General features: G+C 31.7%; 103 protein-coding genes, 1 other RNA gene and 1 other annotated feature (1 of these 105 running past the window's edge). Of the genes, 86 read left to right on the top strand and 18 right to left on the bottom strand.

Annotation, left to right across the window (positions count from 1 at the left end; all coding sequences use genetic code 11):
- Window positions 1-355: 355 nt before the first annotated feature.
- The 4 genes from htpG to GXM21_RS10980 form a co-directional block, all read right to left on the bottom strand.
- A complete protein-coding gene (gene htpG / locus GXM21_RS10995; protein ID WP_008539641.1) occupies window positions 356-2,311 on the bottom strand; it encodes a molecular chaperone HtpG in 1,956 nt (651 codons plus the stop codon).
- A 156-nt stretch (window positions 2,312-2,467) separates the two neighbouring features.
- Entirely contained in the window at window positions 2,468-3,064 is a 597-nt protein-coding gene (locus GXM21_RS10990; RefSeq protein WP_008539642.1) for a hypothetical protein, read from the bottom strand.
- 143 nt (window positions 3,065-3,207) lie between these two features.
- Window positions 3,208-6,369 carry an efflux RND transporter permease subunit gene (locus tag GXM21_RS10985; protein ID WP_008539643.1) on the bottom strand — a complete coding sequence of 1,054 codons (3,162 nt, stop codon included), beginning with the start codon at window positions 6,367-6,369 and terminating at the stop codon, window positions 3,208-3,210.
- 16 nt (window positions 6,370-6,385) lie between these two features.
- On the bottom strand, window positions 6,386-7,582 hold the full coding sequence (locus GXM21_RS10980) for an efflux RND transporter periplasmic adaptor subunit (protein WP_008539645.1): 1,197 nt from the start codon (window positions 7,580-7,582) through the stop codon (window positions 6,386-6,388).
- A 245-nt stretch (window positions 7,583-7,827) separates the two neighbouring features.
- Between GXM21_RS10980 and GXM21_RS10975 the strand changes: the two genes are divergently transcribed.
- The 14 genes from GXM21_RS10975 to secF all read left to right on the top strand — a co-directional run bounded on the left by GXM21_RS10975 (window position 7,828) and on the right by secF (window position 19,250).
- On the top strand, window positions 7,828-8,286 hold the full coding sequence (locus tag GXM21_RS10975; RefSeq protein WP_008539647.1) for a MarR family winged helix-turn-helix transcriptional regulator: 459 nt from the start codon (window positions 7,828-7,830) through the stop codon (window positions 8,284-8,286).
- 106 nt (window positions 8,287-8,392) lie between these two features.
- A complete protein-coding gene (locus GXM21_RS10970) occupies window positions 8,393-9,349 on the top strand; it encodes an L-lactate dehydrogenase (protein ID WP_008539649.1) in 957 nt (318 codons plus the stop codon).
- Window positions 9,350-9,541: 192 nt separating this feature from the next.
- A complete protein-coding gene (locus GXM21_RS10965; RefSeq protein ID WP_008539651.1) occupies window positions 9,542-10,105 on the top strand; it encodes an HAD family hydrolase in 564 nt (187 codons plus the stop codon).
- Between the two features lie 30 nt (window positions 10,106-10,135).
- Complete coding sequence (tsaE, locus tag GXM21_RS10960) at window positions 10,136-10,615, top strand: tRNA (adenosine(37)-N6)-threonylcarbamoyltransferase complex ATPase subunit type 1 TsaE (RefSeq protein ID WP_008539652.1); 480 nt, start codon at window positions 10,136-10,138, stop codon at window positions 10,613-10,615.
- On the top strand, window positions 10,596-11,309 hold the full coding sequence (tsaB, locus tag GXM21_RS10955) for a tRNA (adenosine(37)-N6)-threonylcarbamoyltransferase complex dimerization subunit type 1 TsaB (protein WP_008539653.1): 714 nt from the start codon (window positions 10,596-10,598) through the stop codon (window positions 11,307-11,309). The genes tsaE and tsaB overlap by 20 nt, the downstream gene beginning before the upstream one ends.
- Window positions 11,310-11,318: 9 nt before the next feature.
- The gene (rimI, locus tag GXM21_RS10950) at window positions 11,319-11,771 is read left to right on the top strand and encodes a ribosomal protein S18-alanine N-acetyltransferase (RefSeq protein WP_008539654.1); all 453 of its coding nucleotides are present in this window, start codon (window positions 11,319-11,321) and stop codon (window positions 11,769-11,771) included.
- Window positions 11,772-11,788: 17 nt separating this feature from the next.
- Complete coding sequence (gene lgt, locus GXM21_RS10945; protein WP_008539655.1) at window positions 11,789-12,619, top strand: prolipoprotein diacylglyceryl transferase; 831 nt, start codon at window positions 11,789-11,791, stop codon at window positions 12,617-12,619.
- Window positions 12,620-12,621: 2 nt separating this feature from the next.
- Window positions 12,622-13,818, top strand: a complete 1,197-nt coding sequence (locus GXM21_RS10940) for a SpoIID/LytB domain-containing protein (RefSeq protein ID WP_163604712.1) — start codon at window positions 12,622-12,624, stop codon at window positions 13,816-13,818.
- Window positions 13,819-13,839: 21 nt separating this feature from the next.
- Window positions 13,840-14,865, top strand: a complete 1,026-nt coding sequence (queA, locus tag GXM21_RS10935) for a tRNA preQ1(34) S-adenosylmethionine ribosyltransferase-isomerase QueA (RefSeq protein ID WP_008539657.1) — start codon at window positions 13,840-13,842, stop codon at window positions 14,863-14,865.
- An 87-nt stretch (window positions 14,866-14,952) separates the two neighbouring features.
- The gene (gene tgt, locus GXM21_RS10930) at window positions 14,953-16,083 is read left to right on the top strand and encodes a tRNA guanosine(34) transglycosylase Tgt (protein WP_008539658.1); all 1,131 of its coding nucleotides are present in this window, start codon (window positions 14,953-14,955) and stop codon (window positions 16,081-16,083) included.
- A gap of 99 nt (window positions 16,084-16,182) precedes the next feature.
- Window positions 16,183-16,497 (top strand): preprotein translocase subunit YajC, encoded by a 315-nt coding sequence (yajC, locus tag GXM21_RS10925; protein WP_008539659.1) that lies wholly within the window; start codon window positions 16,183-16,185, stop codon window positions 16,495-16,497.
- On the top strand, window positions 16,475-17,062 hold the full coding sequence (locus GXM21_RS10920) for a 5-formyltetrahydrofolate cyclo-ligase (protein WP_008539660.1): 588 nt from the start codon (window positions 16,475-16,477) through the stop codon (window positions 17,060-17,062). The genes yajC and GXM21_RS10920 overlap by 23 nt, the downstream gene beginning before the upstream one ends.
- A gap of 26 nt (window positions 17,063-17,088) precedes the next feature.
- On the top strand, window positions 17,089-18,330 hold the full coding sequence (gene secD, locus GXM21_RS10915) for a protein translocase subunit SecD (protein WP_008539663.1): 1,242 nt from the start codon (window positions 17,089-17,091) through the stop codon (window positions 18,328-18,330).
- Window positions 18,330-19,250 (top strand): protein translocase subunit SecF, encoded by a 921-nt coding sequence (secF, locus tag GXM21_RS10910; RefSeq protein ID WP_008539664.1) that lies wholly within the window; start codon window positions 18,330-18,332, stop codon window positions 19,248-19,250. Before secD ends, secF begins: the two co-directional genes overlap by 1 nt.
- A gap of 52 nt (window positions 19,251-19,302) precedes the next feature.
- Here secF and GXM21_RS10905 read toward each other — a convergent pair whose 3' ends face one another.
- Window positions 19,303-20,106 (bottom strand): AraC family transcriptional regulator, encoded by an 804-nt coding sequence (locus GXM21_RS10905; protein ID WP_008539666.1) that lies wholly within the window; start codon window positions 20,104-20,106, stop codon window positions 19,303-19,305.
- A gap of 196 nt (window positions 20,107-20,302) precedes the next feature.
- On the opposite strand from GXM21_RS10905, the gene GXM21_RS10900 reads away from it, so the two are divergent.
- The 5 genes from GXM21_RS10900 (at window position 20,303) to lacZ (ending at window position 30,593) form a co-directional block, all read left to right on the top strand.
- Entirely contained in the window at window positions 20,303-21,568 is a 1,266-nt protein-coding gene (locus tag GXM21_RS10900; RefSeq protein WP_008539668.1) for an oligosaccharide MFS transporter, read from the top strand.
- A gap of 30 nt (window positions 21,569-21,598) precedes the next feature.
- Window positions 21,599-23,929, top strand: a complete 2,331-nt coding sequence (locus GXM21_RS10895; RefSeq protein WP_008539669.1) for a beta-galactosidase — start codon at window positions 21,599-21,601, stop codon at window positions 23,927-23,929.
- Window positions 23,930-23,972: 43 nt separating this feature from the next.
- A complete protein-coding gene (locus GXM21_RS10890; protein WP_008539670.1) occupies window positions 23,973-25,409 on the top strand; it encodes a putative porin in 1,437 nt (478 codons plus the stop codon).
- Window positions 25,410-25,426: 17 nt separating this feature from the next.
- Window positions 25,427-27,301, top strand: a complete 1,875-nt coding sequence (locus GXM21_RS10885) for a glycosyl hydrolase 53 family protein (RefSeq protein WP_008539671.1) — start codon at window positions 25,427-25,429, stop codon at window positions 27,299-27,301.
- Between the two features lie 232 nt (window positions 27,302-27,533).
- Complete coding sequence (gene lacZ / locus GXM21_RS10880; protein WP_008539672.1) at window positions 27,534-30,593, top strand: beta-galactosidase, LacZ type; 3,060 nt, start codon at window positions 27,534-27,536, stop codon at window positions 30,591-30,593.
- A 67-nt stretch (window positions 30,594-30,660) separates the two neighbouring features.
- Here lacZ and GXM21_RS10875 read toward each other — a convergent pair whose 3' ends face one another.
- Genes GXM21_RS10875 through aroF form a run of 3 tightly spaced genes read right to left on the bottom strand, consistent with a single transcriptional unit; the run spans window position 30,661 to window position 33,480 of the window.
- Complete coding sequence (locus GXM21_RS10875; RefSeq protein ID WP_008539673.1) at window positions 30,661-31,557, bottom strand: DMT family transporter; 897 nt, start codon at window positions 31,555-31,557, stop codon at window positions 30,661-30,663.
- A 7-nt stretch (window positions 31,558-31,564) separates the two neighbouring features.
- A complete protein-coding gene (locus GXM21_RS10870; protein WP_008539676.1) occupies window positions 31,565-32,470 on the bottom strand; it encodes a prephenate dehydrogenase in 906 nt (301 codons plus the stop codon).
- Complete coding sequence (gene aroF, locus GXM21_RS10865) at window positions 32,467-33,480, bottom strand: 3-deoxy-7-phosphoheptulonate synthase (protein WP_008539677.1); 1,014 nt, start codon at window positions 33,478-33,480, stop codon at window positions 32,467-32,469. The genes GXM21_RS10870 and aroF overlap by 4 nt, the downstream gene beginning before the upstream one ends.
- Before the next feature lie 79 nt (window positions 33,481-33,559).
- Window positions 33,560-33,797: a binding site (T-box leader), on the bottom strand.
- A gap of 223 nt (window positions 33,798-34,020) precedes the next feature.
- On the opposite strand from aroF, the gene GXM21_RS10860 reads away from it, so the two are divergent.
- Entirely contained in the window at window positions 34,021-34,656 is a 636-nt protein-coding gene (locus tag GXM21_RS10860; protein WP_008539678.1) for an HAD family hydrolase, read from the top strand.
- Between the two features lie 43 nt (window positions 34,657-34,699).
- Here GXM21_RS10860 and GXM21_RS10855 read toward each other — a convergent pair whose 3' ends face one another.
- The 5 genes from GXM21_RS10855 to GXM21_RS10835 form a co-directional block, all read right to left on the bottom strand.
- A complete protein-coding gene (locus GXM21_RS10855) occupies window positions 34,700-36,124 on the bottom strand; it encodes an aspartate ammonia-lyase (protein ID WP_008539679.1) in 1,425 nt (474 codons plus the stop codon).
- Window positions 36,125-36,267: 143 nt separating this feature from the next.
- Window positions 36,268-37,233, bottom strand: coding sequence for an AEC family transporter (locus tag GXM21_RS10850; RefSeq protein WP_008539680.1), 966 nt, complete (start codon window positions 37,231-37,233; stop codon window positions 36,268-36,270).
- 54 nt (window positions 37,234-37,287) lie between these two features.
- A complete protein-coding gene (locus GXM21_RS10845) occupies window positions 37,288-38,484 on the bottom strand; it encodes a hypothetical protein (protein ID WP_008539681.1) in 1,197 nt (398 codons plus the stop codon).
- A gap of 26 nt (window positions 38,485-38,510) precedes the next feature.
- Complete coding sequence (locus tag GXM21_RS10840; protein ID WP_008539683.1) at window positions 38,511-39,281, bottom strand: histidinol-phosphatase HisJ family protein; 771 nt, start codon at window positions 39,279-39,281, stop codon at window positions 38,511-38,513.
- A gap of 22 nt (window positions 39,282-39,303) precedes the next feature.
- The gene (locus tag GXM21_RS10835) at window positions 39,304-39,558 is read right to left on the bottom strand and encodes a TIGR03905 family TSCPD domain-containing protein (RefSeq protein WP_008539685.1); all 255 of its coding nucleotides are present in this window, start codon (window positions 39,556-39,558) and stop codon (window positions 39,304-39,306) included.
- 177 nt (window positions 39,559-39,735) lie between these two features.
- On the opposite strand from GXM21_RS10835, the gene GXM21_RS10830 reads away from it, so the two are divergent.
- Window positions 39,736-41,061: a UDP-glucose dehydrogenase family protein gene (locus tag GXM21_RS10830; RefSeq protein ID WP_008539688.1), complete on the top strand. Its 1,326-nt coding sequence runs from the start codon at window positions 39,736-39,738 to the stop codon at window positions 41,059-41,061.
- A gap of 58 nt (window positions 41,062-41,119) precedes the next feature.
- Here the strand turns inward: GXM21_RS10830 and GXM21_RS10825 are convergent, their stop codons facing one another.
- Complete coding sequence (locus GXM21_RS10825; protein ID WP_008539690.1) at window positions 41,120-41,470, bottom strand: cupin domain-containing protein; 351 nt, start codon at window positions 41,468-41,470, stop codon at window positions 41,120-41,122.
- A gap of 93 nt (window positions 41,471-41,563) precedes the next feature.
- Between GXM21_RS10825 and GXM21_RS10820 the strand changes: the two genes are divergently transcribed.
- The 9 genes from GXM21_RS10820 to GXM21_RS10780 all read left to right on the top strand — a co-directional run bounded on the left by GXM21_RS10820 (window position 41,564) and on the right by GXM21_RS10780 (window position 52,639).
- Window positions 41,564-42,322 carry a YdcF family protein gene (locus GXM21_RS10820; RefSeq protein WP_008539691.1) on the top strand — a complete coding sequence of 253 codons (759 nt, stop codon included), beginning with the start codon at window positions 41,564-41,566 and terminating at the stop codon, window positions 42,320-42,322.
- A gap of 58 nt (window positions 42,323-42,380) precedes the next feature.
- Complete coding sequence (locus tag GXM21_RS10815; RefSeq protein ID WP_008539693.1) at window positions 42,381-43,736, top strand: MATE family efflux transporter; 1,356 nt, start codon at window positions 42,381-42,383, stop codon at window positions 43,734-43,736.
- 122 nt (window positions 43,737-43,858) lie between these two features.
- Entirely contained in the window at window positions 43,859-45,211 is a 1,353-nt protein-coding gene (locus GXM21_RS10810; protein WP_008539694.1) for a phosphohexomutase domain-containing protein, read from the top strand.
- 160 nt (window positions 45,212-45,371) lie between these two features.
- The gene (locus tag GXM21_RS10805) at window positions 45,372-46,826 is read left to right on the top strand and encodes a phosphoglucose isomerase-related protein (protein WP_008539696.1); all 1,455 of its coding nucleotides are present in this window, start codon (window positions 45,372-45,374) and stop codon (window positions 46,824-46,826) included.
- A 76-nt stretch (window positions 46,827-46,902) separates the two neighbouring features.
- Window positions 46,903-47,541: a hypothetical protein gene (locus GXM21_RS10800; RefSeq protein WP_008539697.1), complete on the top strand. Its 639-nt coding sequence runs from the start codon at window positions 46,903-46,905 to the stop codon at window positions 47,539-47,541.
- A 37-nt stretch (window positions 47,542-47,578) separates the two neighbouring features.
- Window positions 47,579-48,898 carry a type II secretion system protein GspD gene (locus GXM21_RS10795; protein WP_008539698.1) on the top strand — a complete coding sequence of 440 codons (1,320 nt, stop codon included), beginning with the start codon at window positions 47,579-47,581 and terminating at the stop codon, window positions 48,896-48,898.
- Window positions 48,899-49,024: 126 nt separating this feature from the next.
- A complete protein-coding gene (gene hemL, locus GXM21_RS10790) occupies window positions 49,025-50,350 on the top strand; it encodes a glutamate-1-semialdehyde 2,1-aminomutase (protein ID WP_008539699.1) in 1,326 nt (441 codons plus the stop codon).
- Between the two features lie 95 nt (window positions 50,351-50,445).
- Window positions 50,446-52,167: a phosphoethanolamine transferase gene (locus tag GXM21_RS10785; protein WP_008539700.1), complete on the top strand. Its 1,722-nt coding sequence runs from the start codon at window positions 50,446-50,448 to the stop codon at window positions 52,165-52,167.
- 13 nt (window positions 52,168-52,180) lie between these two features.
- Window positions 52,181-52,639: a GNAT family N-acetyltransferase gene (locus GXM21_RS10780; RefSeq protein ID WP_008539701.1), complete on the top strand. Its 459-nt coding sequence runs from the start codon at window positions 52,181-52,183 to the stop codon at window positions 52,637-52,639.
- A gap of 49 nt (window positions 52,640-52,688) precedes the next feature.
- On the opposite strand, the gene GXM21_RS10775 is transcribed toward GXM21_RS10780, so the two are convergent.
- On the bottom strand, window positions 52,689-53,096 hold the full coding sequence (locus tag GXM21_RS10775; RefSeq protein ID WP_008539702.1) for a hypothetical protein: 408 nt from the start codon (window positions 53,094-53,096) through the stop codon (window positions 52,689-52,691).
- 294 nt (window positions 53,097-53,390) lie between these two features.
- Between GXM21_RS10775 and GXM21_RS10770 the strand changes: the two genes are divergently transcribed.
- The 12 genes from GXM21_RS10770 (at window position 53,391) to GXM21_RS10715 (ending at window position 63,895) form a co-directional block, all read left to right on the top strand.
- Window positions 53,391-54,275: a phosphate ABC transporter substrate-binding protein gene (locus tag GXM21_RS10770; RefSeq protein WP_008539703.1), complete on the top strand. Its 885-nt coding sequence runs from the start codon at window positions 53,391-53,393 to the stop codon at window positions 54,273-54,275.
- 83 nt (window positions 54,276-54,358) lie between these two features.
- A complete protein-coding gene (gene pstC / locus GXM21_RS10765; RefSeq protein WP_008539705.1) occupies window positions 54,359-55,264 on the top strand; it encodes a phosphate ABC transporter permease subunit PstC in 906 nt (301 codons plus the stop codon).
- Window positions 55,261-56,136 (top strand): phosphate ABC transporter permease PstA, encoded by an 876-nt coding sequence (pstA, locus tag GXM21_RS10760; protein WP_008539707.1) that lies wholly within the window; start codon window positions 55,261-55,263, stop codon window positions 56,134-56,136. The genes pstC and pstA overlap by 4 nt, the downstream gene beginning before the upstream one ends.
- Window positions 56,137-56,138: 2 nt before the next feature.
- Window positions 56,139-56,903 (top strand): phosphate ABC transporter ATP-binding protein PstB, encoded by a 765-nt coding sequence (gene pstB, locus GXM21_RS10755; protein ID WP_008539709.1) that lies wholly within the window; start codon window positions 56,139-56,141, stop codon window positions 56,901-56,903.
- A gap of 33 nt (window positions 56,904-56,936) precedes the next feature.
- Complete coding sequence (phoU, locus tag GXM21_RS10750) at window positions 56,937-57,584, top strand: phosphate signaling complex protein PhoU (protein WP_008539710.1); 648 nt, start codon at window positions 56,937-56,939, stop codon at window positions 57,582-57,584.
- Window positions 57,585-57,703: 119 nt separating this feature from the next.
- Window positions 57,704-58,729 (top strand): phosphatase domain-containing putative toxin, encoded by a 1,026-nt coding sequence (locus GXM21_RS10745; RefSeq protein ID WP_008539711.1) that lies wholly within the window; start codon window positions 57,704-57,706, stop codon window positions 58,727-58,729.
- A gap of 246 nt (window positions 58,730-58,975) precedes the next feature.
- The gene (trhA, locus tag GXM21_RS10740; protein WP_008539712.1) at window positions 58,976-59,641 is read left to right on the top strand and encodes a PAQR family membrane homeostasis protein TrhA; all 666 of its coding nucleotides are present in this window, start codon (window positions 58,976-58,978) and stop codon (window positions 59,639-59,641) included.
- A gap of 171 nt (window positions 59,642-59,812) precedes the next feature.
- Complete coding sequence (locus tag GXM21_RS10735) at window positions 59,813-60,307, top strand: hypothetical protein (protein WP_008539713.1); 495 nt, start codon at window positions 59,813-59,815, stop codon at window positions 60,305-60,307.
- Between the two features lie 18 nt (window positions 60,308-60,325).
- On the top strand, window positions 60,326-60,988 hold the full coding sequence (sdaAB, locus tag GXM21_RS10730) for an L-serine ammonia-lyase, iron-sulfur-dependent subunit beta (protein WP_008539714.1): 663 nt from the start codon (window positions 60,326-60,328) through the stop codon (window positions 60,986-60,988).
- A 12-nt stretch (window positions 60,989-61,000) separates the two neighbouring features.
- Window positions 61,001-61,870, top strand: a complete 870-nt coding sequence (sdaAA, locus tag GXM21_RS10725) for an L-serine ammonia-lyase, iron-sulfur-dependent, subunit alpha (RefSeq protein WP_008539715.1) — start codon at window positions 61,001-61,003, stop codon at window positions 61,868-61,870.
- Window positions 61,871-61,899: 29 nt separating this feature from the next.
- The gene (locus GXM21_RS10720; protein ID WP_008539716.1) at window positions 61,900-62,946 is read left to right on the top strand and encodes a glycosyl hydrolase family 18 protein; all 1,047 of its coding nucleotides are present in this window, start codon (window positions 61,900-61,902) and stop codon (window positions 62,944-62,946) included.
- Between the two features lie 73 nt (window positions 62,947-63,019).
- The gene (locus GXM21_RS10715; protein WP_008539717.1) at window positions 63,020-63,895 is read left to right on the top strand and encodes a DMT family transporter; all 876 of its coding nucleotides are present in this window, start codon (window positions 63,020-63,022) and stop codon (window positions 63,893-63,895) included.
- Between the two features lie 49 nt (window positions 63,896-63,944).
- On the opposite strand, the gene GXM21_RS10710 is transcribed toward GXM21_RS10715, so the two are convergent.
- Window positions 63,945-64,376, bottom strand: a complete 432-nt coding sequence (locus tag GXM21_RS10710; protein WP_163604710.1) for an ion channel — start codon at window positions 64,374-64,376, stop codon at window positions 63,945-63,947.
- Window positions 64,377-64,617: 241 nt separating this feature from the next.
- Here GXM21_RS10710 and GXM21_RS10705 point away from each other — a divergent pair, with 241 nt between their 5' ends.
- Entirely contained in the window at window positions 64,618-65,244 is a 627-nt protein-coding gene (locus tag GXM21_RS10705) for an IS607 family transposase (RefSeq protein ID WP_163604708.1), read from the top strand.
- Window positions 65,222-66,349 carry an RNA-guided endonuclease InsQ/TnpB family protein gene (locus GXM21_RS10700; RefSeq protein WP_008539719.1) on the top strand — a complete coding sequence of 376 codons (1,128 nt, stop codon included), beginning with the start codon at window positions 65,222-65,224 and terminating at the stop codon, window positions 66,347-66,349. The genes GXM21_RS10705 and GXM21_RS10700 overlap by 23 nt, the downstream gene beginning before the upstream one ends.
- A gap of 535 nt (window positions 66,350-66,884) precedes the next feature.
- Here the strand turns inward: GXM21_RS10700 and ssrA are convergent.
- Window positions 66,885-67,235, bottom strand: a transfer-messenger RNA (tmRNA) gene (gene ssrA, locus GXM21_RS10695).
- Window positions 67,236-67,624: 389 nt separating this feature from the next.
- Here ssrA and GXM21_RS10690 point away from each other — a divergent pair.
- The 11 genes from GXM21_RS10690 to tnpA all read left to right on the top strand — a co-directional run bounded on the left by GXM21_RS10690 (window position 67,625) and on the right by tnpA (window position 78,208).
- Window positions 67,625-68,305, top strand: coding sequence for an N-acetylmannosamine-6-phosphate 2-epimerase (locus tag GXM21_RS10690; RefSeq protein WP_008539723.1), 681 nt, complete (start codon window positions 67,625-67,627; stop codon window positions 68,303-68,305).
- 14 nt (window positions 68,306-68,319) lie between these two features.
- Complete coding sequence (locus GXM21_RS10685; RefSeq protein WP_008539724.1) at window positions 68,320-69,201, top strand: N-acetylneuraminate lyase; 882 nt, start codon at window positions 68,320-68,322, stop codon at window positions 69,199-69,201.
- Window positions 69,202-69,333: 132 nt separating this feature from the next.
- The gene (locus tag GXM21_RS10680; RefSeq protein WP_008539725.1) at window positions 69,334-70,839 is read left to right on the top strand and encodes a sodium:solute symporter family protein; all 1,506 of its coding nucleotides are present in this window, start codon (window positions 69,334-69,336) and stop codon (window positions 70,837-70,839) included.
- Window positions 70,840-70,942: 103 nt separating this feature from the next.
- Window positions 70,943-71,392 carry a NanQ anomerase/TabA/YiaL family protein gene (locus GXM21_RS10675; protein ID WP_008539726.1) on the top strand — a complete coding sequence of 150 codons (450 nt, stop codon included), beginning with the start codon at window positions 70,943-70,945 and terminating at the stop codon, window positions 71,390-71,392.
- A 27-nt stretch (window positions 71,393-71,419) separates the two neighbouring features.
- Window positions 71,420-72,559, top strand: a complete 1,140-nt coding sequence (locus tag GXM21_RS10670; protein WP_008539727.1) for a cyclically-permuted mutarotase family protein — start codon at window positions 71,420-71,422, stop codon at window positions 72,557-72,559.
- 36 nt (window positions 72,560-72,595) lie between these two features.
- Window positions 72,596-73,492 carry an ROK family protein gene (locus GXM21_RS10665; protein ID WP_008539728.1) on the top strand — a complete coding sequence of 299 codons (897 nt, stop codon included), beginning with the start codon at window positions 72,596-72,598 and terminating at the stop codon, window positions 73,490-73,492.
- A gap of 15 nt (window positions 73,493-73,507) precedes the next feature.
- The gene (locus tag GXM21_RS10660) at window positions 73,508-74,365 is read left to right on the top strand and encodes a MurR/RpiR family transcriptional regulator (protein ID WP_008539729.1); all 858 of its coding nucleotides are present in this window, start codon (window positions 73,508-73,510) and stop codon (window positions 74,363-74,365) included.
- Window positions 74,366-74,403: 38 nt separating this feature from the next.
- Window positions 74,404-75,159 carry a glucosamine-6-phosphate deaminase gene (nagB, locus tag GXM21_RS10655; RefSeq protein WP_008539730.1) on the top strand — a complete coding sequence of 252 codons (756 nt, stop codon included), beginning with the start codon at window positions 74,404-74,406 and terminating at the stop codon, window positions 75,157-75,159.
- 296 nt (window positions 75,160-75,455) lie between these two features.
- Window positions 75,456-76,628, top strand: a complete 1,173-nt coding sequence (gene sucC / locus GXM21_RS10650; RefSeq protein WP_008539731.1) for an ADP-forming succinate--CoA ligase subunit beta — start codon at window positions 75,456-75,458, stop codon at window positions 76,626-76,628.
- A gap of 18 nt (window positions 76,629-76,646) precedes the next feature.
- Window positions 76,647-77,549 (top strand): succinate--CoA ligase subunit alpha, encoded by a 903-nt coding sequence (gene sucD, locus GXM21_RS10645; protein WP_008539732.1) that lies wholly within the window; start codon window positions 76,647-76,649, stop codon window positions 77,547-77,549.
- Window positions 77,550-77,758: 209 nt separating this feature from the next.
- Window positions 77,759-78,208 (top strand): IS200/IS605 family transposase, encoded by a 450-nt coding sequence (tnpA, locus tag GXM21_RS10640; RefSeq protein ID WP_008538396.1) that lies wholly within the window; start codon window positions 77,759-77,761, stop codon window positions 78,206-78,208.
- Window positions 78,209-78,392: 184 nt separating this feature from the next.
- On the opposite strand, the gene GXM21_RS10635 is transcribed toward tnpA, so the two are convergent.
- Window positions 78,393-79,343, bottom strand: a complete 951-nt coding sequence (locus tag GXM21_RS10635; protein WP_008539733.1) for an L-lactate dehydrogenase — start codon at window positions 79,341-79,343, stop codon at window positions 78,393-78,395.
- Between the two features lie 328 nt (window positions 79,344-79,671).
- Here GXM21_RS10635 and mreB point away from each other — a divergent pair, with 328 nt between their 5' ends.
- The 31 genes from mreB to GXM21_RS10480 all read left to right on the top strand — a co-directional run.
- The gene (gene mreB / locus GXM21_RS10630) at window positions 79,672-80,709 is read left to right on the top strand and encodes a rod shape-determining protein (RefSeq protein ID WP_008539734.1); all 1,038 of its coding nucleotides are present in this window, start codon (window positions 79,672-79,674) and stop codon (window positions 80,707-80,709) included.
- An 83-nt stretch (window positions 80,710-80,792) separates the two neighbouring features.
- Window positions 80,793-82,232 (top strand): phosphodiester glycosidase family protein, encoded by a 1,440-nt coding sequence (locus GXM21_RS10625; protein WP_008539735.1) that lies wholly within the window; start codon window positions 80,793-80,795, stop codon window positions 82,230-82,232.
- Window positions 82,233-82,335: 103 nt separating this feature from the next.
- On the top strand, window positions 82,336-82,638 hold the full coding sequence (locus GXM21_RS10620) for a biotin/lipoyl-containing protein (protein ID WP_008539736.1): 303 nt from the start codon (window positions 82,336-82,338) through the stop codon (window positions 82,636-82,638).
- 28 nt (window positions 82,639-82,666) lie between these two features.
- Window positions 82,667-84,760, top strand: a complete 2,094-nt coding sequence (locus tag GXM21_RS10615; RefSeq protein WP_008539738.1) for a SpoIVB peptidase S55 domain-containing protein — start codon at window positions 82,667-82,669, stop codon at window positions 84,758-84,760.
- Window positions 84,761-84,903: 143 nt separating this feature from the next.
- Window positions 84,904-85,674, top strand: a complete 771-nt coding sequence (locus GXM21_RS10610) for an MlaE family ABC transporter permease (RefSeq protein ID WP_008539740.1) — start codon at window positions 84,904-84,906, stop codon at window positions 85,672-85,674.
- A gap of 9 nt (window positions 85,675-85,683) precedes the next feature.
- Entirely contained in the window at window positions 85,684-86,421 is a 738-nt protein-coding gene (locus GXM21_RS10605; protein ID WP_008539741.1) for an ABC transporter ATP-binding protein, read from the top strand.
- Between the two features lie 4 nt (window positions 86,422-86,425).
- On the top strand, window positions 86,426-87,706 hold the full coding sequence (locus GXM21_RS10600; RefSeq protein WP_008539742.1) for an MlaD family protein: 1,281 nt from the start codon (window positions 86,426-86,428) through the stop codon (window positions 87,704-87,706).
- A gap of 17 nt (window positions 87,707-87,723) precedes the next feature.
- Window positions 87,724-89,055, top strand: coding sequence for a TolC family protein (locus tag GXM21_RS10595; protein ID WP_008539743.1), 1,332 nt, complete (start codon window positions 87,724-87,726; stop codon window positions 89,053-89,055).
- 147 nt (window positions 89,056-89,202) lie between these two features.
- Window positions 89,203-93,522 (top strand): translocation/assembly module TamB domain-containing protein, encoded by a 4,320-nt coding sequence (locus GXM21_RS10590; RefSeq protein ID WP_008539744.1) that lies wholly within the window; start codon window positions 89,203-89,205, stop codon window positions 93,520-93,522.
- A gap of 142 nt (window positions 93,523-93,664) precedes the next feature.
- Window positions 93,665-95,662 carry a BamA/OMP85 family outer membrane protein gene (locus GXM21_RS10585; RefSeq protein ID WP_008539745.1) on the top strand — a complete coding sequence of 666 codons (1,998 nt, stop codon included), beginning with the start codon at window positions 93,665-93,667 and terminating at the stop codon, window positions 95,660-95,662.
- A gap of 131 nt (window positions 95,663-95,793) precedes the next feature.
- Window positions 95,794-96,345 carry an OmpH/Skp family outer membrane protein gene (locus GXM21_RS10580; RefSeq protein WP_008539747.1) on the top strand — a complete coding sequence of 184 codons (552 nt, stop codon included), beginning with the start codon at window positions 95,794-95,796 and terminating at the stop codon, window positions 96,343-96,345.
- 87 nt (window positions 96,346-96,432) lie between these two features.
- Window positions 96,433-97,545 (top strand): coiled-coil domain-containing protein, encoded by a 1,113-nt coding sequence (locus tag GXM21_RS10575; RefSeq protein WP_008539749.1) that lies wholly within the window; start codon window positions 96,433-96,435, stop codon window positions 97,543-97,545.
- Between the two features lie 24 nt (window positions 97,546-97,569).
- Window positions 97,570-98,031: an OmpH/Skp family outer membrane protein gene (locus GXM21_RS10570; protein ID WP_008539751.1), complete on the top strand. Its 462-nt coding sequence runs from the start codon at window positions 97,570-97,572 to the stop codon at window positions 98,029-98,031.
- Window positions 98,032-98,045: 14 nt separating this feature from the next.
- Complete coding sequence (lpxD, locus tag GXM21_RS10565; RefSeq protein WP_008539752.1) at window positions 98,046-99,077, top strand: UDP-3-O-(3-hydroxymyristoyl)glucosamine N-acyltransferase; 1,032 nt, start codon at window positions 98,046-98,048, stop codon at window positions 99,075-99,077.
- Window positions 99,078-99,211: 134 nt separating this feature from the next.
- Window positions 99,212-100,102: a lysophospholipid acyltransferase family protein gene (locus tag GXM21_RS10560; RefSeq protein ID WP_008539753.1), complete on the top strand. Its 891-nt coding sequence runs from the start codon at window positions 99,212-99,214 to the stop codon at window positions 100,100-100,102.
- Between the two features lie 49 nt (window positions 100,103-100,151).
- The gene (gene lpxC / locus GXM21_RS10555; RefSeq protein WP_008539754.1) at window positions 100,152-100,979 is read left to right on the top strand and encodes a UDP-3-O-acyl-N-acetylglucosamine deacetylase; all 828 of its coding nucleotides are present in this window, start codon (window positions 100,152-100,154) and stop codon (window positions 100,977-100,979) included.
- A gap of 19 nt (window positions 100,980-100,998) precedes the next feature.
- Window positions 100,999-101,439: a 3-hydroxyacyl-ACP dehydratase FabZ gene (gene fabZ, locus GXM21_RS10550; RefSeq protein WP_008539755.1), complete on the top strand. Its 441-nt coding sequence runs from the start codon at window positions 100,999-101,001 to the stop codon at window positions 101,437-101,439.
- Window positions 101,440-101,532: 93 nt separating this feature from the next.
- Window positions 101,533-102,336 (top strand): acyl-ACP--UDP-N-acetylglucosamine O-acyltransferase, encoded by an 804-nt coding sequence (lpxA, locus tag GXM21_RS10545; protein WP_008539756.1) that lies wholly within the window; start codon window positions 101,533-101,535, stop codon window positions 102,334-102,336.
- A 15-nt stretch (window positions 102,337-102,351) separates the two neighbouring features.
- Window positions 102,352-103,158: an LpxI family protein gene (locus tag GXM21_RS10540; RefSeq protein ID WP_008539757.1), complete on the top strand. Its 807-nt coding sequence runs from the start codon at window positions 102,352-102,354 to the stop codon at window positions 103,156-103,158.
- A gap of 76 nt (window positions 103,159-103,234) precedes the next feature.
- Window positions 103,235-104,389 carry a lipid-A-disaccharide synthase gene (gene lpxB, locus GXM21_RS10535; RefSeq protein ID WP_008539758.1) on the top strand — a complete coding sequence of 385 codons (1,155 nt, stop codon included), beginning with the start codon at window positions 103,235-103,237 and terminating at the stop codon, window positions 104,387-104,389.
- A 5-nt stretch (window positions 104,390-104,394) separates the two neighbouring features.
- On the top strand, window positions 104,395-106,128 hold the full coding sequence (locus GXM21_RS10530; RefSeq protein WP_008539759.1) for an ABC transporter ATP-binding protein: 1,734 nt from the start codon (window positions 104,395-104,397) through the stop codon (window positions 106,126-106,128).
- A gap of 9 nt (window positions 106,129-106,137) precedes the next feature.
- On the top strand, window positions 106,138-108,615 hold the full coding sequence (lpxK, locus tag GXM21_RS10525) for a tetraacyldisaccharide 4'-kinase (protein ID WP_008539760.1): 2,478 nt from the start codon (window positions 106,138-106,140) through the stop codon (window positions 108,613-108,615).
- 2 nt (window positions 108,616-108,617) lie between these two features.
- Entirely contained in the window at window positions 108,618-109,355 is a 738-nt protein-coding gene (kdsB, locus tag GXM21_RS10520) for a 3-deoxy-manno-octulosonate cytidylyltransferase (protein WP_008539761.1), read from the top strand.
- Window positions 109,356-109,379: 24 nt separating this feature from the next.
- A complete protein-coding gene (gene kdsA, locus GXM21_RS10515) occupies window positions 109,380-110,210 on the top strand; it encodes a 3-deoxy-8-phosphooctulonate synthase (protein WP_008539762.1) in 831 nt (276 codons plus the stop codon).
- Between the two features lie 44 nt (window positions 110,211-110,254).
- Window positions 110,255-111,226 (top strand): KpsF/GutQ family sugar-phosphate isomerase, encoded by a 972-nt coding sequence (locus GXM21_RS10510; RefSeq protein WP_008539763.1) that lies wholly within the window; start codon window positions 110,255-110,257, stop codon window positions 111,224-111,226.
- The gene (locus GXM21_RS10505; RefSeq protein WP_008539765.1) at window positions 111,226-111,807 is read left to right on the top strand and encodes a KdsC family phosphatase; all 582 of its coding nucleotides are present in this window, start codon (window positions 111,226-111,228) and stop codon (window positions 111,805-111,807) included. Before GXM21_RS10510 ends, GXM21_RS10505 begins: the two co-directional genes overlap by 1 nt.
- A 29-nt stretch (window positions 111,808-111,836) precedes the next feature.
- The gene (locus GXM21_RS10500) at window positions 111,837-112,748 is read left to right on the top strand and encodes a lysophospholipid acyltransferase family protein (protein WP_008539767.1); all 912 of its coding nucleotides are present in this window, start codon (window positions 111,837-111,839) and stop codon (window positions 112,746-112,748) included.
- Window positions 112,745-113,299: an LPS export ABC transporter periplasmic protein LptC gene (gene lptC / locus GXM21_RS10495; protein WP_008539769.1), complete on the top strand. Its 555-nt coding sequence runs from the start codon at window positions 112,745-112,747 to the stop codon at window positions 113,297-113,299. The genes GXM21_RS10500 and lptC overlap by 4 nt, the downstream gene beginning before the upstream one ends.
- On the top strand, window positions 113,300-114,076 hold the full coding sequence (locus tag GXM21_RS10490) for an LptA/OstA family protein (protein ID WP_008539772.1): 777 nt from the start codon (window positions 113,300-113,302) through the stop codon (window positions 114,074-114,076). It begins immediately after the preceding gene.
- 44 nt (window positions 114,077-114,120) lie between these two features.
- Window positions 114,121-114,840, top strand: a complete 720-nt coding sequence (lptB, locus tag GXM21_RS10485; protein WP_008539774.1) for an LPS export ABC transporter ATP-binding protein — start codon at window positions 114,121-114,123, stop codon at window positions 114,838-114,840.
- 13 nt (window positions 114,841-114,853) lie between these two features.
- Window positions 114,854-115,343 carry the start of an LptF/LptG family permease gene (locus GXM21_RS10480; protein WP_008539776.1) on the top strand. 596 nt of this gene lie beyond the right edge of the window, so 490 of the gene's 1,086 nt are visible here — the first part of the coding sequence; it begins with the start codon at window positions 114,854-114,856; the stop codon falls past the right edge of the window.

The following is a 115,343-nucleotide window of genomic DNA, read 5'->3' as shown; positions in this document are numbered from 1 at the left end:
TATTAATAAATTTTTTTAGATATGGAAGGTTGGGGCATCAACCTTCTTTGGAGAGATATAGTAAGACCTGCTATTTTAGTAGGCAAGTATCGTTTGTATCCAAGAATCCCCTGCCTTTAGGCATGGGGAGTATGTCAAAAGAACATTTCCACTTTATTTAGAAGATGATACAAATGCTAATCCGACTGGTGGCATTTGTGAAATTCAATATAAATTAGTTGATGGTGAAGCTTGCCGAATTTTAAAACTTGTTAAATACACTATTTATAATATTGTAGATGAAAAAGTAATGAAATAAAATCATAAATAAAAATCCTACAGATAAATTCTGTAGGATTTTTTTATATAAATATAATTATTTAGCCATCAATTCAGCGATTTTATTAGCAATTGCAGCTGGGTCTTCTGGCATCATACCTTCGATGAGAAGTGCTTGAGCATATAAAAGTGAGCAATAATCTTTGAAGGCAGTACTTTCTTTGCCTTGTTCATGTACTTTTTGTAAACGAGCAAATAAATCATGTTTTGGATTGATTTCTAAGATACGTCTAGCTTTGAACATTGGATTATTTGCATCAGCAAAAGCTTGTTCCATAGCAAAGCTTGGACCTTGTTCGTCAGCTACTAAGCAAACAGCAGAAGATTTTAAACGGCTACTGATTTTTACTTCAGCAACTTTATCACCGAGAGTTTCTTTGATATCTTTGATTAAATCTTCATTGGATTTTGCGATTGTTTCAGTTTCTTTTTTCACTTCTTGAGATTCAACATCATCAAGGTCTAAATCGCCACGGCTAATGGAGTGGAATGGTTTACCTTCATATTCACGCATAACTTCAATAGCGAATTCATCAACGTTATCAAGGAAGTATAATACATCAATACCTTTATCGCGTAGAATTTCCATCTGTGGTAAGCTATCGATACTTGCACGGTCTTTACCTGTAGCATAATAGATTTTTTTCTGGCTTTCAGGCATATTTTCTACATATTCTTTTAAAGTGATGAGTTTATCTTCTTTGGAAGTTGTGAATAAGAGTAAATCTTTTAATTTATTTACTACATCACTGCCACCATTGTATACACTGCCATAGATACCGATTTTTAAGGATTTACCGTATTCTTTCCAGAATTGTTCATATTTACTGCGGTCTTTTTTGAGTGTATTTGCTAATTGTTTTAAGATAGTTTTTTCTAAGTTTTTACCGATTAATTTTAATTCACGGCTCTGTTGTAAAAGTTCACGAGAGATATTTAAGGAGAAATCAGGAGAGTCAACTAAACCTTTAACGAAGCGGAGATATTCAGGTAAGAGGTCTTTGCATTTATCCATGATGAATACATGGCGAGAATAAAGCTGTAAGCCTGGTTCATAGTCGCTATGATAAAGATTGTAAGGAGCATGTGCAGGGAAGAATAAAAGGGAAGTGTATTCGATATTACCTTCGATTTTATTGTGCATTACTTCCATTGGTTTTTCCCAATCATGGAAAAGATTTTGATAGAATTCAGTGTATTCTTCTTCTTTGATTTCAGATTTATTTTTAGCCCAAAGTGGTTGCATGGAGTTTAAGATGCGAACTTCATTTTTCTTGATAGTACCAGCACCTTCGATTGGTTTACCATCAGCATCTTTTGGCTGTTCTTCAATGACAAAGTTCATTTTGATTGGGTAACGAACATAATCGGAATATTTTTTTACAAGAGATTGTAATTTATATGTGTCAGTGAAGTTTTCTTCAGCTTTATCACCATAGAATTCAGGTAAAAGTGTGATAGTGATATTAGTACCACGGCTATCTTTAGTGCATTCTTCGATAGTGTAAGAACCGTCAGCTGTGGATTCCCATTTATAAGCTTGAGCTTCGCCGGCTTTTCTGGAAACTACAGTGATTTTTTCAGCTACCATGAAAGCGGAGTAAAAACCTACACCGAATTGACCGATTAAATCTTTTTGAGTGTCATTGTCGCCTTCTTTAGCTTGTTGAAGTTTTTCCAAGAATGCTTTTGTACCAGATTTTGCGATAGTACCTAAGTTTTCAATGAGTTCTTCTCTATTCATACCAAGACCATTATCAGAAATAGTTAATGTATGGCTAGCTTCATCAGGAATTAAGAAAATTTCATAATCGCTATTGCCTTCGAGTAAATCACGATTTGTAAGTGATTCAAAATGTAATTTATCGATTGCATCAGAAGCATTGGAAATTAATTCACGAAGGAATATTTCACGGTTTGTATAAATAGAATGTATCATTAAATCGAGTAATTTTTTAGTTTCAGCTTGAAATTGATGTGTTTCTTTAGCCAAGATTTGTCACTCCTAAATTTAGATTAAAAATGAATTATTAGCACTCTAATACAAAGAGTGCTAACCGTTAATTATTATTATATAATTATAGGTCAAAATGTCAATAGAGAATAAAAGAAAAAGCCAGTTATACTGGCTTTTTCTCTATTTTTAAGATTATTTATCATTGAAGGATAATAAACCATATTGGTAATTATTAATATCATCTTCAGTTAATGCTGATTTTGATGATAAAACGATACAGTAATTGGATTTTGCACCTTTAAAATATGTTTCGATATGTTGTCCTTCTTGTTCAATTGTTTTATCTACTTGACCATCTTTATCTGTATCGATTTGGATAGTTTTTGCAGTAACAGCATAAATAGCATTATGTCCTTGAATTGGAACAAGAGAAATCGCTTCATATCCACGTTCAATAGCTAATCGAGTAAATAAATCTTGTCTAGCTTCATCAGTTAAATTATCAAGGTCAGGGAAAGTATCATTACTGAAAGCATTTGGGGAAATAACCCAGTATTTTGTAGGGTTATGACCATCTGTTTCAAATATGAGAACATCTCCTTGTTCTTGAGGGGAAAGAATACTCAAATTAATTACAGCGAGAGGTTTTTCAGGACATTTTATACTGTAACCGAAGCGTTCGCTAGTATATAAATATCCGTCTGCTGCAAAACTTGTGCCTGGCATAGCTGCTACAGCTAGTAGTGTAAAAATACTCATAAAAGTCAGAAACATTCTTTTTAAAATCATAAGTATATCTCCTTAAATTTATAGAATAAGATGCTATAAATTTATAGCATCTTATTCATAGTATTTATTTAGCCAATTATATCATAGATAAGCATAAAAAGCGATTTTTATTTTATATCAAAAGATAATATTGGTCAAAAAAATTACATAAATTTATCGACTTCGGATTTTGGTTTAACTTTCTTATCTCCAGTGAGCCAAGAAGTTATTTTCATAACAACAAGATACATAACAGGGATTAAGAATACACCTAAGATAGTGGCAAAAATCATACCACCAACAACGGCAATACCCATGTTATTACGAGCAGCAGCACCAGCACCAGTTGCTACAGCAAGTGGTAAACAGCCGATGATGAATGCAAGAGATGTCATTATGATTGGACGAAGACGAAGTTTTGCCGCTTCTAAAGCAGCTTTTAATGGTTTCATACCAGTATCAACACGAACTTTAGCGAATTCTACGATAAGAATAGCGTTCTTAGCTGCCAAACCGATGATAACGATGATACCGATTTGCATATAGATACTGATTTGCATATTTAAGACATATGCAGATAATAAAGCACCAAAGATACCAGTTGGAACAGTCAACAATACAGCATATGGTACGCTCCAGCTTTCGTATAAAGCAGCAAGGCATAAGAATACGAATACAAGAGCAAGAGCCATAACTTGAGTTGTAGAGCTTGTTGCAGCACGTTCTTCACGGCTTTGACCAGACCAGTCAATATTAAATCCAGTAGGTGCCACTTCTTTTACAACTTCTTCGATAGCAGCCATGGCTTGACCAGAGCTATATCCATCTTTTGGACTACCTTGAATTGTAACACTTCTGCTAGCATTGAAACGAGAGATGATAGCAGGACCTGAATCTAATTTTGGTTTAATTATAGTATTTAATGGAACCATTTGACCATTAGATCCGCGAATAAAGATGAAACGTGTTGTATCAGCTTCATTACGGAAATTGCTATCTGCTTGCATTACTACTTTATAAGTACGACCAAATTGGTTGAAATCGTTGATTTCTGTACCACCAAAGTTTACTTGGAGAGCAGTGAACACATCAGAGATATTTAAACCTAAGTTTTTAACTTTTTCACGGTCTACTTCAAATTCATATATTGGTGATTTTATACTGTAAGTAGTATATACACCTTGAAGTTCTGGACGCTGATTAGCGGCAGCAACGATTTTTTTAGTGATAGTATCTAATTCTTCATTAGTATGACCGCTCATATCTTGTAATTGAAGATTGAAACCACTGACCATACCAAGACCTGGAAGGGAAGGTGGGTTCATAGCGATGATAGAAGCTTCTGGGTAATTCATACCTTGCTTAAATGCCATACCAACTTCAGCATCGATACTTGTTTCTGGGGTAGTTCTTTCACTCCATGGTTTTAAACCAACGAAGAAAGTAGCTGCACTAGATTTTGCACCACCAGATAAAATATCATAACCAGAAATACCCATAACCTGGTCAACACCTGGATTTTGTTTGAGTTCAGCAGATAATTTATCCACTATTTCTTCTGTACGATTTAAAGAAGTACCTTCAGGTAATGTTACAGAAGCAAGATAGAAACCTTGGTCTTCTGGAGGAATGAATGTAGTTGGTAATATTCTAAATAAACCAGCCATGAGAGCTGTGATAATTACAAGAAATACTACGCAAAGTTTAGCTTTACCAATGAGGAAAGCAATACATTTTACATATCCTCTAGTCATCCAATTCATGAATTGGTTAAATCTAATAAAGAAACTGCCTATAGTAGAGTCTTTATTTTCATTAGGAGTATGTGGTTTTAACAAAGTAGCACAAAGTGCAGGTGTAAGTGTTAAAGCCACAAAGGCAGATAATGCCATAGAAATAGCAATAGTCAAAGCGAACTGACGATATAAAACCCCTGTCATACCGCCTAAACCTGCTACTGGTACGAATACAGAGGCAAGTGTGAAGGCAATAGCGACAACTGGACCTTGTACCTCGTCCATAGCACGACCTGTTGCTTCTTTAGGGTCAAGACCATCTTCTGCCATATGACGCTCAACGTTTTCGATAACAACGATAGCATCATCGACAACAAGCCCGATGGCAAGAACCATACCGAATAAGGTAAGTGTATTAATAGTAAAGTCTAATACAATGAAGGCTGCAAAAGTACCGATAAGGGAAACTGGTACAGCGAGCATTGGAATTAAAGTTGCACGCCAGCTCTGTAAGAAGATATATACAATGAGCATAACGAGTAAGAGGGCTTCAACAAATGTTTTAACAACTTCCTGAATAGATTCGCTGATATATGTTGTATTATCTACAACTGCTTCATATTCTAAATCAGGAGGGAAGTCTGCTTTAGCTTCTTCAAGGATTTCTTTTACTTGGCTTACAGTATCCATTGCGTTAGCATCACTTGTAAGTTGAACGCCGAAAGCTACAGCATTTTGATTATTATATTTAGCAGAAATATTATTTGTACGAGCGCCGGTTTCTACTTTAGCAATATCTTTTACGCGAACAAAAGAACCACTATTATTATCAGAACGAATAATAATGTTTCCAAATTCTTCAGGTGTTATTAAACGACCTTGAACTTTACCTGTATATTGGAATTCTTGGTCTTTTGGTGCAGGCATCTGACCGATTGTACCAGCAGGAGCCTGAATGTTTTGTTCTTTTACTGCACTGACAACATCAGCTACAGTAAGACCAAGTTCTGCTAATTTATCAGGATTGATCCAAAGACGCATTGCATAGTCAGCACCGAATACGTTTAAGTCCCCAACACCTGGAACACGTTTGATTTTATCTACGAGATAAATATCAGCATAGTTTTTTAAGAAAACACTATCATAAGTACCGTTAGGTGATGTCAAAGTCAATACCATTGCCATATCACTAGAGGCTTTACGAGTAGTAAGACCGTATGTTTGAACATCAGTTGGTAAGCTTGGTTCAGCAGTAGAAGCATTGTTTTGTACTTTTACTGAGTCCATATCACCATCAGTACCTAATTTGAAGACTACTTGTAAGCTATATCTACCATCATTTGAAGCAGTAGAACTCATATAGTCCATGCCTTCAACACCGTTTACTTGCTGTTCAACTACTTGAGCAACAGTTTCATTTACAGTATCAGCATTGGCACCTGTATAAGTTGTGCTTACAGTAATTGTAGGTGGAGAAATCTGTGGATATTGTGCTATTGGTAGATTAAAAGCAGAGATTGTACCTAAAATTACAATGATTAAAGATATAACAATAGCAAATATCGGACGATTTATAAAGAATCTTGACAATTATAGCACCCCCTGGTTAAAAAGTTAAACCTAATTCTTCAGGAGTTACTATGGTGACGTTAAGAGGAACGCCTTCTTGTAATTTAGTAAGACCTTCAACAACAACAACGTCATTAGTATCTAAACCATCTTTAACAATCCAATAACTACCAACTTTATCACCTAAAGTAACAGCTTTACTTACAGATTTATTATCTGGACCTACTACAGTTACAAAAGTTTTTTCAAGAATTTGTTGTACTGCACGTTGTGGAATTAAAGTAGCATTTGGAATTACTTGTCCAGAAATTTTTACACGAGCGAACATACCAGGAAGTAAAAGACCATCTGGATTATCAAATAAAGCATTGATTGCAAGTGTACCAGTATTTGTAGTTAAAGAACGATCTACTTGCACAAGGTGACCAGAAACAGGATATTCTGTGCCATCACTTAAAGTGATAGTTACATTGTTAGTATCACTATTAAAGAAAGATGCAAGATTTAAATATTCATTTTCACTTACATTAAATTGAGCATATACCTGGTCTACAGAGCCCATTGTTACAAGAACTGTACTTCCAGCAGTAGCATAAGCACCTACATCAATATCATTGATATCAAGTTTACCAGAAGTTGGGGCATAAACAACTGTATCATCTAAATCTTCTTGAGCTTTTTTTACAAGAGCAGCATTGGAATCAATGATTGCTTGCTGAGCTTGCAATGATGCAGTTAAAGCTTCTACTTGAGATTGTTGAGTTGCAGCTTGTTGATCGGAAATTGCGTTTTGAGATAATAATGTTTGGTAACGGTTATTATCTACTTGAGCATTTTGTAATGTAGCTAAAGCATTTTGATAATTAGCTTGAGATTGAGCTAATGTTGCTTGAGCTGAGAGCAATGTACTTTCATATTGACGACTGTCAATTTTGTAAAGTGGTTGACCTGCTTGTACGAATTCGCCACCTGTAATATATTTTTCAACAATTGTGCCTGAAACACGAGAAGTGATTTTTACTTCATCTGTTGATTTGATATTACCAGCATATTCATAATTAAGTGGTGTATCACGTTTGATTACCTGCATTGCTTTTACAGTTGCAGGACCACCTGCTGTTTTGTTGCCCTGTGATGTAGCTGTTAACTTAGAATATGCAAGATATCCAATAAGTGCTATAACTACTATGGCTACAACTAGGATAACAGCTTTTTTCTTTGATTGTGTGGCCAAAATTATTAAACCTCCTTTGATAAATTTCAAAAGCTGTGCTTTAGCACAGCTTTATAATCAGCTTTTTAGATTTTTTATAAATAGCTGATAGTACACAAGTATTTACTATTATCGTGTTCTATAGTATAGTATATCTATTGAAAAGTCAAGAATTTTGCACTCTTGAAGACAGTTTTTAATCTGGTTTTAATCTTTGAAAAAATAAAATTTTTTATTATTAATTTTTGACAAAGGGAGAGAAATTTTTGGAGAAGAATAGCAGAAAGATATCAGATATTTATTTTGATTTGTTTGATATTATGATGACTTATAATCACAAATTATGGCGAACTGCAGCTTTGCCATTACCACTCAATCACTTTGCAGTGATGTATTATCTTTTTGAAAAAGAGGATACATTTGCTACTGTAACAGAGCTAGCAAAACATTTATCTATATCAAAACAACAAATGAGTCCTATCATTGATAAATTAGTGAAAAAAGAATTTATTAAAAAGACTTGTTTAAGTAAGGATAGAAGATATAGTCAAATTTCTTTGAGTGAAAAAGGTAGAAATTTTTTAAAGGAACATCAAAAATCGCAAAGACTTATTTTTATGGAAAGCATGACTGATTTATCAGATAGTGATACGGAAAAATTTGATCAGAGTGTAAGACTTGTAAAGAAAATGATGGCGAAAATATTTGAAAAGCAAAAAGGATAAACTTGTTTACATGTTGACAATAATGATTGTTTGCTATATCATAAAAAATTGAACCATTTATTTAATAAAATGAGATTAATGGTTTTGTGATATGGGGGTAATTAGAATGAAAATGAGTAAATTGGCAATTATAGGTCTTGGTCATGTAGGTTCAGATGTATTAACACAAGCAATGGCAATGAATTTAGCTGCTGAAATCGTATGTATAGATATTAATGAAAAAGTAGCTCATGGCGAAGCTTTAGATGCAACTCATGCGACACCTTGTACGTATGTACCAGGTATGAAAGTTTATTCAGGCGATTTTAGTCAGTGTAAAGATGCTGATATAATTATTTGTTCTGGTGGCCCTAGTATCTTACCTGGGGAAAAATTAGACAGATTAATACTTGCAGAACGAAATGTAAAAGTTATTGGCGAAATCATGACAGAGGTTACAAAATATACAAAAAATACACCTTTTATCATGATTACTAATCCGCTTGATGTAACTACATATTTGGCAGCTACTAAATTCGGTTATGAAAAAGGAAAATTATTCGGTACAGGGACTACTTTAGAAACACTTCGCTTAAAACGCATCATAGCAAATCATTATAATGTTGATGCTAAAGATGTTCAGGGCTTTATGCTTGGTGAACATGGTAATTCTGCTTTTCCTGCATGGTCTACAATCAGCATTGGCGGTGTGCGTTTAGCTGATTTAGATAAATATTATGATCATAACAGTGATTTTGATAAAAAAGCTATAGCTCAGGAAGTAGTAAATACAGCATATGATGTATTATTGTCTAAAGGTTGGACAAATACTGGCATAGCAATGGGCGCTTGTAGATTAGCTCGTGCTGTTATGTTTAATGAACGCTGTGTAACACCAGTTTCTACTCCGCTTGAAGGCGAATATGGCTTAACAGATGTAGCACTTAGCTTGCCAAGTATCATTGGTGCAAATGGTGTAGAAAAACGATTAGCTATAGATTTACCAGAAGATGAATTAAAAGCTCTTCATTTTAGTGCAGAAAGTATAAAAACTGTACTTAGAGCAAATAAATTAATTGACTAAGTATGAATATAAAATAAAGCTACTTTTGATTTAGAGATAAAATCGAAAGTAGCTTTATTATTTTGGTAAGAAAATAAAGTTGTTTGCAAGAAAAACCATAGATATAAAAGACAAGTATCTTTAGATGTGATAGAATAACATAGATATTGTAAAAAATAATGATAGATTTTAAATAACCTAAGGGGATTTTTAATGGAAAAAAGTAAATTAGTTATTTGTGATTTAGATGGTACTTTATTTGATACGCGCAGAGTGAATTATATGGCATATCGTGAAGCTATTGAAAGAGCTGGATTACCTGTGATTTTTGATTACGATATATATGTTGAAAAATGTTGGGGCCCTACTTATCGTGGATTTTTACCGATAATGGGTGTTCCTGAAAATCGTTTTGAAGAAATTCATGATGCTAAGAAATTATATTATGAAGAAAATCTAAAATATGCTACAGAAAATACTCATTTGTTCAATATTATTAAAGCTATGAAAAATGAATATCATACAGCTGTAGTAACAAGTGGTTCAAGTAATTCTAAAGATATTTTGCGTTATTTTGGCAGATTAGAATTATTTGATGTTATTTTTACTATTGATGATGTGAAAAATGGCAAGCCAGATCCAGAAGGATTTTTAAAAGCAATGGAATATTTTAAGGTTAAGCCAGAAAATACCATTATTTTTGAGGACTCTGACGTAGGCTTGGCAGCTGCAAGAAAAACAGGTGCTAGTATTTGCGTAGTTGATGATTTTAAATAATATGATTAAAATGGATTTTTGAGGTGAAATATGTTTACAATAACTACAAATTCACCTGAACAAACAAGTCTTTTAGGTGAAAAGATAGCAAATTTAATTCAAGATAATTTGATAATTTGTCTTGAAGGTGATTTAGGTGCAGGTAAAACTTTATTTACACAAAGTTTATGTAAGGCATTAAAAGTAAAAGAAATCGTTACAAGTCCTACTTTTAATTTAATGAATGTATATGAAGGTAAAAAGCGTATATATCATTTTGATTTATATCGTTTGGAGCAACCAGAAGATTTAGAGGAAATCGGTTTTTATGAGTATACTGATGTTGAAGATGAAGTAGTATTGATTGAGTGGCCAGATAGATTTTTTGCCTATATGCCAGAAGATTATTTGCATTTAAAAATCGAACGTGGCGATAATGAACAAAAGCGTATAATTACTATCAATCTTGAAGGTCAAAAATATAAAAATATTTATGAGGAGTTGAAGCACTGTGGCAATATTAGCGATTGATACTTCAACAATAGTTTCAGGTGCTGCTATTGTGCAAAAAGATAAATTAGTTGCAGAGATTATCATGCAATTAAAATTACCCCAATCAGAAGTTTTATTAGGGCATGTGCAAGATGTTTTAAAAATTGCACATATGGATAAATCTGATTTAACAGGTGTAGCTATAAGCATAGGGCCTGGCTCTTTTACAGGGTTACGTATAGGTCTTGCTACTGCTAAAATGTTATCATATGCTTTATCCATTCCTGTAGTGGCTGTATCTTCATTAGAGGCTATGGCTTATCATTATCCAGTGCCAGGTGTATATGTGGCAAGTGTATTAGATGCACAAAAAAGCAATGCCTATTTTGCTTTGTATGAGTGGAATGGCAAGGGCTTTGATGAGAAAAAACAAACTTGCGTGATGGATTTTGAAGAAGTGGTAAAATATTGTTCTACTTTGGATAAACCAGTAGTATTTGTAGGAGATATCGCTCAAAAGAAAGCAGATATAATCGCTCAATATGAAAATGTTTCTTTAGGTTTACCACATCTTTGTATGCCTAGAGCAAGTAATGTGGCTATGGCAGCAAAAACTAGATTTGAAAATGAAGATTATGATAATATCATGGATTTAGAACCTGTATATATTCGCCGTTCAGAAGCTGAAGTTTTATGGGAAAAACGCCATGGCGAAAAATTAACAGATTTATAAGGTGAAAATATGCAAATAAATTTTCGTAAAATGACTCCAGAAGATGCAAGTGCTGTGGAAGTTGTAGAAAAATCTTGTTTTGATATGCCGTGGTCAAGACAATCTTTTTGGCAGGAAGCTTCTAATGATAAAGCTTATTATTTGTTGGCTTTAGATGGCGAAAGAGTCATTGGCTATGTAGGTGTTTGGATATTATTTGATGAAGCTCAAATAACAAATGTGGCTATAACTCCTGAATATCAAAATAAAGGTATAGGTCGATTGATGATGAAGGAAATCATCAAGATTTCTCAAGAAAGAAAGGCAAATGCTATGACTTTAGAAGTTCGACCAAGTAATAAAGGAGCAATACATTTGTATGAATCATTAGGTTTTAAATCTGTAGGTCGCCGTCGTGGATATTATGAAGATGGTGAAGATGCTGAAATCATGTGGATAACAGATTTGACCAATATAAAATAATATACTGAGGTGATAGTATGCATCAATATTTATTTTTTGTTGGTGATTTTCCGATAAGAGCATATGGTCTGATTTTATCTTTGAGTATTATTTTGGCAACAGGTGTGGCTTATTTCTTAGCAAAACAAGATGGCAGATGGCACAATCATATTGTAGATATTGGTATTTATAGTGGTATCGCTGGTATTGTGGGCGCTAGATTGTGGGATGTATTTTTCTTTGATTGGGCGTATTATAGTCATCATTTAAGTGAAATTTTTTATGTATGGCAAGGTGGTATGGCTATTCAAGGTGGTATCGTTTTTGGCGTGGGAGCAGGAATTATTTATGCTAGACATCATAAAATAGATATCTTAGCACTAGCTGATATCGTAGCTCCTGCAATTATTTTAGGGCAAGCCATTGGCCGTTGTGCTAATTTATTAAATGGAGATGCTTTTGGTGCGCCAACTGGTGGTAATTTTGGTATTATTTATCCAGAAACAACACTTGCATATCATACGTATGGTGCTCAACCATTATGGCCTGCTGAGGTCTGGGAAGGTCAAATTGATTTTGTGATTTTTGCTCTATTGTTGATTTTTAGAGCTTTTCCTCATGCCAAAGGTCAAGCTTTTTCTTTATATATAATGTTATATAGTTTAGCTCGCTTTGGCTTGGAATTTTTGCGTGGCGATTATGCTACTCCTGTATTTTTAAGCTTTACATCTGCACAGACGACTAGTTTAGTGGCTTTTATTTTAGCATTGATTTTCTTTATTTATTGTCAGATAACATATTCTAGACAGAAGAAAACAGTCAAATCTAAAATAAATAAAAATAGAATAAAAAATAAAAGAGGATATTAAATATGAAAAAATATCTATATCTTATTTGTTTATTATGTTGTTGCGCATTTGTAAGTAATATGCAAGTAGTATCAGCACAGTCATCAGCTCCATATGTAAGAGTAGGCTTATTACAGGGAGTACAAGAAATTGTAATTACAGCAAATGATGATTTTGTGGTCAAAGATGTCGATAATAAAGTAAATTATAAATTTAAAAAGATGAATGAAGTAAATATTCGTCAAAAAGATAGAACGGTTTATGTCAATAAAAAAGGTAAGGAAACTACTACTTTAGTGGTAGCAGTCAAAGATAATGCCCCTGCAATTGTCAATGGCAAACGATATAGAGGAAATTTGATTATTCAACCGCATAAAGCAGGGCTTACAGTGATAAATCGTTTATTGATTGATGAATATTTATATGGTGTCGTACCAGAAGAAATGCCTGCTAGTTGGAATATAGAAGCTTTGAAAGCTCAAGCTGTAGCTGCTAGAACTTTTGCTTTATATGATAAGCTTGATCGAAAACATACAAAAGAAGGTTTTGACGTCTGCGTAACAACAGATTGCCAAGTTTATGGTGGTATGGATTCAGAAGCTGCGACTACAAATAAAGCTATAGATGCTACAAAAGGAGAAGTCATTGTTTATTTAAATCAACCTATATGTTCAGTGTTTCATGCAGCTTCAGGTGGTCAAACTGATGACAGTATCAATGTATGGAATGTCAATGTGCCTTATTTGAGAGCAGTAGAAGATAAAGAGGAGCAATCTCCATATCAAAGTTGGGCAGTATCTGTAACAGTAGATAATTTAAGTAAATCTATAAAAAATTCATATAGTGATATTGGTACAATAAAAGAAATAGATTTTAGTGGATTGAAAAAAAATCCAAATAAAGCAAGTAAATCGCAAGTTGTAAAATTTATAGGTAGTAATAAAAAATCTGTGGAATTGACCAAGACACAGCTTCGTAGTTTATTGGGTTTAAAAAGTAGCAATTTTACTATAGAATTAGAAGGTAATAAAAAAGCTAAAGGCGATACTTTAAAAATTGATAAAGATGATAAAAAATTGATTTTTAAAGGCAGTGGTTTTGGTCATCGTTTGGGAATGTCTCAATGGGGGGCAAAATCTTTAGCGGATAAAGGTAAAAAATATCAGCAAATTTTATATCATTATTATAGTGATGTAAATATAAAAGATATGTATAAATAAAAATAAAGGGGATAATATTTAATGCTATTAAATGAGTTTGACTATAATCTTCCAGAAGAATTAATAGCTCAAACACCATGTGCTAAACGTGACCATTCACGCTTGATGGTGTTAAATCGCAAAGAAAAAACTATTGAACATAAACATTTTTATGATATTAAACAGTATTTACGCAAAGGTGATACTTTAGTATTTAATGATACAAAGGTAATGCCTGCTCGTCTTATTGGTCATAGAGCAAAAACAGGCGGTAAGGTTGAAGTATTTTTATTAAAGCGTTTAACAAATACTAATCAATGGGAAGTTTTAGTAAAACCAGGTAAAAAAGCTCAATTAGGTAATATCATTGAATTTAGTGATGAGCTTGCTTGTGAAGTTGTAGGTCATACAAATTTTGGCGGTCGTATTGTAGAATTTAAATTTGATGGTATCTTTGAAGAAATCTTGGATAGATTGGGTGAAACACCACTTCCACCATATATTCATGAAAAATTAGAAGATAAAAATCGCTATCAAACTGTATATGCAAGAGAAGAAGGCTCAGCAGCAGCACCAACAGCAGGTCTTCATTTTACAAAAGAATTATTAGCGGAAATAAAAGAAATGGGTGTAAATTTAGCTTTTGTAACACTTCATGTAGGTCTTGGCACTTTTCGCCCTGTAAATGTAGATAATATTGAAGATCATGTAATGCATAAAGAATTCTACCATATTGAAAAAGAAGCAGCAGATATTATCAATCAAACTAAAGCTAATGGTGGTAGAGTAATCGCTGTAGGTACAACATCTATCCGTACTTTAGAATCAGCTGCGAAAGAAGATGGCACTATCTCTCCAATAGCAGAAGAAACAGGCATTTTTATTTATCCTGGCTATAAATTTAAAATCGTAGATTCTATTATTACTAATTTCCATTTACCAAAATCAACTTTAATCATGTTAATCAGCGCTTTTGCTGGCAGAGAATATGTACTTTCTGCCTATGAAGAAGCAGTAAAAGAAAAATATCGTTTCTTTAGTTTTGGCGACGCTATGTTTATAGAATAAGATAGTTATTTTTAGGAAAATTTTCTTTTGGTTCATTTTCTTTTATTTAAAAGAAAAACGAATAAATATATTTATCTTGGAGGCATAATGAAACCTGCAATTACTTATGAACTTATAAAGCAGTGTCCACATACTGGAGCACGTGCTGGTCGTATTCACACACCACATGGTAGTTTTGATACACCTATTTTTATGCCTGTAGGTACTCAGGCTAGTGTTAAGACTTTAGCACCGGAAGAATTAAAAGAAATGGGTGCTGGAATTATTTTAAGTAACAATTATCATTTATTTTTGCGTCCTGGCTCTAAGCTTGTTAAAGAAGCTGGCGGTTTGCACAAATTTATGAATTGGGATAGAGCTATTTTGACAGATAGTGGCGGATTTCAGGTATTTAGTTTAGGCGATTTGCGTAAAATATCTGAAGAAGGTGTAACTTTCCGTTCTCATATCGATGGTTCTAAAAAGTTTTTATCTCCAGAGATTGCTACACAATCACAAATGGATTTAGGTGCAGATATAATCATGGCATTTGATGAATGTGTGCCATATCCTGCTGATTTCAAATATACTCGTGAGTCTATGGAGCTTACACTTCGTTGGGCACAGCGTTGTAAAGATACGATGACAAATCCAAATCAAGGTTTATTCGGTATCGTACAAGGTGGTATGTATAAAGATTTACGTATCGAATGTGCTAATCGTTTAGTGGATATGGATTTCCCTGGATATGCTGTTGGTGGTTTAAGTGTTGGTGAACCAAAAGAATTGATGTATGAAATGCTCGATATCACTTTGGAACATTTACCACAAAATAAAGCACGTTATTTGATGGGTGTAGGTACACCGGATTGTTTAGTTGAAGGCGTAATGAGAGGTATAGATATGTTTGACTGTGTATACCCTACTCGTGTAGCTAGAAATGGAACAGCTATGACATGGAATGGTCGTTTAGTAATAAAAAATGCACAGTATGAGCATGATTTCCACCCAATTGATGAACATTGTAATTGCTATACTTGCAGAAATTATTCTAGAGCATATATTCGTCATTTAGTTCGTGTAAATGAAATCTTTGGTTTACGTTTATTAACAATCCATAATCTTCATTTCTTAATTGACTTTATGAGACAGATGCGTCAATCTATCATGGAAGATAGGTTCCCGGAATTTTATCGCAAATTTACAGCTAATTTCTCATTCAATGCAAAATCTGTGTAAATTTTGAGGAATATTTGTAAATAAATAGAGGTATTATGCTATACTATAGCTAATATAAAATAAATTAATATAATTTTTTATGATGAGGAGAATTTTTTTATGAGTGATTCAATGATGGCAAGTCTTTATTCCTATGGACCAATAGTATTAATGGTAATAATTTTCTATTTCTTACTTTATCGTCCACAGAAAAAACAACAAAAACAACGCAATACAATGATGGACAATTTAAAAGTAGGTCATCGTATTTTAACTATAGGTGGTATCCATGGGGAAATTACTTATATTGATTTAGAAAAATCTGATTTCATTAGAATTAGAATTGCTGATAATGTAGAAATTAAAATCAGCAGTGCTGCTGTAGCTAGAGATTTAACTCAGGAAAAAACAAATGCTAACCCAGCTAACAAATAATAAAAAAGTTCAACGTAAAGAACTTTTAGCAAAAAGAAGAGCGTTAACATTAATCCAGAAAAATGAGTATTCAGCAGTAATTACAAAGAAACTTGTAGAACTTGAGGAATATAAAAATTCTCAGATATGTTTTTTATATGCTTCAATGCCTGATGAATTTCAGACAAAAGAATTAATAGTAAATGCTCTCAAGGCAGGCAAACAAATTTGCCTGCCTTATATTACTGATAAAAATATGAAAATAATGCAAGCAACTTTAATAAAATCTTTAGATGAATTAGTTGTAGGTGCATATAATATTTTGACAGTAAAAGAAAAAAATCTAAGAATTGTAAAGCCACAAGATATAGATTTTATTTTAGTGCCTGCTGTAGGACTAGATAAAAAAGGTTATCGACTCGGTATGGGTGGTGGCTATTATGATAGATATTTAGTAAAAGCTATCAACGCTAAGAAAATAGCAGCAGTATATGATTGTCAAGTAGTTGATGAAGTAATCAAAGACGATTACGATATCAAAGTAGATATGATTTTGACAGAAAATACTACTATAAAATACAGATAATTATAAGGATATTGGAGGAAGATATTTTGAAACAAAATCCTTTATTGAAATTATTAGCGGTAATTATTGTTATCGTTGGTGTTTTTGCTGCATTTATAGCACCACTAGCTGGCTCAATAAGACAAGGTTTAGACCTTCAAGGTGGTACTCATGTCGTTTTAGAAGGTGTAGATACAGAGCAAGCACAAGTTAATGATGATGCTATGAACCGTGTAGTAAAAATCATGGAAAAACGTGTAAATGAACTTGGTTTAACAGAGCCAATCATTCAGCGTGAAGGCGAACGCCGTATTATCATCGAGCTTCCTGGTGTTAAAGATCCAGATAAAGCTATTGCTGTACTTGGTAAAACAGCTATGCTTGAATTCAAAGATGAAGAAGGCAATACTGTTTTAAGCGGTACAGATTTAAAAGATGCTAGAGAACAAACTACACAAAATAATCAAAATGAAGTAGCTATTGAATTCACTGATGAAGGTGCTCAAAAATTTGCTGATTTGACTTCTGCAAATGTAGGCAGAACAATTGCTATTTTACTTGATGGTGAAGTTTTAACAGCTCCACGTGTTAATGAACCAATTACTGGCGGTAAAGCAGTAATCACAGGTTCTAGAAATCTTGAAGAAGCACATAATTTAGCAGTGCTTTTACGTTCTGGTGCACTTCCTGTAAAAGTTGATATTATAGAAACTCGTACAGTAGGCCCAACACTTGGTCAAGATAGTAAAGATAAAAGCGTATTTGCATTCACTGTTGGTGTAGGTGCGATTTTTGTATTTATGTTACTTTTCTATCGTGTTTCTGGTTTGATTGCAAATTTAAGCTTGATGGCTTATGTAATAATTTTATTATTCGTACTTAAATTATTAGATGCTACGCTTACACTTCCAGGGGTGGCGGGTATTATCTTGTCTATCGGTATGGCGGTTGATGCCAACGTACTTATCTTTGAACATTTCAAAGAAGAAGTAAAAGCTGGCAAGACACTTCGCATGGCGATGGATTCAGGTTTTAAACGTGCCTTTACTACAATTTTTGACTCAAACTTAACTACAATTATTGCAGCAGCAGTATTATTCTTCTTTGGTACAGGTCCAATTCGTGGTTTTGCCATTACTTTAGGTCTTGGTGTTGTCATCAGTATGTTTACAGCTATTACATTAACACAGTTTATGCTTAAACATTTGATTGCAGCTAGATTATTCACTGACCCACGTATTTATGGTGTATCTTTAGGTCATAAAGTAAAGGACGGTGACATGAAATAATGGCTAGATTTGATATTATTGGTAAACGCAAGATATGGTATGCAATATCTTCATTATTGATTATTGCCAGCTTGTTTTTCATGGTAACTCGTGGCTTTAATATGGGTATTGACTTTACTGGTGGTACTATCATGGATTTACGCTTTGAAAAGGCTGTAAATATAAATGATGTACGTGCTGTTTTAAATGAATATAATTTGAGCAATAGTACAATTCAGCTTTCTGGAGAATCTAGTTCATCTACAGAATCTGAAAATGTAATGATAAGAACTGTAGATTTAGAAGAACAAGAACGCAAAGAAGTAATGGCTGGTTTAACTGATAAACTAGGTGCATATCAAGTGCTTCGTGAAGAAAAAGTCGGTGCTACAATGGGTACTGAACTTATCATGAATGCTATATATGCTACAATTATTTCATGGTTATTGATTATTGCTTATGTATCTTATCGTTTTGAATTTAAATTCGGTATTTCAGCAGTATTAGGCTTAGCACACAATGTAATTATTGTACTTGGGGCTTTTGCACTTACTCAGCGTCAAATAGATTCTTCATTTGTAGCAGCATTACTTACAATTATCGGTTACTCTATAAATGATACTATCGTTATTTTTGACCGTATCCGTGAAAATTTAAAATTGCATTTTAGAAAAAATGGCGATATTGTAGAACTTGTAAATACAAGTATTTATCAGACTATGACTCGCTCTATTTATACAGTATCTACAGTATTATTTGCTACATTTGCACTTTATTTCTTTGGCGGAGATACAACAAAAGATTTTGCCTTTGCTTTATTGATAGGTTTCTTCTGTGGTGCATATACATCTATATTCATTGCCAGCCCACTTTGGGTTACATTTAGAAGATATTCTGATAAAAAACGTTTAGCAAAACGCATGGCAGATACAGGTAAATAATAAAAATAAAAGCTAAGATTAATGATGATAAAAACCATTAATCTTAGCTTTTTTAATTGAGTTTGCGAAAATCAAGAGGTGTTATTCCTGTAAATTTTTTAAACATAGCAATAAAATGGCTAGTATCTAAAAAACCTACTAATTGAGAAATCTGTTGAATTTCCATGCGTTGATGAGTTAGTAATAATTCTTTTGCTTTATTGATGCGATAATTTGTCAGATATTTATAGACAGAGCAACCTAAGAATTTAGAGAATAAACGCGATAAATATTGCGGTGTAACATAAACTTGTTGGCTTAATTTTTGCACTGTGATTTCACTAGCATATGAAGTTTCGATTTCTTTAATTACAGGTAATACATATTTTTGATATAAAGGTTCATTCAATAAATTAAAAGCTGAATTATCTATAAAATTCATTAATAGATGATAACTAGCTAAAGAAAAATATTTTGCATCAGCAGAAGGATTCTCATATTGAGATATCATATCAAATAATTCTTTTGCAATAATAATACCTTGTTCTTTAGGAATAAAAATGATTTGTTTATTACCTAATGCTTGAGAAAGACTACTTTCCATAGTTCCTGTAAAGGTAATAAACATGGTAAACCATTCATCTGTTTTTTTAGCATAGGAATGAGGTATAAATGGAGCAATTAAAATACCTTCATTTTCATTTAATAAATACGATTTACCTTGAATTTCTATTTTACCAACACCTTTTTCTGTTTGGAGATAATGGTATAATGGATAACCATTTGGTCGATAGATTGGTACTTGATCCCAATGATTGCCAATTGTATCAAATGTAATTGGCTCATGAAGTAATGTTTTACGAATTTTTATAGGCATAAAATCACCTTGTTTCAAAATATTATATTATTTAGTTTAACATGTTACACATTTTTCTGTCTATTCATAATATAATTATTTTTGTCGCGTGGCAATGTTAAATTATCATTAATCATTGGAATAAATATTGATAGTTTATTAATAGTTTTTAGAAAAATCGTTTAATTGGATTATTTTATCAATTAGGGGGATTAAAATGCAAATTAGTATAAAAAATAGAAATTATTTTGCTTTAAGTGCAGTTAGCTTTTTACATTTATTTGCATGGTCAGCAGCTATGTCATTTTTTGCTATTTGGCTTGGTCAGCATTTAGGTATAGGAGCAACTAAGACAGGATTATTATATTCAGCTAATGCTCTAGCAGCATTATGTATGCAACCAGTTTTAGGATTTATTTCTGATAAAATTGGATTGAAAAAAACATTGTTATTTACTATTTTGATAATTTTATTATTAATTGGACCATTTTTTATTTATATTTATGGACCATTACTTGTTTCTAATTTTTATTTAGGCGCTATTTTAGGAGGTATTTATCTAGGTTTTATTTTTAATGCAGGATATGGTGTTATTGATTCATATATAAATAAAGTTTCTATTAAATATGGTTTTGAATATGGCCGTGCTAGAATGTGGGGATCTTTTGGATGGGCAGCGGCTACATATACAACTGGCATTGCTATGAACATTAATCCTAATTTAGCATTTGTATCAGCATCTTTAGCTGCCTTAATTGCAATTATTTGTTTATCAATGGCTAAAGTAGAAATATCTGATGTAGAAATGAAAAAAGCAAATTCTGTTTCACTAAAGGATATTAAACATTTATTACAAAATAAAGACTTTTTATTTTTATTATTTTTTATGATAGGTGTTGGTTGTGTATATGATGTATATGATCAACAGTTTGGAGTATATTTTGTATCACAATTTGAATCACAAGCTGAGGGAAATCGTTGGTTTGGAGATTTAGGAGCAATTCAGACTTTTTTTGAAGCTATTTTCTTATTCGTAACACCTGTAATAGCTAATAAATTAGGAGCAAAAAGAACATTAATTCTTGCAGGTACTATTATGTCTATACGTATAATTGGATCTTCTTTGGAATGGGGTCCACTTTGGATTGCGGCAGTAAAATGTATTCATTCGTTTGAAAAACCATTATTTTTAGTTGGACAATTTAAATATATTTCTAAAAATTTTGATTTAAGATTATCAGCTTCTATTTATCTTGGTTGTTTATGTACAAGTTCTATTTGTGCAAGTATATTTTCTCCATTTTTTGGCAGTATGTATGAAAGTATAGGGTTTTCACAATCATATTTGTATATTGGTATTGTAGCAGGAATTTGTACGTTAATTTCACAAAAATTATTAATTAGTGATAATAAGCGTGTTATTGATTATAAAGAAATAATTCTTGCAGAAGAAAAAATGCAAGAACAGCGAAATAAAAAATAGATAAATAGTGAAATTGAAAGAGGTTTTATTTTGAAAAATTATCAGATTAATTTAAAAAAAGAGTTAAATAGTATTTATCCAACTTTGGAGCATTTACAAGGTGTTAATCCTAATGGAGAACATATTAGTTTTACTAATCATTATATGATGAAAGATGAAAAACCATTTTTTGGTATTTGTGGTGAGTTTCACTTTAGTAGATATGATTTTCATAAATGGGAAGATGAAATAGTTAAAATGAAAATGGCAGGGATAAATATTATTCCTACTTATATCATTTGGAATCATCATGAAGAAATAAAAGGACAATTTAGATGGGATGGCTCATTTAATATTCGTTACTTTGTAGAACTTTGTAAAAAACATCAAGTAGAAGTTATTTTGCGTGTAGGTCCATTTGTACATGGTGAGGCTAGAAATGGAGGACTTCCAGATTGGTTATATGGTGAGCCTTGTAATGTGCGTTCTAATGATGAAAGATATTTATTTTATGTAAAAAGATATTATCAAGAAATTGGCAATCAAGTACGTGGATTATTTTATAAAGATGGTGGTCCTATTATTGGTGTTCAGTTGGATAATGAATATTGTCATGCTGGTGCACCTTGGGAGATGACTACAGGTACTAGCAATGAATGGATTAATAATGGTAGCTATGATACAAGTGTAGAAGAACATCATCATCATATAGAAATTTTAAAAGAATTTGCTATTGAAGCAGGAATGATAGCACCTATTTATACAGGAACTGGTTGGGGTGGAGCACAAGCATCACCAGATACTGTACTTCCATTGTGGGGTGGTTATGCTTTTTGGCCATGGATTTTTTACGATGAAAGTATAAAAGAACATCCAGTAACTCCAGAATTTATTTATCGTAATTATCGTAAGCCTACTTATAATTTTGAACCGACTTATGATTCGACTACAGTGCCTTTTGCTTGCTGTGAAATGGGTGGAGGGATGACTGTATTTTATAAATATCGTTTTCAATTACCATATCATAGTGTAGAAGCTATGGCTAATATAAAAGTTGCAGGGGGTTGTAACTTTGTTGGTTATTACGTATTTCATGGCGGATCTAATCCTTTGGGATTAAAAACACCATACTTAAATGAAAATGCTACCCCAAAAATTTCTTATGATTATCAAGCTGCAATTGGAGAATTTGGTCAAGTTCGTGAATCTTATGCTAGACTAAAGAGATTGCACTATTTCTTTAATAGTTTTCAAAAGGAATTTTGTCCTACTCAGACTATTTTACCAGAAGGGGCAGAAGACATTTTACCTACTGATGTGGAACAGTTACGTTATGCCGTACGTATAGATAAAAATAAAGGCTTTATATTCATTAATAACTATCAAGATCATTTAGTTTCTCCAGATAAAAATGATTTTAATTTAACTTTATCTTTATCTGATGAAACATTAACTATTCCAGAAAAGAATAATCTGAGTTTAGCTTCAGAAGAAAGTTGTATATTGCCATTTAATTTGACTTTAGCAGGATTGACTTTAAAATATGCTACTACACAATTAATTACAAAATTTGCTAAAGATGATGTGGAAAATTATTTCTTCTTTATGCCACAGGGTATGAAACCAGAATATTGTTTTGTTAATGATAGTATCAGCAACATAGAAATTTCTCAAGGAACAATTATTAAAGAAAATAATAAATTATTTATTGAACCGATTAGTACAGATTTATCTAAATTAGTAATTACTACAGTATCTGGTAAGATAATTAATATATATACTTTAACTAATTATCAAAGTTTAAATTTCTGGAAATTTGAAGTAGCAGGAGATACTAAGGTACTTTTATCTGAAAATCCAATTCTTGTAGATAATGATAATATTCGTGTAGAAGCAAATACAAATGCTATTATTATACAAACTATTGATGGATTAACAGACGATTTAATGAGAAATATTTGTAAAATAGATGAAACTGATTTATTAAAAACATATAAATTTACTAAATCAGCTAAATCTATACCATTTACTACAGAAAAAATTGGCAAAGGTAAGGTTTTATTGCATATAGATTATGCAAATATGCGAGATCTAAAAGAGGCTATTTTAAAAATAGATTATCAAGGTGATATTGGATATGCTTTTGTAAATAATGAATTAGTAGCAGATAATTTTAATAATGGTGCAAGTTGGGAAATTGGTTTGGATAATATCTATAGAAAAATTCCAAATGGCGATATTTATATTAGTATTTCTCCATTAAAAGAAAATCAAGTAATAAAAAGTGATTCACCAATGGCTGCTCGTAGTGAAGAAACTAGTAATGAAATTGTATCGATAGATAAAATTAGCATAGAAGCTATTTATGAATTTATTTTATAACTTTGAGCATAAGAATATATTTGGTTTAGAGAGGTTTTAACTTATGAGTTATATATTAAATAAAAAATTATTATGTTCATTAGCTATAGCTGGAACAATGATTAATTCTACAGCTTTTGCTAGTGAAAACCCTTTTGCTACAGTACCTAAAGATTATTGGGCATATACAGCAGTGGAACATTTAGTAGAAACAGGTCTAGTAGATGGTTATAATTTGACAGATTTTCATGATAAAAAAGTGGTGGCTCGTTATGATTTAGCACAATTTGTAGCTAGAGCAATGGCAAATGAAAATAGAGCAACAGCAGAAGATAAAGTAATACTCAATAAATTACAACAAGAGTATAGTAATGAATTAAAGATTATGATGGTAATGCCAGCAGAACCAGCGCCAGTAAAAGAAGAGCCACAAGCTATAAATAATTTCTTCGACAATGGAAAAATTAAGTGGTTTGGTGATGCACGTATTCGTTATCAAACAAATTATAAAGCTGATACTCCAAAGGGTTATACAGCTAATGTAGCTGATAAAGATAGAAAAGATAAAAGAAGTAATCGTATTCAAGAACGTTTACGTTTAGGTTTTTATGCAGAACCAGATGAGAATTTATCTGTTTTAGGTAGAGTAAAATTAGAAAATACGACTAATGATGATAATGGATATACTAATAATGGTGATAGTGGAGCACATGGTAGTGCAAATTTAGATTTATTAGCATTGACTTGGAAACAGATGGATACATCTGTAACCTTAGGTCGTCAGAATTTAAATATTGGGCAAGGTCTTATTTGGTGGGATAATCCAGTTGATGGTATTATGGTAACTCAAGATTTGGGAAATAATTCGCTTATTTCTGCAGGATGGGGAAATTTAACTGCGGAAAATTGGAAAGATTATTCTATGAATGCTTTTATTGCTAATGCACAGATTGGAGTAGATGATAATACTAAATTTACTTTAGGTTATTTAAAAACAAATAGTAATGAAAATACATTGTATAATAATCATAAAAATCAATGGAATTGGATTGAATCAAGTGAAAATCCATATATGTTAGAGCAAATTGCTTATGGTATTAACACACAACTCAGTGACAAATGGAATTTAACAGCAGAAGCTGTAACTAATAGAGCATCAGGTCTTCCAGATGGAGCACAAAAAAATGGTTGGTGGACTAGACTTACTTATGGTAATTTGAAATGGGATACCAAAGATACTTGGAAAGTTTATGCTGATTATATGAGCTTAGGAAATTATAGTGTAGATTCTACTGGTTGGGCACACATTTTAAACACTCCAGGTGGTGATGGTCTTGGTGGTAATGGTGAAAAAGGTTATGGATTAGGTATTAGTTATATGCTTGCGGATAATACTAATTTGGAATTTAACTGGTATAAATTGCGTCCATATGATAGTAATTACTCAGGGTTCTCTGATTATTATGATATGTATAATTTAGCACTTAATTATAGTTTCTAATAAAAGGTGTGTAGTTTATGAAAAATAATAAATTAAAAAAAGTAATTTTGTCAGCAATAACAGCTACAATGATTTCTTGTTCCTTACCGTTTACAGCACTAGCAGCAGTACAAGTAAATCCTATAGAAAATTTATCTACGGATTTTATCAAGGGTGCGGATGTTTCTATTATGCCAGAATTAGAACGAAATGGTACTAAATTTTATGATAATGGCATAGAACAAGATGGACTCACTATTTTAAAAAATCATGGTGTAAATTGGATTCGTGTTCGTATTTGGAATAATCCATATGTCGTAGGACCAGAAGGTGTCGGCGGTGGTAATACAGATGAAGCTAAGGCTATTGAAATGGCAAAACGGGCTAAAGCTTTAGGTATGAAAGTTCTTGTAGATTTTCATTACAGTGATTTTTGGGTGGACCCAGGTCAACAGAAAAAACCAGATGCTTGGAAAAATGATAGTGGTGATAAATTAGTAGATGATGTTTATGCTTATACTGCTAAAGTAATGCAAGATTTTAATGCTCAAGGTGTAACACCAGATATGGTACAAGTAGGCAATGAGCTAAATAATGGGATGTTATGGCCAGAAGCACAACTTACAGAGGATAATCCTAATGGATATAAATTCTTAGCAAAATTATTAAATGCAGGTTTACAAGCTGTACATGATAATGATAAAGATAATAAAGTTAAGACAATGATACATTTAGCTGGTGTAGATGTAAATTTATATCATACTTTTTTTGATAATTTAATTGTAAAAAATAAAGTGAATGACTTTGATATAATTGGTATGTCATTTTATCCATTTTGGCATGGTACAATGGACGATTTAAAAAATACAATGAATGATGTTAGTGCCAAATATAATAAAGATGTAATAGCTGTAGAAACTGCTTTTGGTTATACTTTAGAAGATGCCGATTTTGAGAAAAATAATTTTGGAACAAATGAAGAAAAAGTCAGTGGTTATAAAGCTACAGTGCAAGGACAAGCAACAGGATTGCGTGACGTTATGGCAACTGTTGCTAGTGTAAATGATAATCGTGGGTTGGGGATATTTTATTGGGCTCCAGATTGGGTTATCAATGAAAAAGTAGGTTGGAAGTCTAATGGTGGTGGTAATGGTTGGGATAATTTAACATTATTTGATACAAAGGGAAATGCACTTGAATCTATGGATACATTTAACTTAGTATCAGACCCAAATAATCAGTATATAGAGCCACAAGTTACAGCGATAAATACAGTTGATGTAAAAGATGTTAGTTTATATAGTAATGTAGATTTACCACAGACAGTAGGTGTGGTTTATTCTAATGATGCAGTAAAAAATATGTCTGTTAAATGGGATGTTGCCAAACCAATTTTTGCAAAACCTGGTAATTATACGATATCAGGAACTGTGGAAGGATTAGCACAAAAGGCTATAGCTAATATTGAAGTAAAAAATAAAATGAATTTAGTCTTAAATGGTAATTTTGAAAATGAAACATTAAATGGCTGGGATATTGTAGGTGATAGTTCAGCAATAAATTTAGCTTGGAATCAAGGAGATGTACGTGATAAATGTGCTATGCACTATTGGAATAATAAACCATTTAATGTGATTATTAAACAAAAATTAAAAGGTCTTTCTGATGGAAAATATACTTTATCTTGTTGGACACAAGGAAATGGTTTAGCTTCCAAATATCAATTATTTGTAAAACAAAATGGTGTAGAAATGACTACTGATATCAAAGATGATGGCTGGAATAGATGGCATCAGACTTCAATTAAAAATATTGAGGTTAAAAATGGTGAAGTAGAAATTGGCTTCATTTTAAATGGTAGACCTGACACATGGGGTTCTATAGATGATATAGAATTTTATGTTCAAAAATAAAATCCTAATAAAATTATTTTTGGAGAAGTTAGATAACTTCTCCTTTTTTTTGTTTCTAAATCTTATAATTTATAGTTCAACATCTTATATTTTTTTTGATAATATTAGTATATAATTAAATGTATAATAAGAAAAAAATTTTTGATAATTTAATTATTTTTAGTTTAAATTTCAATGTAAACGTTTACGATAAAAATATTTTTCGAAAATAAAAATGAGGTGTTATTTATTTATGGAAGAAAAGATTTTTGATATAAGCAAATTGGCAGACTCAACATATTTTGCAGATAATCGTCTACCTGCACATAGCGACCATCATTATTATGCTAATGAAGAAGAAATGCTCAATGAAGAAATGTCCATGCGTCAATCTTTAAATGGATTATGGTATTTCTCTTATGCAAAAAATTTAGCATCTCGTATTGAAGGTTTTGAAAAAGCAGATTATAACTGCAAAATTTGGGATACAATTCGTGTTCCAGCACATATTCAAATGGAAGGTTACGGCAAACCTCAATATACAAATGTAGCTTATCCTTGGGACGGTCATGAAGAATTAAACGAAGGCGAAATTCCTACAGAAAATAATCCAATCGCATCTTATGTAAAATATTTTACAGTGCCACAAGGCTGGAATGAAGTATTTGTATCTTTCCAGGGCGTAGATAGTGCAATGGCTTTATGGCTCAATGGCAAATTTGTAGGCTATAGCGAAGATAGCTGTACACCATCAGAATTTGATTTAACACCTTATCTCGTTGAAGGTGAAAATAAATTAGCAGTACAGGTTTATCGTTTCAGCTCCGCTAGCTGGCTTGAAGACCAAGATTTCTGGCGCTTTAGCGGTATTTATCGCGATGTATATCTTTATACAAAACCACAAGTTCATGTTGATGATTTATTCATTCATGCAACTCCTTGCAATAATTATAAAGATGGTAAATTATCTATTGATTTTAAATGGAACAATGAAAATGCTAAAAAATTAGCAGTTAAATTAGTAGATAATGAAGAAAATGTAGTAATTGACACAGTTCAAGAAATTACAGGTGCTACAAGCGTATTTACAGCAGACGTTGAAAACGTAAAACTTTGGAGCGCAGAATATCCAAATCTTTATAAAGCTACTTTCACTGTAAAAGATGAAAATGATAATGTAGTAGAAATCATTCCACAAAATATTGGTTTTAGAGAATTTAAAATGGACGGCAATATCATGAAAATCAATGGTAAACGCATTGTATTTAAAGGTGTTAACCGCCATGAATTCGATTGCTACTATGGACGTGCTATTCCTGAAAGCAAAATCGCTCATGATTTAGATATTATGAAATTAAATAATATCAATGCTATCAGAACATCTCACTATCCAAATAACAGTAAATTATATGAACTTTGCGATATCTATGGTTTCTATGTAATTGATGAAACAAATATGGAAACACATGGTTCTTGGCAAATTCGCGGAAGTGTACGCTGTGATAAAAACACTGTACCAAATGATCATCCACATTGGCATGAAGCTGTATTGGATAGAGCAAAATCTATGCTTGAACGCGATAAAAACCATGCTAGTATCATTATTTGGTCTTGCGGTAATGAATCTTATGGTGGTAAAAATATCTATGATATGTCTGAATACTTCCGTAAAGCTGACCCATCTCGTTTAGTTCACTATGAAAGCATTTGCTGGGACCGCGTTAATGAAGCAAGTGGAAAAATGGTATTGGCTATGCCTGATGAACGTCGTTATGATGGCACAAGCGATATGGAAAGCCAGATGTATACAAAAGTAGCACAGATAAAAGAATTCTTATCTAAATATAGAGAAAAACCATTTATTTGCTGTGAATATACTCATTCTATGGGTAACAGTAATGGTGGTATGCATAAATACACTGATTTAACTGATGAAGAACCATTATATCAAGGCGGATTTATTTGGGACTTTGCAGACCAAGCTATCTGGACTAGAGATTTATATGGCAATGATGTAATGAATTATGGTGGCGATTTTGGCGATAGACCATGTGATTATAACTTCTCTGGTAATGGTATCGTATTTGCAGATCATGCACCAACTTCTAAATTACAAGAAGTTAAATTCAATTATCAAAACTTCACACTCGTTCCAAGTGAAACTGGTGTAAAAATCATCAATAAATCTTTATTCACAAATACAAGTGATTATGATTTAATTATTGCTTTAGCTAAAAATGGTAAAAATGTTTGGCAGAAAAAATTAACTGCTGATATCAATGCAGGTCAAACAGGTGAAGTAGCTTATACATTACCTACATTTGGTGCAGGCGAATATGTAGTTACAGCTTCTTTAGTATTAAAACAAGCAACTATTTGGGCAAATTGTGGTCATGAAGTAGCTTTCGGTCAATATGTATTCACAAAAGAAGGCAAAGCAGATAAAAAAGCAGTAGCTCCAATTAAAGTCGTTAAATCCGATTTCAATATTGGCGTAAAAGGCGAAGGCTTCAGCGTTATGTTCTCTGCTGATAGAAAAATGCTTACTTCTTATAAATATAATGGTGTAGAACTCATTGAAGAATTCCCTAAAATGAATTTCTGGAGAGCACCTATCGACAATGATAATGGTTGTGGTATGCCATTTGATACAGCTCAATGGAAATTAGCAAGTATGTACACTAAATGCGTAGATATGCAAGTATCTGAAAATGGTACTGAATCTGCAACTGTAAAATATACTTATGAACTCGCAACAAGACCAGTAGCTCATGTAGTAGTAACTTATACTGTTACAGGTGATGGCGTTGTTAAAGTTGATATGGATTACAAAAAAGTAGAAGGTCTTCCTGCTATTCCTGATTTTGGTATGCTCTTTACACTTCCAGTTGATTATGACCAAATCAAATACTATGGTTTAGGTCCATGTGATAATTATATTGACCGTAAAGAAGGTGGCAAATTAGGCATCTTCACTACTACAACACAAGATGAAATTCAGCCATATTTAGTACCACAAGAATGTGGAAATCATTGTGATGTTCGTTGGTTTGAAGTAACAGATAGACGCGGTAGAGGTGTTAGAATTTCTTCTGCAACTCCATTTGAAGCTTCTGCTCTTCCATACAATCCACATGAACTTGAAAATGCTAGACATCATTATGATTTAGCTAGACCACATCATACAGTAGTTAGAGCTTCTGCTGGTATGTACGGTGTTGGCGGTGATGATTCTTGGGGTGCACCAACTCTTGATGAATATATTACTAAAAACGAAGATAAACATTTCTCCTTTGAATTTAAAGGTATTTAATTAAATTAGATAAATAAAAAAGGCGATGTCTTGATGAATAAAATCATCTTGATATCGTCTTTTTCTTTTAGTTAGATTTCTTGATAAATTTGTGGCTATGAGTCGTTATATATACGCCTAAAATAATAAAGATACCACTTAAAATTTTTTGCAGAGTAATCGGTTCATTCAAGGTAAAATATGCAGAAATAATACCTACTACAGGTAATAAATTCAAAAATATAGCAGAATTACTAGCTCCTACTTTTTTAGTGCCTAAATTCCAGCAAATCATAGCAGTTATACCGCCACCTAAAATGATAAATAAGAATGAATAAATACCAAGAGTGGATAATGGAACTATTTGTAAGCCTACACTATAGTGGGCAAATAGTGCTGTCAAAATAGAGCCGAATAATCCAGACCAAGCAGTGGCTGATAATACTGATATTTTTTTGAGTATAGGAATACTAAGTAAAATATATATGACCCAAGCTACTTCACCGATGAAGAAATAAATATCTCCTTTGTTAAAATTCATTTGGGTAAATGTGGAAAGTGTACCTCCACTCAATAGGTATAAGGTACCAAAAAAAGAAATTATTATACCTATTATTTGAATTAAATTTAAACGTTCATTAAGAAAAATTCTAGCTAAAATAACAGTGATGACAGGAGCTGTGGTACTGATTAATGTCATATTACCAACAGAGGAATATTGTAGTCCTGTGAATTGAATGCCGTTACTTACTGTAATGCCAAAAAATCCCATTAGGAATAAAGTTAATAGAGATTTTTTGGGTGGTAAAAAATTTTTTTCATTTGTTATTTTCATGATAATGAATAAGATTATACTGACAATAAGAAATCTAAGAGGAATTATCGTTAAGATATTCATTTCTTGCGTTACTATTTTTATAGTAACAGGTTGAAATCCCCATAGAAGACAAGCGATAATTAGAAAACTATAAGCTTTGTGTTGCATTTTTCACCTAAATTAAATCATATTTGTCCTTTGTTTCTTCTAGTATCATATCGCGTCTTGTTTTTGATTCAACAAAATAATCATGAATGGCTTGGCGGTCTTTTTTGGCAATAGAAGTGATTACTCCGCTTAGTAGTGATTGAAGTTGTGATAGATGTTCGATAATAGGCTCACTGTTAGAGATACATATATCTGCCCACATATCAGCATTAGAGGAAGCAATGCGCGTAGTATCTTTAAATCCACCACCAGCAAGAGTGATGCAAGATTCTAAATCGTTAGGGTTTTTATCTAAAAGATTAACTAGTGCAGCTGCTGTAATATGAGGAATATGACTGATGATAGAAGCACATCTATCATGTTCTTCTAAAGTGAGAGTTGTAATATTAGCATTAGTTAATTTTATTAGATTGACGATTTTTTCAACTACTTTGGCTGGAGCACCTGTATCTTTGACGATTACATAACATTTATTATTGAATAAATCCTTATGAGCAGCTGTTACACCGCTTTTTTCACGTCCTGTCATAGGATGACCAGCTACATAATAGATATTTTCAGGAAGTAAATCCATGATTTGTTTGGCAATGAAAGATTTTGTACTGCCTGCATCTGTTAAAATTGCGCCTGGTTTTAAATGTGGTAATATTTTTTTTACTAAAGGTACAATTTGTAATACAGGAGTGCTGAGGTAAATAATATCAGCACCTTGTACACATTCTATTGGGTCTAAAAAACCTTCATCAATTGCCTTTAAAGCTTTTGCTTCATGTAAAGATTTTTCAGTGCGAGTATTACCAGTGATGAAGATATCATCTTGTAATTTATCTTTTAGTGCCATACCGAAAGCACCACCGATAAGACCTACACCTAAAATGGCTAAATGTAATTTTGGTGTTTTTTCTGTATTCATAATGTTTTCCCCATCATTTGTGCAATTTGACGAACTTCCTGCATAACAACTGCAAAATTATCTGGTTTAAGTGATTGGTCGCCATCGCTTAGAGCTACTTCAGGATGTGGATGTACTTCAATCATTAAGCCATCAGCACCAGCAGCGATAGCAGCACGAGCCATAGGGCGAACCATTTGCCAACGACCAGTACCATGACTGGGGTCTACGATGATAGGCAAATGAGATAATTCTTTAACAGCAGCTACAGCACTTAAATCTAAAGTATTACGAGTGAATGTTTCATATGTTCTAATACCACGTTCGCAAAGTACGATATTGTAATTACCACCGCTAGCGATGTATTCTGCAGCATTTAACCATTCACTGATTGTAGCACTAAGACCGCGTTTTAAAAGTACAGGTTTATTTGTATGACCTACTTCTTTTAATAATTGGAAGTTTTGCATATTGCGAGCACCGATTTGAAGCATATCAGCGTATTTGCAAATCATATCTAAATCGTTGATATTTACGATTTCAGTTACAACATTAAGACCTACTTCATCAGCTACTTCACGAAGCATTTTTAAACCTTCTTCAGCTAATCCTTGGAAATCATATGGAGAAGTACGAGGTTTAAATGCACCACCGCGTAAAAATTGTGCGCCACAAGCTTTTACAGCTTTAGCAGCTTCAAGCAATTGTTCTTTGCTTTCAACAGCACAAGGGCCAGACATGATAGCGAGATGACCACCACCAATTTTAACACCATTTACATCAATAATGCTATCCTCTTTTTTAAAATCACGGCTTACTAATTTATATTTTTCAGTGATGGAAACAGTTTTTTCTACACCACCGAAACTATTCATTTGTAGTGTAGCAATTTTTTTCTTATCACCAATAACACCTACTATAGTACGAGAAGAACCTTGAGAAAGGTGAAAATTTAAACCTGCATCAGTAATTTTATTTTTTACAGCCTCTAATTCAGCAGTTGTAGCCTCTGGTTTCATAACGATAATCATAATATATATTCCTCCTAAATTGCTAAGTAATTGAGTAGTTTTATTATTTAAAAATAAATGCAAAAAAGCTCGTCCCTAAAATAGGGACGAGCTGTAATTAACCCGTGGTACCACCCTTCTTGCTATTAGCAAGCCACTTTATTCAGGTACTAACATACCCTAGCCTATGATAACGGTGGCATTCCGACTAAGCCTACTAAATAAATGTTCAGCCAGTAGCTCACAGGTGTATTTCTATTTGCTATATTATTATGTCGCACCAAACCATAACTCTCTGAAAACTTCACAAATATACTTTTCCTGTTCATTGCATTTGTCCTTGTCTAATACTATAAACATAAAATCTTTTTTTGTCAATACTATTTTTATAAAGATGATTTTATAATTGTATAGTTGTAAATAGCATATTTTTTATTATCTATTCGTCTTTATAATTAAAATAAAAGTCTTCTTTTTTAGCTAAATTATTGTTGATTAATTTTAAGATTTTTCTTAAAATGGAAATAAATACTTTTATAATTTTATAATAAGGAGATTTCTATGAAAAATATTATTTTTGATATTGATGGTACTTTGTGGGATTCCACTGATGTAGTAGCTGAAAGTTGGAATGAAGCTATTTGGGAAAAAGCAGGAATTAAAGCAAATTTAGATGGCGATAAATTAAAAAAATTATTTGGTAAAACCATGGATGAAATTGGTAGACTTATGTTGCCTACTTTAGATGATGAAAAACGTGCTGAAGTTTGTCAGGCTTGTTATGATTATGAAGATGCTTATTTAGAAAAACATTCAGGCGTTTTTTATGATGGTGTTATTGATACTTTAAATGAATTAGCGAAAGATTATAATTTATATGTCGTAAGCAATTGTCAGGTAGGTTATATCGAAACAACTTTAAGATATGCAAATATTACAGATAAAGTGAAAGACCATTTATGTTATGGTGATACAGGATTGCATAAGGGCGAAACTATTAAATTATTGATGAAAAAAAATAATATAGATGAAGCTATTTATGTAGGTGATACACAAGGCGATTTTGAAGCTTGTGAAATGGCAAACATTCCTATGATTTTTGCAAGTTATGGCTTTGGTAAAGTGGAAAATCCAGCTTATACAATCAATGATATTAAAGAATTACCATCATTAATGGCAAAAATAAATACAAAATAAAATAAACCCCTAGTAAATTTTATTACTAGGGGTAATTTTTATATTAAGCTCTTTTTTGAAGATTTTCTTTTAATAATTTATCACCAGCGATACCAGGACGAGTCATTTCACTTGGAGATAAGATAATATCTAATTCTTCTTCAGTTAATAGATTTTTACTTAAGATGATTTCACGTACAGGTTTATTAGTTTGATAAGCTTCTTTAGCGATCATAGAAGCATTTTCATAGCCAATATGAGGAAGTAATGCTGTGATTGTACCAACACTATGATTGAGCCAAGTATAGCATTGTTCTTTATTAGCTTCTAAATCAATTAAGAGATTATCAACAAAAGTATTAACAGCATTTGTCATATATTTTAAGGAATTAAAGATGTTAAATGCAATTACAGGTTCCATAACATTTAATTCAAATTGACCGTTTTCAACAGCAAGGCAGATAGCAGTATCATTGCCAATGATTTGGTAGCAAGTCTGATTTAAAACTTCAGCGATAACAGGATTTACTTTTCCTGGCATGATGGAAGAACCTGGTTGACGAGCTGGTAATTTTAATTCATTTAAACCGCAACGAGGGCCAGAAGCCATTAAACGGAAATCATTTGCCATTTTTATGAGCATAAGTGCTGTATTTTTTAAAGCAGAAGACATATCAGCAAATCCATCTGTATTATTAGTAGCATCAATTAAATTTTCAGCTACATGGAAATCTTCTTCAGCTAATACAGATAAAATTTTAGCAACTTCAGGAATGTAGTTAGGTTCAGCGTTTAATCCAGTGCCGATAGCTGTTCCGCCCATGTTGATATAGTGTAAATTGATTAAAGCATGTTCAATGCGACGTAAACCGCGATTTACACCAGAAGCATAAGCAGACATTTCCTGCCCTAAAGTAATAGGTACAGCATCTTGAAGATGTGTTCTACCCATTTTGAGAACATCTTTAAATTCTTGAGCTTTGCGTTCTAATTCCCAAGATAAACGTTTTAAAGCAATTTTTAATTTACGAGATTTTAAAATAATACATAATTTTATAGCTGTAGGGAATGCATCATTTGTAGATTGAGCCATATTAGCATGATTATTTGGAGAAATAATATCATAACGTCCTTTTTTCTCTCCAATAATTTCTAAGGCACGATTACAAAGTACTTCATTCATATTCATATTGATGGAAGTACCAGCACCACCTTGAATAGGGTCAACAATGAAATTATCATGTAATTTTCCATCAATAATTTCATCAGCAGCTGCTATTAAAGCTTTTGCAATTTTACTATCAAGACGAGCTGTTTTTAAATTTGCCATAGCAGCAGCTTTTTTTACCATAGCAAGTGCGATGATAAAATCGGAATCTAGTTTTTGTCCAGTGATGTTAAAATTATGAGAACCTCTAAGACTTTGTACACCATAATAAGCATTATCAGGAACTTCAAGTTCACCTAAAAAATCATGTTCTATACGCATTTAAATCGCCTCCGCGAAAATTTATCTTCTTTATATGCATATTGTATCATGTATACAATGTACATGTAAAGACAAAAATAAATTTTCTTAAAATTATTTTTAATAAGTAGTTATAAACTACTTATTTACTTTTTTATTATTGATTAAGGTATAATTAAATCTTTAATTACAAAGAAATATAAAGGGAATATTATGAGTAAGAAGATGATTGTTGTAGAAAGGAATGAAGAAATAGCGATGTTTACATTTAATTTATATATGCTACAAGCAAGTACAGCATTGATTGCAGTTGGAGCAGAAAAGGCGATAATCATGCTGCCAATTAAAATAGGGTCGTTGAAAAGATAAATTACAACAAAATAAGCGATTAAAGGAAGTACAACGAATTTTACTACAATGATATCGCTTGTTTTGCGTAAAAAATATTTGGCTTTATCAAATCTAGTGATATAACCAACAGGAAATAGACCTGCCCAAGCACCTATATGTACTAAATAATTGAAAATATCATAACCGATTTGTGGTGTAGGGATATTTTTTAAAGCTAAACAAAAACCGATAATCATTGCTAAAACTGGTAATTGATTGAGATTGAATAATAATTTGCGAATGCTGATTTGATTTTTTTGATGATGTCTACGGCTAGCTTTTGAATGATAATAATTAGCTAAAGGAAAGCATACGCTTAATGTAAATAAAGTTTGGAACATGGCTACAATTTGGAGATAGGCAAAGCCTTGAATACCATAAACTATAAAAGCACATAGACCAGATAAAGTACCAATATTAGATAGCATAGATGCCATCATATAAGCACCGCGGTCATTTAGATTTTTATAACTAGAAGCAAATGTATATTTGGCAATCAATCCAGGAATAATGCAGGCTAAAAAACCAAATAAAGGAAGCCATAATAAATCTGTGCTTATCTTTAAAGTCCAAAAGCTTAAAAAAGATAAGATGGAAACTACTAAACGAATATTGATTTTTATAAGTTTATTACAAAAATCTTGTGTGATTACTTGATAGCGATAACATAAATAACCAGCAACAAGTGGAGCAATTAAATCTGTAAATACAAATAGAAAGCGAAGTTGAGCCTCGTCCAAAATAAAATCCTCCTTAGAAAAAGAGACCAGATATTATCTGGTCTCTATAAAAAATTAATATTCATAATCATAAATATTGTTTTCTGCAGAAATATCATTATTTGAAGATGAAGTATTTGTATTATAATCTGTACTACTGGAAGAAGAATTATTTTCCGTAGTTGTAGATGGAGAAGTATTAACATCTGAATTAGATGAAGTATCTGTTGAGCTAGAGTAGGATTCTTCTTCAGTAATTGGCGGTGTATTTACTTTGAAATTATCATCTAAATTTGTTTGAATAGCATAGATATTAGTTGCTGTTTTAGTTTGAATATAGGATTCTGTACCTGTAGGTAAGTCGATATCTTTACCATTGACGAAAATTCCGCCGACAATACCTATTGGCCCTAAAAGAGCAATACCTGCTATACTTGCACCAGCAGCCATAGCTAAGTTTTCAATTTCTTTTTTTGCTTTATCACCTAAAGTTGTTTGAATATATGTTCCATCAAATGCTTGAATTTGTTGGAAGTCTACATCAATTTCACCGTTGCGACCGAAGTTTCTAGCGCTTTTTACTTTAGTAACAACACCTTCACCAGGAGCACCTGCTGCAATGATTAATTGACCATTATAAATAACATCTTCAGATGCTTGGAATTTTACTTTATCACCAACTTTAGAAGTTTCTGTATTGAGTGGTGTAACTAATTTTATTTTAACTAATGTATCTACAGGAATAGTAGTGGCTACAAGTGGTGTTTTAGTATCTGAATTGCCATAAGCAAGCATAGCCAAATCATTCATGCGTTTTTGTAATGTGCCAGTTATTGGTTTACCATATATTTGAGTTTCTAATGTAGTTAATCTATCAGTAATAGATTTTATGGAAACATGGCGACTTAAAAACCATTCAATACCATTCATTTGTGTGATAGCAGAAGGACGAATGCTATTATCAAACATAGTGGAATATAATGTATTTATACGGTCGCTAAGCGCTGTTTTAGAACTAGATGTTTTACCATAAAAATCTGTTTCTAGGCGACTAATTCTATCTAATAGGGCACCTGTTTGCTCTTGTCCATATACAGATTGCTCAACTAATAATAATTTTGATTGGAGATTAGTAGAGTCTAAAACGCCATAATTATAAGATGGAGGCTGAGCTGTATTAGTACTATTTAAACTGCCAGCTAAAGCAGGAGTTCCAGATGTAAATAGTAAAGAAATACATAATCCTGTAGAAATAGCTTTTTTTAAGGACATACAAACCCTTCTTTCTAATGTTTATTTTAAATTTTACTGAGCTGCATTTGACGATTGACAAAATATACTGGTTGTAAATTTAATTTATCAAGTAATGCATAAGCTTCTTTAAAGGCAAAACCTATATTTTCTGGTTTATGTGCATCAGAGCCTATACTTACATATTTACCACCAAGCATAGCATAGCGTTCATATAATTTTAATAAAATAGATATATTATTAGAGTTATCAAAACGTCTAGTATTTAGTTCAGGCACAATACCTTTGTCAATGATTGTCTGCCAAAGAATATCAATAGTGTCATGGAATTCTTCATAGCAAATATCTTTTTTTGCATATGGAGCATAACGACAAATATAATCTACATGACCTAGTATATTAGCAAAATCATGTTGTTTGATTAATTTTATCATTGTGTTTAAATAGTTTAGATATACAGTATGCTTATTTTCAGTATAACAGGATTCATAAAATAAATCTTTACCATCTAATAAATGCAATGAGCAAATAACTTGGTCAAAAGGAGCACTTTCGACAAATTTTTTACTTTGAATGAGAGTATGTTCTTGCATACCAACTTCTACACCTAAATAGAGTGTTTTTGATTGGTAGCTAGAATATTCTTGAAAATATTGTTGGGGGTTAAACTCATAGATATCATCACCAGGAAAATCATAATCTAAATGTTCTGTGAGTACTAAGCCTATATTTTGTTGTTTAGCACTTAAGATGGCGTCTTCGATAGACATTTTAGAGTCAGCAGAAAATTTTGTATGCAGATGAGTATCAAAAAGCATAAAAATCACCCTTTATAATTTATTATTTTTGAATAGCTTCACTTAAAGCTCTAGATAATTGATCAGGGCAAGAAGTAGGACGCATACCACAATGTATACCTTGACATTTATCAATGACATTTTGAGCAGATTGACCTTCGATTAATTTGCTGATACCTTGAAGATTTCCGTTACAACCACCGATGAATTCTACATCATGAATGATATTGTTTTCATCAAGGCTGAAATTTATAAGTTTTGAACAAGTACCAGAAGTTGTATAAGAAAATTTTTTCATAGAAAATCACAATCCTTTATTTTATAGTATATATATTGTTTATTATTATTTGTACTATTATAAAATGACAATTCGTTATTTGTAAATAATTTCTTGATATTTAGACATAAATAAGGCAAAATATACTAAGTATAAATAAATTTGTGAGCGATTTTATATATAGAGGTGTAAATATTAATGAAAGTTGCAATGATAGGAACAGGTTATGTAGGACTTGTTACAGGAACTTGTTTTGCCGCTACAGGAAATAATGTTATTTGTGTTGATGTGGCAGAGCAAAAAATTGAAAATTTGAAAAAGGGAATAATTCCTATATATGAGCCAGGTCTAGAACAAATGGTAAAATCAGCTCAACAGCGAGGCAATTTGAAATTCACAACTGATATAAAAGAAGCTTTAAAAGAAAGTGATATTTGTTTTATTGCAGTGGGAACACCTATGGGCGAAGATGGCAGTGCTGATTTACAATATGTGATGAATGCAGCACGTGAAATCGGTCAATATATGATTCATGATATGTATATCGTGGATAAATCAACAGTACCAGTGGGAACTGGAGATAAAGTAAAAGCTGTAATTCAAGAAGAATTAGATAAACGTGGTAGTGATTTAAAATTTGATGTTATATCTAATCCTGAATTTTTAAAAGAAGGCAATGCTTGCCAAGATTTTATGCACCCAGATAGAGTGGTTATTGGTTCTGAAAATGCAAAATCAATAGAAGTTATGCAAGAATTATATGAACCATTTATTCGTTCTAGTGAATTTTTCGTAACTATGGATATCAAAAGTGCAGAACTCACAAAATACGCTGCAAATGCTATGCTTGCTACTAAGATTTCTTTTATCAATGAAATCGCTAATATCAGTGAACGCGTAGGAGCTGATATCAATAAAGTAAGACGTGGCATCGCAAGTGATTCTCGCATTGGGTATAGTTTCTTAAATCCAGGTTGTGGTTATGGTGGAAGTTGCTTCCCTAAAGATGTAAAAGCTTTGATTAAAACAAGTAAAGAACATGATTATGAACCAGAATTATTATCATCTGTAGAAAATGTAAATTCTCGTCAAAAGATGGTATTAGTGCATAGTATCACAGAAGTCTTAGGTGAAGATTTAAGTGATAAAAAAATTGCAATCTGGGGATTAGCGTTTAAACCTGGAACAGATGATATGCGAGAAGCTCCATCAATCAGATTGATTGAAGAATTGAAACAACGTGGAGCAAAAGTACAAGCATATGACCCTCAAGCTATGAATATGGCAAAATCTTTTTATCTTAAAGATGTAGAAGTAGAGTATATAAATAATAAATATGATGCTCTAAATGATGTGGATGCTTTAGTGATTGTTACTGAATGGAAAGAATTCCAAAGTCCAGATTTCATGGAAATTGCTGCAAGAATGAAGGGCAATGATATTTTTGATGGACGAAATATTTATAAAGCAAAAACAGTAAAAAGTCATGGCTTAAATTATTATCAAATTGGTGTACGAAAATAAATATTATGTTAAAATAAAAGTAGCTACTAAATTGATTAATTTAGTAGCTACAATATTTTTATTTAACTGTATTGATAATAAGAGCTGTGAATTCTAGATTTTCAGAAGAAGATGTGTTTTCGATGCCATGACCTTCTCCATCTGGACAGAAGACAACATCACCAGCTTTAACTTCAATAATATTTCCGTTATCACTGTAAAGACCACTGCCTTTAGTGATATAATAAGCTTCGCCGTTACCGTGATGTTCATGATAGCCTAAAGAACAATTTGGCTCTAAAGTAACATGAGCGAACATACCACATTGTTCTTTTAATTCGTTTTTAGTGAGTAAATGTTCAATAATGATATGACCTTTACCACCATTTGCTTTTTCTTTGCGGACAATTTCATGTTCTGTGAAAATCATAGTAAAACCCTCCAAAAATAAAATATTATTTAATAATATTTTATCATAGATTAAAAAAAATTGTGACAATTTATTAGAAAAGAAAGGAATTTTATGATTGAGTTTTTAAAATTTGGTGCTAGTTGGGTATTACCGCCAGGTATATTTTTTGTTTTATTTTTATTTATAGCTTATTGTTGTAAAAAAAGAAAACAAACAAGACTAGCAATAGCTATTACATTTGTTACATTTATTTTTTATTTAGCATCAACTTCTTATGTAGCAAGTATGTTAATTGGTAGATTAGAAGATGCTTATGACCCACCAAAACATTTACCTAATGCAGATGTAATTATTGTTTTAGGTGGTGGAGCTACAGGCGATACGCCAGATGTTACTGGAACAGGGACTTTATGCAGTATACCAGCAAATCGATTACTTACAGCTGTTCGCTTACAGAAGAAATTAGGTATACCAATTATTGTATCTGGTGGACAAATTTATGAAGATAGTGGTAGAGAAGCAGATATTGCCAGACGCATTTTGAAAGAACTCGGTGTATCTGAAGATATGATTTTATTAGAAAACCGTAGCTTAAATACAACACAAAATGCAGAGTATAGTACTAATATTTTAAAATCAAGAAAGTATAAACAGCCTTTACTTGTAACATCAGCTTTTCATATGGAAAGAGCAGTTGTTAATTTTAATAAATTAGGTGTAGATGTAATACCATATCCTTGCGATTATATGGTGAATAAAGAAAAAGTTTTTCACTATAATCGCTTAGCGCCATCATCGCAGGCTTTAGAATTTACAGCAATTTATCTGCAAGAAAATTTACGAACTTTTGTAACTAAATATATAGAATAGATAGCTATAATCCATTTGAAGTTTTTCAAATGGATTGATACATAAGGACGGTGATATTATGGTAAAAGATTTAACTACAGGTAGCCCTGCCAAATTAATTTTGATGTTTACTTTGCCACTTATTGTAGGTAATGTATTTCAACAATTATATTTATTAAGTGATACTTTAATTGTAGGTCGTTTACTTGGTGTAAGTGCATTAGCAGCTGTAGGTTGTAGTGGCTGTTTGATGTTCTTTATGATTGGATTTGTAATAGGTTTTACAGCTGGATTATCTATTTGCACAGGACAGCGTTTCGGGGCAAAAGATGAAGAAGGAATGAAAAAAAGTGCAGCAGCTTGTGTAGTTTTGAGTGCTATTACAACTGTTATTGTAACTATTTTTGGCGTGATAATGGTTCGCCCTGCACTTATTTTTTTACAGACACCACCAGAAGTATTGGATATGGCATGTACTTTTTTAACTGTAATTTTTTTAGGAATTGTAGCTACAATGATGTTTAATATGTCTTCTAATTTAATTCGCGCTTTAGGAGATAGTAAAACACCACTTTATTTTTTAATCTTAGGTTGTGTATTAAACATCATTTTAGAAGTAGTTTTTATTGGTGTATTTAACTGGGGTATTCAAGGTGCAGGTTTTGCAACTGTATTAGCACAATTAATCAATGGCGGTTGTTGTGTATATTATATTAAAAAGAAAATACCTCTATTACATTTTGAATTAAAAGATTTAAAGATTTCTAGAGAAATAGCTATACAGCATTTAAAAGTAGCTCTTCCTATGGGATTTCAAGCTTCTATCATCGCTATCGGTGCTATTATTTTGCAAGTTCCTTTGAATAATTTAGGTGAAGTCGCTGTAGCAGCATATGCAGCAGCTCAAAAAATAGATATGATAGCTGTTATGCCACTTATGTCCTTTGGCATGGCAATGGCAGCTTATACAGCTCAAAATTATGGTGCAGGTCGCATGGACAGAATAAAGACTGGCGTTAATAAATGTATTTTAATGTCAGGTGGTTTTAGTATTTTAGCAGGAATGATAAATATTTGTTTAGGTCCAATCTTGATTAGATTATTTGTGGGTGATGGGCAAGAACAAGTAGTGGAATATGGTCATATTTATTTGATTGTAAATGGTTCATGCTATTTAATTTTATCTTTATTATTTATTTATCGTTATACATTGCAAGGTTTGGGACAAAGCATTATTCCTACTTTTGCAGGTATCATGGAATTGGTGATGAGAGCAGCGGCTGGTCTGTTTTTAGTTGATGCATTTGGTTATATCGGTGCATGTTGGGCAAATCCTATGGCATGGATTGGTTCATGTGTGCCACTTATGATAGCTTTTTATATTACAAGAAAGTCTTTGTTGAAAAAGTATTATGAACACAAATTATCAGTTTGATTTGCATAAGAAAAAGTTTTCTTATATTTATATAAATTGAAAAGAAAATAAAAATAGATTGCTAATTTTGATGAATAATAATATTATATTTATAGATTTATAAATTTATTGAGGTGAAAAATATGGAATTAAAATCATCAGCATTCAAAGCATATGATATTCGTGGAAAATTCCCAGAAGAAGTTAATGAAGAATTAGCTTATAGAATTGGTCGTGTATTTCCAACATTATTTAATGCTAAAAGAGTTGCAGTAGGTCATGACATCAGACTTTCTGGTCCAGATATTCAAAAAGCTTTAGAACTCGGTCTTACTGAAATGGGTTGTGAAGTTGTAGATATCGGTCAGTGTGGTACTGAAATGATTTATTTTGCAACAGCTCATCTTGGTTTAGATGGTGGTATCATGATTACTGCTAGTCATAATCCAAAAGAATACAATGGTTTAAAATTAGTTCGTAAAGAAGCTCGTCCTATCAGTGGCGATACTGGTCTTAAAGATATTGAAGCTAAAGTTATGGCTGGTGAACTTGGTACACCAGCAGAAGTATCTGCAAAAGTTATCGAAGTTGATATTATGAAAGATTATATCGACCATTTATTAACTTATGTAGATATGAGTGCTTTAAAACCATTAAAAATTGTTGTAAACTCTGGTAATGGTGCAGCTGGCCCAGCTATTGATGAACTCGAAAAACGCTTACCATTTAACTTTATAAAAGTAAATAACAATCCAGATGGTACATTCCCTAATGGCGTACCAAATCCATTATTAATGGAAAACCGCGAAGCTACTGCAAAAGTTGTTCGTGAAGAAAAAGCAGATTTAGGTGTTGCTTTTGATGGTGACTTTGACCGTTGCTTTATTTTTGATGAAAATGGCGACATGATTGAAGGTTACTATATCGTTGGTTTCTTAGCAAAAGCATTCTTAAATAAAAATCCTGGTGCTAAAATTATCTATGATCCACGCCTCACTTGGAATACAATTGAACTTGTTGAAGAAGCTGGCGGTGTACCTGTTATGTGTAAGAGCGGTCATGCATTTATTAAAGATTGCATGCGTAAAGAAGATGCTGTTTATGGCGGCGAAATGTCTGCACATAACTACTTCAAAGATTTCTCCTTCTGCGATAGCGGTATGATTACATGGCTTTTAGTTGCTGAATTATTATGCCAGGCTGAAGGTAAAATGTCTGAAATGCTCAAAGAACGCATGGAACGTTATCCAATCAGCGGTGAAATCAATAGCACAGTAGCAGATGCAAAAGCTGTTATGGCTGCAATTGAAGAAAAATATGGTTCTACTGGCGAAGTTTGCAAAATGGACGGTTTCAGTGTAGATTATCCTGAATGGAGATTCAATGTTCGTATTTCCAACACTGAACCAGTTGTTCGTCTTAATGTAGAAACTCGTGGCGATAAAAAACTTCTTGAAGAAAAAACAGCAGAAGTTTTAGCAGTTATTCGTGGCTAATAAATATATAAAGTATATTTGATATTTATAAGTGCATAATTAATCGTCAATAAAAACTAAATATGATATAATAGGACTATTCAAATATATTTTTTTTGATATTTTGGATAGTTCTATTTTATGATAGGCTATATGTTTTAGTTAAGGGGGAAATAAAAACATGAGTATCAAATTGAAATCTGGCTTTACTTTTGACTATGATAACTTATTTGGCGAAGGTAAAGTAACTAAAGCTGATATCGAAGCTTTTGGTGAAAAATTAAAAGAAGCTCATAAAGCAATGAATGTAATGCGTGAAACTGGCGTAATCAAAGGTCATTTATCCAAAGATGGTGAACCTGAAAAAGTATTATTTAGCCAGTGCCCATATATTCAAGAAGGACCTTTGAATTCTCCTGAATCTATGAAACGTCTTCAAGATTTACGTGAATCTGTAAGAAATCGTGTAGATGCAGTTGTTTCTTTAGGTATCGGTGGTTCTTATCTTGGTAACAAAGTGTTATTCGATATTCAATGTGGTGAATTCTGGAATAGCAAATCCACTGAAGAAAGAAATGGTTATCCAAAATTCTATTTCAGCGGTAACAATATTGACCCACGTCGTACAAAAGATTTAATTGATAATCTTGAAGATTGCGCAGAAATTACAAAAACTCATTACAAACGCAACTATAAAGTAATGCTCATCGTAATTTCTAAATCTGGTGGAACACTCGACACTATGTCTAACTTCATGGTAGTTTATGATGCATTGAAGAAAAATCCACAGATTGAAGTAGAAGTTGTAGCAGTAACTGATCCTAACCTTGAAAAACCAACATTATTAAAACAGATGGCTATTGACCATAACTGGCCACAATTCTCTGTACCAGACGGAGTTGGCGGACGTTTCACTGTATTTACAGATGTAGGTCTTACAACAGCTGCTTGCATTGGCTTTGATATTGATGAATTCTTACGCGGTGCAAGAGATATGGACGAAGCTTGTAAATCTGACAATGTTTGGGAAAACCCAGCAATGTTAAATGCTGCTTTAAAATACATTGCTTCTGAAAAATATGGTCGTCATATTGAAGTTATGATGCCATATGGCGATTATCTTGAATCCTTATCCATGTGGTACATTCAGTTATTAGCTGAATCCTTAGGAAAACAGTTCGACAAAGAAGGCAATGAAGTATGCTATGGTCGTACTCCAGTTGTTGCTCTTGGTACACGTGATATGCACTCTCAGACTCAACAACATCAAGAAGGTATGCTTGATAAAGTTGTTCAGTTCATTCGTGTGGAAAAATGGGAAAATGATTTAGTAATTCCTAACGTATTCCCAGAAGTTAAAAAACTTGCTGATATCTCTGGCGTAACAATGGGTGACGCTTTAGAAGTTGCTCGTCAGTCCAATGCTGATGCTCTTGCTTCTAACAAACGTTTCAATGCATTATTTAGCTTACCTGAAATGAATGCTTATCATTTAGGTGAACTCTTATACATGCTTGCTATGTCCGTTGCTTACGAAGGTGAATTTGCAAATGTTGACGCATTTGACCAACCAGGTGTAGAAGCTTACAAACGCATAATGGGACCTAAACTTCAAGAATTAAAAGCTAAACAATAATTTTTAATTTTTGCAGTTGATTTTAGAAAGAGGATACATTTGTATCCTCTTTTTGTCATTTTTAAAGAGGTTTATTATGGTGAAATATAAAGAATTTATACGAGAAAAACTTCAAAAATTGAATAATTTACCAAAGAAATGGCAACAGATAATAATATGTATATTAGTAATAATAGTAGCTATTATTTATTGTTTTAGTGGTGGAGAAAAAACCAAAATAGCTGTAAGTGAAAAAGTAGAAAATGGAAATACGATTATTTCAGTAAATGGCGAAGATGAGGAAAAAAATAAAAATAGTAAGATGATTTATAACATGGATAAAGATATATCGACAATAAAAAATCCTTTTTCATTTGAACATGAAGAAAAATCAGATAGTAAAATAATGACAATTGAAGAAAAACAAAAAGATAAAGATAAAGTAAATACAAGTAATGAAAATATAGAAATGAAAACACAGCAACAGCAAATATCAACGATAAATCAAAATGAAAAGAAGGTAAAAAAATCAATAGAAAATGAGCAAAATGTATATAAATTAAAAGCTATTTTGGATTTTAATCAAGAAAAAGTAGCTTTATTTAGTATAAATGACAAAATATATAGAGTGCGACAAGGTGATATGGTAAATGATATAAAAATTTTAGCGATTGGACAAAATAATTTGATTTTGCAAGAAAGCACAGGAAAAGAAATAAAATGCCCTTTAACTTAAAGCTAAAGAGTTTAGTGTAATAGCTTAGGAGTTAATGATGAAAAATTTAATTAAAAAATATTTGATACTATTAGTAGTAATTTTAGGGATAATTTGTAGCAATATACTATCTGTAAGTGCTAATGAATTAGAAGCAGTAGATGTAGATATTAGAAATTTACTCACAAGTATAGCTTTAGCAAATAATTTAAATATAGTAATAAGTGATGAAGTACAAGGAAATGTATCTGTAAAATTGAGTAATATAAATGCTCAAGATATGATAAAGATTATCGTGGCAAATAATAATTATACGTATCAATTTAAAGATAATGTCATTTATATAAGCAAGGGAGATAAAGATATAAATTTATATACAGTGCAGATAAATTATTTAGAATTAGATAAAATAGCACAAACTATAAATTTGATGTTAACAGGTAATTTGCCTGATAAAATAGATGATAAAGATAAAAAAACAGCCATAAATAATAAAGTGATGATTGATGAAAGTGAAAATACAATAAGTTTTTATGGAACTTTGAAACAATATGAACAGATAAAAAATTTTTTACAAGAACAAGACAAACCGCAAAAACAAGTTTCATTAGAAGCAAAAGTAACGGCTATTCAAAAAGATGCTGCTAAAGATTTAGGTGTGAGCTGGGAATGGTCAAAACTTCCCCAATCACCAGAGCATGAAATAACTTATGATACAGTAAAGCATACAGTAATAAATGAAGATGGTTCAAAAGAAGAAATAACAGATTATTTACCTGTAGATGAAGTAACGCGTAAATGGAATGATGATGAAAATATTCCTGGGGTAATTCGCTTTGGCAAAGGTGTAGACGGCTATCCTTATGAATTTTATTATGCTGCTAAGATTGATGCTTTGATAAGTGATGGCAAGGCAAATATTTTAGCGCGTCCAAACATCACTACCATACAGGGAAAAGAAGCTGTGATTAATATAGGTAGTGAAGTTCCTGTGCCTACTGTGTCAACAACAAACTCAACGACTACAACTTCAATAAAATATCGTGAAGCTGGTATTATTTTAAAATGTACACCAAGAGTAAATGAAGATGGTATAATCACAGTAAAAGTACATACTGAGGTAAGTTCACCAATGTATGTAGAAGATATGAAAGCATATCGTTTCCAAAAGCGTTCAGCAGATACAATAGTTCGCCTAAAAGATGGTCAAACTATGGTAATTGGCGGTTTGATTGGCAGTGATGAAGCAAAACAAATGAGTAAAATTCCTTTTTTAGGAGATATTCCAATATTAGGCAATTTATTTAAACATATACAAAAGAGTAAAAGTGATACAGAAGTTATGATTTTTTTGACAGCACATGAGGTAAATGATTGAATGAAAATTTTTTATGAATAGAGGATAGATAAGAAAGTAAAGCGAGTTTATAGCTTTTATGATATAATATTTGCTTAGTAATAGCTTATATTTGATAAAATTTTTATAAGTATTGGAGATGAATATATGCTTAATTTAGAAAAATCTTCTCAAGCTTTTGCGCAGGCTAAAGAAGTTATGCCAGGTGGGGTAAATAGTCCTGTACGCTCTTTTGCTAGAGTGAAATGTGATCCACCTTTTATAGCTAAGGCTAGTGGCAGTAAAATTTATGATATTGATGGTAATGAATATATTGATTATGTAGGTTCTTGGGGTCCAATGATAGTTGGTCATGCTCATCCAAATGTAGTGAAAGCAATTCAAGAAGCAACAACTCGTGGTACAAGTTACGGTGCACCTACATTATTAGAAACACAACTTGCTAAAAAAGTAATAGAATTAATGCCTTCTATTGAAAAAATTCGCATGGTAAATTCAGGTACAGAAGCTACAATGAGCGCTCTTCGTGTGGCTCGTGGTTATACTGGTCGTGATAAAATTGTAAAATTCATCGGTTGTTATCATGGTCATGCTGATAGCTTACTTGTAAAAGCTGGTTCTGGTGCAGCTACTTTTGGTCAGCCAGATAGCCCAGGGGTAACAAAAGGGACAGCTAAAGATACAATTACAGTTCCATATAATGATATTGAAGCTTTTGTTAATTTGATGAATGAACAAGGCGATGAAATTGCAGCTGTAATCGTTGAACCAGTTGCAGGTAATATGGGTCTTGTACTTCCAAAACAAGGCTTCTTATCTACACTTCGCAAAGAAACAGAAAAACATGGTACTGTACTCATCTTTGATGAAGTAATGTGTGGCTTTAGAGTAGCGTTAAATGGTGCTCAAGCAGCTTATGGAATTAGACCTGATTTGACTTGCTTAGGTAAAATTATAGGTGGTGGTCTTCCTGTAGCAGCTTATGGTGGTAAACGTGAAATCATGGATTGTGTATCACCAAAAGGCCCAGTTTATCAGGCTGGTACATTGAGTGGAAATCCACTTGCTATGACTGCTGGTATTGCTACACTTGATATAATTTCTGCTGACCCAGCATGGGGCAAAGCTGATTATACACGTGAATTATCTATTAAAACAAAACATGTTTTACAAGGTTTTGCCAAAGCAGCTAAAGATGCAGGTGTAAAAGTACAACTTCATCAAGCAGGTTCAATGTTTGGTGTATTCTTCAATGAAAATGATGTATATGACTATGCTACATCTGAAAGCTCTGATCAAGAAGCTTTTGGCGTATGGTTCATGTCTATGCTTGAACAGGGAATATATCTTGCTCCATCTCAATTTGAAACATTGTTCATGTCTGGCGCTCATAGTGATGATGATATTGTAAAAACTATTGATGCTGCAGAAGTTGCAATGAAAAAAGTAGCAGAATTTCTTAATAATAAATAATAAAAAACTAAAAAATATATAGCAAAATCTAAAATCCTTAGTATAATAAAACAGTATACTAAGGATTTTTTGATTTTTATAAGAGGTCGTTATAATTGATTTTAATAGATAAATTTAAATTAAATTTGAAAAAAATATATAATGGTTTTAAAAATATAATATTAAACCCTGGAAAAATAATAGATTTATGTTGGCAAAAAATATTTAAAGTCATAGAACAAGAGTTTTTCTTTATTAGTTTAATGATGATATTCAATTTTATGCCATATTTATATTTGTTTTGTTTATATAATCAGTATGAAAATGCCATAGGTGGTTTATTTAAGCCTTTTAGCGTGATTATTTTCATGGGATTAATTATAAATTTTCTACATGGTAAATTGAAAAAATGCTTGAAGTATTTTATTTTAAGTATAAGTATGATTTTATCTTTGATGGAATTATTTATAATTGGTAAATATTATACTTTTACTACAGCAGGGATAATAAGTGTAATCATTGGTACAAATCTTCATGAAACGATAGAATTTATCACTATGTATTTTTCCTGGAGCTATTTGATTTTTATAATTGCTTTAGCTGTAATTATTTATTTATTAAATTATATAAGTAGAAAAGTAAAATTAAATAATAAATTAGTTATTTTATTTTTACCTTATTTTTGTTTATATAGTTTATTTTATGTAATCATACCTGGGAAAAATCTCACAGAATGTTTGACTTTTACAAGGCTTATAGCACCTGTAGAACAAGCCGTAGAAGATGCGATAGCTTTTCGTGAAATTTATACAAATATGCAAAATAATGTGCAGATAGTGGATAAGGGCAGAGATATACCAAATATTGTATTTATTTTAGGTGAGTCAACATCAAAAGGTCATATGAGTTTATATGGTTATCCATTAGAAACAACGCCAAAGATGGATAAGATGGCTAAAAATAATGAAATCTATGTTTTTAAAGATGTAATCAGTCCCCATGCTTATACTATCGGTTCACTTCGCGAAGTATTTACTTTTCACAATTATGAAGCCACAAATAAATGGTATGAGTGTAATAATTTATTTGATATCATGAAAAAAGCAGGTTATAAAACATATTGGCTTTCTAATCAAGAGACTTCAGGTCAATGGGCAAATGTGGCACTTGCTTATGCTAATCGCTGTGATTATAAGAAATTTACAGGAATTAGACAATCATATGAGAAATCTTATCGTGCTGATGGTGAATTATTGCCTTTATTATATGAAGCCATGAATAATAATAGTGATAAGAATTTTTATGTATTGCATTTAATGGGTTGTCATGGTGAATATGAAAATAGATATACGCCAGATTTTGCTAAGTTTTCTGATGTAGATGAAACAAAGGGAATAATAAAAACGCAGGAAGCAAAAACGAAAAGAGCACAGTATGATAATGCTATTTTATATAATGATACGATTGTAACTCAAGTTATGGAAGCTTTTAAGGATAAAGATGCTATAGTTATCTATATGCCAGACCATGGTGAAGAAGTCTATGATTTGAAAAATTTCAATGGTCATAGTGATGATAATCCTACTAAATCCATGTTAGAAATACCATTTGTTATTTATACTACAGAGAAATTTAAGCAGAAATATCCTCTAGTAGATGCACAGATTAGAGCTTCTGTAGATAAAAAATATATGACAGATGATTTAATTCATACTATTTTAGATATTACAGGGATAAAAACACCAGAATTTCAGGAAACGCGAAGTATTATAAATCCATATTATAATCAAGAGCGAAAGCGAATTTTCTTAGACAAAGATTATGATAATTGGCAATGATATTGAGGCGATTATGTATATAAGAAATTATCAAAAGAATGATTTAAAAAATATTATTTTTTTATTTAAAGAAACTGTGCATAGTATAAATAGTAAAGATTATACACAAGAGCAGGTAAAAATATGGGCACCTGAAAATATTGATGAAAAAAGTTGGCATTTGAGTTTGTTAAGCCATTATACATTGGTAGCTATAGATAAAGAAAAGATAGTGGGCTTTGTCGATTTAGATGAAAATTATGTAGATAGATTATATATAGCAAAAGATTATCAGCGACAAAAAATAGCAACTAGATTAATGGATAAAATAGAAAATCATGCTAAAAAACAAGGTCAAATATCTTTGTATAGTCATGTATCTATAACTGCTAAAAAATTTTTTCTAGATAGAGGTTATATCGTAAATAAAGAGCAATATGTTGAAAAACAAAATATTTTATTTAAAAACTATGTAATGGAGAAATTTTTATAAAAATAAAACGCTTATATTACTAATTATTTGTAGTAATATAAGCGTTTTTTTAACGTTTAAAGAAATGAAAGATAAGCCAAGCTACGACTCCGACGCCAAGTAAGGTTAAAAGTGCAGGTAGTGCGACAAAAAAGAAAAAGCCAATGATAGCAATACCGCCAATAGCCATTAAACCTCGAGTGAGCCAGCTAGAAGAGGATTTTCCTCCAAGATTAATATAACGGACTTTTATGCCACTAGAACGTGGTGAACGATAATATCTATTATTATAAGATTGTTGATATTGTTGCTGATTTTCTTGAGTTGTTTCTTTGCGATAATTATTTTCGTCTTCGATTGTAATACCATCAAAATTATTGATTTCTCGATTACTCATAGTTTGCACATCGTGGATATGATAGCAATTCGGACAGATACCATGTTCATCTAATTCGTGATTACATTTTGTGCAACGCATAATTTTTCTCCTTATATTGTTAAAACTAAAATACATTCATATTTTAAGTATATTAGTCAAAAAGTCAATTGTCAAGGATTTGTCAAAAACTGGAAAATATTTTATTTATCTTTGTTAAATTTAAAATCTATTTGTAAAAAATTTTACATTTTCTTCACATTGTAAGAGAATTATAAATTAATTCTGTCATATTTATTTTAAATTTTACAGAAAAGTCATTGTAACTTTACATTGAGTGAGTATACTAAGTACAACAAATTAATTGCAAGGTATTTTTAGGAGGATTAAGGTATTATGAATTGGAAAAAATTAGCATCTCTTGGCGTTGTCGCAATGATGTCTCTTAGTATTTTAGGTTGTGGTAGTGATACTGCTTCTAATGATAAAGCTGCATCTTCTAGCAGTCTTTCTGGTAGTATTACAGGATCAGGTTCTTCTGCGTTATTACCTTTAGCTAAAGACGCTGCTGATAAATTTAAAGAATTACATCCAGAAGTTTCTATCACATTAAATGGTGGCGGATCTGGTACAGGTCTTAAACAAGTTGCTGATGGCTCTGTAGATATCGGTAACTCTGATGTAGCTGCTGATACAAAACTTGATAAAGCTGTAGCTGATGGTTTAGTTGACCATAAAGTTTGCGTTGTAACAATGGCTCCAGTAGTAAATAAAGATATTGCAGCAACTGTAAAATCTTTAACAAAACAACAATTAACAGATATTTTCACTGCTAAAATCACAAACTGGAAAGAAGTTGGCGGTCCTGATGAAGAAATCGTATTAATCACTCGTCCTTCTACATCTGGTACTCGTGCATTATTTAAAGAATTTGCTTTAGGTGGAGCTGAAGAAGCTTCTAATAAATCCTTAGAAACAGATGACTCTGGTACTTTACTTCAGAGCATTAAAGATAACAAAGGTGCAATTGGTTATGTAGCATTATCTTATCTTGTAAACAATCAAGATGTTGCAACTGTTTCTGTTGATGGTGTAGCTCCTACTTTAGAAAACACATACAATGGTACTTATCCTGTATGGGGTTATGAACATATGTATACTAAAGGCGAACCTAATGCTACTGTAAAAGCATATTTAGATTTTATTATGTCTGATGAATATGGTAAATCCATGGAAGCTCAAGGTTACGGTGTAACTAGCAAAATGCAAGTTCAGAGATAATTAGAATAGAAAATTGGGCGAATGAATTTTCGCCCATTTTTTTTGCCAAAATAAATGCTAATTTTTATCAAAGGAGTGTCAAAATGGAATCATCACATACAGCTGTATATCGTCAAAATAATATTTGGCGAGGGATTATCACAGCTTGCGGTTTATTAATGATAATTATAACCTTAGCCATTGGGGCATTTTTATGCTACAAAGGTGTAGGTATATTCACTACATATGGTCATAGCGTGGGTGAATTTTTATTTTCTTCACAATGGGCACCAGCCGATAATGCTCAAGGTGGCGGTAAAGTCGGTGCAGCAATATTCATTTTTGGTTCAATTATCACTTGTGCTTTAGCACTTTTGATTTCAACACCATTTAGTATTGCAAGTGCGATTTTCATGACAGAAATTTCTCCAGGGATTGGTAGAAAAATTCTTCAACCAGCTGTAGAAATTTTTGTAGGTATTCCTTCTGTTGTATATGGTTGGATTGGTCTTACAATTTTAGTTCCATTTATCAAAGATTTATTTGATTTAAAATTTGGTTTTTCTGTACTAGCAGCAAGTATTGTTTTAGCAGTAATGATTTATCCAACAATTACTAGCTTATCTGCTGATGCGATTAGAAGTATTCCAAAATCTTTCCGTCAAGCATCTTATGGTTTGGGTGCTACTCGTTGGCAGACAATCAGTCAAGTTGTAATACCAGCATCTAAATCCGGTTTGATGACTGCTATTGTTTTAGGTCTTGCTCGTGCATTCGGTGAAGCTTTGGCAGTAGCAATGGTTATCGGTAAGATGAAAGCTTTTCCAGAAAGTCTTTTATCCCCAACTACAAACTTAACAGCAGCTATTGCTTCCGATATGGGTGGGGCGATGGAAGGCAGTGAATACAATATAGCTTTATGGTCTATGGCTTTATTGTTATTCATCATTTCCTTAGTATTTATCTTCATTATTCATTATATTTCAGCTAAAGGAGGCCATAAGGCATGAGCGTAATTCAAAGAGCCAAATTTATGGATAAATTGATGACTGGCTTCTTTTATGTTGTCGCTGGTTTTTTCTTATTATTATTGTTGGCTTTTACTTTATATGTAATTATTAAAGGTTTTGCAAATTTTACTCCGAATATGTTTTCCTTTACTAGAAATGGTATAGGTAATCTATTTTTTAACACTATTTATTTAGTATTTTTATCTTTGCTTGTAAGTGTTCCTCTTGGGATTGCAGCTGGTATTTATATGGCTGAATATGCAAAACCAGGAAAAACTACAAAATTTTTAAGAATTTGTATTGAAACATTATCCTCATTGCCATCTATCGTTGTAGGTTTATTTGGTTATTTAGTATTTATTGTAATGACAGGTTCTCAATGGAATTTATTTGCAGGTGCTTTAGCTGTATCTATTTTGAGTTTACCTTTGATTACAACAGTAACAGAAGATGCTTTCCGCTCATTACCTCCTGGATATAAAAAAGGTAGTATGGGTATGGGTGCTACACTTTGGCAGACTATCCGTTATGTAATGCTTCCTGCTTGTATGCCTCGTATTATGACAGGTGTAATCTTAGCTGCTGGTCGTGGCTTTGGTGAAGCTGCTGCACTTTTATATACTGCAGGTATGAGTACAGATATCGTTTGGTCAAATTGGAATATTTTTTCCCCAACATGTCCGCTCAATCCATTTAGACCAGGGGAAACTTTAGCACTTAATATCTGGGCATCAAGAACAGAAGCTTTAGCTCCTAATGCTGCAGATATTGCAAATTTATCCTCAGCAATTTTGATGATAATGGTATTTTCATTTAGTATAGGTGCTCGTTTTTTAAGTAGTTATCTTGATAAGAAAAATGGAGGAAAATAAACGTGGCTAATAACGCTGATATAAAATTTAATGTTGATAATTTGGAATTATTCTATGGTAATTTTAAAGCCTTAAAAGGCATTGACATGGAAATCAAGAAAAATGAAATTACTGCTCTTATTGGGCCATCTGGTTGTGGTAAATCTACATTCTTAAAAACTTTAAATCGCATGAATGATTTAGAAGATGGTGTAAAAGTAACAGGCAGAATTCATTTAGATGGTGTAGATATCTATAAAGAAATGGATTCTATTACACTTCGTCATCGTGTAGGTATGGTATTCCAACAGCCAAATCCATTTCCAAAAAGCATCTATGATAATGTAGCTTATGGACCAAGAATTCATGGTATTCGCAAAAAAAGCCAATTAGATGAAATCGTAGAAAGAAGTCTTCGTCAAGCTGCTATTTGGGACGAATTAAAAGACCGCTTAAATAAATCTGCACTTGGTTTATCTGGTGGTCAACAACAACGTTTATGTATTGCAAGAACTTTAGCAGTTCAGCCAGATGTTATCTTGATGGACGAACCTACTTCTGCTCTTGACCCAATTTCCACAATGAAGATTGAAGACTTAGCACTTGAATTGAAAAAGGATTATACAATTGTAATCGTTACACATAATATGCAACAAGCAAGCCGTATATCCGATAAAACAGCATTCTTCTTATTAGGTGAGTTAATCGAATACGGAGAAACTACAGAGTTATTTGCAAATCCTAAAAATCCAAAAACAGAAGAATATATTACTGGTAGATTTGGTTGATTTGTATAGTGCGTTTATTTAAAGGAGATAAAAATGGCTAATAGAATAAAATATATAAATGAATTAGATTGTTTAATTAGAGATGTAGAATTAGTAGGAGCACAACTTCAAGAAGCTTTAGATGAAGTTATAAACAATTTAGTAGAAAAAAATGAGATTTTAGCAAAAAAAATCATAAAAAATGATGTATGGTTTAATAAAGCTGAACATGATATCAATGAAAAATGTTTGCGTTTAGTATTGACTCAAGCACCTGTAGCTACAGACTGGCGTGAAATTGCTTCCATCATGAAAATGATTGGTGATATTGAACGTATGGCTGACCATTGTGCAGATATCTCTAAATACACTATGAGCTTAGCAAAAGAAGAAACTGTAACATTGCCAGATTATTTTGGTGATATGGTAAATGTTATGCGTGAAATGGTTTTTGATAGCGTAAAATGTTTCAGAGATTCTGATGTTGATTTAGCTAAAAAAATTATTGAAACAGATAATGTAGTAGATAATTACTTTAAAAGATTTCGTGAAGATATAGCTAGATTGATTAAAGAAAATCCACAAAATGTAGAGGCATATCTCAATTATTTAATGATTGGTAAATATGTAGAACGTATAGCTGACCATTCTACAAATGTAGCTGAATGGATTATCTATATTGTTAAAAATGAATTAAAATAAAAAGTAAAACTCATAATAGATAGTTATATTGAAAAAAATTCGTATAAAAACTATTTATTATGAGTTTTTTATTGTTTTTTTTAATATATATGATTAAACTTAAATATGAGGTGATAAAAATGAAACTGAAATATTTAAGTTTATTGTTGAGTTCAATTTGTATTATGCAATTTATGACAGTACCTTCTTTGGCAAATGCACAAGCTATGGAAATAAAATCTAATTTAGCAATTGATGTGGAAGATATAAAAGATACAGCAGAGTATAAAGGTTATCTTTGGCGCATAGATGCTAAAGATGATGAAAATTTGCCTAGAAATTTTCGCACATCAAAGGATAAGTTCAAAAAGGCAAGTGATAAATATGGAATTGATGTTAATTATGTGCCTACAAAAGAAGGTTTAGACGAATTACAAGCTTCAGGTAGTGCACAATTTTCTTTAAATCAATTTTCTGCTTTAACTAAAGCTTTGCAGGAAAATGGTGCTAAAGATATTTATATAGTGGATTTAAGACAGGAAAATCATGGATTTTTTAATAATGATGCTGTTAGCTGGTATGGTAAACGAGATTGGGCGAATATAGGAAAATCAAGAAAAGAAATTATTCGTCAGGAAATGAATTTATTGAAAGCTAATCTAAATAAAAACACAAAAAGAGCTACTTTAGATGACGATAAAAATGCTGATGAAGTAGATACTTTTTTGATAAAAACAGTAACAACAGAAAAAAATCTAGTGAAGAAAAATAATTTACATTATGTGAGAATAACAGCAACTGACCACGTTTGGCCAAGTCCTGAAAATATAGATGAATTTATCAAACTATATAAATCTTTGCCTAAAGATGCATGGCTACATTTTCATTGCGAAGCTGGTAAAGGAAGAACAACAACATTTTTAGCAATGTATGATATGATGAAAAATCCACAAGTACCATTAAAAGATATATTATATCGTCAATTATTATTAGGTGGAAATTATGTGGCATATACAGAAGATATTTCTGCTAGCAGTAATTGGAAGGCGCCTTATTATAATCAAAAAGCAAAAATGATAGAAGTTTTCTATCAATATGTGCAGGAAAATCATCAGAATAATTTCCAAGTTTTATGGTCAGATTGGCTTAAAAATCATAGTTTATAAATAGGTTAATATTTAATTTAGATATATATTTATAAAAACTCTTAATTGATAAAAATAGATAATAAATTCCTATAATATACTTTAAAATAAGCAAAAACATCATGAGAGTTGATAAGTATAGTATTTTATATTTTAGAATTAAAACCTATTAAATTAATATGTAAATACTATCTATTAATAATTTTTTATTGTGATATAATGTTGATGTTAAAAAGATTTAAAGCTCGTAGGAAAGAAGGCGATAAAATGAGTACAGAATATGTATATAAGTCCACAAAAAAAATAGAAGAAATTTTAAATGCGATTACCCATGGAGTGGGAACGCTACTAGCTGTTATTGGTTTGGTTGCAATGTTGTATTATGGCTATGATAAAGGAATTTTGCATTTAACAAGTATCATAGTATATGGTGTTTCCATGATATTATTATATTTAGCTTCGACACTGTATCATAGTTTTAGTTTTTGCAGTCAAAAAGTGCAATCTGTGTTTAAATGTATAGACCATTCGGCAATATATTTACTAATTGCAGGCAATTATACGCCATTTGCTTTGATAGCTCTATATGGTACTTTGGGCTGGGCTGTATTTGGCGTAGTTTGGGGATTGGCTTTAGCGGGAATAGTATTTCAAATTTTCTTTTATAATCGTTTCCGCGTCATTGGTACTATTTGTTATTTAGTCATGGGTTGGCTTGCTGTTACCATCGTAAATCCACTACTTGATACTTTGTCTGTAGAAGCTATTTGGTGGCTTGTAGCTGGTGGTGTTTTATATAGTATTGGTGCGATTTTTTATTTAATCCGCAAGATACCATATAATCATGTTATTTGGCATGTTTTTGTGATTTTAGGCAGTGCAGCTCATTTTATTACAATTTATTGTTATGTATTGCCACTTAGTATAGATTAATTATTTTGATAAAATAAAGGCTCAATTATCTAAAATAATGGTAGATAGTTGAGCTTTTTCTTATTTTCTGTTTTAATTAGAAATAAGAGGATTGACGAGAAAAAAAGCTAATTATATAAAGAGAAAATATATAGTCTAGGATATAAATTTTATAAAAGGAGAGTGTTTTTGATGAATAAAGATTTGATGAAGGTAATAAAATCGGAAGAGGAAATAGAGCAAGAAGTAGAATCTTTATGTCGCTGGGCTGCTGCTAGAGCTGGCGTAATTGTCGTAGCACCTATACTTGGTCAAATTGCTCTAGCTGCTAATGAAATCTATCTGATAAAACGCATAGCAAATGTATATGATAAAAAATTCGATGAAACGGCTAGCTGTGCTTTTGTGGGAGCTTTAGGTGGTACATTTGTAGGTCAAAGTTTAGCGACTTTGATACCATTTCCACCATTACAAATTCCAATCGGTATGGCTGTAACTTATGCTGTAGGTAAGGCTGCTAATGCATGGATAAAAGATGATATGCCGGATATTAGCGAATATGCTGATAAATATAAAGATATTTTTAATAAGGCAAAAGAAGATGTAAAAAATATCATACCTAGTTTAAAAAATAATCCTGATAAAGATAAACCATTGGGAGATGAAGATAAAAAATTTAAATTTTAATATTAAGGAGGAGAAATAATGCGAAGTGCATTTGATATTATCGGGCCAATAATGATAGGGCCATCAAGTTCACATACAGCAGGTGCTGTGAGATTGGGATTGATGGCTAGAGCTATCTTAGGTGAAGAAGTAAAAATTATAAATATAAAATTATATGGTTCATTTGCGCAAACATATAAAGGTCATGGTACAGATAGAGCTTTGATTGCAGGTATAATGGGTTTTAAACCAGATGATGAAAGAATACGTAATTCTTTAGAAATAGCCAAAGAGAAAAATATTGAATTTAATTTCTCTAAAGTAGATTTAGAAGATGCACATCCTAATACAGCTATTATAGAATTGATAGGTGTAACAGATAGAAAAATAGAAGTTACAGGTGCGTCCATTGGCGGAGGCAATATAATTATTTCTGCTGTTAATAATTATGAAGTACAATTAAGTGGGAAATATCCATCAATAATTATCGTACATCAAGATATGCCAGGTGTAGTAAATGGTGTTACTGCAGCTTTAGCACGCTATAATATTAATATTGCCTATATGAAAGTTTCTCGAAGCGAAAGAGGAGCAGAAGCTTTGATGAATATTGAAGTTGATGATACAATTTCTGATGAGGCAGTAAAAGCTTGCAGTAGAGTTATTGGTGTAAAAAAAGTATTACGAATTGATGCTATTTAATGAGGTGATTTTGTGATAAATTTTTCTTGCATACAAGATTTGATAGATATAGCAAATGCTCAAGAGCGAACTATTGATGATATCGTTGTAGAATATGAAGCAACACATAGTTTTAAATCTGTGATTTATATTAAAGAAAATATGCAAACTATTTGGCAAGTAATGAAAGAGTCAGCAGAAAAAAGTATAAATAATACGCAAAAATCTGTCAGTGGCATGGTCGGCGGAGATGCTCAAAAATTATTCACTTTTAAAGACAGTTTTGCTGGCGATTTTGTCAAAGAAGCAGCTTCTTATGCAGTAGCTGTAGCAGAAACAAATGCTGCTATGGGGAAAATAGCTGCTTGCCCAACAGCTGGTTCTTGTGGTATTGTTCCAGGGGCTTTAATTGCTGCTCAAAATCATTATAATTATGATGATGAGCAGATTTGTAATGCATTATTTACAGCGACAGGTATTGGCATGGTGATTGAAAATAATGCCATGATTGCAGGTGCTCAAGGTGGTTGTCAGGCTGAATGTGGTTCAGCAGCAGGCATGGCAGCTGGAGCGTTAGTTCATCTTGCAGGTGGTTCTCCAGAACAGATTGGCAATGCAGTAGCCTTAGCGATTAAAAATTTATTAGGTTTAGCTTGCGATCCTGTGGCAGGGCTTGTAGAAGTTCCTTGTGTAAAACGCAATGGATTTGCAACGACAGTAGCGATTTTGGCAGCAGATATGTCCCTTGCTGGTATAAAATCAGTGATACCAGTAGATGAAGTAATTGATGCTATGTATCGCATTGGCAAATCTATGCCAAAAAGTATACGCGAAACAGCTACTGGCGGTCTAGCTACTACACCTACAGGTATAGCTTTAAAAGAAAAAATCTATAGCAAATAATGATTGATATAAGGAGAAGGGAAGAGCAGTTGCATTTATGTAAAAAAATTATCTATATGACTTTGGGAATATATATGATGATGATATCAATATGTTTAGCAGGTCAAAATGATAATTTATCTAAAGAAACATCAGAAAAAATAAATTTAGTATGGCAACCAGTTATTGATGAAGAAAATGATTTATCAAAAATTGATAAGATTCCAGGAGTAAATGTCATATCACCATCGTGGTTTGTAATTGATAGTGAACAAGGGCATATTCAAAATAAAATAGATATAAATTATTTGAAAAATGCAAGAGAAAAAGGTTATAAAATATGGCCATTAATTCATAATGATTTTAATGCCGAAATGACACATAAATGGTTAAATGATAAAAAGGCAAAGGATTATATCATTCGTCAATTGATATTTTATGCACATCGTTATAATATTGAAGGCTATAATTTTGACTTAGAAAATATCTATGATGAAGATAGAGATAAATTGACTGAATTTATGAAAGAAGTAACTGAGGCACTACATCAAGATGAAGTTATAATCTCTATGGATATAACGGTGGCTTCAGATATGGAAAATTGGTCTAAATGTTATGATAGAAAAGCATTGGGTGAATATGTAGATTATCTTGTTTTGATGGCATATGATGAGCATGGTAGATTATCTAAAACAGCAGGGTCAGTAGCATCATTAAATTGGGTGGAAAATGGAGTAAAAGATTTAACAGAGCAAGTCCCTTCAGAAAAAATCATCTTAGGAATTCCTTTATATATGCGCTTATGGGAAGAAGATTATGAAGGTAATGTATCGGCTAAAACCTTAAATATGGAAGATGCCAATAAATTAATGAAAGAAAAAGACAAATATCCTATTTGGCTAAAAAATGAAGGTCAGATATATTTTGCTTATCATGAAGATGGAAAAATATATCGTGTATGGAAAGAAGATGTAAATTCTTTGCGCTTAAAAGTAGATTTAGTCAAAAAATATAAACTTGCAGGAGTAGCCTCATGGAGAAAAGGTTTTGAGACTAAAGATATTTGGCCAATGATAAACAAGCGTTTACAAAAATAAAAAAACTATTTGTTTATGATGAATTTCATAAGCAAATAGCTACATAGAAAAATAGAAGTAGAGGGAGTTGAAAATGCCAAATAGAGTATTAGGAGGAATTTTTTTAACCATAGCAGCTAGTATTTGGGGCGGTATGTTTGTAGCTGTAAAATTAGTAGTGGATATAATACCGCCAATACCGTTAGTATGGTTTCGTTATTTAGTAGCCTTTGTGGTATTATCAATGGTTGTAATCTATGAAGGCGTTAATCTAAAAATAGATAAAAAAGATATATTATTATTAATCAGTATAGGGATAATAGGACATACTATTTCTATTGTTACTCAAGAATATGGAACAATGTATTCTTCAGCACAGATGGGTTCAGTTGTTACTTCGGCGACACCAGCATTTATGTTGATTTTTGCTGTATGGCTTTTAAAAGAAAAAATCACTTTGCGTAAAATATTATCCGTTATTTTAGCCACTGTCGGTGTAATCATGATTGCTGGCGTTGATAATATGGATTTTGATAAACAATTAGGTGTACTTTTTTCTACCATAGCAGCATTGACATGGGCATTGATGTCTGTAATGTTAAAATTGATACCTAGTAAATATCCGCCATTATTAATAAATTTTTATGCTGTAATAACAGGAATTGTATGCTTAGCACCACTTAATATACCGACATTAGATTTATTGCCATGGGATGAAATCTTAAATCCTGTAGCGATTGGTTCGGTAGTATATTTAGGGGCAGTATCTACAGCAGGAGCATTTTTGCTTTGGAATAAAGGTCTTTTATTGATGGAAGCAGGTGCTAGTGGATTATTTTTCTTTTTTCAACCTATAGTAGGGACTTTTTTAGGCTGGTTAATTTTAGATGAACAAATCACTTTGAATTTTTGGATAGGAAGTATATTGATTTTTATAGGTGTATTTTTAGTTACAGTTAGAAATGAATAATAAAAAAGAAGTTATATCTATGTTTAGGTATAACTTCTTTTTTGTAAGTTTATTTATTTTTTTCATGAGAAACAGAAAGAAAACTACTGAGCATAATACTTATACAACTTATACTTGTAAATACAATAAGAATAGCGATTGCTTTAGTATAATAGCAAGTAGGATAAATATCACCATAACCTATTGTGCCAAAAGCAATGACTACATAATAAAATAAATCAAAGATATTTGGATTATTTATAGAGTAGGCATTAACATAATAAATACTGCCAATATAGCAAAATAATGTTAAGGTACTGAGAAAATAAAAAATGATAAGTAGGGCTACTTTCCATAAATTGCTAAGATTGAAGATATTTGTATAAGCTAAGATATTTTGCAAAATAAATTTTAATGTATTAGCTAAAAGTAAATAGCAGAGAATTAGATTGATAAAAGATAAGTAAAAAGCAATATTGTGAATTAAAAGATTAGAACTCAAGGGATAAGCAAAATAGATTAGACATAGATTTATGTAGATTAAGGCAAAAATAAAATTTAGACTAAAAGAACCGACATTGATGATTTTTATCAATATAATAGAAAGTAAAGAGATCAAATAATAAAAGATGTAAATAATGAATAAAGATAGAGGCTTAAAGCTGTTATAAATAATATCTAATTTTATATAAAAATCTACAAATTATTTAAATATTATAATATAATACTATTGAGGTGATAATATGAAATATTACTCAATAGGAGAATTTGCAGATAAAATAGGGAAAACAATTCAAACTCTTAGAAATTGGGATAAAAATAATACTTTTAAACCTGCTTATGTAACTACTGGTGGTACAAGATATTATTCTCAAGAACAACTTAATAATTTTTTAGGTTTGAAGATAAAAACTAAAATAAATAAGAAAATTGTTGGTTATTGTAGAGTTAGTTCAACTAAGCAAAAAGATGACCTTGAAAGGCAAATTGAAAATGTAAGGACATATATGATTGCAAAAGGTTATCAATTTGAGATAATAACGGATATTGGAAGCGGAATTAACTATAATAAAAAAGGACTGAATCAATTAATTGATATGATTACTAATTCAGAGATTGAGAAAGTAGTAATTCTTTATAAAGATAGATTAATTAGATTTGGATATGAATTGATAGAAAATCTTTGTGAAAAATATGGAGCAACAATTGAAATTATTGATAATACAGAGAGAACTGAAGAACAAGAGTTAGTAGAAGATTTAATTCAAATAGTTACTGTATTTAGTTGTAGACTTCAAGGAAAAAGAGCTAATAAAGCTAAAAAAATGATTAAGGAGTTAATAGAAGATGATACTTGCAAAGAAAGTTAGAATTTATCCAACAAAAGAGCAAGAACAAAAATTGTGGCAATCTGTAGGAACTGCTAGATTTATCTATAACTATACTCTTGCGAAACAGGAAGAAAATTATAAAAATGGTGGTAAATTTATTAGCGATGGAATCATAAGAAAAGAATTAACTCAACTAAAAAAGTCTGAACTAATTTGGTTAAATGAAGTATCAAATAATGTTACTAAACAAGCTGTAAAAGACGCTTGTAATGCTTATAAAAGATTTTTTAAAGGTTTAGCTAAGAAACCAAAATTTAAAATTAGAAAGAAAAGTAAACCTAGTTTTTATAATGATACTTCAAAATTAAAGGTTAAAGAGAAAAAAGTTTTAATTGAAAAAGTAGGTTGGATAAAAACAAATGAACAAATACCTATTGATGTTAAATATAATAATCCTAGAGTTACTTATGATAATAAGTATTGGTATATATCCGTAGGAGTAGAAGTTGATAAAAAGCAGGAAGAATTAACAGATATTTCATTAGGCATAGATTTAGGATTAAAAGACTTAGCTGTTTGTTCAGATGGAAAAGTTTTTAAAAATATTAATAAAACTAAAGAAGTTAAAAATTTGGAAAAAAGATTAAAACAGAAACAAAGACAAATTAGTAGAAAATATGAGATAAATAAAATTAAAAAAGGAGGAAGTTGCCAATTTATCAAAACTAAAAATATAGAGAAATTAGAGAATACAACAAAACTAATGCATAGAAAATTAACTAATATTAGAGATAATTATATTCATCAAGTTACAACAAGTATAGTGAAAACCAAACCATACAGAATTGTAATAGAAGATTTGAATGTTTCTGGAATGATAAAAAATAAACATCTGTCTGATTCAGTAAGAAAACAATGTTTTAATAAATTTAGACAGTATATAACTTATAAAGCAGAGTTATATGGAATTGGATTAGTAATAGCAGATAGATTTTATCCATCGTCAAAAACTTGCAGTGAATGTGGTTCTATAAAGAAGGATTTAAAACTAAAAGATAGGGTTTATAGATGTCCACATTGTGGAGTAGTAATTGATAGAGATTATAATGCTTCACTAAATTTATCTATGTATAAATTAGCATAGTTTCACAAACAAGAAAATGCTAATGTGTAGGATTCGTTGTATCCGAATTTAAGCCTTTGGAGAGTTATATTAAACGAAAGTAGCTACGGCAAAATCGGATTCTATGAAGAAGGAAATAAACAAATTTCTATATTTTTATAGATTTTTGGCAACGGTATTACTAATATTGTAGAGATAATAAGAGAAAAATTTTTAGTGAGATAGAAAAATAGACATAGACAAAGACCACATATTAAAATGAGCGATAATAAACGAAATAAGATAGAGCTTTTGCAAATTGTAGTATATAAAAATTTAATGGGCTGTTTGGCTATGATATGAGCCTTGATAAATAGTGTTGTACTATCTATAGTGAAATAAATTTCTTTATGATAAATATTAATCAATAAGAAAAATAACATGAAAATAGTGTTTAAACATAAAATAGAGAGTTCTTGAAGAATTTGTATCAAAGTAAATACTCCTTAAAATAAATAAAAACCAGTATTACTGTTTAGTATACTGGTTTTTTATGTTAAAAAATTATTGTTGATTTTGGTGGAGATGAGGAGAATCGAACTCCTGTCCGAAAGTATTGTTTCACAGCTTTCTCCGAGTGCAGTCTATATTTTAATTTTATAAAATCATCGCCTATAGACAGGCTACAATTTTACTATCTCGATAAAATTCCCTAAAAATCTCCGAGAATTGATTTTTAAGTATCCCACTGTTGGCCTCTATTCTATTCACGTGGGAAAAGAATAGAAAGAGGTTAGCATTAAGCTGCTAAAGCGTATTCTTTGTTAGCTTTTATATTTAAATAAAAGTTTCACCTTACTAACGGGTTGATGACCTCCCGACTCGCTTACCATGCACCAACTACCCCCGTCGAAACCATTACATCCCCGAGAGTTAATATATTATATCATAAATAATGACTAAAAGCAATAAAATAAGGCGGATATAGATGTAAAATGAAATTTTATATCAAAATTTTAGAATGATACATTTGAAATGAAAATTCTTTTGCTAATGAAAGATTTTTTCTAGATTGAAATTTGATGTACAAAAGAAATTATTAAAGCTAAAATGTTGATTTTGAAAGTCTTTTTAGCTTTAGATTTATTTTTAATAATTTTTATTATGTTAAATAAAGTTGCTATTTATAAAATTTTCTTAAAAATATTTTGAAATAATATTGCATTTTTAATATAGTAGTATTATAATAAGTTTGTAAGAAAAAACATAAGGAATAAATAATAAATTTAATTTAAATAGAGAGAGGAGTTATCAATATTGTTAGAACAGTTTAAAGGAAAATTAATAATTTCTTGTCAAGCTCTTCCTGATGAACCATTACATAGCCCGTTTATTATGGGACGAATGGCGTTAGCAGCAAAACAGGCTGGTGCAGTGGGTATACGAGCACAAGGTGTAGAAGATATAAAAGAAATTAAAAAAGTAACAGGTCTTCCTGTTATCGGTTTGATTAAACGAAACTATGATGATTCTGAAATTTATATCACAGCTACAAAAAAAGAAGTAGAAGAATTATTGGAAAGTGGTTGTGAAATAATCGCTTTAGATGCGACAGTGCGTAAACGTCCAAATGATGAAAAATTAGAGGATTTAGTTAAATTGATAAAAGACAATGGTAAAATCGCTTTAGCTGATATCTCTAATGATGAAGAAGGGATTTTTGCTCAGAAAATAGGTTTTGATTGTGTATCTACAACATTATCTGGATATACAGATTATACACCTAAATTAAAAGGCCCTGACTTTGGGTTGGTAGCAAGAATGGTGGATAGACTTGATATCCCAGTTTTTGCAGAAGGTAGAATAAATACACCAGAAGATTTAAAAATAGCTTATGAATGTGGTGCTTTTGGTGCGATTGTCGGTTCAGCAATCACAAGACCACAGTTGATAGCTAAAAACTTTGTTAATGTTTTAAAAGATATTGATATAAAATAATTGGAGGAAATAAAATGTCAACTAGAGATTTAAAAGGATTATATTCTGCTTTATTAGTAGCTTTTGATGAAAATGGCAATATAAATGAAAAAGGTTTACGTCAGATTGTACGTCATAATATTGATGTATGCAAAATGGACGGTTTATATGTTGGTGGTAGCACAGGTGAAAACTTCATGCTTTCCACAGAAGAGAAAAAACGTATTTTTGAAATTGCTAAAGATGAAGCAAAAGATGATATCACTTTGATTGCTCAAGTTGGTTCTATCAATCTTAAAGAATCCGTAGAACTTGCTAAATTTGTTACAGATTTAGGTTATGATGCAATCAGTGCTGTAACTCCATTTTATTATAAATTCAGCTTTGATGAAATTAAATATTACTATGAAACAATCATCAAAGATGTAGATAACAGAATGATTATTTATTCTATTCCTTTCTTAACTGGTGTAGATATGAGCCTTGCTCAATTTGGTGAATTATTTGCTAATCCAAAAATCGTTGGTGTTAAATTCACAGCAGCAGATTTCTATTTATTAGAAAGAATGAGAAAAACTTATCCAGATGTTTTAATTTTTGCTGGTTTTGATGAAATGCTCTTACCTGCTACAGTATTGGGTGTAGATGGTGCTATTGGTTCTACTTATAACGTAAATGGTGTACGTGCTCGTCAGATTTTTGAATTGGCAAAACAAGAAAAAATTTCTGAAGCTCTTGAAATTCAACATGTTACAAATGATTTAATCACAGATATCTTAGACAATGGTTTATATGGCACTATAAAATTATTGCTTGAAGAAGCTGGTGTTGAAGCTGGTTGTTGCCGTGAACCAATGAAAAAATATTCTCCAGAAATGAGAGCTAGAGCTAAAGAAATTTATAAAAAATATTTTTGATTTTAATTGAGAATGGAGTAAATTTTAGCTCATAAAAAGGTGCATTAATCATTGGTTTAATGCACCTTTTTAAAAAAAGATTTAAAATAAAGAATTTTGAAAAAATAAATGATAATTTAGGAGGGAAAAAAGATGCAGGGATTTACATGGATAGATACTGCTGTGTTAGTAATATATTTACTTGGCGTTTTATTTGCTGGTTTATGGTTTTCTAACAAAGAACATCAAGGCAAAGAATTTTTCAAAGGTGACGGAACTATTCCTTGGTGGGTAACTTGTGTATCTATTTTTGCTACTTTATTAAGTCCTATTTCATTTTTATCATTACCAGGTAACTCTTATGGTGGTTCTTGGATTTTATGGTGGGCTCAAATTGGTATGTTGATTGCCATTCCATTAACTATTAAATATTTCTTACCAATATACAGCACTCTTCAAATTGATACAGCTTATCATTACTTAGAAAAAAGATTTGGTAGCAAAGGATTACGTATCTTAGGTGCGTTAATGTTCATTGTTTTCCAAACTGGTCGTATGTCTATCATCATGTACTTACCTTGCATTGCTTTAGCTGAACTTACTGGTATAAATGTAAATATTTTAATTATTGTAATGGGTATTATTGCAATTATCTATTCTTATAGCGGTGGCTTAAAAGCCGTTTTATGGACAGACTTTATCCAAGGTGTAGTTTTAATTGTAGGTATTGCGTTGACTTTAGTAGTTATGATTGCAAGCATTAATGGTGGATTTGGCACTGTTATGGATACTTTGACTACTGGTCATAAATTCTTATTAGAAAATGAAGTTTGGTTTAGCTCTGATATCTTATCTACAAGTGTATTCGTAATCTTAGTTGGTGGCGGTTTAACAACATTTTCTTCTTATGTATCCAGCCAAGATATCGTACAGCGTTTTACAACTACAACAGATATTAAACAATTAAATAAAATGACTTTAGGTAATGGGGTATTATCCATTTTTGCAGCAACTGTATTCTATTTAGTTGGCACAAGTTTATATGTATTCTACACTCAAAACCCAGACCTTTTGATGACTACTCGTCAAGATTTAGTATTTGCAACTTATATCACTTATGAATTACCAGCAGGTATCACTGGTATCTTACTTGCAGCAATTTTTGCAGCATCTCAGTCCACTTTATCTACAGGTATTAACTCCGTAGCTACAAGCTGGGTATTAGATATTCAATCTGTAATCAATCCTGAAATGTCTAGTGAACGTCAAACAAAAATAGCTCAATACATTTCTTTAGGTATTGGTATTTTAGCTATCATCGTAGCTATATTCTTAGCTAGTGGAGATATTAAATCTGCTTATGAATGGTTCAATAGCTTTATTGGTTTAGCACTTGGCGCTTTAGTAGGTATGTTCGTACTTGGTGCATTTAGCAAACATGCAAATGCTAAAGGTGCTGTTGCAGCATTCATCGTATCTAGTATCATTGTAATTTATCTCAAATATTTTGTACCATCTGTTTCTTACTGGACATATACAATTATTACAATTATTAGCTCTTTAGTAGTTGGTAATATTGTAAGCTATTTAACAGATAAAAGCTTTGTGGCTCCAAAAGGAACTACTGTATATACAAGTAAAGCTCCATCTAGTAAATAATTGATGTAAATAAATGTTGAATTTGTGTTTTCATTAATGCAATTTCAACATTTAATGTTTAGATAATTTTTTATGATTTTAAATATAGTTTGGAGGCATTTTAATGATTTTTGGCAATATTAATCAAGAAAAAACATATGAGTTTTTGCCTGAAAATGTGAAAGCTTGTTTTAAATATGTAAAAGAATATGATTTATTAAATTATGAAAAAGGAACACATAAAATTGATGGGGATAATCTTTATGTGAATGTTGCTGAATATACTACAGTAAAACGTGAAGAACGTTTTTGGGAAGCACATAAAGCATATTTAGATATTCATATTTTAGTCAAAGGCGAAGAAACTATAGATATTAACTTCATTGAAAATATGAAACTTGGTGAATATAAAGAAGCAGACGATTTTCTACCTATGGAAGGTGATATGCAAGCTAGTGTAACTTTAAAACCAGGTGATTTCTTGATTTGTTATCCAGAAGATGCACATCGCACAGGCGTTATAGCAACTAAAGTAAGTGATTTGAAAAAAGGCATTTTTAAAGTAAAAATTTAATTTTTATAATATATGAGGTGGATTAATATGAAAAAATTATTAGCTAGCTTGATTGTTTCTGCTACAGTAGCAGCTACTTTACCATTAACTTCAGCATTTGCAGCTCCAGAAACAGTTGGACAACCACAGATTTTATGGCAGTCTGTAGGAACTTTATCACCAGCACAAGGTCAGACTGAGAATATCGGTGTAGCTGGCATGTTATCTGGAAATTATAACGGCTATATCATTGCAGGTGGTGGAGCTAATTTCCCTAATGGTGGCCCTGCTGTAGGTGGTCCGAAAAAAACATATTCTGATGTATATGTTTTTAAAGCTAGTAAAGAAGGTTTAACAGAAGTTGACCATCAACAAATGCCTTTTGAAATTGCTTATGGTATGTCTGTAACTACTAAAGATGGTGTTTATTATATCGGTGGTAGTACAGATGCAGTAGGTGCAAAAACTATAACTCGTTTGACTACTGATGCAAAAGGTAAATTGAAAATTGAAAAAGTTGGAGAATTACCTTTTAAAATACAAAATGGTGTAGCTGGCTATGCAAATGGAGCACTTTATATTGGTCTTGGCAATCAAAATGGTAAAGCAAGTGCAGATTTTTATAAATTTGATTTAAAATCAAAAGAATTAACAAAATTAGCAAGCTTCACAGGTGCTTTACGTGAACAGTCGGTATCTCAAATTTTGAATAATAAATTATATGTATTTGGTGGTGGTACAAATACTGCGTTAACAGATGGATATGTATATGATATTCAAAAAGATGCATGGGATAAAGTTGCTAGCGTAGAAGTTGATAATAAAGCTATCTCTGTATATGGTGGAAATTCCATAAAATTAAATGAAGATGAAATGCTTGTAATTGGTGGCTTTAATAAAGAAGTTTACGGTTGGGCTGTAAGTAATTTAGGAAGCTTAAAAGATCAAGAATTAGCAGATTTTAAAGCTAAATATTTTGGTGCAGATGTAGCAGAATTTAAATGGAATAATCAAATTTTAGTATACAATGCTAAAACAAATACATGGCGCTCCATTGGACAAATTCCATTTAATGCACCATGTGGTGAAGGTCTTGTTTATGCAGGAGATAGTATTATATCTATCAATGGCGAAGTAAAACCAGGTGTTCGCAGCAATAGAATTTATCAAGGTTTTATTGTAAAATAAGATTAAGATAAATTTATTGCAAAGAAGGGCGAGATTATGGAGAAACAAAAGTATATTTGCATAGACATCGGTGGTACAGCTATAAAATATGGTTTAGCTGATGAACTGGGGAATTTTATAGAAAAAAGTTCAATGCCCACAGAAGCTAAATTATATGGAGGTCCAGGTATTGTAGAAAAAGTAAAAACAATTATTAGTGGCTATATTACGAACTATCAAGTTGCTGGAGTTGCCATATCTACAGCTGGCATGGTAGACCCTAAAGAAGGGTGTATCTTCTATGCTTTACCAGATGCAATACCTGATTATACAGGAGTACAGTTAAAGAAAATTGTTGAAACTGAGTTTAATTTAAATTGTGCGGTAGAAAATGATGTTAATTGTGCAGCTTTAGGCGAAATGTGGTTAGGAGCAGGAAAAGGTTGTTCTTCACTATTTTGCATAACTGTAGGAACAAGCGCAGGCGGTTGTGCTGTATATAATCATCAAGTAATACATGGTGTTTGTAATAGTGCTGGAGAAATTGCTTATATGAGAATTCCTAAGGGAACAATGCATGAAGTAGTTTCAACAACTCGATTAGTAAAAGATGTAGCAAAAGCAAAACAATTAGATGAAAAAGAATTAAATGGTAAAATCATTTTTGATTGGGCAAAAAATGGTGATGAAGATGCTAAATTTGCTATTAATACATTGATGGAAAATTTAGCAGATGGCATTATTAATATAACAGCTGTTTTAAATCCTGAAATGATTATTTTAGGTGGTGGCATAATGGCACAAAGTGAATATTTGAGACCATTGATAGATAATGCCTTGAAACAAAGATTAGTAGAAGATGTATATACCCATACAAAAGTGGATTTTGCCAAATTGGAAAATGATGCTGGAATGTTAGGTGCATTATACAATTTATTACATCAAACAATGTGATTTGGAGAGAATATTATGAAGATCTTACATCAATTAGATAGACCAAATTTCAAAGCATCAAAATCTGATAAAATCTTAATAAGATATATAAAAGAACATGCAGAAGAATTTTGTACAACACCTATAGCTTCTTTGGCAATAAATTGTGGAGTTAGTGAAGCAACTATTACACGTTTTGTGAGAAAAATGGGCTTTGCAAGTCTTCAATTATTTAAACTTACATTGACTGAAGAAATGGTTAATAATAAACAACGAACTATAATCAGCAAAGATATTACTTGTGATGAAAGTATTATCATAACAGCAAATAAGTTATTAGCTAATAATATAGCAACTTTAGAACAAACAGTAAGTGGTTTAGATGAAGATATTTTATTGAAAAGTGTAAATATGCTAAAAAAAGCTGAACGTATATTTTTTATAGGTTTAGGAAATTCAGGATTTGTAGCTGATGACTCAGCTTATAAATTTATGCGTATTGGATTTAATGCAAGAGGCATAGATAATAGTCATCTTATAATGCTTCATATGGCACTTTTACATGAAAATGATGTTGTAGTTGTTATTTCTCATTCAGGTGAATCTTTTGAAATTATAAAAGCTGTTGAGCTTGCTAAACGAAATGGTACAAAATTAATCGTAATAACATCAAATAGAGACACTATTTTAAAAGAATATGCTGATGCTTGTATTTTTTATGAAACAAGAGAATCTATATTAGAAACTGGCTCAATTACCACAAAATTAACGCAAATTTTTATCATTGATTTATTATATACTCAGGTTGTTAAAGATACTATGGACTTGGCTTCTGCATTTAAACAAAGAACAACAGAAGCAATCAATATTTTAAGATTAGATAATAAAAAATAAAAATTTAAAATTAAAGGAAAATAAGGAAGGTATATATAATGCGTATAATAGTTACAGATTCTTATGAAGAAATGAGCAAAGTAGCAGCAAGAATAGTAGCAGGTCAGTTATATTTAAAACCAAATAGCGTACTTGGTCTTGCAACAGGTTCTACACCAGAAGGTATGTATGCAAACTTAGTAAAAGTTCATCAAAGTGTAGGTCTAGATTTTTCAGAAGTAATTAGCTTTAACTTAGATGAATATATCGGATTAGATAAAGAAAATGAACAAAGCTATTACTATTTTATGCATAAACATTTATTTGATCATGTAAATATCAAACCAGAAAATATTCATATACCAAATGGAAATCCTGAAAACTTAGAAGAAGAATGCAAAAAATATGATAAATTAATCGAAGCAAAAGGCGGTATAGACCTTCAAGTTTTAGGTATAGGGCAAAATGCTCATATTGGCTTTAATGAACCAGATATCAAATTTGAAGCAACTACTCATAAAGTAAAATTAGATGAAGAAACAATCAAAGCAAATTCAAGATTTTTTGAAAATGAAGAAGATGTACCTAAATATGCAATTAGCATGGGTATTAAAACTATCATGCTCGCTAAAAAAATCATTTTACTTGCTAGTGGTAAAAATAAAGCAGAAGCAATTTACAAAGCAGTATATGGTAGCGTAAGACCAGATGCACCAGCTTCTATTTTACAATTACATCAAGATGTGGTTGTAATCGTAGATAAAGATGCAGCTTCTTTATTGCCAGAAAAAGATAAAAAGGTTTTTGTAAAATAAAATAAAAATCAAGAGCAACCTTCAAGAATTTATAAGTTTTTATATTATTGAAGGTTGTTTTTTTATTATGCAATTATAAATAAAATATATGAACAATTATTTTAAGTATAGATATTTACTATTTTATAAAAAAGTGTATAATAATAATTAAATAAATTAATTATTAATTTTTTAACTAGTAATAAAAACAATTAAATATAAAAATCAAGTTGAAATAATGGTGTTTTAGCTAGTATTTTAAGGCGATTTAATATTATATTTTATATTGCAATAAAAAACCGAGGAGGTTATTTTGAGTGAACATTCACGAATATCAGGCTAAACAAATTTTTAGAGAATTTGGTGTTGCAGTGCCAAATGGTGTACCTGCTTTTTCCGTTGATGAAGCTGTTGCAGGCGCAAAAGAAAAATTAGAAGGTCCAGTATATGTTGTAAAAGCACAGATTCACGCTGGTGGTCGCGGTAAAGCTGGCGGTGTAAAACTCGCTAAGTCTTTAGACGAAGTGCAAACTTATGCAAATGAAATTTTGGGCAAAGTTTTAGTAACAAAACAGACAGGCCCAGCTGGTAAAAAAGTAAATCGTCTTTTAATTGAAGAAGGCTGTAAATTTAAAAAAGAATTATATTTAAGTTTCACAGTTGATCGTGTATCTTCTAGAGTTGTTATGATTGGTTCTGAAGAAGGCGGTATGGAAATTGAAGAAGTAGCAGCTAAAACTCCAGAAAAAATTTTCAAAGAATATATTGATCCATTATTAGGGCTTACTTCTTACCAAGCAACTCGTATGGCATTTAAAATGAACTTCACTCCAGCATCTGTACGTAGTGCAGCAGCTTTAATGCAAAATCTTTATAATTTATTCATTGCCAAAGATTGTTCTTTAGCAGAAATCAATCCACTTGTAATCACTGAAGATGATAAAGTAATGGCTCTTGATGCTAAATTGAATTTTGATGATAGTGCATTATTCCGTCATCCAGAAATTCAAGCATTGCGCGATGAAACAGAAGAAGATCATAAAGAACGTGAAGCTGCAGAGCTTGGTCTTAACTATGTAAACTTAGGTGGCGACGTTGCTTGTATGGTAAATGGCGCAGGTCTTGCAATGGCTACTGTTGATATTATTAAATATTACGGTGGAGAGCCTGCAAACTTCTTGGATATTGGTGGTCAAAGTTCTCCAGAAGATAATGCTAAAGCATTTAAAATCATGCTTGAAGGTGGTCAAGCAAAAGGTATTTTTGTTAATATTTTCGGTGGTATTAACAGATGTGATAAAGTTGCAGAAGGTATAGTAAAAGCAAGTCAATTAATTGACCTCAATGTTCCAATCGTTGTACGTCTTGAAGGTACTAACGTTGAAGAAGGTCGCGAAATTTTGAAAAATGCAAATGTACCAGGTCTTATCATGGCAGAATCCATGGAACAAGGTGCACAGAAAATCGTAGAATTAGTAAAAAATGCCTGATGCGGGAGGGAATAGTTCGTGGGAATTTTTATTAATAAAGACACAAAAGTAATTGTACAAGGGGCAACTGGTAAAGTTGCTATGTTCCATACAGCACATATGCTTGAATATGGTACAAATATTGTAGGTGGTGTAACACCAGGAAAAGGCGGTCAAGTTGTAGGCGGTGTGCCAATTTTCAATACAGTAGAAGAAGCTGTTGAAAAAACAGGTGCAAATGCTTCTGTAGTATTCGTACCTGCAAGATTTGCAGCAGATAGTATTTTAGAAGCTATTGATGCTAATCTTGATATAGTAGTATGTGTAACAGAACATATTCCTGTTTTAGATATGGTAAAAGTTCGTCGTGCTTTAGAAGGCAAGAAAACTCGTCTTATCGGTCCAAACTGCCCTGGTATTATGACAACTGATGAATGTAATATTGGTATTATTCCAGGAAAAATTCATCGTAAAGGTCATATTGGTATCGTATCTCGCTCTGGTACATTGACTTATGAAGCAATGGATCAGATGACAAAAGCAGGTCTTGGTCAGACAACTATCGTAGGTATTGGTGGAGACCCTGTAAAAGGAACAGATTTCATTGATGTATTAAAAGCATTTAATGAAGATCCTGAAACAAAAGCTGTTATGATGATTGGTGAAATTGGTGGTAATGCTGAAGAAGATGCTGCTGCATGGATTAAAGCAAATATGAAAAAACCAGTGGCTGCATTCATTAGCGGTCAGCAGGCGCCTCCAGGTAAACGTATGGGTCATGCTGGTGCTATTATTGCAGGTGGCAAGGGCTCTGCAGCAGATAAAATCAAAGCTTTGAATGAAGTAGGTATTGAAGTTGCTAAAACTGTAGCTCATATGGGTGATACTATGGTTGAAACACTTAAAAAAGCTGGTATCTACGAAGAATGTAAAACTTGCTAATTAAAGTAAGTTATAAAAAATGCGAACTTAAATTTAAGTTCGCATTTTTTTATATTATTTTTTGTACTTTAGTTAGTTGAGTACGCAGAGCGTGCGAAACAAAAAACCACTCGTTTTACGAGTGGTTAATAAGTTTCTTATAGAAATAGAAATTCTCCTCTATTAAAATAATAAGTGTTCAAGTCATTATTAAAGAGAGGAGAATTTCTATGGAAAGAAGTTTAGCACATACAAGATGGATGTGCAAGTATCATATAGTATTTACCCCAAAATATAGAAGAAAAATTATATATAATAAATTGCGTAGAGATATTGTACAAATAATAAAAGATTTATGTAAGTGGAAAGGCATAGAGATAATAGAAGGGAAAGCTATGCCGGATCATATTCATATTTTGGTTAAGATACCACCAAAAATGAGTATATCAAATTTTATGGGGTATTTAAAAGGAAAAAGTGCAATGATGATATTTGCAAGACATGGAAATTTAAAATATAAATTTGGAAACAATAATTTTTGGTCAACAGGATATTATGTATCGACAGTAGGACTAAATGAAGCAACAATAGCGAAATATATAAGAGAACAAGATACGTATGATAAAATGATGGATAAAATAAGCACAAAAGAATTAAATGATCCCTTTAGGGATTGTTAAGTAATCAGTGCACAATGGCTTGAACGAAGAGAAAGCCAGCGTCATTTAGGCGCTGGCTATTGTTAAAAGCCTTATAGGCTTGTGCAAGCCACACGTTTTACGTGTGGTACTGACTTAGTTTAATGATGATTTTAGTTAATAAAAAAGCCCTCAGTTAATCTGAGGGCTTTAATTTTAAAATGATTTATTCTTTAGCACTTGCGATAGCTTTTTTTACACTTTCAGCAGAAGCATAGAGTAAATCAAGTTCTTCTTTTGGAAGATGTGGAGCGAAGGAACGAACGATACCATCAGCACAAATCATACGAGGGATACTGAGAGCTACATCACTTAAGCCATATTCTCCTTCTAATACAGCAGACATAGGTAAAATAGTATGTTCATTGTACATAAAGGATTTTGTGAAACGAGCAGCTACCATAGCGATACCAGTGTTTGTATAACCTTTTAAGTTAATGATATCATATGCTCTATTTACGAGTGCTTGTTCAATAGCTTTTTTATCAAGTTTGTCATTAAAATGGAAGTATTCATCAACATGTTCAAGACCAAGACCTGCAACATTTACTGTGCTCCATGCAGTGAATGCAGAGTTACCATGTTCACCAAGAACATAACCATGAATATTTTTAGGGTCTATATGATAACGGTCAGCAATAATTCTGCGTAAGCGGAAAGTTTCAAGCATTGTACCAGTACCAATGATTTTTTCACGTGGATAATCAAATTGTGTAGAAACATGGTATGTAGCTACATCAAGAGGATTTGTAATCATGAGGATAAGAGCATCTTTAGTGTATTTAGTGATTTCGGACATAACACTGCTCATGATTTTGCAGTTTGTTTTAGATAAGATAAGACGGTCAGCTTTTTCACCAGGTTTAATACTAGGACCAGCAGTAATGATGATTAAGTCAGCATCTTTACAATCAGAGTAATCACCATGGTAAGTTCTGATATTTAAGCTATGAATACAAGATGTGGCATCATTAGCATCAAGAGCTTCACCTTTACATTTATTTTCATTTAAGTCGATAAGTGCAATTTCAGAAGCAAGTTGGAAATCTAAAAGTTTTGTAAGAACAGCAGAACCTACATTACTAGCTCCAACAATGACAACTTTACCTTTAAACATTATAATATACCCCCTAAGTTTTATACTAATTATTATGACCACATAATAACACTTGAAATATTGATTGTCAATTATCTTATCCATAACTTTTATGAATATAAATATAAGTTATGTTTATTATAATAAAAGGAAAATATATTAAGATAAATTTAATAAATATAACTATATATAGAAGGAATTATATTAAAATTTAGAAATAATATTTATTTTGAGCTAATCGTATTTAAAGTAGCTTTTTCTTGCCAAATTAATATATGTATTATATATTATAAAGTATTAAAACTAGATAATTAACTTATAATTTGGTAAGAGAAGGGAAGTAGGATAAATGTTTGGAATGTCCATGGATATTGGGATTGACCTTGGAACAGCGAATGTCCTTATTTATATAAAAGGTAAAGGTATTGTTATGCGTGAGCCTTCCGTTGTGGCTATAGATAATGATACTAATCGTATTTTAGCTATTGGTGAAGACGCTCGTCGTATGATTGGACGTACTCCTGGAAATATTGTAGCTATAAGACCACTTAGAGATGGTGTTATCGCTAATTATGATATTACTGAACAAATGATTAGATATTTTATAGGTAAAGTATCTGGACGTCGTTTTATGTTTAGACCTCGTGTCATGATATGTGTACCTTCTCGTATAACTACAGTAGAAAAAAGAGCTGTTCAAGAAGCTGCAATGCAAGCTGGAGCAAGTCATGCTGAACTTATTGAAGAACCAATGGCAGCTGCTATGGGTGCAGGTCTTGATGTAGCTGAACCAAATGGTTGCATGGTAGTAGATATCGGTGGAGGAACAACTGATGTCGCTGTAATCAGCTTAGGTGGTGTAGTAGTAAGCGATTCACTTCGCATGGCTGGTGATAAATTTGATGATTGCATTATCACTTATATAAAAAATAAACATAATGTAATGATCGGTGAACGCACAGCTGAAATTATTAAAATTGAAGTAGGACAAGCTTTTGCAGGAGCTCGTGATGAAAAAATTGAAATTCGTGGTCGCGATTTGATTACAGGACTTCCAAAAACAATTGAAGTAAAATCTGATGAAGTAAGTGAAGCTTTGGCTGAACCAGTATCTTCCATTGTACAATGTGTAAAACGTGTATTAGAAGATACTCCACCAGAATTATCTTCTGATATTATGGATAGAGGTATTATCATGACTGGTGGCGGTGCTATGCTTTATGGATTAGATAGCTTAATTCAAAAAGAAACTGGCATTACTACTTATTTAGCAGATGATCCATTGACTTGCGTAGCTATTGGTACTGGTAAAGCTCTTGAATATATGGATAAAATTACTAGAATTAGTAAAAAATCAAATGGACATGAACGTAAAATAGAAGAATAAAAAAAGGCTGCTTTAGCAGTCTTTTTTTCTTAGTAAAATAAATTTAATTGATAAAATATATGAGATACAAAAGGAATAAAAAGATGAATTTAAAAAAAATATTTATATTTATGATGGTGGGAATATGTTTATTCCAATTACCTGTCGCAAATGCAAAGAATAATTCAGCCAAGAATATACAAACTAAAATAACTACAGAAAAAATAGAAAAATCTATGATAAATTCTATTCGTTTTAGTAAAGCATCAGATAAAGTTAGAGTTGTTTTTGATATAAATGCTGATACAAAATATGATGTAAAACAACAGCCAAATGGCGATATAATGGTAGATTTTTCTGAACCTATAAATAAACAATATTTAAGTGGTATCAATGTAAATGATGATACAGTTCCGTTTTTAGAAGTATATAGTGATGATAAAACAAGTTGTGTTGTTATAAAAGTAACAGATAATAGCGCATTTGATATGGGAGAATTAAATAATCCTCGAAGATTGTATATAGATGTGCAAAAAGATTATGAGTATAGCATTACTAAAAAATTAGAGCCAGGATTAACACAAATTTCTTATTACAGCAAAAAATCAGGTGTAAAACAACATGCTCAGTTAGTAGAAGTTAGTCCTAAATATTTTAAATTTGTACCTGTTTTAGGTGGCGGAGATAAGATGGCAAAAAATACAGTTTCTGCTATGTCTGATTATGTAAATGCGGCAGTAGCTGAAAATGCTTCTTATTTTGGTTCTGGTAAGGATTTATATGGTGTAACTAAAATTGCAGGAGATTTAGTTTCTTCTATGTATTTGACACGCACTGGATTTGGTGTATTAGCAGATGGAACACCTTATATTGGTGATGTAAGTTATAGTGGTATTGTGCAAAGTAAAAATGGAGATGTATACGTTTCTGGTTTAAACGGCACAAGAACAAGTGATAGTGTAATGTTATATAATCAATATTATGGAAAATCCACAGGTACAGATAATAGTGGTATTGAATATGTAGTAAAAGATAATAAAATTGTAAAAATAAATAGTGGCAATAGCCTTTTAAGACCTGGTGAAATTGTTGTATCTGCAACAGGTAATGGGAAAAATATATTATCAGGTTTAAATGTAGGCGATGATTTAGTAGTAAATCAGATTTTAAATACTCCATGGGATAGCGCTACAGATATTTTAGGCGCAGGTCCTCGTTTAGTGAAAAATGGTCAAGTTGATATAACTTCATCTATAGAACAGATTGGTCCAGATGTTACAGGGGCTAGAGCGCCTAGAACAGCAGTGGGCATCTTAAAAAATGGAAATGTATTATTTGCAGTTTTAGATGGTAGACAAGCTCATAGTAAAGGTATGATGCTTGATGAGTTTGCTAGATTTTTAATTGGTATGGAAGTTGTTGATGCTGTTAATTTTGATGGTGGCGGTTCATCTGAATTAGTTATCGGTGGAAAAATAGTAAATTCTCCATCAGATGGAATGGAAAGACCTGTAGCAACAGCACTTACAGCTGTACGCCGTTAGCTTGTTAAGAATACAAGGATATGGTATTATCAAATTAGAATAATTTTATTTTAAAACGAATTTAATGGGAAAAATAAAAGATTTATTAAAGGAAGTGATTGAGATGAAAAGAAAATATTTAATCTTATCGACGATTATAGCTTTAATATTGTTGACTACAGTAGGATTGGCTATGGGAAATAAACAAGTAGAACAAAAAGCAGTAATTGCAGGGACAGTAAGTTCAACAGTGGCAGAAGGTACTACTGTGAAAATGGGAGATTCTCTAGTGGAAATATCTACACTTACAGGTACTTCAGCAGCTGCTAGAGCAACTGTTAATGGTGTAGTAAAACAAGTTTTAGTAAAAGTTGGTGATAATATAACACCAAATCAAGTAGTAGTATATGTTGAACAGCTAGAATAATAAGAGAAAGAGAATTGGTGTAGTATTAATGATAAAATATTTAGTAACGATATGTTTAATGTTGTTATTGTATACAAATTCTGCATTAGCTATGCCTCCAATAATGACAACGTCAGAATTAAAACCAGGGATGCAAGGTTATGCAGAAACTGTAGTTCAAGGAGCACAGCAGGTTAGTTTCAATGTAGAAATAATAGGTGTAGTCAATAATGGAAAAGGCTCATCAAAACAGATATTAGCGCGTGCATATGGACCGATTATTGATGAAACAAATGGCGTTATTCATGGCATGAGTGGTAGTCCTGTATACGTTGATGGCAAATTAATTGGTGCAGTTGCTAGAGCTGTCGGTCAAGATGTATTACCATATAAATTTTATATAACACCTATTGAAGAAATGTTAAAGATTTGGACTTTGCCAGACTCTTTAGCTGTGATAAATAAATCTAATATAGAAAAAGTAAAAATACCTTCACTAGAAGAATATGAAAAAAATCAAGATAATTACGATGAAAATATTGATAAAGAAGTAGAAAAATATAAATCAAAACATCTAGCGACACCAGAAGGGCAAGAAGCTGTAAAAGGTAAGGCACAAAAACGCTTAGAAGAAATATTAAGTGGTCTTGATATAGAAACGCAAGAAGATAAAACAGATGTTGATGCTGACATTGTGCAGACAGATAAAATCATAAAAGATTTAGAAGATAATTCTAAAACAGATGTTAATGCTGATAAATTAGAAGAACATATATCTTTGACTGATTTTATTTTGAAAAGCTTAGAAAAACAAAATAAAGCTCAAGCAAGTAGTTTTAATAATACTTCGATGATGCCGATTTATGTTTCAGGCTTTAATGATAATGCCTTAAATTTCTTAGCTAATAATTTAAAATATAAAAATATGACACCGTATAATACAGGGGAATTTATCAGCGCTCCTATAGGAAATAAAGATAGTGATATCAAGCAAAATGCAACGTTGAAAGCTGGCGATCCTGTAGGCGTAGTTATGGCTTATGGTGATTTTTCTGCTGGGGGAACAGGTACAGTAACAGCTGTTGAAGGCAATAAAATATTGGGATTTGGTCATGCAATGACTTACAAGGGAAATGTAAATTATTTTATGACTGAAGCTGATATTATAGGCTCAGCAGGTGGTATCTTAAATGGCGTGAAGGTAAGTTCTTTTGGGAAGATCATCGGTAGAGTTAATCAAGACCGTTTCAGTGGTGTAGGTGGAATTTTAAATGAATATCCATCTTCTATTCCTGTAAGGGTTAAAGTAAAAGATAGAAATTTAGGCAAAGAAGAAACCTTTGTATCCAAAATTGCATATGATGAAGATATTTTGCCAACTTTAGCATCAAGTATTGTATATGCTTCCATGGATAGAACGGCAGATAGAGCAAGTTATGGTACATCAAAAATAAAATTTACCATAATGACAGATGAAGTTCCTGAAGGAAAATTTGAGCGAGAAAATATGTTTTATGATCCTAAAGATGTCGGTCAATTTACTGTGGGAGAATTGACACAAGCATTATATTTCTTATGCACAAATATGGATAAACCTTCTAATATCTTAGATGTAAAAGTAGATGTAGATTTTACTTCTAGTAGAAAAACAGCTTCTATTGTCAGCGCTATTCCAGATAAAGAGGAAGCTAAACCAGGCGAATTAGTTAATTTTAATGTGACATTAAAACCATATCGTCGAGAAAATGTAACAGTAACTATACCATACACCATTCCTAAAACTCAAAAAGAAGGTCAAATGTTTTTAGAAGTAAAAGGTGGTGGCTTTGTACAATTAGGACAAGTTTTACAAAGTGGATTAGTTGTAACACCGCAAGATATAGCTCAATTATCTACAGTTGACCGTTTGAATGAAATAAAAAATTTGAATAAAAATAATGAGATAGTTATTTCACCAACAATTGATGTAGAAAGCGAAAAAGATCAAGATAAAGCGATAAAAGAAGCTATAAAATTATCTGAAGAAATTGGTAAAATGAGTAAAAAAGAACGAGAAGAGTTCAATAAAAATCGTGAAAGTAAAATATCTACAGATTATGTAATCGATAATTTTATCCAAACGAGTATAAATATTAAAAAATGATTAAAAGCTTAAAAAAAAGTAAATAACTATTTACTATTTTTAAATTCATTGCTAAAATCGAATAGTGAGAAAATATCCGTGAGTCTTTCTCACGGATATTTTTTTCGATAAAGTTAATAGCTATAAAGTTGAGGATTTATAAAATGATAATAAGATTTTTTGAAAAAATAGGGAGATTTGTTATTGGTCATTTAGAAACTTTAGGGCAATTTACTATTTTAATAGGCAATACGATTGCACAATTAAGATATCCTCCGAGAATGCGACATGTTTTTCAGCAAATGTCACATTTAGGTGTAGATACATTGCCGATCATAACGCTTACGATGCTATTTACGGGTATGGTAATAACATTGCAGACTGCTACAGAATTTATTCGTTTAGGGGCACAATCTACAGTAGGTGGTATAGTAACTATTGCTGTAGGACGTGAACTTGGGCCAGTTTTAGCAGGTGTTGTAACAGCCGGTAGAGTTGGTGCAGCTATAACAGCTGAAATCAGTACAATGAAGGTAACGGAACAAATTGATGCTTTAAAAGTTATGGCTACTAATCCAATTGGTTATTTAGTAGTACCTCGATTGATAGCTTGTATGTTTATGTTGCCTATTTTAGTAGTTTTTGGCGATGCCATTGGCTCTATTGGTGGTTGGATGGTAGCAGAATATTATGATATTAATATTTATATGTATTTACATTCAATAGATACTTTTGTAGATGTTCATGATATAACAGGTGGTTTATTAAAATCCATTGTATTTGGTGCAATTATCGCTATTGTAGGTTGTTATTATGGTTTAAATGCTCAAAATGGTGCAGAAGGTGTAGGTAAAGCAACGACTCGTTCTGTCGTAATTTCAATTATTGTTATATTCTTTAGTAATTGTTTATTATCTATGTTGCTTTATCGTTGAGGTGGTATAATGATAAAAGTAGTCAACATATATAAATCTTTTAAAGATAGATTGATTTTAAACAATATTAATTTTGAAGTTAATAAAGGTGAAACCTTAGTTATAATTGGCGGTAGCGGTTCAGGTAAATCGACTTTATTGAAATTATTAATAGGGCTGTTACGACCTGAGCAAGGACAGATTTTCATTGATGGCAAAGAAATATCAAAATTAAAAGAAGAAGAACTAGATAAAGTACGTTTAAATATGGGAATGGTTTTCCAATATTCTGCGTTATTTGATTCAATGAGTGTAGGCGATAATGTAGGCTTTGGTTTACAAGAGCATAGCAAATTATCTGCCAAGGAAATCAAAGAAATTGTAGAAGAAAAATTAAATTTAGTAGGTTTATCTGGTTTTGCAAATTACATGCCGAATGAATTATCTGGTGGTATGAAAAAACGTGTTAGTTTAGCTAGGGCAATTGCTTTTGAACCGAAAATTTTATTGTATGACGAGCCAAGTTCGGGTTTAGACCCTGTAACTTCTGCTAAGATTGATGAGCTTATTGTACAGATGCAAAAATTATTAGGTGTTACTTCTATAGTGGTAACACATGATATGAAAAGTGCTTTTTATATTGCAGATAGAATTGCTATGTTGTATCAAGGTGAGATGATAGCAATTGGCACTCCAGATGAAATAAGAAATTCCACAGATAGTAGAGTTTTAGAATTTATAAATGTTAGCCAAATAAGAAAGAGGTGAAAAAATGTCCAATGAAGCAAAAGTAGGGATTTTTACGACAATCGGCTTAGCCTTATTAATTGGTATTATAGTTTATTTAAGTGGCTTTAGTTTTGGCAAAGAAAAAGACTATACTTTTGATATCACTTTTAATCAAGTTACAGGATTAAAGATAGGTGCTGGTGTTAGTTATGCCGGTATTGATGCTGGGCGAGTATCAGCGATTGAAGCTTATAAAGATAAGGCAAGAGTTACTGTTGTCATAAAAGGTAATATGCAGATTGCAAAAGACTCATTATTTACCATTAGTAGTGATGGTTTAATGGGTGAAAAATTTATCAGTATCATGCCACCACAACATCCATCTGGTGAGTATCTAGTAGGTGGAGAAGAAGTACATGGTGTTGATGAAAAAGGATTAGATTATTTATTGGTTCAAGCTAGTGTGACTTTAGATGATGTAAGAGGTTTGATAAAAAGTATGAATGACATTTTAGGTAATCAAGATGTACAGAAATCTTTAATTCAAACAGCAGTAAATCTTAAAGATTTAACTGGAAATATGAATCAATTAATGCAAGTGATGTCCACATTAGCAGTTAATAATCAGCAAGACATTGATAATATGATTAAAAATTTATCTGCAATGACAGCTAGTATGGCTAAGGCGGCAGATGAGATTGAAATCATGATAAATGATTTTGCTGGTGATGGCGAAACTGCTAATAATATGAAAATTGCTATTGCTAATTTATCAGCAACTAGTGAAAGTGTAAAAAAAATGGCAACTAATATGGAAACTGTAGTTGCAGACCCACAGACAGCACAAAGCTTGAAAAACATAATCAGCAACGCAGATAATATATCACAGCGTGCAGATAATATGATGAGTAAAGTGTCTTCTATTGAAGTTAAGCCAGGTGTAGAAGCATTGTACAGTGGTGGGCAATCTGAATGGATGGTAAATGCTGATGTAAAAGTTTATACAGATCCAAATTCTTTTTTGCTAATAGGTGCCGATGATATTGGCGGTGATGATAGTGGTACTAATCTACAGATAGGAACAGGTAATGGCATTTTTACAGGTAGAGGTGGATTAGTTGATGATAAAGTCGGCGTAGGTGTTGACTTAAAAGCAGGAGAAAAAGGAAAAATTTCTGTAGATGCATATGATCCTAATGATTTAAGAGTTAAATTAAAAGGTCAATATGAAGTGGCGCAAGACACATATTTAATAGGTCAGATAAAAGATATTAATGATTCAGATGAAAGAGCCGCTTATGTAGGCTTAAGACATGAATTTTAATTTGGGAGGATTTAAAAATGAATAAAAAGTCTTTAAATAAAACAATAACAGCTGTGTTATTAAGTGGCTCATTATTTTTAGGTGGTAGTAATTTAGCTTTTGCACAAGATACTGTAGATTTAACTTTAGATAATACAGTAGAATTAGCATTAGAAAATAATAGAACTATAAAACAGTCTGTATATGATACAGATTCAGCTCGTTGGGCATTGAGTGAAGCAAAAGGTAAAAAAGGTTTTTCTATCAATTGGCAAACAGTAGCAGCTGCTGCTAGTGGTGAAACATATGATTTACAAAATAGAGATTCTACTTATCAAAACGTGGTAGAAGCTTCTATTCCATTATATACAGGCGGACAATTAGAAAATAATATTAAAAGTAAAGAAATCGGTGTAGATATCAGCGATTTGACTTTGGAAAATACAAAACAACAGATTAAATATGATACAACAAAAGGTTATTATAATATTTTACAGTGTCGTAATTTAGTAGGTGTAAATCAGGAAACTGTAGATCAATTGCAAGCACATTTAGATACAGTTAATGCTAAATATGCTGCAGGTACAGTAGCTAAATCTGATGTATTGCGCTCTCAAGTAGAATTAGCAGATGCTAAACAAAATCTTGTAAATGCAGAAAATAATTATGATTTATCTATTTCTTCTTTGAATAATTTAATTGGTTTACCTATAGATACTAAAATTAATATTCAAGATGAATTAAAATATACAAAATATGATTTAAGCTTAGCTGAATGTATGGATTTAGCGATGACAAATCGTCCAGATGGTGTTGCAGCAGCCAAATCTATTGAACAAGCTAAAGCCAGTGTAAAAGCAGCTCAAGCTGGTAATCTACCACAACTTTCTGCTTATGCAAGTTATACTATTGATGGCGATGATGCTTTTAATAATGATGCAGCAGAAAAATCAGAAGTTGGTGTTAAAGCTAGTTGGAACCTTTTTGATAACAATGTAACTAAAGCACAGGTAAGACAAGCAGAAGCAGCTTTAGCTAAAGCTCAAGAAAATGCTCAATATGTAAATGAAGGCATTCAATTAGAAGTACATCAGGCATATTTGAATTTACTTTCTGCTGAAAAAAATATTCAAACAACAAGTGTAGCAGTAAATCAAGCAAGTGAAGATTATACTATTGCACAAGTTCGTTATACTGCAGGTGTAGGTACTAATATCGATGTTATGGATGCAGCAGTTGCTTTGACTACAGCAAAAACAAATTATGTACAAGCTCTTTATGATTACAATGTAAGTAAAGCTCAGTTAGATAAAGCAATGGGTCTTCCTGTTGATTTAGATGTTCAAGCAGTAGCAGCAAAAACATATTAAGATATTTTCTCTATAATAAATTCATGCTATACTAAAAACAGAATAAACTATTTAAACGGGAACTAAAATAGTTCCCGTTTCTTAGTATAGAGATTATTTAACTATTTAATATAGAGGTGAGTTAGATTTAATATAGAGGTGAGTTAGATGCAAAAAAAGTCTAAAATTATTGTAGGAGCTAGTGTATTTATAATATTTTGTATAAGTTTAATGACTTTTTTATGGATAAACTCTCAATCTTTCAAACAAGAAACGGCTAATTTAATATCTAAACAAGTAGAAAATATCTTAGGTACGAAAATAAATATAAATTCGTTATATATTGTATCTACAAATTCAGCAGCTATAGATGATGTAGAAATTTATGATAAAGAAAATGAATTAATAGCAAAAGCGGATAAGGTAGTATTTACTATAGATTTTTGGCAGATTTTGAGACAATCTCCATTGGCAGGATTAAGTGAAGTAGATGTCATCAATCCTGAGGTTAATATTATTCAGCGCAGTGATGGTTCATGGAACGTAGAAGATTTAATAGATAAAGATTCAGATACACCTGTTGATTTCAAAGGAATTGTAAAAGTCGAAAATGGACAATCTAAATTGCGCTTTGAAGGAAAGCAATTATCCATAGATAAAATTAATTTAGAAGCAGATTGCACAGATTTAACAGCTATAAATCTTGATGGTAGTTTAAATCATGAAGATGCTTTAGTAGAATTTGATGGTGTTGTAGGTGAAGTAATCAAAACTAACTTAGAAATAAAAGCGCAAGATTTAGATATTTTGAAATACTTGCCATTTATACCAGAAGAGTATTTAGCTAATGTTAATATAAAACAAGGTTTTATAAATAAGGCAAATATAACAATTAGTGGTAATTTAGAAAATCAATATACTTTAGATGGTTCTGTTAGTTTTGTAGATGGTGCATGTGAAGTCTTAGGTCAAAATGTAGAAGATATACGAGGTATTATTTTATTAAATAATAAAAATATACAATTATTTGTAAGTGGAAGTGCTCAAGGACAAAAAGTAGCTGTTCATGGAAATATTGAAGACTATATGACTGAACCGCGTTTGCGTTTAATTGCAGAAAGTAAAAGTTTTAGACCTGAATTATTTATTGAAGGTATACCATTTAATGGCGAAGTTTCGTTTGTAAGTGCTATTTATGGTACTTTAGATGATATACGTATTGGTGCTCAAGTTAATTCTAAATTAGGATATATATATGATTATCCTATAGAAGATATAAATATTCAGGCTAGATATAGAGATAATAAAGTATTCATTGATGATTTTAGAGTAGATTTTGCCAATGGTTGGATTTGGGCATCTGGTCAATGTGATTTAGCTGATTTATCATATAAAGGGTCATTTAGAGCATCTAATATAGATATATCTGTTTTTAATAATTATTTACCACAAGTAATTACAGGCAATGCTATTATTCGTGGCGATTTTAAAGGTCAAGGTGTAGAATTTGAAAACTTAGATCTCAGTGGTCGACTAGAGGTAAATAATGGAAGTTATGATAATATACCAGTAGAAAAACTAGAAGCCTCTTTTTATAAAGAAAAAGATTTACTTCAAATTGATGCTTTAACGGCTAGTTTTGCTAATGGAGGAAAATTGGCAGCTAAAGGTGGTCTGCAAAATGATAATATAAATGCAGATTTTTATGCTTCAAATGTAGATATGTCTTTAGTTAAAAATTATTTACCAGATATGGATATTTCTGGAGATGCTAATTTTAGTGGTAGATTGTCTGGTCATTTAGATAATCCTGTATTGCGAATTGATTTAATGGCAAAAGATGGCTCGATATTAAATCAACCATTTGATTCATTATTAGTAAATGCGGTGGGTAATTTAGATGGTATGCGTGTAGATAGATGTCAGTTTATCAATGATGGTGAAATTACGCATGAAGCCACTGGATTATTAGGTTTTAAAGGCAAACAATTTATTGATATGGTAGTGCAGACAAAACAAGCACGCGTAGAAAATTTGATGCAAGTTGTTATGCCAGAATTTAAAATAACAGGAAATGTAGATAATAGTATACATCTAACAGGTAATTTACAAGATATAAAAGCTACAGGTAATGTACATTTTTATGAAGGTAGTTTATATGGTATATTAATTACGCAAGTAGATGGGACATATGAATATAATGATGGTGATATAGTCTTAAAAGATTTTGTAATAACATCACCATTTATTAAAGCCACTTTGTCTGGTAGTTTAGATAAAAATAAAGAAATGAATTTTAAATTTAAAGCAGATGAAATCTTAATTGATAAATTACAAGTAGATTTACCATATCCTGTATCAGGAAAAGCAAGCTTTGATGGTGTTTTAACTGGTAAAGTGGGTGCTTTAAATTTTGATGGTATTTTGCAGGCAGACGATATTGTCTTAAATGGTGAAAATATAGATGATATTTATGGTCATTTAAAATTAGCTAATAGAATTTTAAGTTTAGAGCAATTTAAATTTAAACAAAATAATGGTGAATTTGATTTCAATGGAGCAGTAAATTTAAATACTAAACAAGTTGAAGGAAAAGCGATTATTGTTCAAGCTGATATCAATGCAGCAATGTCCATGGCTAATTTAAAAAATAATTTATTAAATGGTCGTTTTGATGGTATAGCACAATTAAATGGTACTTATGAAAATCCACATGTTGATTTGAATGGTACGATGATAGATGGCACGTTAAAAGATTATCCATTACAAAATATTCAAATTGATGCTGAATTGGATAATAAAGTCGTGAAAATAGATAAATTCTATGCTGAACAAGGTGCAGGTAAAGTGGCAGCTCAAGGCAGTATAGACTTAAAAAATGGTCCTATAGATGCACGAATATCAGCTAGTAATATGGATGTAAATCTATTAACTCATTTATGTGATATGAATATAAATATAAATGGTGTTATGAATGGTGATATTCAAGTTGGCGGTACAATTGATGAGCCGACAGCAGATATTTCTATTTATATGCAAGGTGATGGCACTCAGTTTGATAATGCTTATGCATTAGCAAATTTAAAAAATGGTGTAATCTATATAAATCAAATGGCTGCGAATAAAGGTCAATGTACAATAAAAGCAGAAGGTAGTATACCGATAGCAGCTTTAGAAATGGATAAAAGAAATGAGCAAAATATAAATCAACAGATGAACTTAAAGGTTTATTTGGAAAATACAGATTTGAATATATTGCCATCTTTAACACCATTTGTTGAATGGTCTATGGGTAATGTTCAAGGTGATTTAAATATTACAGGAACAGTACAAAAACCTAATTTTAAAGGAAATATATCTACAGTAGATAGTGCTATTAAATTTAAATATATAGATAGTCCATTAGAAAATATAAATGTAGATATAGATTTTGACCAAGATTTAATGACCGTTAAGCGTTTCACAGGTAAAATGGGAGAAGGAGATTATAATTTAGTAGGAACGGCACATCTCACAAGTCAAGGTATTACAGGTTATAGCTTTAATCTTGATTTAAATAATTTAGATATTGTGTCAGATTATTATACAGGTCATTTAGTGGGCAATTTACAATTAATTGAAGAAGAATTTCATGGTAGAAGATTGCCCAAATTGATAACTAATCTTGACTTTAATAATATCGAAGTTTCTATGCCACCGCTTCCAGAAACAACGGATACACCGCTTCCTGAAATGTTATTAGATATAAATGTTACCTTAGGTGATAATGTACATGCTTATGATGCCTTATTATATGATTTGTATATAAAAGGTGCTTTTAACATAAAAGGAACAACTATTCATCCAAAATCTTCAGGTAGTTTAACTGTTGATAAAGGAACAATTAATGTTTTGAAAAATATCTTTAAGATTGAAGTAGGTAATATAGTATTTAATCAAGTAGATTCGTTCTTCCCAAGTATAGATTTTCTAGCTGTGACTAGACTTGATAGAACAAAAATATTTGCAAGCCTACAAGGTCCTTTAGATAAGCAATTAGAACCGAGATTGTTTTCTGAACCAGCAATGAATGATGCAGAAATAATAAAATTATTGGCATTTAGAACAGATTATAAAGAAGGCAGTTCTGGAGAAATAACAGAAGATGATTTACTATCCTTAGCATCTGTGGGATTACAGATGAGTTTCTTAAATGAAATTGAGGGTACATTAAGAAATGTATTGAATTTGGATGAATTTAGAATTTCTCGAGATAGCTTATCTGATAGTGCTAAAAAACGCTTTGATACAGATGATGGCGATGTGTATAGTGTTCAAATTGGAAAATATTTGTCAGATAAGGTTATGCTTCGTTATACAAAAGGCATAAATTATGATTTAAATAGGGTGGGCTTACAATATTATATGAATAATAATGTAGGTATTATCACAGAAGTAGAAGATGATGGTGTATATAATATAAAATTAGAAATGCAGTGGAAATTTTAATTTATTTTTAAGATGAATTTGTTATGATACTCATATTTTCTTGAGTATCATAACTTTTTTCATATGAAAGATATTATTTTTAATATAGTTGTGATAAAATTACAGTATTGGTGAGTTTTGCCAAATTAAGGAGGTTTTTTGTTTGAAACAGAAAAATTATAAATTATTAGTCTGCGCGTTAGCTATGGCTAATATCAGTGCCTTTAGTATAAATAATTGTTTTGCAAATGTTGTAGATAATAATGTACATGAAAATATTGTATCTGCTGAAAACTTAACTGAAGAAGAAGTAGCAGCAAAAATTGATGAAACAATGCAAGATGTATCTGCAGACAATGAGGCTGCAAAAGAAGACAAAGAAATTATTATCAATAATGATAAAAAAAATAAAGTGGATAAAGTCCAAGATCCTGAAGCTATTGCTAAAATGAATACTTGGAAAGAACAAAGACCAACAGAAGAAACTATTAAAAATAATAATAGTGCATATACAGATATGACAGTAGTCAGTGTAGATGTTGTGGGAAATGAAAAAATAGCTAAAGAAGATATCTTAAATGTTTTAACTGTAAAAGCTGGAGATAAATTCAATATAAAAAATATAGAACAAGATAGGAATAATATTTATAATACAGGCTATTTTTATGATAATTATCCTTCTTATGAAGTTGTCCCTGAAGGTGTAAAAATAACTTATCATGTAATGGAAAATCCTGTGTTGAATTCTGTAGAGATTTTAGGAAATCAAGTTTATTCCACAGATAAAATTGAAGATATGTTAACTGTAAAAAAAGGCGAAATTTTAAATATTCGTCAATTGAATACAGATTTAGCAAATATTGAAGCTAGTTATCGCCAAGATGGATATATTTTGGCAAAATTAAGAGATATATCTATTGATGAAAGTGGTAATTTAACTTTAACTTTTAATGAAGGTATTCTTGAAGGTTATGTAGTAAAAGGTAATGATAAAACAAAAGATTATGTTATTACTCGTGAAATGCGTATAAAACCAGGCGAAGTATTTGATGCTAAGAAAGCACGTCGTAGTATGCAACGTGTATATAATTTAGGATTTTTTGAAGACGTTAGTGTGAAAATCTTACCAGGTAAAGAAGATCCAAATAATATCATCATGGAATTGACTGTTATTGAAAAACGTACAGGTTCTTTTGGTATTGGTGCTGGTTACAGTAGTGAAGATGGTCTTTTAGGAATGGTAAGTATTGGGGATACTAATTTCAGAGGTACTGGTGATTCTGTAAAAGCTATGTATGAATATGGCGGCGACGGTGGAGACGATAGCGGATACAGCATTTCTTATACTAAACCATGGCTTGATGAAAAAGAAACTACAGGTACTTTCCGTATTTATGATCGTAAGTTTGAATATGATGATTACGATAATGGCGGTGATCTTATTGAAACTTACGATAAAAAAAATCAAGGGTATGAATTAAACTTTGGTCGTCCAACAGATGAATATACAATGAATTATTTAGGTTTTAAAATAAATAATACAGAATATCGTGGACATGAAGATGGTTTAGACCGTAGTAAAAATACAGAATGGCTTGATAATAACTTTGGGGAAACTAGAAGTATTATAGCTTCTCAGGTTCGTGATACAAGAGATAATATTTTCTATCCAACTGAAGGTACTAGAACTAGTCTATCTGTTGAATATGCTGGTTTGGGTGGAGATTTTGATTATACTAAATTGACAGGTAGTGTACAAAAATATTATAAAGTAGGTCATGCACAAGTTTTGGCATTGCGTGGTAGTGCAGGTTATGCAAATGAAGATTTACCAGAAGCTGCTTTATTTGAAGTAGGGGGTCAAAATTCTGTTCGTGGTTATCGTGATGGACAATTTTCTGGTAATAGAATGTTAATGGGTACAATGGAATATCGTTTCCCATTGATGAATAAAGTACAAGGTGCCTTATTTACAGATGTAGGTGATGCTTGGGGTGGTAAATCCTGGGGTTCATGGAGTTCCATTGAAGAAGATTTAGATTTACATGCTAGTGTAGGTTTAGGACTACAAATGCAAACTCCAATAGGTGCTCTTCGCCTTGATTATGGTTGGGGTGAAGATGGCGGAAGACTTCATTTTAATGTAGGTGGAAACTTCTAACAGTAATATTTTTAGATTAACTGCAGAATTTTTTCTGCAGTTAATTCTTTCCTTGAATAAGAATTTTTAGTTTGTTATAATTAAAGTGTTTTAACTAAGAGGCAAAAGCCTTATAAAGGGAGAAGATAAAGTTGATTAATTTCGAAAAGAAACAAGTAAAAATTATTAGTGTTATTATTGCAGCAGTATTTGTATTTAGTATTGTCGCTCTTGGAGTTTCACAATATCAATCTGGTATGGCAGGAGCATCTTCTTCTAATGTTGGTATTGTAGATTATTCCAAACTTATTGCAGAACATCCAGGAATGCAACCTGCTCGTGAAAAATATGAAGCAGCAGCAAAACAAGTTCAAGAAGATTTCCAAAATCAGGCTGCAAATATGACACCTGAACAGCAGCAACAATTTATAGAACAAAAACAAAAAGAAATGCAAGATAAGCAAAAAGAATTAATCGATCCTATTCGCAATAGCATAGAAGAACAAGTAAAAGCAGTAGCTGATTCTAGAGGTATTAATGTTGTATTAGATAAAAACAATGTATTATATGGTGGACAGGATATCACTCAAGATGTTTTAACAAAAATTCAAGCTCAGGGTGATGTAACTACAGATAATACTAATAGTTCTGATGCAACTTCTGCTGAAGCTACAGATACAACAAATTCTTCTGGTCAAAATTAATTTTTATGCTTTTAGATGAAATACCGAGCAAATGCAGTGATGCTCGGTATTTTAATAATCTAAATAAATTTGTAGGGAGGTGGATTTATGGCAAATGAGCAAGATAAGGATAATGATATGCAAGAGAATAAAAAGGATAAGAGCAGAAAAAGTGCTATTTTTACAGGTGTTATTTGTGTATTATTATGTATTATAGGAGCTTTATATATTTGGCATAAACAAACACAAAAACCTCCAGTGCAATTAGATGTTAATTCAGCAATAGCTACGGTAGATATAGATAAATTGATGTCTAAACATAGTGATTATGCTAAATTAGAAAAATTGCAAGCAGAGAAGACGTTGATTTTAATAAAATTAAAATCATATGCATTAAATACAGAACAATTGCAACCACCGCAAGTAAATCCGGCAAGTCAAGTATTTGAACAAGTTGTAGATGAACAAAATAATTTACAAGAAATAAAAGCTAAACAACAATTAAAAGAAGAAACGATAACAAAAGAACATGAAATAAGACAAAGATTATCTATTGAAAAAAATAAAGCAGAAACATTAATAACTGATAAATATACAAACGCTATTTTTAATTGCACTATGAAATTAGATAATGCTGAAAACTTGAGATTGACTCAAGAAGAAAAAGATAATCTATTAACATTATTAGAACAGCTAAAAAAAGAACGCGGAGAAAATGTGGCGCTGATTGAGCAGCAATATAATTTAAAAGTTGCTGATGAATTAATGAAGTGGCGAGCACAACGAGAACAAGAATTAGATATAAATGTTCAAAAGATACATCAAATAGATGTACAAAACTCTTTAGAAAGACAACAAGCTGAACAAAAAAGAGAGGCACAATATCTTCAAGATAGATTGCAGATGCTTCAAGCTAGAAAAAAAGATAGTGAACGATTAATAATATTATTGCATACAAAAGAAAATGAAATAAATTTATTAAAGAGAAGCATATTAAAAGACATTGCTAGTAAGGCTATGAAAATAGCAATTCAAAAACATCTAAAATTAGTTATTGCTGATGTTCCAGCTACATTAGATTTTTTTGGTAATATAAAAATAGATAATTTTGATGATACAGTTTTAAATGGTATGGTAGTTGGTGCAGATGCAATTGATATTACAGACGATGTAATGGCTGAGCTTACAAATGAGCAAATGCAAAATAATAATGGTAAATAATATATGGAAAGGCGATAGGGTGTCATGAAAATAAAATTAATGTTAGTAATAGCACTTGTTACATTGATGAGTGTATTTATGTCAGGTTGTGGAAGCGAAACTAAATTAGGTTATTTAGATGCTGAACGAGTTATGAATGAAGCACCACAAATAAAAACAATTAGAGATAATATTGATGCTAAGAATAAAGAAATCGAAGCTAAAGAAACAGATTTAATGAGCAAAAAAGCAACTATGTCTGATGAAGAATTTAAAAAAGCACAGATGGATATTCAACGTCAATATCAAGGCTTAGATATGCAATATAAATCTCAAGTAAAAAATACAATGGATAAGGTACTCGCAGAAGTATCAACAGAAAAAGAATTATCTGCTGTAGTGCCAAAAACATTAGTGCGTTCAAATGGTATGCAAGTTCAAAAACAAGAGTTTGTAGTTCAAGGTGGAATTGATATTACAGACGATGTAATTCAGAAGTTGCAATAAAAAGGGGTAATATTATGAAAAGAACACTAGCAGAGATAGCAAATTTAATAAATGGTAAACTTTGTGGGGATTATGATGAGAATTTAGTCATTACAGGTGCAACAGGAATTGCTTTAGCTGGTCCAAGTGAAATAACTTTTGCTGTAGACCCACATTTAGAGGAAGCTATTGCTTGTAATGCGGCTGCAGTGATTATACAAGAAGATGTAGATGGTTTTTCAAAAACTTGTATAAAAGTAAAAAATCCTCGAGAAGCTTTCAATATTTTATTAAATATTTTTAAACCTGAATTGAAAGTAGAAAAAGTCATCAGCTCTAAGGCACATATAGGTAAAAATGTAAAAATTGGTGAAAATGTAGCTATAATGGATTTTGCCTATATTGATGATAATGCAATTATTGGCGATAATGTGGAAATATATCCAAATGTTTATATTGGTCAATATGCTAGTGTAGATGAAAATACAATTCTTCATTCAGGTGTTAGTGTTCGCGAATATTGCAAAGTAGGAAAAAATGTAATTATTCATGATAATACAGTAGTTGGTGCTGATGGATTTGGTTTTATAACTAAAGATGGAAAACATACAAAAGTACCACAAGTAGGTAATGTAGTAATTGAAGATGATGTTGAAATTGGCTGTAATGCAGGAATTGATAGAGCAACAACAGGTTCAACAGTGATTGGCAAAGGAACAAAAGTAGATAACCTTGTTCACATTGGTCATAACTGTGTATTAGGAGAAAATTGTTTAGTTGTAGCACAAACAGGTCTTGCTGGTTCAACAATTGTTGGTCATAATGTTACATTTGCAGGTCAAGTTGGCTCTAAAGGTCATATAAAAGTTGGCAGTAATTCAGTTATGGCAGCACGTACAGGTCTTATTGCAGATGTACCAGAAAATTCATTTTATGCAGGTTTTCCTGCTCGTCCTCATCAAGAATGGCTTAGAATTAAAGCAAATGAATCTCGTTTGCCAGATATGATGAAAAAATTAAAATTAATGGAAAAGCGTTTAAAAGCGTTAGAAGAGAAAAATAATTAAATCGAGTAATTCTTTGATTATTAAAGTAGCCAAGCCCTAATGCTTAGCTACTTTTTTTATAGATTTTATTAGTTTAGAAATGAATTGATATTGTGAAAAAATAAGATAGGAATATAAAGTGAAAGGAGATACAAATGCTATATCATATATTAGTATTTTTAAGTGATATTTGTTGTTTATTACCAGCTAGTGTAGCAAGATTTGTAGGTAAGATTTTAGGTGAATTAACATGGATTGTTGTTCCTAAAAAAAGAAAACAAATGGCAATACATAATATTGAGCGTTGTTTAAAAGTATCAACTGATAAAGCTGAGCAAATTGCAAAGAAAAGTTGGACTAGATTTGGACCAATGATCATGGAAGTATTGCGATTTAAAGTTATATGTAAAAATATTAATAAATATGTAACTATAAAAGGTGAAGAAAATATAAAAAAAGCTATGTCTTATGGAAATGGTGGTGTCATTGCCACAGCACATAGTGGAAATTGGGAGATTATAGGAGCAGCACTCACTCATAAAGGAATGAAGATAGCAGGAGTGGCTCAACATCAACGCAATGAAGGTGTAAATAATTTTATAAATTATTGTCGAGCATTTACAGGTATGCATATAACAGATAAATTGGATATCAAAGAAATGATGAAAATGCTTGGACAAAAATATTTTATCGGTTTAATTATGGACCAAGATGGTGGTTCTACAGGGATTATTATGCCATTTTTAGGTTATGAAGCATCTTGTGTGCAAGGTCCAGCGGTGATGAGCAGATTTAAATCGGCACCAATATTACCAGCTTTTATTACTGAAGATAAAAAAAGACCAGGACATCATATTTTAACAGTATTAGAACCAGTTTTTACAGCTAAAACAAAAGATAAACAAAAAGATATATATGATATGATGGCAAGCTTAACTAGTTTAGTAGAACAACATATAAGAGATTATCCAGAAGAGTGGTTCTGGCTTCATGATAGATGGAAATATGTTGAAAGAAAGAAAAAAGAAGCAAATAACTTGCAGTAAATAGCGTTGTCTTGTAAAATAATTATATATAATTTTTAGGAGGACGACGATGATAAAGCAAAAAACAATTGCGGTAGATGTTTCATATACTGGAATTGGTCTGCATTCAGGCACAGAGGTTAATATGAAATTGCGTCCTGCTCCAGTAGATACAGGAATTGTATTTATTAGAACGGATTTACCAGAAAAAACACAGATAAAAGCAATAGCAAGTAATGTTACATCTACATTAAGAGCGACAACGATTAGTAATGGAGATGTCAAGATTTTTACAATAGAACATTTAATGTCAGCACTATTTGCTAGTGATATAGATAATTGTTATATTGAAATTGACAGTGAAGAACCACCAGTAACAGATGGTTCAGCAAATGTTTTTTTAGAATTGCTAGAAAAAGCAGGAATAAAAGAACAGGAAAAAGAAGCAGATATAATAACAATTGATAAATTATATCGCATAGATGATAAAGAAAGATTTATAATGGTATTGCCTTATGATGGTTTTCGTGTGAGCTTTACTTCCGTAAATCCACATCCATTAATTGGTATACAATATCATGATTTTGAATTTACTAGTAAAGATTTATATAAGAAGGAAATAGCTATAGCACGAACTATTGCTTATGAAAAAGAAGTAGAAGCTTTACGTAAAATGGGATTAGGTTTAGGTGGAAATTTAGATAATGTAATTGTCTACAATGATGAAGGTTGGATGAATAAACTTCGTTTCCCAGATGAATTAGTTCGTCATAAAATTTTAGATGCTATTGGTGATTTGAGATTAGCAGGTAGAATAAAAGGTCATGTAATTGCTGTAAAATCAGGTCATGAATTAAATACAAAGTTAGCAAAGAAAATTCTTGCAGACTTTACTTAAGCAGAAGAGAGGTTATACTATGAGAATTGATATTCCTGAAATTGAAAAAGTTTTACCACATCGTCCCCCATTTTTATTGATCGATCGTATTATTGAATTAGAACCTATGAAATATGCAGTAGGTATAAAAAATATTTCTATAAATGAAGACCAATTTAGAGGACATTTTCCAGGTCATCCAATTATGCCAGGCGTGTTAATTTTAGAAGCAATGGCACAAGTTGGTGGTTTTGCTTTATTATATCCAGCAGAAAACCGCGGTAAATTAGCTTATTTTGGCGGTATGGATAATGTTAAATTTAAAAAACCAGTAGTTCCTGGAGATCAGCTTATTATGAAATCTGAAATTGTGAAAATTCGTGGCGATTTTGGTAAAGTTCATTGTGAAGGTTTTGTTGATGATAAATTAGTAGCTCAAGGTGACTTTACTTTTGCTTTACAAAAACCAGAAAACTTATAAAATGATTAATTAAGGTGTAAAGAGCCAATTAATTGGCTCTTTTACTATGATGGAATTTCACCAAATGGTGTAGTTTTTAAGGAGTGAATACAAATGGAGGCAGAAAGCAAAATACATCCATTAGCAATAGTTCATGAAAATGCCAAAATCGGAAAAAATGTAGAAATTGGTCCATTTGCAGTTATTGGCGAAAATGTAGAAATCGGTGATGGTACAAGAATTGAACCACATGCGGTTATTACTGGTTGGACAAAAATTGGCAAAGATTGCGTGATTTTTCCAGGAGCATCTATTGGTGCAGAACCACAGGATTTAAAATTTGTGGGAGAAAAATCTTATGTATATATTGGCGATCGAACAAAAGTTCGTGAATATGCTACAATTCATAGAGCTTGTGGAGCTGAAGAAGAAACTCGTATTGGCAATGATTGCTTATTAATGGCTTATACGCATGTAGCACATAATGCAATTATTGGTAATAATGTTATTATGGCAAATAATGCATCTGTTGCAGGGCATGTTATTGTAGAAGATAGAGCTGTTCTTGGTGGTTTTGCCGGTGTTCATCAATTTGTAAAAATTGGTAGAAATGCAATGGTTGGAGGCTTTTCCAAATTAGTACAAGATGTTGTGCCATATACAATTGTAGATGGTAGACCTGCAAATGTTTGTGGTTTAAATAGTGTAGGTATAGCTCGTGCAGGAATTTCTGTATCGTCAAGAAAAGCTATTAAACAAGCATATAGAATTTTGTATCGTTCAGGATTAAAATTAGCGCAGGCAATATCTGTAATTGAACAAGAAGTTGATTCTTGTGCTGAAGTAGAACATTTTTTACGATTCTTAAGAAATGCTGATCGTGGTATTTGCAGAGAAAACCATGAAGGTAATAATTAAAGTGGGGATTTTAGTATGAAATCAATAGGTTTATTATCTGGGATAGGTAGATTACCAGTTGAAGTAGCAAAAGCAGCAAGAGCTATGGGTATAGATGTTTATGCTGTAGGTTTGGTTGATGGTGTAGAAGAAGATTTAAAAAATGTAGCAACAGATTTTAAATCCATCAATGTAGCTCAATTGGGTAGTATAATTGATTATTTAAAAGGTAAAGAAGTAACAGATGTTGTCATGATTGGTAAAGTTACTAAGGAAATTTTATTTTCAGGGCAACATGAATTACCTGACGCTAGAATGATAGCTTTGTTATCATCATTAAAAGATAGAAGTGATGATACTATGATGTTGGCATTTGTGGCAGAACTTGCTAAAGAAGGAATTACCACATTTGACCAGACTATGCTTTTGAAAATGATTATGCCTAAAAAGGGAGTATTGACTAAACGTCAACCAACAGAGAGAGAAAATTTAGATATGGAATTCGGTTTCAAAATGGCAAAAGCTCTTGGCGGCTTGGATATTGGTCAGACTGTAGTTGTTAAAGATAAAGCAGTAATGGCTTTAGAAGCTATTGAAGGAACTGATGCATGTATTTTACGTGGCGGAAAACTCGCTTGCGGAAATGCAGTTGTAGCAAAAGTGGCAAAACCAGCTCAAGATAATCGTTTTGATATGCCAGCTGTTGGTGTAAAAACAATTGAATCTATGATAGAAGTAAAAGCTTCTGGCTTAGTAATTGAAGCAGGACGCACTTTAATTGTAGATAGAGAAAAAGTTTTATCACTAGCTGATGAAAATGCTATAACTATTGTGGCAATGTAGTATGGTAGGACGCGGCGATACATTATAAAATGTTATCATCGCGTCTTTTTCTGCTTGATAAAGGCTGGAGGTTTGTATGTATAAAATTATGTTTTCAGCAGGGGAAACTTCTGGTGATATGCATGGAGCAAATTTGGCTAAAGCTTTGAAAAATATCTGTAGTGATATTGAAATGTTTGGTTTTGGCGGTCCACAAATGGAACAAGCTGGAGTAAAGCTTTGTAAAAACATGTTAGATTATAGTGTGATGGGTTTTTGGGAAGTATTAGTTAATTTACGTAAAATGTTTAAATTAAAAGATGCTTTAGTAGCAGAAATGAAAAAACAAAAGCCTGATATTTTAGTCTTAATAGATTATCCAGATTTTAATTGGCGTCTCGCTAAAGAAGCTAAGAAAATGAATATACCTGTATTTTCATATATACCACCTTCAGCTTGGGCATGGCGCAAGGGCAGAGCTAAAGAGGTAGCTAAAATTGCTGATAAGATTGTAGCGATTTTTCCTTTTGAATTAGATGTATATAAAAAAGCAGGTGCAGATATTTCATTTGTAGGAAATCCATTGATGGATAATGTAAAGGCTTCAATGAGTCGCGAGATGGCAGCGGAATTTTTTGGCATAGATTTGAAAGAAGATAATATTTTATTATTGCCGGGAAGTAGAAAGCAAGAAATAGCTAATTTATTAGAACCAATGCTTCAAGCTGCGCAGTTAATAAAGAAAGAACGACCAGAAATAAAGTTTTTTTTACCTGTAGCTACTGGTATTGATAAAAAATATTTAGAAGAAAAGATAAATGAATATGGTTTAACAGTAAAATTATGTGAAACAAAGACATATGATTTGATGAATTGCTGTGATTTTGCTATTGCAACTTCGGGAACAGTTACTTTGGAAGCTGCACTTATGGGACTTCCATCAATTGTTTTATATAAGATGTCTGCTATCACATATCGCATAGCTAAAATTTTTGTGAAGATAAAATATTTTAGTTTGCCAAATATTTTAGTTGATAAACAAGTTTTGCCAGAATTGTTACAAGATGAAGTAAATGGTGAAAATATAGCTCGACTTGCTAGAGATTTATATAAAGATACTGAATCTGCTAAAAAAGTAAAAGAAGAATTATTAATGGTAAAGGAAAAGCTAGGTTCACCAGGAGTGGCTGATAAGACAGCTGAGTTAATATTACAAACAGTTGATAGATTTAAAAATGAGATTAAGGGATAAATGATATGAATGATTATAAGAGATTGATTTTATTTATAAAACCATATTGGAAAAGGCTTTTATTAGCTATTGTTTGTATCATAATGTCAGCAGCAGCAAATTTATATGTACCTTGGATTATAAAGGATATGATTGATAAGGTACTTATGGAAAGAGATATGGTACTGTTAAATTTAATTGCAGTAGGCATAGTGGTAGTATTTTTCTTTAGAGGGATATTCTTCTATGGTCAGTCGTATTTAGTATCATATATAGCACAAAGAGTAATTATTGATGTTCGTGAAATGCTTTATGTGAAATTTCAGAAGTTGCAGTTAGCATATTATGAAAAAAAACAAACAGGAACAATAATGAGCTATATAACTAATGACGTAGCAGCACTTCAAGCAGCATTAGTTGATAGTTTAATAGAATTAGTTACAGAATCATCAATTTTGATAGGTTCTTTAGTTATGATGTTTTATTTGGATTGGAAATTGAGTTTAGTTACGTTGATAGTTGTACCATTGATTGGGCAAGCTATGAAAATTTTTGGTAGAAAGCTCAAAAAAAGTGGTTCATTAATTCAAGAACGTACAGCAGAAATAACATCATTATTACAAGAAACAATTTCTGGCGTTCGTGTAGTAAAATCATTTGCTAGAGAAGAACATGAAATTGAAAGATTTCAAAATCAAAATGATTTAAACTTTAAAGCAAATATGAAAAGTGTACAGCTCAGTTCATTGTTGACACCAACTGTAGAATTTTTAGCAGCTGTAATTGTAACTGTAATTTTATGGTTTGGTGGTTATCAAGTAGTTAATGGCGCTTTGACAGCTGGGGCACTTATCGCCTTTTTAACTTATGCCGTAAATTTAGCTAATCCTGTAAAACGTATCAGTAGAGTATATGGCACAATTAATAAAGCTATGGCAGCAGCGGAACGTGTATTTGATGTATTAGATACACAGGAAGATTTAAAGGATAAACCTGATGCTAAAGAGCTTCCTAAAATCAGTGGTAAAGTTAAATTTGATCATGTTAGTTTTGGCTATAAAGATGGTGTGAATGTATTACACGATTTATCTTTAACAGCTAATCCAGGTCAAGTAATTGCATTTGTAGGTCCTAGTGGAGCAGGAAAATCTACTATTGCAAATTTAATTCCTAGATTTTATGATGTAACTGAGGGCGCTATAACAATAGATGATATAGATATTCGAGATGTTACTATAAAATCATTACGTGAACAAATTGGTGTAGTGCCTCAAGAAACTATGTTATTTAGTGGCACAATTAAAGAAAATATTCGCTATGGTAGATTAGATGCAACTGATGAAGAAATCATTGAAGCGGCAAAAGCGGCTAATGCACATAATTTTATCATGAATTTAGCTGATGGCTATGATACGAAAATTGGTGAACGTGGTATAACTTTATCTGGCGGTCAACGTCAACGTATGGCGATTGCTAGAGCTATCTTAAAAAATCCACGTATTTTGATTTTAGATGAAGCAACATCAGCACTTGATACAGAAAGCGAAGAAATTGTTCAAGAGGCATTGGATAAATTGATGGTTGGTCGAACATCATTTGTTATAGCACATCGTCTATCAACAATTGTACATGCTGATAAAATTGTTGTTTTAGACAATGGACGTGTACAAGAAATGGGTACACATCAAGAACTTATGCAGACAGGTGGTTTATATAGTCATTTGTATAACATACAATTTAGTAATAAGAAAGCAAAATAGGTGAAGCATATGCAGATTTTATATAATATTGTAGCTATATTGCTTGTTATACTATTGATACCATATTTTATAGTTAGAACTATTCGTGAAAAAGGATTTTTAAAACGCATGATTCAAAGTTTTGGTTTTTTGCCAGAGCATGCCTTAGATAAAGTGGCAGGCAAAAATTGTATTTGGATACATGCCTCTTCTGTGGGAGAAATTGTAGCGACAAGTCCAATTATTAAAGAATTTCGCAGAGAATTTCCCGATACTCCCATATTAGTATCAGTAGTAACTAATACAGGATATACTATGGCTAATCGCATTATCAAAGATGCAGATAGTATAATTTATTTTCCTTTGGATTTGCCATGGCTTCCTGAGCGTTTTATCAAAAAAATTCGTCCTCGTGTATTTTTGCCTGTGGAAACAGAACTTTGGCCGAATTTTTTAAAGGCTACAAGAAAATATAATATACCAGTAATGATGGTAAATGGCAGAATTAGTGATAAATCTGTAAAACGTTATAAATATATGTTTAGTATTTTATCTGATATGATTGGCACAGTAAGAAAATTTGCTATGCAATCAGAAATAGATGCTTCATATATTATTCGTTTAGGTGCAGATGAAAATTTAGTTACCGTTACAGGTAATACGAAATTTGACCAAACATATACTAATGTAGATGAAAAAGAACGTAACAATATGTTGAAAGAATTATGTTTGGATAAAGCAAAAGGAATATTTTTAGCAGGAAGTACGCATAAAGGTGAAGAAGAAGCTGTTTTAGAAGCATATAGTGAATTAAAAAAACAGCATCCTAATGTTAAATTATTGATTGCACCAAGAAGTATTTTGCGTAAAGATGAAATTGCTAGTATTTGTCATAAACACGGATTTAAGACAAATTTCCGTACTGTACTAAAAGAAAAACCATCATATGAACAAGATGTAGTGATTTTAGATACTATTGGAGAATTAGGTAAAGTCTATAGTGTAGGCGATGTTATCTATGTAGGTGGAAGTTTAATAAAACATGGCGGACATAATATTTTAGAGCCGGCAGCTCATGGAAAGGCGATAATAGTTGGTCCAAATATGTTTAACTTCAAAGATACTCATGTATTATTTAGTAAACGTGATGCCTGTATTACTGTAAAAAATAGCAAAGAATTAACAGAGGCAGTATTAGAGTTATTTAATTGCCCTGAAAAACGTCATCAGATGGAAAGAGAAACTTTGCAGATAATTGAAGATAATCGAGGAGCTTCTCGTCGTTCTGCTGTTATTTTACATGAATTATTAGATGAATACGAAAAAGTAAATCCTGTGCAGGTACGTTCTACAGAAAAAATAGAAAATCTCCAAACTTATTTATATAAATTAGTACATGATAAAAATAAGAAAAGCATACCAGCAAAATTATTTTTAGGTGTGTTATATAGTTTTTCCTTAATTTATCGTAGTTTAGTAAATTTCCAATTGAATTTATATAAATGGGGGATTGCTAAACAAGTAAAATTAGATTGTTTTGTCATTAGCATTGGTAATATCACTGTTGGTGGCACAGGAAAAACACCGACTGCTAAACTTTTAGCCAGATATATTCGCGATTTAGGCTATAAAGTAGCGATTTTAAATCGTGGTTATCGTGCAAAATGGAAAGGCGAAGTGGGCATTGTATCTGATGGCAATCAAATATTTATGTCAGCAGATCAAGCAGGAGATGAAGCATATCTTTTAGCTAGAAGTTTGCCAGATATTCCAGTTTTAATTGGTACAGATAGAACGATCACAGGAAAATATGCTGTAGATAATTTCAATGTAGATGTGGTAATTTTAGATGACGGCTATCAACATTGGCAATTAAAACGCGACTTAAATATTTTATTAGTTGATGCTATTAATATATTTGGCAATGGTCATATGTTACCACGTGGAACTCTTCGTGAGCCATTAAATCATTTAAATAGAGCAGATGTTTGTCTATTGACAAAAGTAGATCAAGCTAGCAAATCCGCATGTAAGGAAATAAGAGATACTTTGGCAAAATACAATGATCATGCTTTAGTAGTAGAAAGTACACATAAGCCATTAGGTTTTGTAGAAATTGGCAATTTATTCAGTCGAAAACCAAATGAAATTTTATCTGTAGATATGATGAAAGGTCATAAAGTCATAGCTATGTCAGCTATTGGAAATCCAGCTTCATTTGAACAAACTTTAAATGATATTGGAGCTGTCATTACAGAAAGTTTGCGTTTCCCAGACCATCATGATTATACAGAAGAAGAAATAAGAGATGTAATGCATCAAGCGGAAGAGCAAGGTGCAGAAGCTATCATTATCACTGATAAAGATGCTGTAAAAATTCCTGAAACATTATTGTGTAAAAAACGACCTATACCAATTTACATCATTAGTATAGAAGTTACTTTTATTGATGAAACACAAGTTTTATTTGAATACTTGAAAGAAAAATTACCTAGATTGAAGGGATAAATATGAAAATTATTTGTGTAATACCAGCTCGTTATGCATCTACAAGATTACCAGGGAAACCTCTTGCTGATATAGCTGGAAAACCAATGATTGTACGTGTATATGAACGTGTATTAAATGCTACAAAACCAGCAGAAGTAATAGCAGCTGTTGATGATGAAAGAGTATATGAAGCTGTGGTCAAAGCTGGCGGAAAAGCTATAATGACAGCAAAAAATCATCCAACTGGTACAGATAGACTGGCAGAAGTAGCTCAAAAATGCCCAGATGCAGATGTAATCATCAATGTTCAAGGTGATGAACCACTTATTGATCCACAGATTATTGATGATTTAGCACAAGAATTTTTAAATGATGAAAATTTAAAAATGGCTACAGTGAAGACTCCTATGAAAGAAGAAGAAAAAGCAAAACCAGGAAATGTAAAAGTAATTACAGATAAAAATGGTTATGCATTGTATTTTTCACGTTCTTTAATACCATATCCTCGTGAAGATACAGGAGTTGTTGTCTATAAACATATTGGAATTTATGGATATCGTAGAGATTTTCTGTTACAATATGCTAAAATGCAACCAACACCACTTGAACAAACAGAGTCTTTAGAGCAACTTAGAGCTTTAGAAAATGGTTATAAAATAAAAGTTATAGCCACAGATAAACATTTTGTTGGTGTGGATACAAAAGAAGATTTAGAAGAAGTAAATAAAATATATCAAGAAATGGAAAAAAATAAATAAATTAAAAAGTAAGGAAGTGTAGCTATGCATACAGTAAAAATTGGCAATTTTGAAGTTGGTGCGGGAAATCCATTAGTACTTTTAGCAGGTCCATGTGTATTAGAATCATATGAACGCTCTTTATATATTGGTAAAACTATAAAAGAGATAACTTCTCGACTTGGTATTCCTTATGTATTTAAAGCTTCATTCGATAAAGCAAATCGTTCTTCTTATAATGGATATCGTGGACCAGGATTAGAAAAAGGTTTAAAATGGCTTCAAAGTATTAAAGATGAACTCAATGTTCCAGTAGTTACAGATATTCACAATGAAACACAGGTAGAACCAGTATCTAAAGTAGTAGATGTATTACAGATACCAGCATTTTTAAGCCGTCAAACAGATTTATTATATACAGCTGCAAAATCTGGCTGTGTAGTAAATGTAAAAAAAGGTCAATTCTTGGCTCCAGCAGATATGAAAAATGTAGTGAAAAAATTAGAAGAAGCTGGTTCTGAAAAGATTTTACTCACAGAACGTGGAGCAAGCTTTGGTTATAATAACTTAGTTGTAGATATGCGCTCTTTCCCTATTATGCGTTCTACAGGATATCCAGTTATTTTTGATGCTACACATAGCGTACAATTACCAGGTGGTGCAGGAACAAGTTCTGCTGGCAATCGTGAATATGTAGAATTCTTAGCTCGTGGTGCAGCTGGTGTAGGTGTAGATGGTTTCTTCATGGAAGTTCATGATAATCCAGAAGAAGCACTTTGCGATGGACCAAATATGGTTTATCTAGATAAATTAGAAGATTTATTAAAAGATTTAATCGCAATCAATGAAATAACAAAGAAAAAAATAAACAAATAAAATATTACTGGGATTTTTGAGAGTTAAATTGTGAGGTAATAATCATGATAAAAGAAAAGGCTATAGAAACACTTCAAATAGAAGCTGATGCGGTAAAAAAATTAATTAATCATATTGATGATGAATTTGAAACAATTGTAAATGCTATTTTAGCTTGTAATGGTCGCGTTATTGTAACAGGTATGGGAAAATCTGGTCATGTAGGCAGAAAAATAGCAGCTAGTTTGGCTAGTACAGGAACACCATCATTTTTTATGCATCCAGCAGAAGCTTTCCATGGTGATTTAGGTATGGTTACAGCTAATGATATGGTACTTGCTATTTCTAATAGTGGTGAATCTAATGAAATTGTAAATATTTTACCGATTATTAAACGCATAGGTGCAAAAATTATTGCTATGAGTGGTAGACGTGAATCTACACTTGGCAAAAATGCAGATTATTATATTGATATAAGTGTAGAGCGTGAAGCATGTCCATTAGGTCTTGCACCAACAGCTAGTACAACAGCGACTCTTGCTATGGGAGATGCACTAGCTATAGCACTTTTATCTTCACGTAATTTCACTGCTCAAGATTTTGCAGTATTCCATCCAGGTGGAGCACTTGGCAGAAGATTACTTTTAACTGTAGAAAATGTTATGCATTCAGGAGAAGATAATCCTGTTATTTCTGTGCATAAAACAGCAAAAGAAGCATTGTTCTTAATGACTGCAAAAGGATTAGGTGCAACTTCTGTTGTTGATGAAAATGGCAAATTCATTGGACTTGTAACAGATGGCGATATTCGCCGTATGCTTGCTCGTGGAGCAGAATTTTTAGATGAGCCAGTAGAAGATTTAATGACTAAAAATCCAGTAATAATTACAAAAGATAAAATGGCTGCTGAAGCACTCAGTATGATGGAAAAACATCAACCAAAACCAATTACAGTGCTTCCAGTAATTGATGTAGAGAAAAATGAACCAGTAGGTATAGTTCATCTTACTGATTTACTTCGTCAGGGAGTGGTTTAATGCAATATACACAAGATGCATTAGCACGAGCAAAAAATGTAAAAATGCTCATTTTAGATGTTGATGGAGTATTGACAGATGGCTCTATAGCCGTTGGCGATAATGGTGAATTATTTAAAACTTTTAATGTAAGAGATGGGCTAGGGATTACTCTAGCCCAAAAATTAGGGATAAAAACAGCTATTATCACAGGTAGAGAATCTAAGATGCTCGCTTATCGTGCTAGGGAATTAAAAATAAATGCTTTTTATCAAAATAAAAAAAATAAAGTTCCAGCTTATAGGGAATTATTAGCTGAATATCAATTAAAAGATGAAGACGTAGCTTATATTGGCGATGATTTATTTGATTTAGCTGTAATGAAAAGAGTTGGATTTCCAGCAACTGTAGCTGATGCTACTGAAGAAGCAAAATCTGTATCTATTTTAATAAGTGATTTTGCTGGTGGAAAAGGCGCAGTTCGTCAAATTATAGAATTTATTTTGAAAGCACAAGAAAAATGGCAAGCTGTTATTGATAGTTATTTAAATATAGAAGATGAAACAGATGCTAAAGAAGTAGAAAAAAATATTTCACAATAAAAGTTTATTTAGACATTAGAGGAATTAGAATGAAATATAAATTATTAAAATATTTTAGTGCTTTTTTATGTTGTTTATCACATAAAAATTTGCTTAGATTAGGGCATATACTAGGTATATTATATTTTCATTTAATAGCTAAAGAACGCAATCGTGCAGTTGATAGAATGATGAAATCCTTTAAAATAGATGAGGAAAAGGCAAAGAAAATTGTCAAAGATTCATTTATCAATTTAAGTCAAAATGTCTTGGAAATTTTATATATGCCAAGATTGAAAAAAGATGATTTTAAATATATAAAATTTGAAGGCTTAGACATTTTAAAACGTGAATATGCAAAAAATAGAGGTGTTGTAATTTTAACAGCACATATGGGTACATGGGAATGGCTTGCTGCTGGTCTTGTTAAAGCAGGTTTTTCTGTTACAGCACTTGCCAAAACACAGCCAGACTCTCAGTATACAAAGTTATTAGATGAATATCGTGCTCAAGTAGGGGTAGAAATATTTGCACGTGGTGCGGCTTCAGAGCTTTTGGCAGCTTCAAGAGCTTTGAAAAAAGGTCGTATTTTAGGTTTTTTAGCAGACCAAGATGCAGGTCCAGGTGGAGCATTTATTGAATTTTTAGGTGAAGTATGCTCAACGCCAATGGGCCCTGCTGTATTTGCTCGTAAATTTATGTCACCAGTTGTACCAGCATTTATCATTCGTCAAAGTGATGGTACACATAAAATAGAAATTTATGAACCAATAGTATATAATGATACTGGAGATACAAATGCTGATTTGTATGATTTCACAGAGCGTATGACAAAAGTTATTGAAGAGCAAATCATAGCACATCCTACGCAGTGGATATGGTTCCAAAAACGTTGGAATACACGTCCTGAACAGCAGAAAGTAAAACATCATACCGTAAAAACTAAGGTGGTCAATAAATGACTAAAAAGGTAAATAAAAAAAATGCCATAGTTTTAATTCTTGTCTTATTGATAGTTGGTTTGATTTATTGGGCTTATGCTAGTAGACCAAAAGTTGAAGAAACACAAAATACACAGACAAATAAAGTTATGGTATATCACAATAATACTTTGAAAGAAGAAGTAAATGGTAAATTGATTTGGCAATGTTATGCAGAAACAATGACAGTAGACCAAGATTCACAGATGTTTACCATGGAAAAAGTAAAAGGTACTTTTTATCGTGAAGATGGAACAAGCATAGAAATAAATGCTCCTAAAGCGACATATGACCAGAAAAATAAAAATATTGAATTGGTTGATGGAATAGAAGCTAAATCAAGTGATGAATTGAAATTTAAAACAGATAAAGTCACTTGGAATGGTGAGCAAGGTATATTGACTTGTGAAGGAAATGTTGATATCAATAAGCCAGGTATGAGGGCAACAGCAGATAAGGCTGAAAGTAAAGATGTATTTACTAATTTCAAATTAATGGGTAATGCACATATTATAAAAGGAGATAATCAATAAATGAAAAAATATAGTAAGCTAAAAACAGCACTTGCTGTAGCTATTATGAGTTTTTCAATGATAAATACAGTTATTGCAGCAGATGCTCCTATTGAATTAAAAGGCGATGTAATAGAATATAATGCGCAGACAGATATGGCAATAGCTACAGGTGGCGTAACTATTATTCGTGATGGTGGCGTATTAACTGGCGGTCAAGCAACATATAATTTTAAAACACAGGAAGCCTCTATTACAGGTGGCGTAACTGCAAATAAAGATGATATGAACTTAAAGGCAGAAAGCTTGATTTCTAATGCTAATAAAGAAGTTGTAGCTAAGGGTTCTGTAGTATTGGTAAAAGCTGATAATACATTAACTGGAGAAGAAATACATTATAATCAAGCAACAAGTGATATATCCATGCCTTTAGGCGGAAATGCAACTGGACCACAAGCTGATATTCGCGGTGATGTATTATCAGGAAATTTGATGACAAATCAATATACAGCTACAGGCAATGTATATTTAAATAGCAAAACTAATGATGTACAATCCACAAGCGATACAGCAACTTATAGTGGCAATGGTCAAGATTTTAATTTTGTAGCTACAGGAAATGTAAATATTAAAAGTCCATCAAGAAATATTGTAACTAACAGTGATAATGCTACTTACAACAGTACAGAAAATGGTAAATTAGTACTTACAGGAAATGCAGTAGCTACTCAAAATGGTAATATTGTTAGAGGAAATACATTAACTGTTTATTTAGGAGACAATGTGAATATTAAATAAAATAGTTGATGGTTAGATGATAAAGATAGAAATGAGTGACACGTTTGCATATTGAAGTAAAAAATCTTATTAAAGAGTATAAAGGAACGCCTGCAGTAAGAGATGTTTCTTTGCATGTAAAGAAAGGTGAAATTGTAGGTTTATTAGGTCCAAATGGTGCAGGAAAGACTACAACTTTTTATATGATTGTAGGAATAGAGAAGCCAACATCAGGAAAAGTATTTATTTCTGATATTGATATTACTAGATTGCCTATCAATGAACGTGCAGATCTAGGTATAAGTTATTTAGCACAGGAAGCATCTATTTTTCGTAAATTGACAGTAGAGGATAATTTGCGAGCAATTTTACAAACTAGAAATCTATCCAAAAAAGAACAAGATAAAAAGATTGATGACCTTTTAGAAGAATTTAATATCACTCATATAAGAACTCGTTTAGGTATGCAACTTTCTGGTGGGGAACGTAGACGTGTAGAAATCGCAAGAGGTCTAGCACTAGAACCTCATTTCATTTTATTAGATGAACCCTTTGCAGGAATTGACCCTTTAGCAGTAGCTGATATTCAGGGAATTATCAGTTATTTAAAAGAACGTGGCATGGGAATTTTAATCACTGACCATAATGTAAGGGAAACTTTGCAAATTGTAGATAGAGCTTATATTATGAACAGTGGACAAATTCTTTTAGAAGGCGATAGCGATACAATTGCTAATAGTGAACTCGCTCGTAAGTTCTATTTAGGTGAAGACTTTAAATTATAGGAGAAGATGATAGATGCGTATTTTAGATAAATATATATTAAAAGAAACAATCATGACCTTTATCTTTGGCATCTGTGCATTTTCAGCTGTATTTTTAGGGTCAGGAACATTATTGAGAATTGCTCAATATATAACACAATATGGTGCATCTTTTTCAGCTATAGTGCGTTTAATCATCTATAGTTTACCAGGCATTATAGTGTGGACATTCCCAATGTCTATGTTGCTTGCAGCATTGTTGACATTTGGTAGATTATCAGGCAATAGTGAAATTATTGCTATGAAGGCATGTGGTGTTAGTTTTAAACGATTAGTAACACCAGTTATAGCTTTTTCTCTTGGCGTTAGTATTTTTTCCATTGGCTTTAATGAATATGTAGTACCTGCATCTAACCAAGCTTATGCTGATTTAGTGCGATATGAAATTCAAGGAAATACATCTCCAGAATCTCAAGAGCATATAATTATCAAACAAATCCAAGATGGTAATATCCAAAGATTAG

It is taken from the genome of Megamonas funiformis, from assembly GCF_010669225.1.
GTDB lineage: Bacteria > Bacillota > Negativicutes > Selenomonadales > Selenomonadaceae > Megamonas > Megamonas funiformis.
This window is presented reverse-complemented; position numbering and strand designations above follow the sequence as displayed.

Excerpts from the sequence above, each read along its gene's own strand:
- GXM21_RS10990 (WP_008539642.1), bottom strand. The coding sequence starts at position 3,064 with ATGATTTTAAAAAGAATGTTTCTGACTTTTATGAGTATTTTTACACTA.
- GXM21_RS10970 (WP_008539649.1), top strand. The coding sequence starts at position 8,393 with ATGAAAATGAGTAAATTGGCAATTATAGGTCTTGGTCATGTAGGTTCA.
- GXM21_RS10965 (WP_008539651.1), top strand. The coding sequence starts at position 9,542 with ATGGAAAAAAGTAAATTAGTTATTTGTGATTTAGATGGTACTTTATTT.
- tsaE (WP_008539652.1), top strand. The coding sequence starts at position 10,136 with ATGTTTACAATAACTACAAATTCACCTGAACAAACAAGTCTTTTAGGT.
- rimI (WP_008539654.1), top strand. The coding sequence starts at position 11,319 with ATGCAAATAAATTTTCGTAAAATGACTCCAGAAGATGCAAGTGCTGTG.
- lgt (WP_008539655.1), top strand. The coding sequence starts at position 11,789 with ATGCATCAATATTTATTTTTTGTTGGTGATTTTCCGATAAGAGCATAT.
- GXM21_RS10940 (WP_163604712.1), top strand. The coding sequence starts at position 12,622 with ATGAAAAAATATCTATATCTTATTTGTTTATTATGTTGTTGCGCATTT.
- queA (WP_008539657.1), top strand. The coding sequence starts at position 13,840 with ATGCTATTAAATGAGTTTGACTATAATCTTCCAGAAGAATTAATAGCT.
- tgt (WP_008539658.1), top strand. The coding sequence starts at position 14,953 with ATGAAACCTGCAATTACTTATGAACTTATAAAGCAGTGTCCACATACT.
- yajC (WP_008539659.1), top strand. The coding sequence starts at position 16,183 with ATGAGTGATTCAATGATGGCAAGTCTTTATTCCTATGGACCAATAGTA.
- GXM21_RS10920 (WP_008539660.1), top strand. The coding sequence starts at position 16,475 with ATGCTAACCCAGCTAACAAATAATAAAAAAGTTCAACGTAAAGAACTT.
- secF (WP_008539664.1), top strand. The coding sequence starts at position 18,330 with ATGGCTAGATTTGATATTATTGGTAAACGCAAGATATGGTATGCAATA.
- GXM21_RS10905 (WP_008539666.1), bottom strand. The coding sequence starts at position 20,106 with ATGCCTATAAAAATTCGTAAAACATTACTTCATGAGCCAATTACATTT.
- GXM21_RS10900 (WP_008539668.1), top strand. The coding sequence starts at position 20,303 with ATGCAAATTAGTATAAAAAATAGAAATTATTTTGCTTTAAGTGCAGTT.
- GXM21_RS10890 (WP_008539670.1), top strand. The coding sequence starts at position 23,973 with ATGAGTTATATATTAAATAAAAAATTATTATGTTCATTAGCTATAGCT.
- GXM21_RS10885 (WP_008539671.1), top strand. The coding sequence starts at position 25,427 with ATGAAAAATAATAAATTAAAAAAAGTAATTTTGTCAGCAATAACAGCT.
- lacZ (WP_008539672.1), top strand. The coding sequence starts at position 27,534 with ATGGAAGAAAAGATTTTTGATATAAGCAAATTGGCAGACTCAACATAT.
- GXM21_RS10875 (WP_008539673.1), bottom strand. The coding sequence starts at position 31,557 with ATGCAACACAAAGCTTATAGTTTTCTAATTATCGCTTGTCTTCTATGG.
- GXM21_RS10870 (WP_008539676.1), bottom strand. The coding sequence starts at position 32,470 with ATGAATACAGAAAAAACACCAAAATTACATTTAGCCATTTTAGGTGTA.
- aroF (WP_008539677.1), bottom strand. The coding sequence starts at position 33,480 with ATGATTATCGTTATGAAACCAGAGGCTACAACTGCTGAATTAGAGGCT.
- GXM21_RS10860 (WP_008539678.1), top strand. The coding sequence starts at position 34,021 with ATGAAAAATATTATTTTTGATATTGATGGTACTTTGTGGGATTCCACT.
- GXM21_RS10855 (WP_008539679.1), bottom strand. The coding sequence starts at position 36,124 with ATGCGTATAGAACATGATTTTTTAGGTGAACTTGAAGTTCCTGATAAT.
- GXM21_RS10845 (WP_008539681.1), bottom strand. The coding sequence starts at position 38,484 with ATGTCCTTAAAAAAAGCTATTTCTACAGGATTATGTATTTCTTTACTA.
- GXM21_RS10840 (WP_008539683.1), bottom strand. The coding sequence starts at position 39,281 with ATGCTTTTTGATACTCATCTGCATACAAAATTTTCTGCTGACTCTAAA.
- GXM21_RS10835 (WP_008539685.1), bottom strand. The coding sequence starts at position 39,558 with ATGAAAAAATTTTCTTATACAACTTCTGGTACTTGTTCAAAACTTATA.
- GXM21_RS10830 (WP_008539688.1), top strand. The coding sequence starts at position 39,736 with ATGAAAGTTGCAATGATAGGAACAGGTTATGTAGGACTTGTTACAGGA.
- GXM21_RS10825 (WP_008539690.1), bottom strand. The coding sequence starts at position 41,470 with ATGATTTTCACAGAACATGAAATTGTCCGCAAAGAAAAAGCAAATGGT.
- GXM21_RS10820 (WP_008539691.1), top strand. The coding sequence starts at position 41,564 with ATGATTGAGTTTTTAAAATTTGGTGCTAGTTGGGTATTACCGCCAGGT.
- GXM21_RS10815 (WP_008539693.1), top strand. The coding sequence starts at position 42,381 with ATGGTAAAAGATTTAACTACAGGTAGCCCTGCCAAATTAATTTTGATG.
- GXM21_RS10810 (WP_008539694.1), top strand. The coding sequence starts at position 43,859 with ATGGAATTAAAATCATCAGCATTCAAAGCATATGATATTCGTGGAAAA.
- GXM21_RS10805 (WP_008539696.1), top strand. The coding sequence starts at position 45,372 with ATGAGTATCAAATTGAAATCTGGCTTTACTTTTGACTATGATAACTTA.
- GXM21_RS10800 (WP_008539697.1), top strand. The coding sequence starts at position 46,903 with ATGGTGAAATATAAAGAATTTATACGAGAAAAACTTCAAAAATTGAAT.
- GXM21_RS10795 (WP_008539698.1), top strand. The coding sequence starts at position 47,579 with ATGAAAAATTTAATTAAAAAATATTTGATACTATTAGTAGTAATTTTA.
- hemL (WP_008539699.1), top strand. The coding sequence starts at position 49,025 with ATGCTTAATTTAGAAAAATCTTCTCAAGCTTTTGCGCAGGCTAAAGAA.
- GXM21_RS10780 (WP_008539701.1), top strand. The coding sequence starts at position 52,181 with ATGTATATAAGAAATTATCAAAAGAATGATTTAAAAAATATTATTTTT.
- GXM21_RS10775 (WP_008539702.1), bottom strand. The coding sequence starts at position 53,096 with ATGCGTTGCACAAAATGTAATCACGAATTAGATGAACATGGTATCTGT.
- GXM21_RS10770 (WP_008539703.1), top strand. The coding sequence starts at position 53,391 with ATGAATTGGAAAAAATTAGCATCTCTTGGCGTTGTCGCAATGATGTCT.
- pstC (WP_008539705.1), top strand. The coding sequence starts at position 54,359 with ATGGAATCATCACATACAGCTGTATATCGTCAAAATAATATTTGGCGA.
- pstA (WP_008539707.1), top strand. The coding sequence starts at position 55,261 with ATGAGCGTAATTCAAAGAGCCAAATTTATGGATAAATTGATGACTGGC.
- phoU (WP_008539710.1), top strand. The coding sequence starts at position 56,937 with ATGGCTAATAGAATAAAATATATAAATGAATTAGATTGTTTAATTAGA.
- GXM21_RS10745 (WP_008539711.1), top strand. The coding sequence starts at position 57,704 with ATGAAACTGAAATATTTAAGTTTATTGTTGAGTTCAATTTGTATTATG.
- trhA (WP_008539712.1), top strand. The coding sequence starts at position 58,976 with ATGAGTACAGAATATGTATATAAGTCCACAAAAAAAATAGAAGAAATT.
- GXM21_RS10735 (WP_008539713.1), top strand. The coding sequence starts at position 59,813 with ATGAATAAAGATTTGATGAAGGTAATAAAATCGGAAGAGGAAATAGAG.
- sdaAB (WP_008539714.1), top strand. The coding sequence starts at position 60,326 with ATGCGAAGTGCATTTGATATTATCGGGCCAATAATGATAGGGCCATCA.
- GXM21_RS10715 (WP_008539717.1), top strand. The coding sequence starts at position 63,020 with ATGCCAAATAGAGTATTAGGAGGAATTTTTTTAACCATAGCAGCTAGT.
- GXM21_RS10705 (WP_163604708.1), top strand. The coding sequence starts at position 64,618 with ATGAAATATTACTCAATAGGAGAATTTGCAGATAAAATAGGGAAAACA.
- GXM21_RS10700 (WP_008539719.1), top strand. The coding sequence starts at position 65,222 with ATGATACTTGCAAAGAAAGTTAGAATTTATCCAACAAAAGAGCAAGAA.
- GXM21_RS10685 (WP_008539724.1), top strand. The coding sequence starts at position 68,320 with ATGTCAACTAGAGATTTAAAAGGATTATATTCTGCTTTATTAGTAGCT.
- GXM21_RS10680 (WP_008539725.1), top strand. The coding sequence starts at position 69,334 with ATGCAGGGATTTACATGGATAGATACTGCTGTGTTAGTAATATATTTA.
- GXM21_RS10675 (WP_008539726.1), top strand. The coding sequence starts at position 70,943 with ATGATTTTTGGCAATATTAATCAAGAAAAAACATATGAGTTTTTGCCT.
- GXM21_RS10670 (WP_008539727.1), top strand. The coding sequence starts at position 71,420 with ATGAAAAAATTATTAGCTAGCTTGATTGTTTCTGCTACAGTAGCAGCT.
- GXM21_RS10665 (WP_008539728.1), top strand. The coding sequence starts at position 72,596 with ATGGAGAAACAAAAGTATATTTGCATAGACATCGGTGGTACAGCTATA.
- GXM21_RS10660 (WP_008539729.1), top strand. The coding sequence starts at position 73,508 with ATGAAGATCTTACATCAATTAGATAGACCAAATTTCAAAGCATCAAAA.
- nagB (WP_008539730.1), top strand. The coding sequence starts at position 74,404 with ATGCGTATAATAGTTACAGATTCTTATGAAGAAATGAGCAAAGTAGCA.
- tnpA (WP_008538396.1), top strand. The coding sequence starts at position 77,759 with ATGGAAAGAAGTTTAGCACATACAAGATGGATGTGCAAGTATCATATA.
- GXM21_RS10635 (WP_008539733.1), bottom strand. The coding sequence starts at position 79,343 with ATGTTTAAAGGTAAAGTTGTCATTGTTGGAGCTAGTAATGTAGGTTCT.
- mreB (WP_008539734.1), top strand. The coding sequence starts at position 79,672 with ATGTTTGGAATGTCCATGGATATTGGGATTGACCTTGGAACAGCGAAT.
- GXM21_RS10625 (WP_008539735.1), top strand. The coding sequence starts at position 80,793 with ATGAATTTAAAAAAAATATTTATATTTATGATGGTGGGAATATGTTTA.
- GXM21_RS10620 (WP_008539736.1), top strand. The coding sequence starts at position 82,336 with ATGAAAAGAAAATATTTAATCTTATCGACGATTATAGCTTTAATATTG.
- GXM21_RS10615 (WP_008539738.1), top strand. The coding sequence starts at position 82,667 with ATGATAAAATATTTAGTAACGATATGTTTAATGTTGTTATTGTATACA.
- GXM21_RS10610 (WP_008539740.1), top strand. The coding sequence starts at position 84,904 with ATGATAATAAGATTTTTTGAAAAAATAGGGAGATTTGTTATTGGTCAT.
- GXM21_RS10605 (WP_008539741.1), top strand. The coding sequence starts at position 85,684 with ATGATAAAAGTAGTCAACATATATAAATCTTTTAAAGATAGATTGATT.
- GXM21_RS10600 (WP_008539742.1), top strand. The coding sequence starts at position 86,426 with ATGTCCAATGAAGCAAAAGTAGGGATTTTTACGACAATCGGCTTAGCC.
- GXM21_RS10595 (WP_008539743.1), top strand. The coding sequence starts at position 87,724 with ATGAATAAAAAGTCTTTAAATAAAACAATAACAGCTGTGTTATTAAGT.
- GXM21_RS10590 (WP_008539744.1), top strand. The coding sequence starts at position 89,203 with ATGCAAAAAAAGTCTAAAATTATTGTAGGAGCTAGTGTATTTATAATA.
- GXM21_RS10575 (WP_008539749.1), top strand. The coding sequence starts at position 96,433 with ATGGCAAATGAGCAAGATAAGGATAATGATATGCAAGAGAATAAAAAG.
- GXM21_RS10570 (WP_008539751.1), top strand. The coding sequence starts at position 97,570 with ATGAAAATAAAATTAATGTTAGTAATAGCACTTGTTACATTGATGAGT.
- lpxD (WP_008539752.1), top strand. The coding sequence starts at position 98,046 with ATGAAAAGAACACTAGCAGAGATAGCAAATTTAATAAATGGTAAACTT.
- GXM21_RS10560 (WP_008539753.1), top strand. The coding sequence starts at position 99,212 with ATGCTATATCATATATTAGTATTTTTAAGTGATATTTGTTGTTTATTA.
- lpxC (WP_008539754.1), top strand. The coding sequence starts at position 100,152 with ATGATAAAGCAAAAAACAATTGCGGTAGATGTTTCATATACTGGAATT.
- fabZ (WP_008539755.1), top strand. The coding sequence starts at position 100,999 with ATGAGAATTGATATTCCTGAAATTGAAAAAGTTTTACCACATCGTCCC.
- lpxA (WP_008539756.1), top strand. The coding sequence starts at position 101,533 with ATGGAGGCAGAAAGCAAAATACATCCATTAGCAATAGTTCATGAAAAT.
- GXM21_RS10540 (WP_008539757.1), top strand. The coding sequence starts at position 102,352 with ATGAAATCAATAGGTTTATTATCTGGGATAGGTAGATTACCAGTTGAA.
- lpxB (WP_008539758.1), top strand. The coding sequence starts at position 103,235 with ATGTATAAAATTATGTTTTCAGCAGGGGAAACTTCTGGTGATATGCAT.
- GXM21_RS10530 (WP_008539759.1), top strand. The coding sequence starts at position 104,395 with ATGAATGATTATAAGAGATTGATTTTATTTATAAAACCATATTGGAAA.
- lpxK (WP_008539760.1), top strand. The coding sequence starts at position 106,138 with ATGCAGATTTTATATAATATTGTAGCTATATTGCTTGTTATACTATTG.
- kdsB (WP_008539761.1), top strand. The coding sequence starts at position 108,618 with ATGAAAATTATTTGTGTAATACCAGCTCGTTATGCATCTACAAGATTA.
- kdsA (WP_008539762.1), top strand. The coding sequence starts at position 109,380 with ATGCATACAGTAAAAATTGGCAATTTTGAAGTTGGTGCGGGAAATCCA.
- GXM21_RS10510 (WP_008539763.1), top strand. The coding sequence starts at position 110,255 with ATGATAAAAGAAAAGGCTATAGAAACACTTCAAATAGAAGCTGATGCG.
- GXM21_RS10505 (WP_008539765.1), top strand. The coding sequence starts at position 111,226 with ATGCAATATACACAAGATGCATTAGCACGAGCAAAAAATGTAAAAATG.
- GXM21_RS10500 (WP_008539767.1), top strand. The coding sequence starts at position 111,837 with ATGAAATATAAATTATTAAAATATTTTAGTGCTTTTTTATGTTGTTTA.
- lptC (WP_008539769.1), top strand. The coding sequence starts at position 112,745 with ATGACTAAAAAGGTAAATAAAAAAAATGCCATAGTTTTAATTCTTGTC.
- GXM21_RS10490 (WP_008539772.1), top strand. The coding sequence starts at position 113,300 with ATGAAAAAATATAGTAAGCTAAAAACAGCACTTGCTGTAGCTATTATG.